We start from the raw sequence: 115,343 nt of genomic DNA on the forward strand, positions 1-115,343 counted from the left end.
GCTGAGAAGAACAATATAGATGATACCGAAACAACCGCAATGACAAACTTTGTCACAAGTGGTGCACTTACAACTAAAAGAGAAGGTAAAAACATTTCTGCGATACCAACGGATGCCGCTTTAGCAGCTAGTTCTGCTTCTGGTAATTGTAATAGCCATGTAAATGGATAGAAAATATAACTGATCCAATCAAATATTGGCGTGAATTTCGCTAAGACGATACCAATTAATCCTACTGACATAATGGATGGTAAAATTCCCATCGTCATAATAAATCCATCTTTTAAATTCACTGCGATATTTTTCATAATACTCGGTGCAGACTTTGATACTTCTAACGCATCTTCCCAAGCACGTTCTAGCATTTTCTCTTTATAAACAGGTTCTGGAAACCCTTCTTCCGTTACATATGTATCTGGTTTTCTACTAAGAGGCGGGATTCTTACGGTGATAGCAGTTACGATGAATGTTACAACGAGAGTAGTCCAAAAATAAACATTCCATAAATGCATAATGTCTAATGTTTTTGCGATGATGATCATAAATGTTGCGGATACTGTAGAAAAACCTGTAGCGATAATCGCTGCTTCTTTTGTCGTATACTTTCCTTCTTTATACACGCGGTTCGTGATAAGAAGTGCAAGCGAATAACTCCCCACAAATGAAGCGACCGCATCGATTGCTGATCGTCCTGGTGTTTTCCATAACGGTCTCATAATCGGACGGCAAAATGTACCGATAAATTCAAGTAATCCGTACCCGACTAATAACGCTAAAAAAGCCGAGCCAATTGGAACGAGTAAACTTACCGATATTACTAGTTTTTCATACAAAAACGGCCCTACATCTTGTGCAAAGAACCAAGCTGGTCCTACTTTCAAGCAATATAATACACCAAAGACAACACCAATTACTTTTAAAATAGAAAAACAAATGTCTACGATAGATGCATTCCATTTTTTCGTATAAAATGGATAAATCGCACCCATTATCATAACAAGTAGTGCGTAATAAGGTACGACGCTCGGAACAGAAGTCCTGATCCATGAAACGATATGATCAATCATAATGGACGAAGCACCGTTTATCGTAACTGGTACGAAAAACATAAACACCCCAACTAGACTAGCGAGTATAAACCGAAGAATAGTCCCCTTCTCACTCCCTGTCTTAATTACATTCCTTTTTAATTCAATTTCACTCAAAATTCGACACCTCCCACTATCTAAATATTCTGTATATTTTCGTTAGATTCCTTCTATTGATTTTGAATATTTAATTATAAAGACTCCAAGTATAACAATATAAAAACTCCTTGCTAAATTTATATAATAAGTATATAAATTCAACGAAGGAGTTATTTTATGTAACACAATTAAACATTATTAAAAAATATAGGTATTTATATTCATTTGTCATTTTCTGTAACCGTATAAAAATACTTGAGTAATAATAATCGAATACATGTCCCAAGGAACATTACAGAATAAATAATAGAAAAATAAACCATTACACTTCCGCCTATTAAAAAGGATATATAACTAAATTGCAACTTTGTAAAAGAAGCTATATATGTTATCAAGCATACAATAATAGTCGACCCAGTTGACGCCCCATACCCATCAACTTAAAAATATTAATTAACTTCAAGTGTAAAAAAACGGTATTTTTATCTGTTAGTTTGATGGACATGTGGCTGAACCCCATCGCTATCAAGCTAAGAAAAGCAAATACCCCAAAACGAAAAAATTGGCATCCTCAGGTGAAAATGTACATTTTTTATTTTGGGGGTACTTCAAAATGTTGGGTTGATGGGCATTTGATACTATTTTTTATTATGCATCTCTAAATTTTAGAGAATGTTTACTGCTGTAATTTTGCAGGTTGAAATAGCAAACCTAACGATTGTAGTTGGATTTATAGGTAAAGTACCTAGAACTATACCAAGACCTGTTTGTTCCACGTTAAAATCTACTGCAGTAGAACCAGTACTTGCTAAAAGATTCACTGTAGAACCAATAAGCGTATCTAGTAATTCCCTAATTGGTCGTTCGCGACAATCACATTCACATCCTAAGTCTACAGGTGGAAGTAATGTTATAGATGGCCCCGGCGGTAAAAAACCTACCCCTGTTACATCAGAAATATTGACTACAAAGGATGTGGAACCATCTGTAACTGTAACTAAAAAATCATTTACAGAAGTAATAGTAAATAAAAAGAAAAGTGGTGGAGCGTTTGGTGCATCTGCAATAGTGCCAAGAAGCACTGTTTCCCCAATAAGTTGTTGTAAAACATTCTGCATAGGTAAAACACAGCAATCACAAAGGCAACCTTCAGTTGCTCCTGTTGGACCTGTTGAACCTGTTACTCCTGTTGCTCCTGTTGCTCCTGTTGAACCTGTTACTCCTGTTGAACCTGTTACTCCTGTTGGACCTGTTGAACCTGTTACTCCTGTTGCTCCCGTTGGACCTGTTGAACCTGTTACTCCTGTTGCTCCCGTTGGACCTGTTGAACCTGTTACTCCTGTTGCTCCTGTAGGGCCTGTCCCTCCCGTTGGGCCTGTTGGTAGAGTAAATGGTGGAATTGGTGGAAGTGTAGGACCAATTAAATTTGAATTAAATGCATTAGCTTGAAGTATTTTGTTTTTATCAAACATGTAACTACCTCCTACAGATATACTTTATTATAGGAATATATACAATTAGCCTCCATAAAATTTATTTATCACTATATAATATGCTACATCTTTACTATTGTGTGTTTTGTGATGATCCAATGATAGTATTTGTGTATTAATAGTAAATTTGGTTCTGACGCAAAGAGTGCACCCATTCGAAAGAGGTATATAGAATTTTAATGAAGCCTGTTCTTGTGGGCATTTCACAACATGCCTATCAAATTAAGCGATTTTAATAGCCCTAAGTAGAAAAAATACGCTATTCTTTCTGTAGAATCATAGGAAAGGATGGCGTTTTTTATCTCCAAATACCTTACGGGATCTTGCAAAAGATGTTGGCTTTGTACAACGAACCAGTAAGTACCAAGCAAAAGATTTAGTAGCTTTATGTGTATGGTTGAGCCAAAATATAGCTATGACTTCTTTAACTCAGTTATCTAGCTGTTTAGAAGCATCAACAGAAGTACTCATCAGTCCTGAGGGACTGAATCAACGGTTTAATAAGGCGGCCGTCCAACTTTTACAACACCTACTAGCCGAACTACTAAGCAAAAAATTGGCCGCATCTATGCAGATTTCTTCTCCATACACTTCTGTTTTCAAGCGTATTCGTATTTTTGATTCAACTGCATTTCAACTTCCGGATATATTTTCATCGGTTTATCCAGGTGCAGGAGGATGCAGCCATACAGCTGGGATAAAAATTTAACTTGAGTATGATTTGTTAAGTGGACAATTTCTACATATTCATACAGGTCCAGGTAAACAACATGATCGCACTTACGGCTCTCTGTGTGCCCCAACTGTGACAGCGAATGATTTATGTATCCGAGATTTAGGTTATTTTCATTTAAAAGACCTTCAATATATACAAGATAAAGAGGCCTACTATATCTCTCGTATCAAGTCGAATACACGTATTTATCAAAAAAATCCTAACCCTGATTATTTTCAAGACGGAAGAATTAAGAAAGGTACAGAGTATATACAGATAGATATGGAGACGTTAATGAGCTCCCTTCAACCAGGACAAACATGTGAAATAGCTGATGCTTATGTAGGAATGACTGATAAAGTCCCAACTCGTGTGATTGTTCATCGACTAACAAAAGAACAACAAAGAAACGATTACAAGATCAAGTTGTAAGAGAAAAAAAGAAAGGAATGAAGTATTCTCCTCGTAGTAAACGACTCAGTGGTATCAATGTATATATGACCAACACCCCTACAGATATTGTCCCGATGGGACAGGTACATAATTGGTATTCTTTGCGTTGGCAAATCGAAATTTTATTTAAAACGTGGAAGTCATTCTTTCAAATCCATCATTGTAAAAAGATAAAACCAGAACGATTGGAGTGCTATTTATATGGTCAATTGATTGCCATTCTACTCTGTTCTTCTATCATGTTTCAAATGCGCCAATTGCTCCTCATGAAGAAAAAACGAGAGCTTAGTGAGTATAAAGCCATATATATGATTAAAGACTATTTTCTTCTATTCCAAACTATACAAAAAAACACCCAAGAGCTATCAAAGGTGTTACTTCGCCTGTTCAATCTCCTACAGCAAAACGGGCGAAAATCCCATAGGTATGAGAAGAAAACAGTTTTTGATATATTAGGTGTCGTTTATAATTGTACCATGTCTGATAACCAAGCAGCTTAATTCAAAAAAGGAAACCCGTTAGGGTTTATTTCGTATGCAAATCTTTAAAGCATCTACGTATAGACTTTCGAAAAAAAGAAACAATCTTGCTTATCATTGACGTAACACGGGCTTAGCTTGATAGCGATGTGGCTGAACCCCTAATACTTTACTTTAATAATGACTCTTTTCATGAAATAAAATCCAGTTATCAATCTAAAACGTTTTTTAGATTTAACAATAATAGGCGTACATTTTTACCTTTCAGATAGTCTCTTTTATTCTAATTTCTTCATTTCTTTCAGCCGTTCTATATCCTTTTCTAAAGCATTTTCTATTTTATACAGTTCATAGCTACCCTTTATCTCATTTATCACTGCAAATTCAATTTCATTCCGAACATAGCTTTTCATTTTTCCTTTTTTATAACCAATAACATTATCTAATATAGTTTCCCCACTATCTTTTTTATATAAATTATAGCTAACAGGTGGACGACCAATTACATACTTATTATCAGAAAATCCGACTATATCATCCCTTCCTAATCCTGTCGAAACACTCCAGACAAACATAATCTGAAATATAGAAAAAACAACAATACCAAATAAGAAAAAAAATAGGATCAATTTAAAAAATAACTTTAAAAGTATCCTGCCCAAAAACATTCCCTCCCATTTCATCTCGAGGTAGCAAGAACAAAACGCGAATTTTGTATGCTAAGGAACCGGATTTTTTAGATTGTTGAACTCAATCCCCCGTTAGTGCCATAAGAAAAAGAGTTACCGCAGTAACCCTATTGTTTATAATACACGTCACTAGGAAAAGCTACGGATGAATAAAGTCAATCTATTCAATTTCCCACAATCTTTTAATCTCCACCAATTCCTGTCCATTGAATTCCATTCCGTATATATCTGGTTTTGATGTCTGTAGTAAAAAATTCAAACCATACTTACTATCATAATACCCCAACATCAAAGTCATAACAGCTCCATGGGTTCCTAATACTACTTTCTGTCCTCGATAGGTGTTTAATAATTCTTTTAAGACTTTTATAGCACGCTTCTGACAGTCGTCATTAGACTCTCCTCCCGTTAAAGCAAAGTCGGGTTCTAAAAATGACTTTGTTATTAAAGGGAATAATTCTTTATCCGACATTCGTTCCTCTTCAGCAATAAAGATTCTCTCTTTTAAGTCTTCAAATACTAAAACTTCTTGTCCTATTTGCTTCGCTAACTGCTGAACAGTTAGAATTGAACGATTGTATGGACTTGAGATAACAACATCGATTCCCTCACCTTGTAATATATCTGTTATTCGTTGAACATCTAACTTTCCTTTTTCAGTTAATCCTCTTGTTTTTTCTTTTCCAGATTTCGGTGAATCCCCATGTCTCACCATATATATGAAAGTTTTCATAATTCCCTCCATTTTTCCAGGTTCCTTTACAATTCCTTTCTCATATTAGCATATATATCCAATTCAGTCCCCTTAAAAATAACAGAAAACTGTGAATTTGAAATAAAGTCACGATATTTGTAAGAAAGACGCGAAATTTTCACTATCCTCTGGTATAAAAAAGCATTATTCTTTCTAAACAAGCTAGATTAGAAAAGATGATGTTTTTTATGAATCTTTGGATTCAAAGTGAACTCCAATTATTTGCTGAAGAATTATATGAACATCTTACTCCTTAATTTCTGGAAAACCTCGCTAAAGAACTAGGGTTTGTACAACGGAATAGATAAAATTAATACACTCTTATCGGTTGGTTCTACTGCTAAAGATTTATTTGTCCCTCTATTCAACCTGTTAATCAAATAGTATAAATTTAAAACCACCTCTAGAGAAAATCAAGCACATACTAGCAAGCAAATTCTAGTAGGAATAACCCCAAAATAAATAGCATAAAGCTGCAAACATCTCCCTTTCTAAAAAACAGTGCATATTTACAGAAATGAACACTTTTATAATAAATAATTCTAAGTATCAATTAATAGAAAAGGCCTCTTTTGAATCCTACAAACAAAAGAGGCTTTTTCTATTAATCCCCATAATCATCCACAATCACTTGAATGACACGATACGATTCTTCTGCCACTATCTTATTACTTGCCTTATTCGCATCATATGTAATTAACGCTTTCCAAAGTGCCCATCCTCTTGCTCTATTCCACGTTTCTTCATCTATTTGTAATACTTCTTTAAATATTTTTCTACTACTTTTATCAAAAAACGTCCATGCCATCGCTGCATCACAAGCTGGATCTCCTACTCCTAAAATACCAAAATCAATTACGGCGCAAAGCTTTCCGTCCTTAACGAGTAAATTTCCTGGTGCAACATCCCCATGAACCCAAACTGGCTTGCGCTCCCACGTTGATTTAAGTGCTAAATCCCAAAGATGCTTTAATACTGTTTCATCAAAAACATCCTTATTATTTTCGATAGCACCTCTCGCCTCTTCGTCATATACAGATATAAGCCCACCTCGGTAAAAATTATGCGCTCCAGCGATCGGTCCGTTACTCGCATCAATGGATTGCAATTCTCCTAAAAATGATCCTAAGTCCGTTGCAAATTCATTTAAATCACGAACATTTTGTTTCGTAACGGTTTCTCCCTCTATCCATTTATTAACAGACCAAGGCCATGGATACGATTCAGATGGATTACCTTTCGCAACTGGTGTAGAAATCGGTAAAGAAAGCTCCTTACTTAATATAGGTAGCCACTTATTTTCTTTCTCTACTTGCGGTGCATACGCTGCATCACTTGGTAATCTGACACTCATCTCATCCCCTAGGTGAAACGTTCTATTATCATGCCCACTAAACTTTACAGGCTTCACGTCTAAATATGCCCATTCAGGAAACTGTTCCCCTATCAACCTTTTAACTAAATCAGTATGAATTTGATTCATTCACTACCCTCTTCTCTTTTGAAACTTACTATGTCCATCCTTACTACCGATATATTCAAAACCATTTTTCTTATAAAAGTCATTCAATGTACGGTTATGTCCAACACAATCTAACTTCAAATACTGTTTATCACTTTGCATATTCTCATCTATCCACTGTAAAATGTGTTCTCCTATTCCATTCCCCTTATACTCTCTTTTCACCGCAAATCTATGAATATATAACGAATTAGAAACTTCCTCTTTACCAAAGATATGTTCATCCCAATCATTTTGTTTAGGAGATACTGTAATCGTACCGACAATTTCCTCTTCTTTCATAACAACATACGTATACTTCTCTCTTATGCCTTCTAATATTTCAACTGTAGCTTCTCCTCCTAAAAGATACTGCCATTGATTCACTTCTTTATGTTGTAGCCACTGTGCTACTTCTTTTAATAGAGTGATGATACTATTGCTTTCCTCTTCAGTAGCAGTTCGAATTGTATATTCTTTAACTGTATTTCTCTCCATATTTCTGTTCTCCTTTCATATGCTTACTTCTCTCTTTATTAATTTTCGTTTTATACATTATATACCAAGATTAACCACTACACCTTCAAAGATATCTATTTTACAACTTGTATTCCATCAAAAAAACCGCCCACTACTAGTGAAACGGTTTTAATTCCTTAAACATTCACTTCGACTTCACAAAATAATATAAAAACCACACCGCATGATTTTGTTCATCGGCAGCTATTCTGCGCAACAACTCTTTCAGATGTGCATCCGATGTCTCATCTGAAATTTCCAAATAGAAATCAACTGTCTTCTGTTCATCTTCTATTGCGAATTCTAATCCTTGTAAGTACGTATTCGGACATTCTTCCGTAATTTGTGGTTTCGGCTGCTGGCCAGTTACATTTGTATAGATTTGTACAAACTGATGAAAATGCTTTATTTCATCGTTTCGAATTTCAAGAATTTGATTTCGTTCCGCCACATTTGGAGCCATCTTAGCTAATTTCGCATAGCAATTTATAGCACTAAACTCTCCATTAATCGCTTTCTCAATATCACGAATCAGCTTATCATTTTGCCTATACGAATCATAATAATTCGAATTATACATCGTATCCCCTCCATTATTTCGCATAACATTTTATGCAATTTGAAATAGCAGGAGCATGTATATAAAATGATACCGCATCTTCTATTCCCTATAAAATATAGAAAAACCTGTCCTACTTGATTTCCCTATAAGTTTATAAAAATCAAACAACGCTTCACTCCTAGTGAAACGTTGTTTGATTTTACGCATTTACTTCCGTTTTATGTTCCTTCACTACACTACGTTTGAAAGCAGTCGCTAAAATAATCATCATACTTACCACACCAATCCAAACGAGCACAGTAAGGGGTGTACTCCAGCTTAACCCTTTTCCAAAGAAGAATATTTCTCTAAGTCCTTCAATCATAAATCGCATTGGCAACCATGCGTACACCCAGTCTTGATAAAATGGTGACAACATTTCCGGTGCTAACGATAATAACGGTGCCCCAAAGAAAAGTAAGAGTGCGAATACACCAATTCCTTTTAACCCAACTATTGAAAGTACGGCCGATATCATTAAGAAGAAACTAAAGGACGTAATAGTTAAAAACAGTGCCGTATCAGTGAAATTAGAAATATTTAATCCTACCATTCCATCCGCAATCCATGTAAGGCCAAATCCAATTACAAGTGCCGCGACAGCTCCTGTTATTATTTGTTTTAGTTTTAATACGAAGTTTTCTTTTCTTGTACCTACTGGCATTTTACTTATCGCAATAAAGATAATTGCTGAGCTCGCTAAACTTGCAATCCATAACGGCTGGAATAAAGACATTGGCGAGTTACCGTTCGCACTATTTTTGCCGACTTCATTCACATTTGTCACTTTCTTTGCAATCGGTGTGACTACATTTGAAACTTGATCTGCTGTTAACGTAGTTCCTTTTGCTTTCAATCCTTCTAATAGTTGTGTACGAACAGTATTGTTCATATTATCAACTACCCCATTTAATATTTGCCCTGCCATAGTTGATGCCGCTGTATTCATTCCTTGGTTTATGAATATTTCTATCTCTGGCGAAGATGGCTGTGGTGTTCGTAATGATGCTTGTTTTGTGCTAAAGTCTTTCGGAATAACTAATGCTGCGTAATACTCTTGATTATTTAAGCCTTTTTGAACTGCTTCTTTATTTTTCACTTCTACCCACTTCACCGCAGGTTCTTCCTCTGATTTTGATGTCTTTTTCATATTATCAACAATCGTTTGCCCCATATTCATCTTCGATTGATTCGGAATTTCTACTCCTTGATCCTCATTTACAATTGCGATTGGCAAATTTTTCGGCTGAGGTTGAACGGTTGGAAATAACGTTAATGAAAAAATAAAAACTACAAGTAGTGCAATAACCGGTGATAATAATAAAAGTTTATTTTTAAACATTTTCTTTTCTCCTCCTATAATTTGATTTATAATAACCAACAACGTGTTGTTTATTTATATTTGAATTATATGTTCGAGTTGAACCTTATACAATAATCAAAAATCGTGAATGTGTCGGTTATAAGACACATCTTTGAAATGTGTTGGCTAAAAAGAAGGAGGGACATACTTTGCGTGATAGTAATTTAGATTTACGCGTTATTCGTACGAAAACTGCGATACGAAATGCATTGGTCGAATTAATTGAAGAAAAAGGTTTTGACGCCATTACAGTGAAAGATATTACAACGAAAGCAAACATGAATCGCGGTACTTTCTATGCGCATTATCAAGATAAATTTGATTTAATGACGAAATGCCAAGAAGAAATTATGTATGAGTTTTCTAGCATTGCCAAACAGAGATTACCTGAAGTTATTGCTGATCTTGGGTCAAATCCTTCCCCAACAATGCCGTTTATACTTATCACTTCTATTCTTGAATTTCTAAATGAAAATAGTGATTTTATGAAAGCTGTATTAAGTCCAAAAGGTGATTTATCTTTCCAAACAAAACTGAAAGACTTTATGTGGAAAACACTATTTGAAGATACAAATGGTGCTCTCATTAATAAGGAGAATTTACTTGTCCCAAGCCAATATTTAGCTTCTTATATGGCATCTGCTCATATAGGTGTCATTCAGCAATGGTTAAATACCGGGCAAAAAGAAACACCTGAGGAAATTGCTCGTATTTTATCAACAATCGCAGTTCATGGACCTTTTTATGCAGCTGGTTTAAAGAAATAAGTCAGCTATATAATAAAAGATCATCCACTATAATAGCGGATGATCTTTTGTTTCATTACAACACTTCAATATACCCTTCTGTTCCATGTACACGAATTCGTTGACCGTCTTTTATTAATTTCGTAGCATTCTCTACTCCAACGACTGCTGGTAATCCGTATTCACGTGCAATCACTGCCCCGTGCGTCATGAGCCCGCCAACTTCGGTAACTAATCCTTTTATAGACACAAATAACGGTGTCCAGCCCGGGTCAGTAAAAGCAGTAACTAATATATCTCCATCTTCTAAATTCGCATCTTCCATGTTTAAAATAACGCGAGCTCTTCCCTCTATAACTCCTGAAGAAACAGGCAAACCTACAATCGCGTCAGCTGGGAGGTTTTCTCGTTTATATTTACCTGTAATGATTTCTCCATCAGACGTCATCACACGCGGAGGCGTTAGTTTTTCATATAATTTGTAATCATTTTTTTGCTTATGAATAAGCTCATAATCTAGTTTATTCGTGCGAACGACTTCGTGAAGTTCTTCAAAAGTTAGATAATATATATCTTCTATTTCATTAATAACGTTATTTTGCACAAGTTGCTCCGCTTCTTTCAGTAATGCCTGCTTATATATAAAATAACGATTAATCATGCCGTATTTTGGATATTCACGATAACCGATACAATTACGGATGTTACGAATCATACGCTTTGTCTCTTCTACTTTTTGTTTTCCATCCGGCAAGTGCTGTAATCGATCTAATAACTCTTCTTCTTTTTCCAAAGCTTCCTGCAGTCCCTCTTCAAACTTCCGCTTACTCGCACCAACTTCAAAGTCTCTTATATTATTTAAAATTATTGGGATCATGGTTGTTGGCTTTTCACTCCAGCGCGTTTTCGTAATATCGATTTCTCCGCTACATCTCATTCCGTATTTATTTAGAAAAGTTAGAATGGCATCTCGAGCTTTTTCTCCGCCTTTAAATTGAACTAATTCATCTAAAAAGTTATCATTTTCTACATGTTGTAAATACGCAATAACTTCTGGATATGGCCGAATCACATCAGCAACATCGAGTAATGCTAGCCCCATTTCAGACGTAATATTATTTTGTACGGATTGAGAAAGTGTGTCTGCTGCATTCTTTTCGCCTAGCCATTGCTCCATTTTTTCATTGATCCATGTTGAAGCATCCATACCTGCCATAATGACAGCCATACTTTGTGGATGAAATAATATTTTCTTTAATTGCTGAATATCTTCCAAAATAAAATCAAGTACATCCACTCCTGATTTCGTTTGCATGTTTCGTTTTAACTCTTCGATTGATGCTTGATTCCTCTTTATTAAATCCGTAACGATTGCTGGATTGTTTTCGACTTGTGGTTGCGAACTTGCAGGTGGTCCACTTTTACCAACACTCTTTTCTTTTTCATCATCTCGTAACAATGTAATAAAATCATCTCGCTCGACTACAGTCGTTAATGCATCTTTAATAAGTGGTTCCGAATTCCCTATCATATTTAATAAAAGTTCTCTACTAGTAGGCGAAGCCAATCTTTGTGCAACATCTACAAACAACCTTCCTCCAGCTTGAAACCTCTGTCCAAAAGATGTTAACTGGAATAAAGACATTCCTAATGGCTTCAAAGGATCGGTCATCATTTGCTGGTGACCAACCGATACATACACATGATTTTCCCCATCATTTACTTCTGGTATTGGATATAAAGTCGTGATTGGGCGACTTTGGACAATATAAAATGTATCATCCACTAAACACCATTCAATATCTTGTGGACAACCAAAATAGGCTTCAATCTGTCTTCCGATCTGTGCTAGTTGTAAAATTTGTTGTTCAGACAATGTTTGAATTTTTTGCTGAGCCGGATCAATCTGTTTCGTCTCCGTTCCGCCCTCTTTTAAAGCATAAATAGCTAATTTTTTAGTCGCTATCATCTTTCCGGTAATTTCGCCTTCTTTTACTTTATAATTATCGGCAGAAACCAGTCCTGATACTAACGCCTCACCAAGTCCAAAACTGGCATCAATGGATAACACCTTTCGGTTAGAGGTAACCGGATCAGCCGTAAATAAAATACCCGAAGCCTTAGGGAAAACCATTTTTTGAACGACAACACATATAGAAACTTGATTATGTTCAAAACCATTTTGCATGCGGTACATAACTGCTCGCTCTGTAAATAAAGAAGCCCAGCACTTTCTTACATGCTGCAAAATCGCTTCTTCTCCGATAATATTTAAATACGTATCTTGTTGACCAGCAAACGAGGCATACGGTAAATCTTCAGCCGTAGCACTAGAACGCACCGCATACGCATGTTCATTTCCAAAACGTGAGAGATAATGAGCTACTGATTCCACTACATCAACTGGAATTTCCACTGCCATAATGCTTTCTCTAATTTCCTTACTGATTTCACCAATTTGAGCTCGCTCTTCACGTTTCAACTTTGTTAGCTGCTGCAACAAAGTTTGAAGCTCTTCATTTTGCTCGATGGCCTTTTCATATCCTACCGTTGTAACACAAAATCCTTCTGGCACTTGTATCCCTTGAATTTTGGATAACTCCCCTAAATTTAATCCTTTTCCACCAACGAGTGAAAGCTGCGCGTTTTTTATTTCCTGAAAATCGAGAACGAAAGAACTCATTTACCATCTCTCCTTACTATGCATGTGTTCTTGATTGTAGCAGTAGTAAATACGAATAAACAGTCTATTTCGAACTTGATTTACATGATATAATTAAGTTAGGAAGAGATTAATAAGAAGCCCCAGTTGAACAACAGCAACTGGGGCTTCTTATTTCCGCTCAATTTTAAATTATAATTTATTCACAACTAACTTCAATGTATTTCTGCTTTTTCCCCTTTATATATAGAAACGCCATTCATTATCACACACAATTCTTACCTCAACAAATGGTATCTAACCCGAAATATGCTTTATTTTATCCTCCTGTGAGCCTTTTCACAGGAGTTTTTATACATACATATATTATTTATAATGAATCAGTTCTCCTATTTTTCAAAAGCATGTTCGGTGTCATAATAATGCTTTTTAGAATTTATATATACCTACTAATTTTTCTGAAAAAGGATGATTGTATTGGAAATGAAAAAGCTTCAAGGAATTTATGATGATGTTATTAGTTTAGGAGAAAATTGTTATACTGCTATTCATCTAAAAAAATATAGGTTGCGGAAATATTCAGGTCCTCTAGATTGGTTTGTATCACCGAATCTTTCTTCTATCAACGAATTATTGAAAAATAATTTTATAGACTTTATGGAGTTAAAAAACATGCACGCAATGCCGGATCAAAATGTTGTGTTTAATGATGGCGTGATACAACCTGTTTTTTCTCATATTATAAAAGATACAAAATATAACGTGACATCTTATCATGATTTCCCTGTTATTCCAAATGAAGATTGGTTCATCACATACCATGATTTTAAACAAAAATTAGATCGAAGAATTGATAATCTTTACAAAAAAATGCATAATTCACAATCCATTTTATTTGTTAGATGGGGCGGAAACTTGACTGAAGCGCTAGAATTACAAACAGTTTTATCAAATATTGTTAAAAATAATTTTAAGATCCTTTTCCTCTATCCAACAGGACTTGAAAATGAAATAAACGAATTAGAATGGGGGCTTGATCATGTTTTTCCCATTCAAGTTTCAAGTAATTATCTAAATAAAAGAACTTGGTATATCCTCTTAAAAGATATACACCTAAACTCAAAATAATAAGTAGCTAATAATATAGCTTAAATAATGAACAGTGGGGCTATCGCTTTTCACACGCTTAAGGAAAAAATTTATTTCGGTACATTCATTAAAAATAAGATTATTAACCTTTCTCTAAGAACATACAAATGCATAACATTCCATATTTCCCCACCAGAACGATTGGTAGATGAACGAATCGTTCTAGGCATAAGCTTAAAGATGAGCCTGTTACCTAAAAACATACTTTAATCAATCTCAATTATATCACCAAACTTTAATATCCTTTGATTACGAAAAGCATCGGTACAAGTAATCGACTCATTTAATGGATTTATATCAACTACAGTTATGTAATTTTTATATAAGTAGCCACCACTATACTATGTATTGTAAAACCTCCTCCTCACCTAAATACAAAATTAACAGCTTATTTTCAATCATTTCTTTTGCATCTTGCGTTAAGATTGGACGCGGGACTTTCATTTGCTCATGTATCATTTCTTTAATACAGGCGAACTGCTCTGGCATACTAGCAACGATAAAAAAGTAGGCATGCTAAATAAGCCTATTAAGTTTGTTTAAAAAATCGCTTTACTGCATTTATACAACGATATTATACAAAAGTTATGGCACCCTTCTGAATTACCATTAATTAGGGATAATATATGTTATTATATATTTGTAATTAATGAAATAATAAGAAAGAAGGGGTTGTTGTGGAAACAAAGATTATAGAAACAAAAAAGAAAATTGATTCAAAATCTCTTTTGGCTTTAGGATTATTAATTATTTCAGGAATTGTATATCAATGTATTGCACTTATAGTAGGTAATATACCTGAATTATTAGAAATGATTCTTGAAGCTTCATGGAATCTTGTATTATGTGGAATTATAGGATACTATTTTTTAGGAAAAATATCTTTAGAGCAATTCAAACATTTTAAATTTAAAACATTACTCTGGGGTGTACCTTTAACAATCATAGTGGGCATGGGTTCAGGCACACTATATAGCTATATTTTTGAACCTCCAACTACAAATTCTGTTGCTCAAGTAATAAGCGTTTCGATGATTTTGACCCGTGTACCATTCATGTTAATGGGTGAAGAATTGCTATGTACTAACATAATCATCGCATTACAGAAATTAGGATTAAAATTTGGTACAGCATCAATAATATGTAGCGTTCTGTTTGCCTTGTGGCATATTCCTGCTTATGGTTTCGTGCCAATGCAATTATTGATAACTATAGTCCCTGTTAGGTTATTACTGAATTATATATGGAAAAATTCAAAGAGTGTTTGGGTAAGTTGGATTTGCCACCTTGCTTTCGACATTATTGGATTTTTACCAATGCTTTTTAAATAAAAAATTACATTGTACTTATAAGTAACAAACAATAACATAAAAACAAAAAGAACCTTAGGGTTCTTTTTTACTTAACAGAAAATATTACTTAGAATATAGATAAAATACCCATTCATTTCAGGGACAGGTACATGAGAAATATATATATTTTTACACCTATAAAAGGACTCTTCAATGTTTGACACAAACTATATTGACTTCGAAAATTTTCAAATAGGCATTCAAAATATGAATTCGTATTTTGAATGCCTATTTAGTAGTGATCATTCTTATTTTTTAGGTTCTTTAAGTTTTAATATATTAGTCGGAAGTACGTGTTTTATAACTTGAAAACCCATGGTACTTACACTTTATATTATGAACTTCTTTTGTAACTTTGGGTTTTGCATAAAAATAGAAATAACACTTGAAGTAAATGAGCATTTCTTTGTAAATAGTACAAAAATACATCAGCTAAAAAGTTCTAATCAATTTCAATTACATCACCAAACTTAAAAATCTTCTTATTACAAAAAGCATCCGTGCAAGTAATCAACCCATTCAAGGGATTTATATCAACTACAGTTATGTAATTTTTATATAAGTATCCACCTCTATAATATGTAAGTAAAATCTCTTCCTCACCTAAATATGAGATTAACAGCTTGTTTTCAATCATTTCTTTTGCATCTTGCGTTAAGATGGGACGCGTGACTTTTGTTTGCCCCTGTATCATTTCTTTAATACAGGCGAACTGCTCTGGCATACTAGCAAACGGTTGCCACTTTACCATTCCTCTTCCTTTTGGCATATTAGCATTCTTCACGATTTGTGCCCTCCTAATAATGTGTTTCTATATCTTGCTGTTGCGACGCTTGTGTAGGAAATTCCACGTAAAATACTGTTCTTACCAAATCGTGTTCGAATTTCGTCCATAACCTTCGTTAATCTCATTTCTTTTTCTCTTTGTATAATGTTATCGAAAAGCGAAATTTGCTCTTCTCCTTCATGTATTAAATTTGTTAAGGAAAGACTTATCGAGCGAATCGGCTCTCCTGTATGCCGTTCGTATAAAAAATATGTACAAACGTTGTAAATGTCCATCGTTAAATTTGTTGCTCTGTTTAACGTATGTGCTTTTTTTATTCCTCCTCCGTATTCCCTACTATACCCAACTGAAAAATGAATCGTTTGCGCGTATTTCTTTTCTCGTCTCAATCTGTAACAAACTTCTTCTACATGCTCTAATAAAATAACGATGAACTCTTCTATTGAATAATCACGAAATAATATTTGGCTTTTCGCTATAGATGTTGTCGCTGGAACATATTTCTCTGCTATTCTGCTCAAATCAATCCCGTTACTATGCAAGTGTAATTCTTCTCCTATTACACCAAATGATTGTTTTAAATACTTCAATGGGTACTGCGCTAAATCCCCAATCATATGTATACCTTTTTGATTTAATTTCATTTCCGTTTTATACGATATACCCCAAAATTTACTGAGCGGTCTAATACTCCATAACTTCTCGGGTATATCGTCATACGTCCACTGCGCTATTCCATCTTTATTCTTTTTTGCTTCCACATCCATCGCTACTTTACTCAATAATAAATTTGGCCCAATACCAATCGTACTTTCGATCCGTGTACGTTCATATATTTCTCGCTTGAACTTTAATGCAAACTCACACGGATTACTCGCAAACAAATGAATACTTGCGGTCATGTCCATAAAAAACTCATCGATACTATATTGATGAAAATCTTCCGGTGCAACATACTGTAAAGCTAAACCTGTTATATAAGTTGAACACTTCATATACGTATGCATAATTGGATTCACAATAATAATATCTGGTCGCTTCGGTATTTCATACAATCTTGCCATCTTCTTTATTCCTAACGCTTTTAATGGTGGTGTTGCTGCCAATACGATCGATCCACTCCGGTGTACGTCTCCTACAACAGCCAATTTTGTATATCGTGGATCCAGTCCTTTTTTAATACATGATACGCTTGCATAAAAGCTACGAAGATCTACACAAAGAATAATACGATTCGGTAAAAGAGAATAATCATACAAGGTTATCACTCCTAACAAAAGAACATTTGTTCTTATTATATACGAACTAACGTTCTTTTTAAAGGTATTTTCATGAAAATTTTGGTTAAAATAACCGTCATATCTATGCGCTATCAATTAAGGCAAGAAAAACTATGTATACAAAACCGCTATAATTTCCAATTAACTCATAAGTATAAAACTACTAAAACAAACCAATTAAACCTTTATTCTCAAAACATACTTTATATAAATTCCTTTGTTTCTTATATGTGTGAAGATGATAAAATAAAAAGCAAAGATTTTTATTTTACTTCAGCTTTCTTGCCTCTCATGCATATATTCTTCTAATTTTAATTTTTTCTTGTATATTTTTTCAGCAAAATCTCCTATATAGCGCATGTACCAAGATTCATCCGCATAGCTAGTTACATCCTCCTTTTTTCTATTGTTAATAGCTTCACAATAAAAACTGTTAAACGGAAAAAGTGCGAAGTCTTAAATTAGACTTCGCACCTTATATAAATTTACAATTAGTTACAATACCTATACAAATACAATAGTATATAAAATAATCACTCATTATATGTGTTGCTCTTTTAATCGACCAATGTATAAACCAATCCTTTTACTTAGCCATCTCTTATAGTTGGTTTGATTGTTTCTATATACTTAATTCCCTCTATACTCATTTCAAGCGGTAATCCATTCCGATTGGAATTATAAATGACAAAATTTATCCGTTTTTCCTTTTTGCCTACTTGCTAAATTCAGCAAGTAAAATATCTTTAAAAAATTCCGGATTATGAATGTTTAAACTGTTCGCATTGATAGCAAATGTATGTTTCCCTCCAAGTGTTCCACCAACAAAAGTGGAAAACCCTGGAACAGCACCCCTGTGTCCCCATACCGAAACACCGTTCGGAAGCTTAATTTCAAGGATTCCAAGGCCATATCTAGTTCCCTCTCTTTCTGTAGGAACTGTAGTAAGCATTTGTTTTAGTTGCTGTTCCTTCAGTAGTTTGCCACTGAGTAAATAAGAGAAGAATTTGTTTAAGTCGTCAGCATTAGAAATCATATCTCCATCCGAGCTACCTGGGTTAATATAAGTAACGTCTTTTAGCTCACTTGCTCCGTCTAGTTGCAAATAGCCACGTGCATGCTTGGTGCCTGGAATCACGTTTGAATTGCCAGGTAGGAATGTATTTGACAAATCAAGCGGTTCAATAATCCGATTTTCAACCTCTTCCGCATAGCTGTTTCCTGTTACTTTTTCAATAAGGATCCCCAGTATTACGTATCCTGTGTTTGAATAAGACCACCCCTTCCCTGGAGCAAAGTTTGGAGGAAGGGAAATCCCCATCTTTACAAATTCTTCAGCCGTATACGATTTTTTTATATCCGTAATATCAAAGTCTTTTGAATTTATATAGTCAGCAATACCACTTGTATGATTCAATAGTTGCCGGATCGTAATCTGGTTACCATCATATCCGTTTCCTTGAATGACACCAGGCAACCATTTTTCAATAGAGTCGTCTAGATTCAAACGGTTCTCTCCAGATAATTGAAGTAGAACTGTTGCAATGAACGTTTTCGTCACACTGCCAATGCGAAAGCGAAAATCTTCTTTCATTGGTTTCTTAGTTCTCAGATCCGCTACCCCAGCAGTATAACTCCAAGTTTTCCCCCCCTTAGAAATTTGAGCGAGTATTCCCGGGTATCCAAGTTGCAGTGTATCCCGCATTGCTTTCTTAACGGAAGTACGATCGCTTTGAGTATTTGTATGTAACGAACTAGATACATTTTGCACGGGTTCTGCTTTTACAATTGAGGCTGGTGGTATGTATAACAGGGAACTTCCAGCTATTAAAAGTGCTAGACTTGCACATGTAATTTTACTGCGTGTTTTCATAAAGTATTCCTCTCTTCTATTAAAATTGTATAGATAGTTGATAGCAGTGTCATATACGAACCACACAGCTATCCATTCTCCCAATGATAAAAAGCAACAATACATTTGCAATCATTGTACTCATTATTTTCACAAAACACTCTTGTTACTAATTATTTTATATGTAGGCCGTACTTATCCCCCCTTCACGCCTCCTTATATTTTTATCCTACACAATGAAAATCTCTTTTTCCTTACCTATCCCTTACGAATTCCTTACATTCGAAATCGTTTCTATAATGATAGGATTGAAGTAGTATCTGTGCCCGAAAGCGCAAAAAAATAGATTACCTGCACACGAAAAATTATAGCGTACAGGTAATCTATTTGTTTTTGAGATTAATAAAAAACTAATTTATCTTTTGAATTCTTCCATCAATAATAGACTGAATTGGTTCTTTTGATTTCTTTATATAATCTACTAATGCTTCAAAATCAGTCGGTCCTGTTTCAGCATCTTTACCGTTTTTAAAGGATACAAATCCATCTCCACCTGAAGCTAAAAATGCGTTAGCAACGACGCTGTAAGTTTTAGAAGGAATGATTTCTTCTCCATTTGTTAAGCGAATACTTGTTACTTTTTCTCCATTAGGCTTGTTCGCATCCCAAGTGTATTGGATCCCTGAAATTTGAAGCATTCTTGTTATGTCTTTTTGCCATTGTTGATTTAAAATATCACGAATGTCTTGGCCTGTTAAATTTACTTTTATTAATTGATTTCCGAATGGTTGAATACCATATATCTCTCCCCATGTAATATCACCAGCATCTAAGTCATTACGAATACCACCAGGATTCATAAGTGCAATTTGAGATTGCATTGTTGTACGCTGGGCATCAGCAACTAAATTTCCGAGAGTAGATTCACCAGCCGTATTGAGTTTGCGATCTAGTGGAGCAATAGACTTACCTACAACTTCATTGACAAGAGGTGCGATTTTCGCTTGATATTTCTCCATCTTCTTCTTTATTTTTTTATCAGGCTCCATGCCTTCATGGTAAGTTGTAACAATTTCTGCTTTTTTCTCAACAATATCTTGTGTTTTACGATCAATCTTTACATCAACATCAGCAAAAGCCATACCATAAGAATTTGCTTGTACGACAAGTTTATTATTAACAGTTCCATTTACATAAGTGTGGCTATGCCCACCAAAAATAACATCCACTTCTGGATCAGTCTCATTTGCTAATCGGACGATATCACCATTTGTTACGCCGTTCCCATCTGTTGTACCTCCGTTATGCGCAAGAACAACGATAGATTTAACGCCTAGTTTTTTTAATTGCTTTACGGATTTGTTAATAGCTTCAACTTCATCTGTAATTTCTACATTCTTTAGCATAGTAGGCATAACAAGGTTAGGAACATCCGTTGTTACGACTCCTATAAATCCAACAGGAACTCCTTGTACCTTTTTTATAGTGAATGGTGGTAAAAATAAGCGACCGGTGGATTTATTATAGAAATTTGCAGCAACATATGGGAATTTTGCTCCTTTAAAATTCCCTGTTTTCTCATGGTACCCACCATAAATAAGGCGGTTCATTTCTGCAACACCTTCATCAAATTCATGATTTCCTATAGTTCCAACATCGAATTTCAAATCATTTAGAAATTCAATCGTAGGTTCGTCTTGTAATAATGCTGAAACAGGAGTACTTGCTCCAACAACATCGCCAGCATGTACCTTTAATGTATTCGGATTTTGTTTTTCACGATCACGTAAATAAGCTCCTAAGTACTCAATTCCCCCTGCATCTTTATTGTTAATTTTTTTTACAGTGTCTAGTTGCCCATGAAAATCGTTAATACCGAGCATTTGCACATCTATGTAGCGGTTTGGTCCTGTACTTGCTTGGGCTGAAGGCGCAGCAAATACACTAGTAAAAGTAACTGTACTTAGTGCTAAAGCAACTGGAATAATTTTTTTCAACATAAAATTTCTCTCCCCTAATTAAAATCTGACATAATACAATGTTATTTTAATATATTAAGAGGATTATTTCTATAAAAATTCTACCAATTATAAAAATTAATAAGATTTTATTGTTTTCCGACAAAGTACTTCTTCCTCAAAACGTGAAGGTGTAAAACGACAATTTTAAATGGAACTTTGTTAACGTACCGAAAAAACAGTTTTTAACTTAGTAATTCTTTAGCGTACGAAATTCGCGTTATGTTGGCGAGACCCCATGCCCATCAAGCTAAGGTTGGGTTTTCTATGAACTTCCGTTCTTGTCGCCTACATGCTTGATATTTTGTTTATTTGTTTTTAAAATACGCATACCAAATAAACCTTGATTAGATAATAGCCCACTCCAATTTATGTATCACCTGTTGCAAATTATATGCAGTTTGTTAGGAGAAGAATGTTTAATTTTAGTTCCATCTATCCTGGGGATATACTTTTTGAAAAAACAAGGGGTATGCGAAAAATGGTCGATGATTCTTATAACACTTGTTGGTGTATTTTTGTTTGGTATGGCGCATTACTCTACCTATGAGGGGAATTTAATTCAAATTCTTTTTGTAACTTGGTCTAGGAAGATTGCCCTTCAACTGGATTGCATTTAAAGCCAATTCTATATGGGCAAGCGTAATTGCTCATGTTTTTTATGATCTACCACTGCTCCTGGTTGCATTGTTAGTTGTCCCTGCATAACGTTAATAAAGCTGTTTATTAACTAGATATATTTAAATGTAGACAAAGTATACGGATTGATGCGATTAAAACGCATTTAGATGCTTTAATGAAAGTTAAAGGAGGTATCTACTCACCTAAAATTGCAGACTACGCCACCTATATCCGAGATCAAAAAATGGCACAAAATTTTGCATGGCTCACCGAAATGCAGTATAAAAACAAAAAAATTATTGTGTGAGGGCATAATTATCATATTCGAAAACAAAATTCAAAAATGATATTAGACTTTACGAAGGTGCAGCAATACAATTATGTTGGCCCAAATATGATGGATTATCTTCCGCAACGCATCAAAGACCAAATGTACACGATTGGTGTATTTGCGTATAGTGGAAGCAGTTGGGATGATGGTAATGAAGATATTATTCCTGTACATAATGAACATGAAGAACAAAGCGTTGAAAAAATTATCAGCACGGTGGGAAGTCCCCATGTTTTTATTAACCTAAAGGGAGAAAGTAACCTACCAGAAACTTCATGGATGTTTACTCCTACTGCAGCAAGTTATTGGGGAATAAAAGATAAAGAAGAAATCATGATTCCCACAGAAAAATATGATGGCATTCTTTGGTTAGAAAAGACGACGCCTTCTGTACTGAAGTAAATACAAAAGCATCCTTACAATATAAGGATGCTTTTACTTATATTTTTATACACTCTTTTTCTATGAATACATTTTTGTATATATGCGTTTTAAATAGTGATTTCTAATAATAAGGAAGTAAATAATTTGAATACAAATAAAGCTTATTAATACAACAATTGAACTTTGAATAACGGACATTTCTTTACTTACTGTTTGTCCTAATTGATGAAACGTTAGAAATGCAAAACTACTATGAACCATAGCCACTATAATCGGTAAGAAAAATAGTAGCATCATTTGTCTTGTCACGATTTGCTTTAACTCACTTTGGCTTAATCCTAATTTTGAAATCATTTGATATTGCTCTTGATCACGTTCTAAATCAGTAAATAGACGGAAATATAAAAAGCTTAGCGTAAATACGAAAAATACAATCCCCACCATTATACTTGAGATAGAAAGTAATCCGTTTTGTTGTTTCAATTCAAGCCATCTTAAATATAAAGATGAAAACATATAATAATCCTCTTGATTCTTACCAATAATCTTCATAAGTTTAGTAGAAACTTCATTCGTTTCAGACCAATTTTTAACGATAAAACCGTATATGGTGTAATCTCGGAGTACGTTTTCTTGTTGAGCATTTTTGACCTTATTATAAACATCATCAGAGACAATAATAGGCTTTTCGATTAACGATAATTCTGGGATATAAATTGTTTTTTGCACAGAGAGTGGGACCTCTATTTCACCATGTATTATTTCAAAAGTTTTTATATCCTCCGCGCTTTTCTCGTTCTTATTTTGTCGTATAGCAATACTATCATTTTCATTTGTTAATTTCTCTATTTCATACCCTAATTGTTTTGCATATTCATTATACGTAGATACATTAATTAACGCCAATCCGTTTAGTGTCCTTTTAAATTCTGTTGCAACAAGTTTATAAGAAAATCCATATTCTTTTAATTGCTTCTTTATCTCTTCAATATGGGCTTTTTCTTGTATATTCCCCTTATCCGATCGATACGTAAATGCATATGGGGTCTCATGTTTTGCTAGTTCTGGATTTCCAATAGCTGTACAAACTCCAATTGCTGTAAAAGAAACAGCAGATATAATTGTAACGATAAAGAATGTTCTCGCATTATCTTTCATTCGATACATCAATTCTGAAATAACAAGAAGATTGGTTCTTTTAAAGAATGTAGTTTCTCTATTTTTTAAAGTATATAACACATATACACACAATTGATTAAAGAAAAAATAGGTTCCAAAAACAATTAATAAGACACCTACCCCTACAAGTAGTAATAATTGATCTAAATCCATGTAATTCACTGCAACGATACTGTGGTGAACACAGGAGTAACCTGCCCCAAATAAAATTAGGACCAACATGGATATCCAGACGGAAACTTTCGGCTCAGCTTTTGGTTTTTCCTCTGATTTTATGAGTTCTACAAGCTCATTTATTTTCATCATTTTCGATGTAAATAATGAAATAAGTAGAAATAGAACAAAAAAGGAGATAGCTGTTATTCCCATAGCCTTTAATGGAAAGTAAAATGCTAACCTATGCCCTACTCCCAATAAGGACCCAGTAACTAGTAAGAACAATTTAGAAAAAACTACCCCAAGCCCAATTCCTACTAGTATAGAAGGAATTCCAATCAACATATTTTCGAAAAAAATTAATTGATGAAGCTGCCGATGAGACATTCCATGTAACATTAATAATCCAAACTCTTTTTTTCTATTTTTTAAAAAGGCACTAACTGAATAGAAAATAAATAAGAATGAAAAGACAAAGATTAAGTAATACGATAGTTGAAATCCTATCTTCCCAAACGTACTCAATATGGTGCTTACATGAGTCAGCTCGCCTTGTAGGTTTGGATGAAAGACAAGTAAGCCATAAGTGAAGAAAATCATTACCGCAAATGTGCTACTAAAAAAATGCCCAAGATATATTCGTTTATTCCGTATAACATTATTAAATGCGAGCTGTCGAAATGTCATTTTTATTACCTCCTAACCTAGAAAGACTGTCCACAATATTTTTATAAAATAGTGGGCGATCACCGTTGCAGCAAACTTCATTGTATAACTGTCCATCTTTAATAAATATAATGCGCTCACAGTAACTAGCAGCAACTGGATCGTGCGTTACTAACATCATTGTTGCCTTTTCTTCTTTATTTAATAGTGTTAATATCTCCATTACATCTTGAGAGGATTTAGAGTCTAAGTTCCCTGTCGGTTCATCGGCAAGAACTAATTTAGGAGAGTGAATGAGTGCACGGGCTATCGCTGTTCGCTGCGCTTGTCCTCCTGATATTTCATATGTTCGTTTATTTAAAATTTCGTTAATACCTAATTTTTCCGAAATAGATTCTACTCGTTTATTTATTCTTTTCACATTCATGCCATCTAATACAAGCGGAAGAACCATATTCTCTTTTACTGTTAATGTATGCAGCAGGTTAAAGGATTGAAAGACGAACCCTAATTCCTGTCTGCGAAATAAGGCCAAATCATTGACCGAAAGCTGATATGGATTTTTACTATTAATAAATACATTACCTGATGTTGGCGAGTCAATAGTAGATATCATATTCAATAACGTTGTTTTTCCACTACCCGAAGGACCCATGACCCCAACAAATTCTCCCTCTGTTATTGTTAAATTAATATTTGAAAGTGCCGTGTGTGAAACATTTCCTGTGTATTCTTTACTAAGTTCTTTTACTTCTACTATTTTCATATGAGAAATTCCCTCCATTTTTATTTACTAAGAATGAGATTTGATAACTATTGCCTTCCTACATTTTGATTTATTTAAAATACGATTAATGTACTACTCATTAATAATTTGTTTCAGCTTTTATTATTTAAGGCTGTCATACTTGGTCGAATGTATTAAGCGCTAAAATAACTTGCTATCGTACTTCAGGATTTTTAAACATGTTTCTGTTTTTCATTGTAGTAGTATGGTTGGTTTTCTCATATTGAATTATCTTTCATTTTTCTTACACACTTGAAATGTTTCTGAAAATACAGTCTATTAGGCCGAGAAACATAATTTTTTTGAGAGATAGCATTGAGGAATTTTTCATATGCACTGGACTATTTGCTACTAGATTTCCGTATAGATTTCATTTGCAATTCATCGTATTTTCTTTACCATTCAACAAGTTCTTCCTATTCTTAAAATGGAACAAATTTATTATTTAGAGTGTCTATTACGTGTATTCCTAAAAATATGAAAGGACATATTATTACCAAAAGTAAAGTGATGTAAAAAAGTGTATATTGAAATACTGTATTTAAATGTTACGAGTTTAATACTTTCACAGGTGAACGATTACAAGTGTAATTAAAAAAAGAAACAATCCAAACAACGTCTGTTCATTCGTCTGAATATTTGAATTCTTCTTAACCTATTAAAATTCAACTTCAAAAGTATTGTTATCCTATACACACTTTAAATAACATCGGTATTTAAAATACCAAAACAAAAACCATATATTCTTGAAAGAGGTTGAAAATTTATGTTCGTTTTAAACAAGTTCTTTACCATTTCACATTACAAAAAGATTGCACCTGTGGTATTACTTTCATGCGTTACATTAATAGGCTGTTCTAATAGTAATACTCCATCTGAATCACCTAAACAAACAAATCAAATTAAACAAGAAAATACTGGTAATGATTCTTTTACTAAACTTGAAAAAGAATATAACGCTAAGCTTGGTATTTATGCACTGGACACAGGTACGAATCAAACCGTTGCTTACCATGCAAATGATCGCTTTGCATTTGCCTCTACATCTAAATCATTAGCAGCGGGAGCTCTTTTACGTCAGAACTCAATAGAAGCTCTTGATGAAAGGATTACGTATAAGCGAGAAGACCTTTCTAATTATAATCCAATTACTGAAAAGCATTTGGATACAGGAATGACGTTAAAAGAACTTGCAGATGCTTCTGTTCGATATAGTGATAGTACGGCACATAATTTAATTCTTAAAAAGTTAGGTGGTCCATCCGCATTTGAAAAAATATTGAGGGAAATTGGTGATACTGTTACTAATTCCGAGAGATTTGAACCTGAATTAAATGAAGTAAATCCAGGAGAAACACATGATACGAGTACACCAGAAGCAATCGCTAAGACGCTTCAATCTTTTACATTAGGAACTGTACTACCATCTGAGAAACGTGAACTATTAGTAGATTGGATGAAGAGAAACACAACTGGGGATAAATTAATTCGTGCAGGCGTACCAAAAGGATGGGATGTAGCTGATAAAACTGGTGCAGGGTCTTATGGGACAAGGAATGATATTGCAATTATTTGGCCACCAAATAAAAAGCCAATTGTTCTTGCCATCCTTTCTAATCATGATAAAGAAGATGCAGAATACGATGATAAACTTATTGCAGACACAACCAAAGTCGTGTTAGATACTTTAAAAGCTACGAATAAATAATCATCGATTATTGGAGAGTGTAATATAAACCGTGTAAATAACCTACTATCCTAGATAGAGGGGCGCTTCACGGTTTTTCTTTTTCTAAAATTTCTATGAGGAAATGGTTACACTTATTGTTAGATAGAAAAGAGATCCAAAATCCGTAAATTTAGCTCAATCAATTTTTAAAGCTTACCAATCGGAAACTGTTGAAGATATGTAAGAGGCTTTGAAAGACGTTGTTGGACCTATGTTTGAGGCAATGGTTCAAGGCGAAATGAATCACCTTCTTGGTTTAGATTTAAACTCAAAAAGTGAAAAGAACAGGAAAATCGTCGTAATGGATATCCACACTTTGGATACCTAAAGTACCACAAACCTTGCGGTTATTTAGTAGCACTCCGTATCCAACCTCACTTTCATCCCATGCCTAAAGGCGATGGGCTTTTTCGTTGGAGAAGGACTGTAAAAGAACCCCAAAACAAATGGAATGGCAGTCATATTCCCCAATTGGCCAATGGTATTGAATCAACTTATGGTTAACATTAAAATTGCCAAACTTATTAAAAAATACAGTATTTATCTACCGTGATTTAAATCCGTCCTTTGTTCGATAAGAAACTTTGATATATCTGTGTTGGTGCCATTCCGCAAGAGGAATTCCACTAAATCTTGTTTTTGAAGAACAGGATTAATAACTGCTACATCTAACTGACTCAGAATCTGAACGATGCCATGATGTGAAACACTCTTGATTGTTTTAAAAAGTTCTGCATCACGTTTCTTTCGTTCGGCGGATTCTTGAGGATACCCAGTATTGAACGGTTCTTCAAAAAGTTTCTCAAGCGTGAAGCGAAGATTTAGTTCGCCCGCCCAACCGAAATTCAATCCAAGTGGCAGTGATGCACAGTTTCCGTTATTTATCCTACCAAACAGAAACGCATCTGTTGGAGTTGGCAGATAACCACTAATGACATTCGGAAGTATATTACAGGCAATCGACATACCAACACCGCTACTACATCCAGTGACGACAAAATCAACTGCACCTGAGTTTAAAAGTAGACCAACAGCTAAGGACACTTGGATATAGCTTAACTCCGATTCCTCAATAGTAACGCCGAAATTCAACACTTCATATCCATGCTTCGCCACAGCCCTTTTTGTTTCTTCAAATATCAGTTCATTTTTGCTAGTTTGGGTACTTGCTTGTATCACAGCTATCTTCATTCTTTCACGACCTTTCGATTTAATTATTACACAAGCCGAAAGTCAAAAGTCAAAAGAAGATAAATAAGATAAAACTAATCTTAATATTTGCTATTCTATTTGTTCATTTCAAAAACTTACACATATTTTTTGACAATTCCGGTTATTATTTTCTATTTTTCCATCACAGTATTGTGATGCTTTTTATGTATTTTGAGAAGTATTGGCCATTTGATGTTACAGAAACTGTTATTCTTCCATTTCTATAGAAAAAGTTGGGGATTCCCCCAACTTTTTTATACATCTATTTTCTTATTAATCCTGTGGATGTGACCTGATATGTTCTTTTCTTACCTATATATTCCTGTTTTCCATTCTCAAGGTTAGTTAAAGTCGCTCGCGTTTTTTCCTTTGCTGCTTCCCCTTCTATATGAGTAAATTCTATATAATCTCCCACTTTTATAGGTACTGTTTGGGTTTCAGCATTTTGTTGTCTATTTCCCATGATTTCCTTATTGTACATAACGCTACCGGATGAGCCTTGGACTTTAATACTTGCATATGTACTATTAAAGTAAGAATGCGGTACGCCAGCTTCTAATTTGATTTTCAGCTCTTCTGCTGTTTTATTATAATCTACTTTTGCAATTTCTCGATCACTATATCCTTTTAATGACCATGCAAATTGTTTTCCATCTAGAATTGTTGTCTCTGGCATTTTTTCAACTTTCTTTAATCCCTCTTTAGTAACCAGATACCTTGCTGTCTTTCCAATAGTCTCATTTTTGTTATTTTCAAGATTCGTTAATGTTGCGCGTGTCTTTTCCTTTACTGCGTCTCCTTCTAGATGAGTTAATTCAATGTAATCCCCCACTTTTACAGACACAGTTTGGCTTTCGGTATTTTGTTGTCTATTCCCCACGATTTCCTTATTGTATAATACGCTACCAGATGAGTTTTGGACCTTAATACTTGCATATGTGCTATTGAAGTAAGAATGCGGTACACCAGCTTCTAATTTAATTTTCAACTCTTCTGCCGCCTTATTATAATCTACTTTTGCAATTTCTCGATCACTATATCCTTTTAGGGACCATGCAAATTGGTTCCCTACTAAAATATCAGAATTTCCATTTGTAATTCCTACTTTTTTCTCTACAGTTCGATCAAATATGTCTGTTAATGTAATTTTGGCAAAAGCCGTTTGAGGTAATTGCATAGTTTGACTTATCTCAGTTTCGTAGGACTTAATATTATCAATTACTTTCAAAGGTTGTCCCATTAACTTTTCATTGTCATAGATTTCAATTTTCCCTTTAAATTGTGGAGTACTTTGTTCTTTCAATTTCCAAGAAACATTTAATTTCTCATCTTCAAAGCGAATATTTTGAATATCAAAATCTAAAATTCCCATTTCTGGTTGACTAGGCTGATTTAGATTGAAACTTTTTCCAGTACCAATAGTTGATTGAGTATTTCCTCCTGCCTTAACCCAGAGATATTCTGAAGTTGCACCTCCATCGTATTGATAGGACGTATCATGTTGCCCAGAGATACGCTGATTATTCCAAGAATTCCATTGTTGATCTGAAACTTTTCTGCTGTATCCATTTTTAAGGCGTGCTTCTCTTACATCTTGTCCATTACCAGCCCAGTCCTCTTGAAACATCGATAGACCATAGTTAAATGCAACATTTGCAACTGGATGATCCATAATAGCAACTAACTTCCATTGATTTAATTTATTATCTTTTATCCATTGGCCAAACTTTGTATGGCCATCTTCTTGCCAAGAACGTAGAGTCATTCGATACCATTCACTATCTTTCCAATTATAAGTTGTTTGTACCTTCAGACCTGTTCCTTCTCCACCAAATCTACCGGCTTCTGAAGTCGGCGATAAATATTCAGCTTTTATTGCTTGGTTTGATGCTATTGGATCCCAAAGCGCAAAATGAAGAGTACGTTTACCGGTTTGATCAAAGCCACTTTGTTGTTGGAAGCCAGCATAACCACCACCCTCTCCCCCCTGATTCCAGTTATGCACAGCCCAATACGTATAAGGTGCTGTTTGGACTGGTGACCAGTCTATGCTAATGATATCTGAAGCAGCAGTATTTTGTGGTGTTACATAAACCGATGGAGCATGAGATCGGATTGCTGCCTCTGTACTAGAAATTGGTGCTCCATACATTGACATCATGGTGCAAGCCGCAGTAATTATAACAATCTTTTTTAGTCTTCTATTTGTTTGTTCTTTAAACATAACTTCCTATCTCCTTTTAAATTATTTTAGTTACATTGAATAATAACGATGTACATACTATTAAACAAATTATGTAAAAAAATAACATTAGCTATACTACCTAGTTATGTTTAATGTTTTTTTCACTACTATTACTAATTAAATTATAGTATTTAGTAAGAAAATCGTATGATTTGTGACTAAATGTTGGCTAAAAATATTATAAAAATTCATAAATATATAGTTTTAGATTTTTATGCTGAAAGACTCCTTTGATATTTCATGATTTTTCAATAGATTTATTTCCTTAATTACTCGCGCTATTAACTATAAATTTGTTTACGGAAATAACATTATGTAAACATACATCGTGATAATTAGATAAAATAGCTTATCAATTTGCACGTGTCTTTTCAATAGATTAAAAGAGCCCACAAAAAACGTAGACTCCTTTAATTACCTAAACATTAAATATTGCAACCGACCAAAAATTAACATTAAATTCTTCTGTTAGCTTATTTAATATTTAATGAAGTAGATAATGTATTCCAAGGTGTATTTGTAGATGTGTTTTGATATTTGAATTGTCCATTTTGTTGTCCCGAAGCATCCCATTTATATTCCCATCCATCAACTGTTCTATCACCATTAATATCAATCATCTTAGAATCTACTTTTTTTAGTTTTTGACCACTCATTTGAGCAATCGGATTTCTACCATATCCCATTTCATTTGTATAAATGTATAAATAGCTTCCTCCATGATCTTTAACTGTACTAAAATTGTTTGGACCGATAAATTCAACTCCGCCTAATTGAGATTCAACTTTTACTACATTTAATGATGTTAATGGTGGTGCAGGTGCCGCAGATACATCTGTCGCTATGCCAACTGTTGCCCCCACTACTAATGACGAAACCCCTAGGATCATCCTTTTTAGCATACAATCATCCCCTTTATATTTAATACAAATTGATTCTATCATACTAATTTCATATACTTTCTTCCCTGTGAAAGAGTTAACAAAAAGTACCTATTTATATATGAAATTGTGCATATTCATTGCATTTTTACTATTTGCACTTATCATTAATCCTACTACAGCATAATTGGTTCTCTACCTTTATGGACTTTCAACACTTGGACTCGTTTCAAGGTGGCTTTTGTAAGAGCTAATAAATGGTGCGTAGTTCGGTTATTTAGCAAATAAAAAATAAAGTTGCAAATCCAACTCTATTTAAGCCGGCTTTTCTTCTAGCATTATAAGCAAGATCCACCACTTGCATCGATTAACTCACCAGTTATCCAACGGCTGTCTGATGAAGAAAGAAAACCTACAATATCAGCTATATCATTAGGTTCTCCCCACCTATTAAAAGTCGATAAACCTACAGCATATTTTTGGCCATCTTTATTCCTCAATGTCTCAGCGTTCATTTCTGTATTAATTATACCCGGGAGAATTGCATTTACTGTAATACCACGAGCACCAAGTTGTTGTGCTAAAGTATGAGTGAGTGTATTAATTGCCCCCTTAGATATACTGTAGGCAAAAACACTTGGGGTGGCTACTCGTGTAACAAATGATGAAATATTGATAATCCTTCCTCCATCTTTTAAACGTGGCAAAGCCTTTTGAATAATGAAAAATGGAGCCTTCACATTAATATTCATAACCTCATCAAAAGACTCCTCTGTAGATTCCTCTAACGTTAAAATCTGCCCAATTCCAGCATTGTTTACAAGAATATCAAATGTAGTATTACCTATATGTTTTTGAAGAGATTGATCCATCATTAAATACAAGTTATTAATGCCGTTAAAAGTACTTAAATCTGCACTGATTGCAAATGCGGCACCGCCATCTTGTTTAATTTTATCCACTATACTTTCTGCTTCTTCTTTTCTTTTACTATAGTGAACTACAACTAACGCACCAGCCTGTGCCAAATGTAAGGCAATACTTCGTCCTATTCCCCTACTAGCCCCTGTTACTAATGCAACTTTCCCCTTCAATTTATTCATCTCATCATCCCCTTGTTTAAAATTCTACTTAGTTATATCACAGGATACTCTTTGAAATGTTGCTCTCTAATTTGGTTTCCTTAAAGGACCAAGATTGTATTGATACTAATTTTATTTAATACTAAACAGCTAATTTTCTTTTTATGCTATAGTGCACCCATATCCGTTAAGCTAGGAAAAGTGAATACCACCAACAAAGAAAAGTATTATTTTTAGATTGTAGTACCTGAAAAATATCTAGTTTCTAAACCTTTGTTAAGTAGCCTCGATGAGCAATTATACAAAACCAATAATGAAAAAAGGATCTGATATGAATATCAAATCCTTTTTTACTATGTATAATTATTTCACCGCTTCTCTTAATTTTTTTCAGCTTTAAATGCCGGTACTTTAGAATCAACAATTCACATTTCTGCAACATTATTATATAGGGTTTTAACGAATTATATGTTAGACTTATTATATTCCAAGAAGTCCTTTACTTTTAGAATCGACAATTCTTGAATACCCTTAGACTTGCCCTACGTCCTCTGTAGGGCTTTTTCGATTAACAAACGTATTTACTTCTTGTACGCTCCCTGAATTTTATCTCCACTATTATGTATCCACTCAATCTAAAATTTTTTTAAAAATAAAAGTTTAAAAAAAGAGTATGAAATAATATATATTAAATCAAACGGATAATATGCTATATTTGCAAAAAGCTGATACATAATTTCTTTAGATTTGAAAAAACAAATCCCTATCTGCCCATTTTTGGATCGTCTTATAATGTCTTTTTTTCAAAAGAACGTACACAATTCATACATAAAAAACAAAAAGTATATGGGCTCTATTTTCAAATCCATTATACTTATTCCTTTCTTAATTAACCCTTTTTAGTGTTAATTTCGGATCTTGCTTTTGAGTTCTAAACCCTAATGCAATAGCAGCTCCAATACAGCTAGAAAAACAACCAACAAACAAATACGGGGATGGATCTGACTCACCGATTAAAACGGAAGCTATTCCTCCAATTACAGGGAATAGCGCCACCATATACCCACTTCGAGCTCCTCCGATTTTTTCTACAAGCTTCAAATAGAATAACCATGCTACAAAAGAAGCAAACAGAGTTAAATATAGCAACATACATACATATGAAAACGATGTGGGAAACGTAAATTTTTCCCCTTGAAATAATACAATTCCCCCCATCAATATACTACCTACTGTAAATCCAATTGTATTTGCATAGATAGGATTCACCTTGTGTTTTGCATTTCGTGCCGAGCTCGCATCACCTATTGCTGTAAGAAGCGTACCTAAGATTGCGACCATAATTCCTTTTATATCATTAAAACCTTGAAAATTATTTAAATTCGGATAGATGAGAATGCATACTCCTAATACACCTAAAATTCCTCCAACCAAAACGCGTGAATGTAACTTTTCTTTTAAAAAAATTCGAAGAGCGATTGGGGTCAAAATCACCTTTAATGAAAAAATTAACGTTACAATTGCCGCAGAACTTAAAATTGTAGCGTAATAAAGGCATAAATAGCTTAATGCAAAGTTACATACACCAAAAATCATTATAAATGGAATATCTTTTTTTGTTGGCATCCCTCTTGGGCGAAGGAACCAAATAAGAATCAAAAATAAAAAAGCTGTCATAACCAAACGATAAGTTAAGGATAGTTCTAAGCTGACAGGAGTTCCTTGAATTTTTACCGCAATAAAGTTGATTCCCCATACAATCAAACAAAATATGTACATAAATATTGTCATAAACTTTCTCCTAGATTAAATTTTGTATGAATTCATTATTTATTTATACTGTCATTTCTAAAAGGGACAGTTTACAATAAATACAAATGACAGATGAGGTGTTCCAATAATGAAGGAACTAATATTTAATATAAATCGAAAAAGTGAAAATCCTATGTATCAACAAGTTTATCAATATATACGAACTCAGATTTTATCTGGAAAATTAGAAAAAGGTAAAAAGTTGCCATCAATTAGACAACTTGCTATCCAATTAGAGGTCAGCAGAAACACAACTCAGGTTGCCTATGAACAATTACAATCAGAAGGATATATTCGAAGTGAGAACAAAAAAGGATTTTTTGTAGAGGCTATTATATCGGATGAAACACTAAATTTTCAACCTATCAGAGAACCGCATCATGAAACAAAGCATACTGCCATGAAAACTATTGATTTTAAGATTGGGACAGTGGATCAAGAAAACTTCCCTTTGAAAAAATGGAGAATGATTACTAACAAAATTATTAAAGACTCTAGCATGTTTTCATACGGAGAAAAGCAAGGCGACATTAAATTAAGGAAAGCACTAGCAGATTACTTATTTCAATCAAGAGGAGTTAATACTTCTACAGAACAAATTATTATTGGTAGTAGCACACAACATTTGTTATTACTTTTGTCACTGATGTTAAAGCAAGACTATAATTATCTGGCCGTAGAAGACCCTGGATATAACATGGCAAGGGAACTTTTTTTTCTTCAATCATTTATTATTGATCCAATTCCTGTAAAAGAACGAGGTATCCAAGTCGATCTACTTTTAAAATCGCCTTCTAGACTTTTATATGTGACTCCTACTCATCACTTTCCGTATGGGGTGACTATCCCTGTCAATGAAAGACTAAAGTTAATTGAATGGGCCAAAAAGATGGAAGGCTATATTATCGAGGATGATTATGATAGTGAATTTCGATATATCCATCAACCTATACCGTCTCTTCAAAGTTTGGATTCTAATGATAGGGTGGTTTATTTAGGAACTTTTTCAAAGGCACTCCTCCCCTCTGTCCGTGTCAGTTATATGGTTTTGCCTAAGCGGCTAATTAATGAATATAAAAAGATACTCCCTTTACTTGAACAAACATCCTCATCTATTCATCAGCAAACATTGGCAACTTTTATGGATGAAGGATATTGGTACTCGCACTTAAGAAAGATGAAAGCTTTGTATAAACGTAAAATGAATCTATTAAATAAGGAATTATCAAAGCACTTTAAGGAATATGTCAAGATTAAAGGTGGTAGCTCCGGTATTTTCGTTATTATTGAAGTGAAAACAAAAATGAGTGAAAAAATGCTAATTGAAAGAGCACATAATCACGGCATTATAGTATATCCTTGTTCAAAATATTTCTCAGAATATTCACCAGAATATCCGCATATTCAACTTGGATTTGGTAATTTATCTGAGGAAGAGATAATAAAAGGAGTATCTCAATTAGCAAAAATTTGGTTCTAATAGGAAAAGAGATAGAACAATTAATGAATGATTTTATTTAATTACGAATAGAAATCCCTCTAGTATTTTGAAATTTTTACACAAAGTGATATTTTACTTTTATATATATAAAAAAGACACCTTTAAGGTGTCTTCCTCCAAATTAATAACCGAATGTTATATCATAAACTTTCTCAATTATTATGAATTTAAACATTACTTTTAAATATATCCTTTTAACATATTTTTTGAGAAACGATTAGGATATAGAGCAATAAGCATTTCATATGGACTTCCTTTCCAATAGCGTTTTAACGGTGTCCATAATTTTTGTTTTATTAGCCATTTTTGATTAAATACTTTTAATAGCTGTTTTTCATCCAATTTTTCTTTTTCTTCAATAGTCCACCTTAACGCCTCTAATGCTTTACGTTTAGACCAATATCCAACAGGAGTAACTTTAAATTCCCATTCTTTAAAACGGTCTCTATACAAATCATTAATCATTCTGAACGGACTATTCCCCCAAAACATTTGACATACTGATGCTAATCCATGGGTTTTTAACCACTTTATATTGTATATATCAAGCAATTGTTTAGGAGTTAATCTCTCTTTTTCTTCAATGGTCCATTTCAATGCTTCTAATGCTTTTTCTTTAGTCCAGAAGTTATTAGGAGTCATACCAAATTCCCATTCTTTAAAACGCCTTGGATAAAGATCATTAATCATTGCATACGGGCTACTATTCCAATACATAGCCAGAGGTGCACTAAGCTTATTTTGTTTCAACCATTTTTTCCCGTATACTCCTAAAATCTTTTCTTGTGAAAGGCCCTCTTTTTCCTCAATAATCCATTTCAAAATTGTTAATGCTTTTTCTTTAGTCCAAAAATTTAAAGGAGTCATACCAAATTCCCATTCTTTGAACTGATTTGGATACAAATCATTAATTGCTTTAAACGGGCTATTTTCATACCTATGTTTGAGTAATCCTCGTAGCCTATACTTTACAAGTAATTTAGTGTTCCATTTTATTCTTATGTCTTCCTTATTCCATTTTAAAATACTGTAAAGCAAATATGTTATTACCCTCCGCGCCATTTTATTATCTTTATCTTCTTTCCATGTATTTGGAGGGAATTTATTTCTTTTTCCATCTAATATTTCCTGATAAATATCTTCTATAGCAACTTCTTTCATTAACAATATATAAATCCTCCTACATTTTGTATTAATATTTATACACTATCATCATTTTCAATCAATATATCTATATTAAATAATATAATTAAAACCCAAATTAAAATCAACACAAAATTTGTTTTTTGTAAAAATTCTAATAATTAAATAAGTAAATTTTTATTTTAATTTTCTAATTATTAGTTTATACTAATTTAGTATTGTTATATTTAAATATAAGGAGTGCATTCGTATGGAGAAGCTTAGTAAAAGTGATATTATTCGTACTGTTCCGCAAAGCGGTTTTTTCGGACACCCTAAGGGGCTGTTTACCCTATTCTTTACAGAGTTTTGGGAGCGATTCTCTTACTATGGGATGAGAGCAATATTACTTTACTATATGTATTATTCAATCTCACAAGGTGGTTTAGGGATGGATCATGCGACCGCAGCGTCAATTATGGCCATCTATGGATCTCTCGTTTACATGTCTGGCATTATTGGTGGCTGGATTGCAGATCGTCTATTAGGTTCAAGTAGAACGATTTTTTGGGGTGGAGTTTTAATTATGATAGGTCACCTGATTTTAGCACTACCAGGGACTATAAGTACTTTATTCATATCTATGGTGTTTTTAGTACTTGGTACAGGTTTATTAAAACCTAATGTATCTAGCATTGTTGGTGATTTATATAGTGAAACAGATACTCGACGTGACTCAGGTTTCAGTATTTTCTATATGGGTATTAATTTAGGAGCTCTTTTATCTCCTTTTATTATAGGGACACTTGGTCAAAAGTATAACTTCCACCTAGGTTTTGGTGTTGCTGCAATTGGTATGCTATTAGGCTTAATTATTTTCGTTCTTACAAAAAAGAAAAATCTTGGTTTAGCAGGAACACAAGTACCAAATCCTTTAACAGACATCGAAAGAAAAAAAGTTATTATACAGTTTAGTATTGGTACAATAGCTATAGTACTATTTTGTATTTTAACGATACCAACAGGTATTTTAACTATTAATAGATTCACTTTATTAGTAAGTATCTTAGGTATTCTCATTCCAACTGGTTACTTTATTTTTATGTATCGTAGCCCGAAAACTACAAAAATTGAAAAGTCTCGTTTAATTGCTTACATACCATTATTTATAGCTGCTACAATGTTTTGGGCCATTCAAGAACAAGGAGCTATCATTTTAGCTTCTTATGCTGATCAGCGTACTCAATTAAAATTGGCCGGGATTGAACTTCAATCTTCATGGTTTCAATCATTAAACCCAATTTATATTGTTTTGTTAGCACCAGTATTTGCTTGGTTATGGATAAAGCTTAATTCACGTCAACCAAGTACGGCTAATAAATTTGCTATTGGTTTACTATTTGCTGGTTTATCCTTCTTAGTTATGATTATCCCTGCATATATCCATGGTACAGAATCCCTTGTAAGCCCTATGTGGTTAGCGATTAGCTTCCTATTAGTAGTAATCGGGGAACTTTGTTTATCACCTGTAGGTCTATCAATTACAACCAAATTAGCACCAGCTGCCTTCTCTGCTCAAACAATGAGTCTGTGGTTCTTAACTAGTGCAGCTGCACAAGCTATAAATGCTCAAATAGTTCGATTATATAATCCTGAAACAGAAATTATTTATTTCGGTGCAATTGGTGGCCTTTCAATCATTTTAAGTGTAATTTTATATTTTATGGCCCCAAAGATTCAAGTTTTAATGAAAGGCATAAAATAAAAAAAACTGTGCTAAAAACTTGTTATAATGCGGGTTTTTATGCACAGTTTTTTTGAATGACTATTTAGATTTTTCTATATGTAACATTCCAAAATATTTATCGTTTAAATTAACCCCCGCATAATGTAAAATTAATTCCACTTTTCAGTGCTCCGTCCTATCGAAATGTGTGCTTTTCATGCTTTATATTCTACTAGCAATGTATTTTTGTATTTAATCGTCGATTATAGTTTGTAAAATGCGGACATTTTTTACTGAGCCGATTTTTACGCCTTCCTTGTAAATAGTGTTGAATATATAAATGCTTACTTCTTTTGGTGTTTTGATTTTTCTTCAACAGGAATCTGCATATTCATAATTATCTGTCCTTCTGAATAAAACAGATTCAATTCATGTAAATCTGATTCAATTACATTACATGATCTAAACTGTAAACCATTTCTCTCTATATAGTCTGTAATATTTGTATATATTTGATGTCGTACTTCATCGATATGCTCTTCTGTACATACGTAATCAACACAAAGATAATTACCTGCAGGTATACTAAGAATATCAACATGCTCTATCTCTGTATCATTCAAAACAGGATAATAAACTGATAGTCCCAGATCATCATTGAATAAATTCTTAATAGGACACATTGTTATAAATTGTTCTTGAAAAAATTCACCTTGCTTAAAAATAGAACGGAATTTATCAAAAAAGGATTTTACACTATTAAAATTTTCTCCTTTGATGTGATAATATTTTCTTTCCTCAAAATAGACACTCTGAATTTCATTGAAGTTTTTACTTCTATTTTGTAGGAGATCGAGGATCCTAGTAATTTTCTTTTGCATTTCCATATATCGATAAATTTCAGTTTCAATTTCATCTTTTTTGTTCTGTAAGATATTTATATTGTTTATTATTTCTCTCTTATTTATTACTAAATCAATTTCTTCAATTGAAAAACCTATATCTTTACAAAAGAAGATTTGGCTAATTCTCTGTAGTTCTTCATTTCCATAAAGCCTATACTTATTTTTACCTACCTTTGGCTGAACTAATCCTTTTTCTTCATAGAATCGAAGTGTTTCTTTCGTTGTATTAAAAATCTTAATTACATCACTTTTAGTTAACTTATAGCTATCCATCTAATTATATTGCCTCCTATTAAGGAATAATATTTATACTATAAACTATGTGGTTACTTCATAGTCAATAAATAAAAAGAAATTCTTTTCACACCAAAAATGGTCGTTTAAGGAACCCTCCTAACTCGCGGTAAACTTAAGTTTTTCAACTTAGAAAATCCTTAGCGTACGAAATTCGCGTTATGTTGGTGGGACCCTATGCCCATCAACATAAGGTTATATACGTTTAATTTCAGGTGAGATTGTTTCTATTTTTAAATTTATAGTAAGAATTTTCAAATAATTAATATTAAATTTTTAGAAAACAGAAAAAAGGTCTAGTTTAATTGATTTTTATTTAATCTTAGCTTGATAGTGATGGGGTCCTGCCACATCGCTATCAAGCTAGTGAAAAAAACACCTCAAAAACAGTAAAATTGATATTTCTGGGTAAAAATGTACAAAAATCTTATTTGGGGTCGTAAAAAACTTTTTAAGTTGATGGATGTGGGGTTCTACATTTTATGCCGCACTAAAACGATCTTCAATAATCAAAATTAGGTTACACAGTTTTTTCTTTTATCATCTCAACAAATCTCTGTAAAGCAGCAGAAAAAAATACATCTTTTCTCATAATATAATAAGTTGGTACTTTAGAATATTTCTCAGGTAAATCAGTCATGGTTAAAGATTGCTCATGGTCTTTCAAAATTGATTTGACCATGACAGCAATGCCCATTCTAGCCTTCACACAACCATTAATCGCTTCAATTGTACCGAATTCTATCACTCGCTTTGGATAAATGCCTGCTTCTTTTAACCACTTATCTACTCTATTTCGAAAGAAACAGCCTCTACTATAATTAACATTGAATGAGCTTAGCTTAATAGTGATGTGGCGGTACCCCTGGTACTATCCTAATACGTTAAAACTTTTTTATAAAAGGTTTTAACGTCCTACGTTTTTGACCATTCTGTACAACGATAACTTTGGTTTATTAATTTCACTTGTAATCTGGTAGCCTAACCTCTGATACAATTTAATAGCAAGTTGGTTCTCTTTCTTTACCGTCAGAGAGCATTTGGAAAAGCCTTGCAGGGAAGCCTGTTCCTCGGCAAACTCAAGTAGTCTGGTACCTATCCCCAGTCCACGACTTTCGGGCAATAAAGCGATTGTTCCGATGTGAAACTCGTCATCTTCTCCCTCCTTCAAGGTAATCATGGAATAAAGCATTTTGATATTCCGAATGTTATAAACAACAAAATCCAACTTTCGGAATGAAAGCAGCTGTTTAAAAGTGGGCCAGGCAAGACGATTTAAAACGGGTACGGGATAGCAAGTAATCATCCCTAAAGTTTTCCCGTCCATTTGAGCTTCATAAGCGTATTGATGACTAAAACGGTTGTTCCCCTGCCACCATAGCTTACAAAAAGTCCCTTCGACTGTGTTCTTCTCCTCAGATCCTGCAAGTGCAAATGCCATGTATTCCAATGCCATTACATTTAGCTGGGCACCGACCATAGATTGATGAACAGCCTTTACAATAGATATTTTATTCATTTCCCAGTACTCCTTTTCGCTTTCTATATTATTGATGTTAATTATCATGGATTTGTATCATTTCACTTCCCTCTCGACTCATCCTTAGCTTTGAAACCATAATAAAATGTATTTAAAACAAGCTCTGCAGCAGATTTTTTAGCCACATTTCCTTCATGTACCTGTTCCCAAGTATGGAAAAGCAGAGCATAAAGCGTATTCAAAATCCATTCGCTGCTAACTGTTTGCTGAAAGTAACCTTTTTGTTGTAACAGCTCAATAACGCGTCGTAAGGGTTCCCTCAGCTTCTCTTCGGCTTCACCTAATTCTTTATTGTTAAATACAGATGCATCATGACCTAGAAAATAGATTTTGTCACCTAAAGGGATTAACGATTCAATGAGTTCTGGAATATAGTTCTCGCTTCTATCCTCATCCAGTGGAATCTGGTTTACGGTATCACTTACCAATTGTATAGCTCGATGGCCCAAGAATAGCATCAATCTCTCTCTGCTTTCGACGTAGCGATGGAGTGTAGCAATGCCAATTCCCGCATATTCCGCAATTTCATTCATCGAAGCAGTAGGATTTTCAACAAGCAATATAGTAGCCGAATCAAGAATTGCGTTAAATCTCGCTTCCTTTAACGTTGATAAGTCTTTCTTCATCGTCAATCTCTCCCTTTTTATATATAAAGTCGTCATTTTTTGATAGATAAATATATCATTTGATATTATGATAAACAATCTCAAACAAAGTGTCCAGCTGCTGAATGTAGCTTTCCAAAAGAATTATATTACTGAAACTGATAGTACTTTGAATGTTTCATTTTTAGCATTTCATTATTTAGATGCCGATGAAGAAATTAATTTTTTGATGTAATAAATACAAAAGCCAAAGGAAATGGTACGAGTCGCTTTCTTAGTAGAGAAAATGATCACATTAGCTGGGTTTCTTAAGCTATTTATCACGATGTTCCCTTGTGATATTTTATTTTTTCACTAATACAGTTATCCTTCTCGCTAATTTTTCCAGCATTTTTTCATGAAGAATTAATAATTACATTAATTTTTCTACTTATATTAAATCTATTTGCACTTCATTTAATTACTGAATATTTTATAATGAAGGTACTTTCTGCATAAAGTTATCGGTTTACTTTAAAATTCACTTCCGGGTATTTGGTCATCAGCCTTTTAAGGGTTGAGCCATCATCCTTCTGTTTGACATACTGGTCAAAAAATGCCAGGCTGAATTCGTTGATAATACGATGAACTTCCTTTGGATTTTCACCTGGGCTCTGCAACAGTGGGGAGAACAAATGTAAATCAGTGAAGCTTGTATGATCTGTATGAGGAATGACCATTGACATACCACCGCCAGCTAACCCACGCCCATATCGCTCCGTCACTTTATCGGGATCTGCCTCATCAGGCTCTACGGCACTCATGAGCAGAAATGGTTTTCCAATCCCACTTTCAGGTAAAATTTCGCCATACAAAGCGCCATCCATATTGATAGCTGCTTTGACACGAGAATCTTTTGCAAGTATTTGTGCTGCGGTAGCTCCACCGTAAGAGTGCCCAAACATTCCAATTCGCGAGGTATCAAGCCTTCCTGTAAAGAAGCCGGTCTCATCGTTTTGGTTAAGTTTCTCTATCTGATTAAGCACAAAGGTGACATCTTCCTCCCATAATTTTATGTGGCTATCCCCTGCGTCATCAGTTAAATTGAAGGGCTGTACGTAAGCAACTCGACCATCTGGAAAGACGGTAGCTGCAGTATCAAAGGTATGATCGATACTTAGAACAATATAGCCTTGACTAGCCAACTCCTCAACTTCAAACGTGTTTTGATTACGAAAACCATTAAAACCATGAGAGAAAAGTAATATAGGATATTGATTCTCTGAGTCTGAGAGTTGTAAATCCATAAACGAATGAGATTTTACCAATTCTAAGTGGCTGAATGCAAATGCAGGAATGGACAATGTTTTTTCCAATCCCTTAGAGAGTTCATTTATGTTACGAATATAAGGTTCTTGATCCCCCTTGCTTTTTTCAGCTGCAGGATACCAAATTTGCACCATCAATTCGCGTCGATCTGTTGGATTTTTCGAATATGGTTCATGTCTTTGATGATCAACCCAATGATATAGCTTCGTACCGACCCTATGTGGGCCAGTAGGTTCTTGAAATGAAAATACTGGCATAAGTAAAGGTAGTGCAACTGCTACAGACAAATAGATGCACAACAACAAAGTTTTAACTATGAATATACCCCGGCTTCTAAAGCCCTTTTTCCGCCCAGCTAATAAATAGCATAAAATCAAGATAACTGGGGATGCATATGCCGGAATCATCTGCCATCTAAAACCTTCTACCAATAGCTGAACTGTAACCATTACAACAGCAAGCAAAGTAGCTAATTTAGACCACTTTTTCGTTTCTCTACCTACTAACAGTATCCAACTTAAAAGACTAAAATTCACAACTATCAAAACGATTTCCCAGAAATTCATTGGCCTATCTCCTTTGAATGCATTTTACATCTAATTAAAGAGGTAATTTTCAATCTGAGCAAAAACAGATGAAACGCCTATATAGTTGCACCAATTATCCTTAATAATTGTTTCATATACTCCTTTCTTCAAATTAAAAACTTAAAATGCCCAGCTACCTTTACGGAAAATTGGCTCTACAGTTCCATCTGGTAAAATACCATCGATGTCCATCTCACTGCTGCCAATCATAAAGTCCTCATGTGTTACTGAAATATTTGCACCTAACGTTTCGAGTTGATCGTTTTCTAAATCCCTTCCATCCTCTAAGCAAGTTGGATAAGCTTTACCAATCGCTAAATGGTTCGATGCATTTTCATCAAACAATGTATTAAAATATAAAATCCCCGATGCTGAAATTGGCGATTCATGTGGTACAAGTGCTATCTCACCTAAATAGCAAGAGCCTTCATCCACATTAATAAGCTCCTGTAATAAATCATGTCCTATCTGTGCTTCAGCTTTAATAATTTTTCCTTCTTCAAATGTCAGTTTAAAGCCGTCGATAATATTCCCTTGATAAACTAATGGTTTTGTATTGCTTACATAGCCATTTACACCTTGTTTCATCGGTAACGTATAAACCTCTTCCGTCGGCATATTAGCTATAAAGATAGTATCATCTGGCGTTTTACCACCTCCAGTAATCCATTTATGCTGTGGTGCTAATGCAATTGTTAAATCAGTACCTGACGCTGTATAGTGAAGCATCGCATATTTTTTATTGTTTAATATGACCGCACGAGACTCTAAATTTGTTACATGTTCACGCCATTTTTCAACCGCATTTCCTTCACCGATACGAACAGCTTTAAAAATAGCATCCCATAATGCTGGTACTTGATCCTCAGCTGCTAAATTTGGGAACACCTTCGATGCCCACTTTGATGAAGGAACTGCTACCATCGACCAAGCTATTAAATCCTTCATTACGGCGTTGCGATTGTTTCCTAGAGCAGCTCCTGATACCTTTTGATAGGTAGCTAGACGACCAGCTGAAATACCTGTAAATTTATCAGGGTCTGTAGCATCTATTATTAATAGTGCGCCTTTACGTTCAATCAGCTCATCATTCATTTTGACTATCCATTCTGGGAAACGATTAAATTCCTCATCTGAGGCATAATCAAAGTAAGCACGATCCATTTCCTCATCAGAAAAATTAACATGAACACGCCCTGCCCCAGCCTTATAGGCCTCTTTCACAACTAAACGAACGAAATCCAATGCATCCACTGATGTATTGACTAATAAGTATTGTCCTGGTTGAATATTGACACCAATTTTCACCGTAAGTTCTGCATATGCTTGTAATTTTTCTTCAAAAGTCATATTATTTACCTCGCTTTTATCCAATAATTTTTGAATTCCCCTTACTAGCTTGCCTTCATACCATACTTTGTGAATAGGTTTTTCAGGATTTTCTCTTGTCTATTTTTACGTTTTTCATCAAGACTCGATAACAACTAATGGATTTTTTCAATTCATTAGTTATCTCTTAAAATTAATTTAGTTACTAGACGAGAAAATATTTCAATGAGTTTCGATGTTTTTACCAAATAATCCAATTCAAGGGTATCAAGCACTACTTAAATTTATAGCGTTCTTTATTGTATAAGCTCACTCATTTCTTCCCAATCTTTTCAATGCTGCTGCACCTAAAGGCTTTCCACCAATGAGGCGTTTAACAATTTCAATCACACCTTTCTCTGTATAAAGTCATTTTTTGATAGATAATACTATCATTCAATACAAATATAAATCATTTAACTTTAATTATCAAGCCGTTAAACTTTTTTTAAAAATTATTGGTAGAAAACTAAGTGAAACTGAATTCTATCTAAGTGGGCGATAACGGAAAGATCTTTATGCACACAGTACGAAATTACTGCTAAATATTCACGAGCCGATGTACTCTTAACTGAGTAAAAATCGGCTTTTTTGTTTCAAAATTTGCTTAGCATATATTTTGGTTAAAATGTGAGCGGTACCCCATGCCCATCAAGCTAAAATTTTCTTTCTCTACAGTTAGTTACTTTATGTAAGAAGTCAGCTGTTTTTTCATTTATTATATAAAGGTATTTTTGAATCATAAGAATAATCAGATGTTTATTTATCAAATTCTGAATATGTAATGATTTAACATAATATATTAATGTTTAAACGTATGTAAAATACCAATATTAGGAGGATTTGTAATGTTCAAAAAAATAATTTTATCTAGTACTATTCTTTTGGGAACTTTAGGTATAACAACTTTGTCTTTTCCAGAATTAAGTTTAACAAAAGCAGAAGCTGCAATTAATGATGCGAAGATTCAAAAGGTTACGGTTGCGTATAACGATTCTTTCTAACATAAAAATACATCACTATTTAATAGTGATGTATTTTTATGTTAGATATTAGAATAGGAATACGGGCGAATTAATAAGGAAAAGGTTACTGCATAATATTTCTATAATAGGGTATCAATTAAAGATGCATGCTTTATTCCATAATAGAGCATTTAAATCCTAACTTCTCAATTTTATCTACACTTTCTTATCTGCCAACGAAACATTAGATACAATTATCAATCCATTTCCCTTTTAGGCTCTACCAACATGATGTGGGATTCCTTTTCAGTGAAAGGTTTATGCTCAACGCCTCTCGGGACAATAAACATCTCGCCCTTAGAAATTTTCACCTGTCCATCACGAAAATCGATGAACATCTCCCCTTCAAGCACGATAAATAGCTTATCCGTATTAGGATGCTCATGCCATATAAAATCTCCATTGGCCTTAAAAAGCTGAATTTGATCATCATTCATTTCACCAATCACTCGTGGATACCAATAATCGTTAATTTTAGATAACTCGTCATTTAGTTTAATAGGTTGGTAATGGATAATAATCCCTCCTCACTTTTAACTTCCACTATATTACAGTAATCTAAGTGAAAAAGTCGTCATTACGCTTAAAAAGAAAATGCTCAGGCCAGAACTTTTCATTCAGATAGTTCAAAAGAGTGATTTCAATGAAAGTTCTTTCAATCCAATGTTTCCTTTAACTCTCCATAAGTATAGAACAGTGATTTTCAAATAAGAATGGACCCCTGTTGACATTAGTATGGATTATTGATGAACTTCTCGCGATATTTAGTAGGCGAAATGCCAACTCGCTTCTTGAAAACTCTACTAAAATAAAAAGGGTCTGCGATTCCAACAGCCTGCGCAATTTGTTGTACAGGCACACCACTTGTACATAACATTTTTTGAGCCATCTTTATACGATAGTTCAATAAATATTCTGCTGGCCCCATACCTGCATGCTTTCTAAACACGTAAGAAAGACGATTTCGATTAATATTATTTTGTTCTGTAAGCTCGAGTATTGTAATATCTTTATAATATCATTTATGAACGTAACTAGATATTCGTTCGAATAAAGTATGCGACTCATGGTTGTTTTCTCTATTGACAACACTTAATAAAGCTTCATTCAACGCTTCGCGAAACAGCATTTCTGTCTGAAACATCGAAATGCCTCCACGCTGATTAGACACATCCCAAAGACGCATAAGTAATTCGACAAGACGAGGAGATTGTCCTGTTAATAATTCAAAATGCTGATGAGTAAAGCCAGAGTCTTCTCGTTCTGAATTGCTTATCCGATATAAAACAAGAATATATTCCCAGTTTATTTCACCAAGCATTTTATGGGCTAATGTCATTTTTGCACCCCCATGTATAACTTTTCCTGGGGAAAGGGTATACGGCGTACCATTAAATTGAAATTGCGTCTTCCCTTTAAGCGGAAATACAAATCCGGGGAAATAATCTGTAGACTCAGCATAAGGCACACCTGGATTTTTAGCATAACGATATACTCCTTCTACTCGGAAAGGAGTATTGGCAAGATACTCTGCTAACTCATTCACGTCCAACTTCACAATGCACGCCTCATTTCAATAATAGTTTTCTTGTAATTCGCGAGATTAATTGGTGTACATTCTGGGCAACGCTAAACTAAAAATAGGACATACGACTTAACAAGATCTGGTTACTAACCTATAAATATATTGTTTTTCATTTATTTAGTCTACAGTTAAGCAGCTTTATTGAAAGTTAGAAATTCAACCTTCTTCTCCTAATTATACCATTCGTAAGAATAATTTGTTATGATCTGTGAGTGTATATTCTATTCATATCGAGTCGACATAATGTCCTATTATCAGTAGTAAGGACAAGGAGGAATCTTCCCCTTACAAGGGAACCTCCTTTCTTTTTCTATCGATCTATGCATTTTTTATACATTCCTATCCTGGCACGGTTTTATGGTTCTTTTTTGTTGTTGGATCAATAAAAAAACTGTATTAAATCTTGTATACTCCTAGAGGTCACTATATATGAACGCTACGTATTTGACTTTCTCAATGACCAACATTACTTAACGTGGTAAAATAGTATTCGGATGGGAATCCAATGTTATTAAAATTAAAGTGGTTATCAAGTCGGAGGAAGGCATCTTAGGGTGTCTTTTCTTTTTAAAATATATAAGCGTACCATCCCTTTCCTAATAGAGGCCTCCCCTCATGCCTCCTTACAGGGAGAATGATAAGGCTTTTTTTATTTACCCAATTACCGAGCTCTCAAATATTTTAAATAGTTACAATACATGTATTGTTTCAATAACATATGATTATTCTTAAGAATGTCATTGAAATGTACCAATAGATGTTAGTACAGCAAAATAAATTGTGTTATGATGTGAGCAAATATAAAGCTATCTAACGGAGGGATTTACATGCCGCATGTTGTGTTTCGTGGAATTACTACTGAACAATTAAAACGCATAAGCAAGCCATTAGTAGAAGAGCTCGCAGAGATCTGTGAGTGTGGTACGGATAATTTTACGTTGGAACTACCAAGTTCTACGTTTGTATTCAATGGAGAAGAAATAGAAGCGTTTCCTCTTATTGAAGTGAAATGGTTCGAGCGTGGACAGGAAATTCGTGATCGATTTGCCAAGGCCATTACTACATATGTAATGGATTTTGGACTTCCAGAAGTAGAGGTTGTATTTACGGTTTTCACAGAATCAGCGTATTATATTAACGGGAAGCATTGTGCAAGTTAGAGCTATTTGAAGGATTTTTGTAACATTTATAAGAGGTAGAACCACATTGCCATCAAGCTAAGAAAAGCAAATATCCAAAAACAAAATAATGACCTCAATTCTCATAGACAACTATCTGTGAAGAGATAAAATTTTTGTTTTGGTGGACATCAAAATATTAGCTTGGTGGATATATGGCACTACCCCAATTAATAAATATTACTAACCATATATCTAGGTTAATATCTATCATATTTTTTAAAAACAGGACTAATTAGATTTAAAAAAAGATTTCTTTTTCTTTACTCGTAATAAATCACCTGTCCATCCTTTGACTTTCATATATAAATACATACCCCCTGTTGTGAAAATAATAAATAAGAGAGCGATTAAATAGCTATATTTCCATTCTAGTTCAGGCATGTATTTAAAATTCATACCCCACAATGCTCCTAAGGCTGTCAAAGGCGTACTCACAGCAGTTAATACAGTAAGAGCTTTCATAATTTCATTCCCACGATGAGAAGAAACCACTTCTTGTAAATGAATCATCGTGTCTAATTCTTCTTGATACTCTTTAACAAGTTGTAATCCACGCTCTAATTTCAAGTGTGTTTGTTTATAACAAAGAGTTTTTGTTATATTTTCTAACCAAGCTTCCTCCAAGCCTTGTAATACCTCTTGTATTAAACGAAACACATGTGTGTTCATAAATAATTCATGACGAATATGATAAATTTTTTCTAAAACTGCTATGTTATTATGATGATAAAAATCCCATAATACATTTCTAAAATGGTTTTCAAAATAGTCAACCTCTCGCAAATAGTGAGATATAAACATTGATAAGATGGCACATAATCCTTCAGCGGAACTATTACAATTTTTTGTACCCATAGGGAAATTATGTATTAACTTTTGGAAATCCTCTTCCTCTTTTTCCTGGACTGTTATCAATATTCCATGAGCTACGAAATAATGAAGAAATTTTTGAATTTTGGCGTCCTTTTTATCTTGATCATATAAAAACGAACCATATACACAAGTTTGACTTGGTGATAACGTATAAACATATAATCCATTTTCACAAGGAGAACTTATTTTCTTTACAAATTGAGAGAAATAAGATGTTACATCACGAGGGATTATAGAAGAAAGTTTTTCAAGCTCACTAGTTTTCACATGATACCAATTCCATTTCGGCATTTTTATGCATTCCATATTATTCTTCCTTTCTGAATAGTTTTATGTTTGATCGAATAATATCCGTAATATGAAATTTGTATGTAGGTATTCATGTCTTCGAGGAAAATTTTTTAGATCATCTAAATTACAAACTAATATATAGGAGGTCTTATTCTGTTACAAGGAAGACCCCCTATATATTAGTTATTTGTATTCTAAATTTTAAACATTTCCTCTATACAAGCACTTTTTATCTTTTCTTATTTATATGTGGAAAAGAAGCCACATAATTTGGCACGTCTATTCAACGAACTCCATTTTGGTCGTTATTACAATTTGGATTCATATGCAGATTGATTGGTGATGTCGTCAAATACTTGACTTCCAATCATATAGTATCCATGAAGTGCAGCCTCTTTCGAAGCGTCTACCATACGGAAAGAAGAAATTTCACCTTGCATTTTTTCAATTCGTTTTTTGTGGATATCTACTATTCCTCCTGTCCAAATAATAGTTTCATACTGGTCTAACTTAAATTGTTCTTGTAATACACGCATAACGTCTTGGAAGTGTGTATCCAACTCTTTTTGAATCAAAGTATCAACCTGACTTGTCTGAGGATTTTCTTCTCGACCTCCATATCCTTTTTCTAATATTTTTGGCATGTCGTTAATATGCAAGTGATTAATTTCCCCCGCATGATTCTGCAGGATATTCTTAATATTTTTCAAAGGCTTGCTACATCCTAGTTCCGTCTCATAATGATTTAAAATGACATTCTGTTTCATATCTGTCATTTCTAATGTACGAAATCCACCATCAATAATTAAGATACGATCTTGTTCCTGAATGATTCCCTCTTTTAAGAAATAGGCATGTAAAGCGACCGGTTGCTGAAGAATCAAAGCATTTTCCACCGTAATATTAATAAATTTCCCATCAATTTGCACGGAAGTTTCTTTTTTTAATACATTTTGTAATTGCTCATGCTGACTACCAAAACAAGTAACGGGAAGCCCGGTAACAACTAAAGGTAACACGACATTTTCTTTATAATCCTTTGCAATGCAACCAAATATTTGTTGTTTAAACTGTTCGCTTTCATAATAATTTTCTATTTCTTCGTCAAATGGAGGAAGAAATGAAGCGTCAGATTGATGTGCTTCATTTCCCATGTAGTATGCAAAGTCTAAGTCTATAAAACTTACCTTTGTTAAATCTTCACTTTCAGCATGATTAGGTACACGGGCTAGTGTGGAAGCTTCACTCTTAATCGTCACCTCAGAATCTACATCCTTTCGATATGCCCGTTTGGTAAAGCCAATTCCTACATCAATTGCATACAGAGATTTCATACTTTTTTCCTCACTTTCTCTTTTTAGAATTAAATCTAAGCACTCTCTTCTTTCCCTTCTTTCATATATTTCTTTTCATTTTTCTTTTTTTCACCGTCTATGTCCTTACTATTTTGATTGATTTCGTAATTCTTTTCATCTTTTTTCTTTTTGTCATTTTCGTTTTCTGTTAAATCTTTAATAGTAGAAATGACAACTGGTGTGGCTGTAAGCAGTTGTGGTAATGTTTGTTTTGCAACATTAGCTGCAGTTACAGAGAATTGTTTACTTGTCTCAGTTACCTTCCCCAATGTTTCCTTTATGCTTCCTTCTTGTAGTTTGTCTTTTACGCTTTTTCCTTTTGTTTGTATAGCTTTCCGATTTTCTTTTTTTAATAGAGAGACCATAACTCCGGTCGTAATCCCAATCACAGCATATTTAAATATTGTATGTTTCATTTTTCTCACCCTTCTCTACTTTTATTTTCTTCCATGCTACACCCTAAAATAATTAACTTATCTATTTATCAGATGTTGCAATCTATTAGAGAGAATGATAATTTTGTGGCTGCCTATCACTCGCCGTTGGTGTTTCAGCTGTTACTAGGAGTAAAATTCTCCCTTGATCTAATTTTTCTTCATATAAGTTAGCTTCCTCCTTCGACAACCCCATTTCCTCCATTTGATTTCGAAGTTCGTCCCCTTTTTTGGAGAAAAAGTTGATAATACTTGTGCCCATTCCTTGTTCTTTTACTCCAATCGTATTTATGTTTGTATCATCTGCAATCTTTTTTGTTAGATGTTTTTCATGTGCCAAGACATAAATGTCATCTTGGCGAATCCCTTGCAATTCTAGCTCTTTTACTTTCATAACTACTTCCTGTTCATTTTGATATTCATGAACCACCGGTTTTCTTTCATTCTTATGCATTGTATTTTTCCTCCTTTAGATTTTTTATTTAGTTGTTATGTAATATGTAATACACCTATTTTAAAGATGTTAAACCTAAATTTTCAAAAAACTTCATGCAATAGGTTATTAATATTTTTGAATATCAAAGAGATGTCATAAGAACTTTGCTTTGATAACAGTGTTACAAATAACAATTTGTTTGGAAGGCAAGCCTCTTTTTTATCATTGGGTTTTCCAATGACATAGAAGCACAGCGCTGCATTACATGTAACTGCCCCATTGGATTCTCTATTCCAAAAGAAAAAGCACCCCACTAGATGCTTTCTTTAATTGTTCTCACTATAATTTATTTAGATAATTCTCTTATTACTGTAAGATACATTTATTCTAGTTCCTAAATCTCACTTATTTCTCAATTCACTCATACCAATATAAAACCAAATAACCTACCATCAAAAAATAAAGAAAACAGGTTATTTGGCTATTCATTCCGTAAGCTTAATACTCAAGTTAATCTTTTTTCACACGGTTAAACTTTATTAAGAAAACCTTAAGAAATTCCCCTCTATATTTATAAGAATTTTTTTCTATACTCAAAAATGTAAATACAATAAGAGGAGAAACAATCATGAAGAAATTTGTACTTTGCATAATAGGATTAGGCCTACCGATATATTTATTACCTTTCATATTACGCGGGGATTTGGATAGATTTAATCCGATTGCTGAAGAAAAAAATGTATATGCCATTGCGAAAGGATATGGTGTTCCAGATTATCATCATAAAGGACGAGCTATGTACGCCCTAAAAGGTGTAGATGAAGCAAGGAATGAGAAAGAATATACAGTAGGCACTAGCACCCCTAATGATTTTATAAAAAAAACTTACTTAAAAATTCATGTAAAAGGAAAGTATGTGTATTCTTACGACGTTATTTCAGAAAAAGATATACCAGGGAAAGTAAAGGGACAATTGGAGATAGCAGATAAATAAAAAGAGCCTACTCGTATGAGCTGGCTCTTGATCACCTCTCCCACCTACCATTGGGCTATCTTAAGGAAGAAGAATTCTTTCAGTAAATTTATTAAATTCCTTATCATTGTTTCACTAACCATTGTTCAATTACTTTCACTGTTTCATCTCGTTGTGCTTTTGATGTAATTAAGCTCGCATTATCACCTTTTTGCTCACCATACATGCCAAAATGAGCATGGTTTCCCCCTTTTATCATGTGCATAGTTGTATTCTTTGACATTAACTTTTTATTGTTCTCTATTTTTTCTACTGTTGCTAAAGCATCTACTTCTCCATAAATTGATAACATCGGAATCGATTTCGTAGAGAAGTCATCTGCAGGATACGAACCTAAGAAAATGATCCCGTCTACCTTGTCTTCATTGTGAAAGGCATATTTAGAAATCATAGCTCCCCCCATTGAATGTCCAGCAACGTACCATTTTTGAACTTCCGGATACTGTTCAATTACAATGTCTACCTCATTGATTCCGAGTATCGCTAAGTTTAGTGGTAACTTAGGCATTACTACAAAATGACCATCTTTTGCAAGAGCTTCCCCTAAGTAACTATAAGCCTCTACTTCTACTTTAGCTCCTTGATAAAAAATAATCCCTACCTTAGCATCCTTCTGTCCAAATACTATATTATCTTCATCTTTTTTATCATCTACTAACGACAAAGCCTCTTTCGTTGGTTTGTAAGTAAATTGGGACCAAGTAAAAAAAGTAATGCTCCCCATAAGTAAAATACCTAATAAAGAGTACAAAATAATTTTCATCCATTTCTTCATATGTATGACCTCCCTGAGATGTGTATATTCTATATTTTAGATTATCATTAATCAACATAAAAACTCGAGCATTTTTATTATGCTCAAGTTTTCATTTACGTCTTTAATTTATACTATATTTTCTAGGATAAGTACGTAGCAAATACAGCCCATATAATTCTGATTGTCATACTAGAAGGTTTCCAAGACCGTTTTTCTAACGCATCATACTAAATACGATCAATAGTGATTAAATTACTCCAAACATAAAACATACTATGAAACTGGATTTTTCATAAACACTCCCTTTTTTCAATAGAAAGTCTTAGAAATTCTATATGGTTCGCATGTTCTTTCAATGCATAAATAACGAAATAGCCTACGCTTGTGAGCAGACTATTTCTCCTTTTATTTTAGTCAAAAAACGAAGCATATCTTCATTCGAACATATTACCGATTGGATTTATGCATATTTCCTTCGAATTTTGCCAACCACCAATAACAGTAAGGGAATTCCTAGTTCATAGATAGGAAATGCAATAGGAATTACGAAAAATATGTAGTAATAATGAGTAAATGTCTGGATATTTTTAACCGACACAGCTATGATGAACGAAATAGGAGCAAGAACCAAAGCTACTTTTCGCCAATCCTTCAAATGAAACATTTGTGCTGTTCCATAACAAGCGAGAAACATGTATAACGCCAGTTTAACAAAAATACTAAAAAACCAAATAATAACAATCAGAATATCTACATTTTGAATGAATTCCATGACGGATATGTACCGACTCAAATCGTAAACCGGATACAAAAAACTTGAAGGCAAATTCGGACCGAATGTTAAAATGACCGCTAATGTTCCAATCGTTACCATAAAAACAGCCAGTCCTACTCCCCACATCGCCCGTGATGGCGCTTGTTCGGGTTTGTCCATAAAGAAAACAAACATTGTCATCATGACAGCCTCTCCAAAAAACGCGGCTACAGGAGTATAGGAACCTTTAAGGATGGGAAACCATCCAGAATCATGATAAATAGGAAGCATATAATCCAAATTCATATTGCCAACATTCAAAATGATTACAAACGTTATCATTAAAAGTACCATTGGCCCAATGATTTCACTTAAGCGCCCAATACCTTCCACCCCACCTTGATAAATGATAAAAATGAGCAATAACATAGCAGTAAAGACAATAATCCACAAAGGTGTATTATGAAACAAAGCGATACTAATGAACTCACCAAATTCACGGACCGTTATCCAAATTATCATGTACCATCCAAAGAAGTAAGGAATCATCAGTAGTTTTCCTAGCCATTTGCCAAGAATGGTTTGACTAAATTCAATTAGGGTTTGCTTCGGATAAAGCGAGCCAAGTGTAGTTGCCAAAAAAGTAAGAGCAATCCCTACACACCCTGCAATAAAGAGCGAGATCCAAGCATCTTGTTTGGCAGTGCGAATCGTCGCTGGAATAACTAGAAGGAGTGATTGGCCCACTTCAAATGTGAACATCATCCAAAAGATTTGTCTGCCAGAGATTTTCATCGAATTTCTCACACGCTATATTCCTCCTTATTTTTTTATTTCATTTTTCTTTAACTGCAACGGCTGTCCAGTCAGTCCTACTCGCCGAATAGTAAGCTTTGCATGAACAGAAACCTGCACTTTTCGAAACTGCTTACTCCAATTCTTTTTTAGCTCTTTCCATTCGGATGGATATTTTTGATGAATAGCTTCTCCAAATCCAAAGATATCGGTTCCGTATTGTTTTTGAACCTTTTTAATAGTTTGGAGAGCTTGTTTTTCAGATTGTTTTTCCATTACACGTTCTAAAAAAGTAAGATTTTTTGGCTGCGAAAGATCTAAATTCGTATTGTTCTCCTGAATCGTTCCTTCACCTAAAAAAACAACGTCACACTTAATTGTGGCCCCTTTTATAGTCGGTATAATTTTTCTTTTGATTTTTGTCATATATAAACTCGTACTACCATTCCCTTTAGAGGCAGTTGCTGTAATCGTCTGTTTACTTAAACGATTCACTATCCAAAGAGTAGCTAACCATTCCTGCATATTTAAGTATCCTACCAACTTAAGATCGTTGTTAAATATAGCACCTCCTACAATTTGAAACCCTTTGACCTCGTTTTCACCTTTTTTATGAGACATATTTAGTTTAATAACTGGCAAGATTGGGGTGATTCCATCACTCGTACCAGCAATAAGAAAATTTAATAACGATGTATCTCCCAATGCCTCTATTTGCATATGCTCTTTAAGTGCCCCAAGTGCCGGGATAGCCTCTAAAGGGATAGATGCTTTCAGGAACTCTTTTGCAGTATTTCCCTTTACTACTAACGCATCTGCTCGTAACCGAATATCAGGATCGCGACTATATGCATCCAAAACTGGAGCGAGACCATTTTTAGCTAATTTTTCTCCAATTAATATTACACGCTGATGCCCTCGAAAGATTTCCCTCGACATTTTTGTTTGCATCATTTGTACAGCTTCATGTGTATCCTTTCCAGTTCCTGATTCAAGAAAAACTGATTTTCCTGCATTACTTCTTCCGCTCTGTCCCATTCCCATTTTTGAAGGGATAATAAACTGGGCGCTAATTTCAACCTTATTATTCTTCGCTTGATCAAGTCCCCATCCTAATTCTATTGCCAGATCATTTAACTCTGTACGATCCCAGCATCCCGTCAAGAAACATAAAGAAACTACTAGTATCATACAAAGTGCCTTGTGTAGGCTCATTCTGTTTCCCCTCCCCCTTTTGCACCTGGTTGTTGTCCATCTGGAAAACGGACTTTCTCCTTACCAGATACCATTATAGGACGATGTGTCATGTTCCAACGAGGTGTTCGAAGCAAAACATCCTTTAAATCACGCGGAGTCTGAGGCGCAACCGGACTTAAATACGGAACGCCGAATGAACGTATGTTTGTTAAATGAATTAAAATCGCAAGGGTACTTATAGCAATACCATACAGCCCAAGCATCCCTGCCAATAGTAGCATCGGAAAGCGCAGCATCCGGTAAGCTGTTCCTAAGTTATAGCGCGGGAACGCAAACGAAGCAATTCCGGTTGTCGCCACAACAATAACCAATGGTGCTGAAATAATACCTGCTTGCACCGCAGCTTGTCCGATAACAAGTGCCCCTACAATGCTAACTGCTGATCCAACGGGTTTTGGTAACCGAACGCCCGCTTCCCTCAAACCTTCAAATAAAAATTCCATCATCAGCGCTTCTATAACAGCTGGGAAAGGAATACCTTCTCTTGCAGCTGCAATACTAATAAGCAAATTTGTTGGGATTAGTTTCGGATGAAAGGTTGTAATAGCGACATAGAGAGAAGGGAGAAATAATGAAATATTGATTAATATTAAACGTATCCATCTAACAAAAGTTGTGTAGATGGATCGTTCATAATAATCCTCTGCTGCCTGGAGACCAGTCCAAAATGTCATAGGAACGATTAAAACGAAAGGTGTGTTATCCACTAAAATTGCCACTTTCCCTTCTAATAAACTTGCACACACCGCATCTGGTCGCTCAGTATTTTGAATTTGTGGAAAAGGAGAAAAAGGTTGGTCCTCAATAAACTCTTCAATAAAAGCTGACTCTAACACCCCATCAATTTGAATTCGCTGTACCCTTTGGCGAACTTCATCTAAAACCGAATCGGGAGCAATTCCTTCAATATAGGTAATCACCACATCTGTCTGTGACAATTCCCCAATCGAATAAGGTTCCATTTTTAGTTTTTGGCTCCGAATTCTTCGGCGAATAAGGCTCGTATTGACCCTTAAAGTTTCCGTAAACCCGTCCCGAGGGCCACGAACAGAAATCTCGGCAGCTGGCTCTTCAATACTCCGTTTTTCAAACCCTTTTAAGTCAGCGACCAGAGCTTGACTCTCTCCTTCTGTCAAAATGACGATATTCGCTTTCAATACTGCTTCTATAACCTCACGAACTTTAGAAATCGTCTTTACTTGAGAAACTGCAATAAGCTGATTTTGTATAATTTCTCCTACTGAATCCATAACCTTTAGTCCACTAGGCATCCCCTCGAACATCATTGGTTTCAAAACAACTTGTTCCACAATACCGGTGTTTACCAATCCATCTATATAAATAAAAAGAATTTTAATTTGGCTATTTATAAATATTGGACGAAAAACAATATCGGAACAATTCTCAAAAACTTGTTTCAAAACTTCTTCATTCGCAGATACACTCTGATCAAGCTCACGATCTTGATTAGAGTGTATCTGCATACTTGCATTCTCAAGTTCCTGAATATCTTTTCTCAAATGTTTTCTACTAAGTTTTTTCATCACACTACCCCATTTATCGAATGGTTTATGTTTTATACTTGGAGCTAAGTGTTAGTGATTTCTTGACAGAAAATCTTTACAAACCGTTCCACTAAGTAGTTTCTGGCTAAGTAATCATTTATCTAAAAAACAACAGGAAAATATACCCTCGACATCCTTCTTAAAATCTCCCTCCACATGAAAATTATTCAATTTTTTCTATAAGTTATTTATTCTAAAATGAGATTAGGACAAATAATAAGAGCTCTACATGCATAATCAATCTTTTAATTGTTGTAGGTGTAATTTTTCATTTCTCCTTTGATATCTCTACAAGATAAAGTTAAATTCCTAAACAAATAAAAAGAAAAAGCAAATGACCTCCATATTAGATCACTTGCTTTTTCTCTCATCATATACTTTCTAAACAACTCTATAAACTATTCTAATTATGTGCTTCACTTTCAAATTTTTGAGTTGCCACTTTTTTAGGCATAAAACATGCAAAGATTAATGCTACGAAAGATAAGAATAACATAAATAGATACGCATCACTTGAGCCGAAAATAGAAGATAACTTCGCTAGTTGAATAGCTGTAATGTTTCCTTTTTCCAAAGATAACTCTGCAGCATGTGAAGTTGCTTGAGTCGTATATATAGTAATAACAACTGCTGTTCCAATAGCACCGGCTAATTGACGAATCGTATTATTTACCGCTGAACCATGTGAACCTAATTCTCTAGGTAAAGCATTTAGTCCTGCTGTATTTAATGGCATCGAAATAAAGCTTAACCCAATTCGTAAAATAATAGTGCGCACCATTACATACATATACGTTGTGGATTCAGCTAAATCAATTACACCCCACATCGAAATAATATATTAACCCTGTAATAAAGAGTGGTTTTGCTCCGTATTTATCATACATTTTACCTGTAATAGGTGATAAGAATGCATTAATAACAGCTCCAGATAATAGAAGTAAACCTGATTCAAATGCGGTAAAGCCTCTTCCGTTTTGTAAGTATATCGGTAAAAGAATTAAATCAGCATACATAATCATCGTGATGAGTACGTTTATCATTGATGTAAGAGTAAAAATTTTATACTTAAATACGGATAAATTTAATAGTGGATCGTTACACTTTATTTGGCGTAAGCAAAATAAAGTGTAACAAGTACCCCGGTAATAATTGTTGTAATAACAATCGGATGATCCCATCCCTTACTTCCTGCACTACTAAATTCAAATAAAATACAACCAAAATCAATCGTTGATAAAATGACACTTACAAATATCCAATCTTGCTTTTGTCGTATCTGCAACGTTCATTAAATATTTCAGTGCAAGAATAATGACGATTAATACAAATGGAGCTAAATAAATAACTATCTAGCATTTAAGTCCTATTTCGCTACGTATATTGGGATAGTACCAGATGACTATCAACTTAAGAACGGAAGCTTATGTTTGAACATAATATCAAATTTAGATGAGCAAGACTATTTCAAGTGAATAGAATGTACTCTTTCAGAATACATAAAATATATATAGACAGGCTTAGCCTGATTACTTCATCATTAGTGAAAGTAGGATTATATAAATTTTGGAGGAAAAGTTATGCAAAAAAAGGTTCTCCTGTTTACAGATTTGGGGATTGACGATGCGTTTGCTATACTGTACACCTTTTTTCGTAAAGATATTCAACTTGTAGGAATTGTAGCCGATTATGGAAATGTATCAAGAGAAAATGTAATAAGAAATATTAACTATTTGAAATACATTGCGGGAAGAGAAGAGATACCTGTATTCCTTGGTGCTTCTGTACCATTGACAGGTATCTTGATTCAGTATTTCCCTGAGGTACATGGAAAAGTTGGATTAGGGCCTATTATTCCACCTGAAATTTCATATCCAGTTTATCCTTTAAATGATATCTATCAAGTTATAGAATCAAATTTGGAAGATCTTACAATTATCAATTTAGGAAGACTTTCTTCGCTAGCTACGACTTTTGTATTGAATTTAGAAATAATGCGAAACGTAAGAGAATGCATTTGCATGGGGGGAGCTTTTTTCTATCCAGGTAACGTAACTGCTGTAGCTGAAGCTAACTTTTACGCCGACCCTTATGCAGCAAACTTAATTCTGCAGCATGCACAGAATTTGACAATTATCCCTTTAAATGTGACTCAACATGCGATTGTTACACCCGAAATGGTCCAACAAATCGATGCATTTCATCGAAATACACAGGATCTTGCAGGGCTCATCCTCAAACCTATGTTAGACTATTATTATAATTTCTATTCCAAGTCTAATCCTGGTATAAGTGGAAGCCCTATGCATGATTTTGTAACAGTGTGGTATTTGCTGAATCAAGAGGCTGTTGGTCTTTCAAGAGTACCCATTAAAGTAATTCCTGATCAAGGAGAAGGATTTGGTCAAAGTATTGCAGACTTTCGTTTTGTTACTAATCCAGGCTATAAAACGCATAATGTAGCTTTTCAGTTTGATTATGAAAGATTCAAGAAGGATATTATGGAAACGTTCTTAAAGAAGAGAGTGTAATAGACTTTATTAACTTCAGATAATACGGATTATGTGAATGAAATGCCACTTCACTTAACGTACAGGAAATCTACTTTTTATATTTCTCATTCAATTAAAGTAACTATATCTAAAAAAATCATAAAGTATCCTATAGCACTGATTTATAATTTTAACCCTCTTTTTCATCACCTTTGCCATTTACTGAGAATCAGGATTTTTTTCGCTTGCAATTTATCAACGATATTAGAATAATCTTTCTCCTTACGATTCTGGCTTAAATTATATGCAGCTTGAACTTCTTGCACTTTAATTTTAAATCCAACAATTCCTTTTACTTCTCGTTCTAATAACTAAGGAGAAAGTTCATCCCATAAAACTATATTTTCACGATTTTCTTCATACTTTTTTAGCATCATTGCTAGTTCTTCTATTAATTCATCTATCTCTAAAATGCTTGCTGTACCCTATACATGAATGGCCTGATAATTCCATGTTGGAACTTCTTCCTTTCTATACCGAAAAGAGGAAATATAAGCGTGTGGTCCTTGAAACACACCAAGCACATCTCCATGATCCCCGAATATTTCCAACCGATTATTTCCATAGGCCATATGCCCAATAATATAGTAATCATCACCTTTTTTATTTAACCCCAAAGGCAAATGAATGGCAATTGGTTTCCCTTGTTCTGTTATGACAATCGTACCAAAAGAGTTTTTTAAAAAAATCTCATCAAAATCTCTGATCTTAAATTTTTTTGGAATATACCCCCTTTTAACAAAGTTATTTAAGTGTTTTAGTCATTATAAAGTCTATTTGTTCTTCATCACCCATATAAAAAGAGTGGGCTCCAACTTGGACAAACCCCATTTTCTTATAAAAAGCAATAGCATTTTCATTCTTTTCCCAAACGCCTAGCCAGATTTTCTTTTTATTATGTTCAATTGCAATTTCAATCGCTCTATTTAATAGATGTTTACCAAGCCCATGTTTTTGAAACGTGCTTTTTATATAGATCCTCTCGATTTCAAGTGATTCATCACCCATTTCTTCAGACTGAGCGTCATTCGTATTTACCTTTACATATCCAGCGACTTCATTATTAAAATACATAAAATAGAATTGCGAAGAAAGATTGGCTAATTCTTTTTCTAATTGTTTTAAGTTTAATGCCTTTTCTAAATAGGCATTCATATTTTCGGGTGAATTTTGATGCTTAAATGTCTCATCGAATGTTTCATAACTAATTTCTTGAAGCTTATGTAAATCTTCAAGAGTACACTTTTTTATAGTCATCTACATATGTCACTCCTTTATATAATCAATAAATTCTCTTGTTCCCCTTTTTTACAAAATCCCAGTCTTTTTCTACATTTCCTCTTACTCTTTGAAGAAACTTGAAAATAGTTTCTACTTCTTTTTCGGAAAATCCCTCCAATGCAACGGCATTGGAATAATCATTTTCTCTTTTTATAAAGGGATACACATTTTCCCCTTTCTCAGTTGGAAAGAGTTTTTTTATTTTTTTGTTATGTTCATCTTCTTTCTTTTCAATAAAACCATTCATTTCAAGTTTTTTTATAGCACGAGATGCTGTTGTTCGATCCACTTTTATCATCTCAGATAGCTTTTCTTGAATGACACCTGGGTTTTCACATATTCGTACAAGGTACAAATACTGCCCTTTTGTCAGCTCATATTCTTTAAATTCTATATTACTTATAGAATTTAAAGCCCTTGCTATCATTCCAATTTCGCGAAGAATTCCCTTCATAAGTAGCTCCTTATTACGTATTTTTGTTGCAAATGCAATATTTAACGTTACATTTAATATAAATCGTTTTTATTGCAAATACAATAAAAACGATAAAAAACCCATCCATTTTGAAAAAAGATTAAACAAAATGGATGGGTTTCTTTTATGGAAGAATTCATTGTTTCCTAAAAAACATATTAATGAATATTTTAAACTATCCGGATTAAAATAACACCCGTGATCATAACAGTTAAACCAAATATTTGTAATTGTTTTGTTCAAAATACCTTCTTCGTTTTTGTATACTCATTGTATTTTATACAGAAATTTAATTACTTTTCAATTCCCGATTGAATTAACTTTTTATTCAATACATCTATAAAAATTATGATGGCTTTATACCTTTAATATACCTTTGTATTATCATCTACATTCTCAATCCTAATAAATTCAAACTCAGCTTCATATCCCTCTCCTTGTGGACTGCAAGTATAAATACCAACTTTCATATAATCTTTTTCCTCAAAAAGGTGAGTCATTCTTATTTGTTTCCATGAAACGCCGTCTATTGAATAATCAACATAGTAATTATTACCCTTTCTTGTTATTCGATAGTAAAGGGAATTCAAATCTTCCAAAAATTCCTGACTAGACCAATCAGAGTATCCATTTTTTGTTACAACAACACCTAATTTACTATTGTCATCCGGTATATACTCAACAGATGTCTTCAACCACGTATCTTTTGAAAATCGAACCATTATACCTGCTTGATCATATCTGTTTGCTGGTTTAGAGTTTACTTTCGTGATCAATCTAAAATCTCTATTTAGTTCATAGTATAAAAAATGACCATTATCAAATTGAAATTCATAGTGTGTTTTTTGCCAGAAATCTGTCTCTTTATCAGGTTTGATTATTAACTTCGATTTATTCCTATTAATCTCCCAATCTTTAGGTGGAGAAAACCATTTTAAACTTTTATCAAATTCTACATTATTAAATTCCTCTATTAATCTATATCGATTGCACATTAACAATATCTCCTTAACCTTTTATATTTATTATGAAAAAGTATTTACACAGTAAAATTATTTAATCTTGATATGTGACCTTCTAAAAAAATCTCTTCCCGGCTTCATCATCTTAAATAATTCTTTATTCCCCAAAACTTTTATAAGCTATTAAACTTCATCTCAAATCAATGTCTTTCTCATTTAATAATTTCTATTCCTCTCATGTATGGACGCAATACTTCTGGAACTATAACAGAGCCATCTTCTTGTTGGTAGTTTTCTAAAATAGCTGCTACTGTACGTCCAATAGCCAATCCAGAGCCATTTAGTGTGTGCACCAATTCTGGTTTAGCTCCATTTGTACGACGCGCTTGGAAATCTTCACAATTTGAGCAAGAAGAAATTTCACGATATACGCCATAGCTTGGTAACCAAACTTCAATGTCATAAGTTTTTGCAGCTGGAAATGCCATATCAGCAGTACATAATACGATTACACGATAAGGTAACTGTAACAATTGCAGAACCTTTTCGGCATTTGTTGTTAATTTTTCTAACTCATCGTATGAATCTTCAGGTTTTGTATATTTAACCATTTCAACTTTACTAAATTGGTGCTGACGAATTAACCCTCTCGTATCGCGTCCTGCACTACCGGCTTCAGAACGGAAACATGGAGTATTCGCCGTAAAATTAATAGGTAACTCTTCACCTTTTAAAATTTCATCACGATAATAGTTTGCTAATGGTACTTCCGCCGTTGGAATTAAAGAATAATTTGTGTCTTTTAAGGTGAATACATCTTCTTTAAATTTTGGGAACTGTCCTGTTCCTAATAAACTATCGCTATTTACGATAAATGGCGGAATCACTTCTGTATATCCGTGTTCTTCAACATGTAAATCTAACATAAAGTTGGCTACCGCTCGCTCTAAACGTGCTCCCAATCCATTGTAATAGACGAAGCGGCTTCCCGTTACTTTTGCTGCACGCTCAAAATCTAGTAATCCTAATTTTTCAGCAACTTCCCAATGTGGTTTTGCTTCAAATGAAAATTCACTTATTTCTCCCCACTTACGTATTTCAACATTATCATCTTCTGATTCCCCAACAGGCACTGTTTCATGAGGTAGATTTGGTAATGCTAACAATATTGTATTTACCTCTTCTTCTACATAACGCAATTCATCATCTAACGATTTAATATTGTCTCCCACTTCACGCATTTCACTAATAAGTTCATCGGCATCTTGTTTTTCACGCTTTAAATTCGCAATACGTTCAGATATTTCATTACGTTTACTTTTTAACTCTTCTGCTCCTATTAACAATTCACGACGCTTTAGATCTAATTCTTCAAATTTATTTAATTCAAGAAACTCTCCACCACGAGTAATTAATTTTTTCTTTACCCCTTCTACATTTGTACGTAATACTTTTACATCTAACATGGCTTATCTCTCCTCTAATTAAGTAACTAATCTTTTTAAAATTAGGTTGTGTACTACAAAAACACAAAAAACTCCCGTCCCTATAAAAGGGACGAGAGTTAACCCGCGTTGCCACCCTAGTTGAAAGCACAAAAATATATGCTCTCCACTTAAATTATTAACGGCTTTTATCCGGAAACGATTATTAACTTCACATTGAAGTGTTCCACATTTCGCTCAAGGACGGATTCACAAGTTCCTTCTATCGGTTTACACCACCCACCGACTCTCTAAAAGAAAAAATACTTGTTACTATTTCCTTTCATCGCTTTCAAACAATATACATTTTAATTATCACTACTTTACAATAATTCTGTTTATTTATCAAGGGATTATTTTCAGTGAATAAAATATATTCATAATTAATTTACACACTTATATTTCCCAATATTCTTACGATATTATTTCTGAAGGGGATATTCCGGAAGAAATAATAGGACAATTGAAGATAGTAAATTAAAAATAAGTTGATTCAATCAGCTTATTTTTTTCATTCCTTTATCTTCTCCAGTCCAAAGGGTGGTCTTTGTTTCAGCATCAGCGATAAGATATTTTATCTCTAAAATCTTTTTCCGTTTTTGTCCATGATGCTATTAAGTAAATTTATCCATTAAACATCTGGGCATACATAAAAAATAATAGCAACTACTAAAAATAGAGCCGATTTCTTTATCTTATAGGAAATCGGCTCTATTTTTAGTTATTGATTTAGTAATAGAAAACACCTTTTAAGATAACTATGTTTATACTATAGACGTTGATCTTTCTGGAAGTTTAAACGAAAATGATCTTCATCATTATATACCCCAAATTCATACCCTTGCTCTTTATAAAATTTAATAATTTCAGGAAGAGCTTGTAATGTTTGCGCCTTTTCATGCATTAAAACAACTTCTACTTCTTCTGTTGTTTGTTTCTTTACATTTTCGATAATCTGAGTTGGATTATCTTTTAATTTCCAATCATTTGAGTCTATTGTCCAATCCCAAACTTTTATTGCTGCTTCTACAATTTGATTACGAATTTCCTCACCCTTTAATCCTGGTGCAGATCCATATGGCGGACGAACTAGTTTAGGAGTTGTACCCGTAATATTATGGATAAGAGCTAACGTTTCTTTCATCTCCGGTACAAATTGTCCTTTTTTGTATAGCTTATCACTGTTATGTGTCATACTATGAGCACCAATATAATGTCCTTCTTTTACCGCTCTTTTTACATTTTCCTGAAAACCTGTATTTTGTAAATTGCTACCTTGCATAAAAAATGTAGAGGCAACATTTTGTTCTTTTAGTACATCTAAAAATTTCCCAGTTAATTCGCTAGGACCATCATCAAATGTTAAATAAACAACTTTTCCTACCGGTTTTCCATCAGGTCTTTTTTGTTTTGTCGGTGGTGTTTCCTTTTTCTTTTCTTGTTGTTGCGTATTAACTTGTTTCATATTTTCCTTAGCTACTCCCTTCGCTGAGATAGAGTTCCATTCCCCTATTAAAAAGAATGTGAAAAAGGTCGTTGCTAAAACAACTCCTAGAGATATTATTACCTTAGTTAATCGACTTGTTTTTTTCTTACTTTGTGATTCTTTCATTATTTTTCGATCCTTTCCCTATTAATTTTCATATTCATTATTTAAAAGGTTGAGCCTTTACTCGACTGAATCATTCGTTTCAACCGGTATTTACAATAAATAGATTAATAGAGACGGATAAAGATAAAATGCAGATAATGTCGAAATCAGTTAAAGAATAGCGTATTGCATTCACTCTTTAGAAAAATATTTGTTTCTAATTTGAAAAATGGATATACACCCAAAATAAAAAATACTACTCTTCCTAATTAAGATTTAGAAAGAATAGTAATTTTCTATTTGCCTATTTTATTACATAATAAAATAATTAATAATGCCGTCCACAATACCTTTTTGCGATTGCGCTTGGAATTCTTCTGAATTCATTCTTTTTTCATCACTCGCATTAGATGTAAATCCTAATTCAATTAAGATAGATGGAGAAGGATTTTCTCGTAAGACAAGAAAATCACTGCCATGAACGCCTCTATCTCGGCTGTCTATATTTTGATCAAAAATGGCTTCTTGTACGATCTTAGCTAATTTTTTATCTTTCCTTTTATTAGATCCATAATGAGTTGTTATTCCTTTTACATTTGTATCCTCAAAAGCATCATGATGAATGCTAATATAAAGATCCGCCGCATATTCTTTCGCTACTTTGACACGAGCTTGCAATTCTTCCCTTTGTTTTGTTTCTGGAAGTAAACTCGTATCTTTTTCACGTGTTAATATAACTTTTGCATCCGTTCTTTCTTCTAATTCTTTCTTTATATTTTGTGCTACTTTTAAATTAAGTTCTTTTTCAATCGTTCCAAATTTCTTTCCTTTCGTCCCTCTATCTCCTCCACCGTGTCCCGGATCAATTACAATTGTTTTTCCTTTTAATCGTAGATTCTCTTTTGATATATTTTTGTACCCTTTAGCATGTATGAAACTAACGCCTGTACCCATTATTATTATAATAAGCAAAAGCAATATCACTCTTTTTTTCATTTTAATAATCTCCTTATCAGCTTTTCATTCCGTTTCTAATGAAAATAGTAATGAATGCTAATAAAGATAAAATGCAGATAATGTCGATTTTGTTTAAAAATGATAAAAACGTGTAGAACGGAAATTCTACACGTTTTTATTCAAATAGAAGAAAAATAATACGCCATCTTCTGTATTCAAAACACCATATCCCGCACCATGTAGCTCTAAAATATTCTTTGAAATAGCAAGGCCTAATCCTGTTCCACCTTTTGAACGTTGACGTGACGTATCTCCTCGATAAAAACGATCCCATATTTTTTCTAAATGTTCTAGTTCAATATGTGCTCCTTTATTTTCTACACATACTTTTACACGTTCATTCTCTTCTATTGTAGAAATAATGATAGTCTCCTGTTCTGGTGTGTAACGAATTGCATTCGTAATAAAGTTAGTTATAACTTGTTCTATGCGATGTTGGTTTGCAACAACTTCAATTTTAGAAAGTTCTTTATAAACATGTAATTGCTTAGCTGTTATATCCGGGCTTAATTGTTCACATATATAATCAATCATCTCATCAATATAGAAAACATCCATTTCCATTTTATACGTACCAGATTCGAATTTTGCTAACTCCAGCATATCAATGATGAGCATATCCATTTTATCTACTTCTTTTGACATTGCTTTAAAGTAATACTCCTTTTTATTACTAGCAACACCATCCTCCAAAATTGAAATACAGCTCTTCATAATACTTAAAGGTGTTTTTAACTCATGTGAAACACCCGCGATAAATTCTTTACGTGTATTTTCTAATTGCTTTTCTTTCTCTATATCTTGCTGTAATTGATGAATATACGAATGCAAAGCTTTAGAAAGTGTGTTAATATTTTGTGATAAATCACCTATCTCATCCCTTGTAGTAATAGATATCGTCTCTGAGAAATCTAAACCCGCAATTTTTTTTGTAGTATCATTTATTTGTAATAATGGCTTGGCGATTTTTTTTGAGTAATAGAACGATATTAAAACAATTAAAATCAGTACAAAGATAATTAAATATACGTAATAATCCTTTATCATTTGCACTGCTTCATCAACTGGTTGCAATGATGTCATAGCAAATATATAGTTTATCTTACCCTCTGCGTCTTTTGTCGGCTTGATTAATAGTTTATATTTAATATCATTTTCTTCGTAATCCATTATTTCTATAGAAGTAACATCATTAAATTTTTGATCCAATAATAAATCAACCTGAAATTGTTTTATTCTATCTATAAGCACACGATTTCCATATATAAAATTCGTTCCTACAGTCCCCTCCGGTAATTGCACGTTTTGAATGATTCCTGCTAAATATAATTGTGAACTTTCTTTTGAAGATACAGCTTTTGGCCCATACAATCTTTCTGACAGTTGCTTGTTCTCTAGCCCGACATTCTTCTCTTTTATTGTTAACATCGCAGGGACTACTATATCCCCCTTCTGTACTCCATCGATAATAATATGACTCCCTTGTTCTAAACTATATTTCATCCTTTGTATATCTTCTAAATTGATAAAACTATACAACGGTATGTGAATGGAACGTTCAGAAAATCTCTTATTTTCGTTAGGGTCTAATTGAATTTCTATAGAAAAATCATTTGCATATTTTATATTACCTACACGATCTAACGTTGTAATCCATGTCGCATTCTCTTGATAGAAATTTTGTTCCAATTCTTGAATTGCTTTCGCATCATCTCCAGCTTTTACATATGCTTTTTCAAAGGATTGAATATTTGTTTTAATATCATTAACTTTTCGATTTGCGTAGTATTGCTTAAAAAATATAGTTTGTCCAATAAAAATAGTTACTAAAATAAGTGTGCATAATGCTGTTGTTAAAATAAATAACTTTAATACAATTCCTTTTTTCATACTTGTCCCTCAAATTTATTACCAGCACGCACAACAGTTACAATACAAGCTGCTTTTTGTCCTAATTTATGACAAAAATTACGAATATGACTATTAATAGTGCGATCATCTGCTCCTAGTTCAAATCCGAGTTGAGTATCATCCTCATCTATCCGAGCCTTTAACATAATAATAGGTACATTAGATTTCTTCCGAATTCGCCGACAGACCGCCCAACCATCTAATTCTGGTAACATAATGTCTAGAATAATTAAATGTACCTCATGCTCTTCAAATATAGATAATGCTTCTTTCCCATCAATCGCCTCTAAGACGTTATACCCTTCGTTTAATAAGTAATCCTTCATAATCTCACGTAAAATATCTTCATCTTCTACAATTAATATTGTTTTTTGCATCCTTTATCTTCTCCACGATTCATTTTATGGTTAGGAAGAAATAGTTCATTTTATATGTTAACCAATTAGAAATCTTTCACTATTTCCGTCACTACTACATACAACATAGTTATATCTAGATAATAGCATGACGGTATAAAGATAAAATGCAGAGATAGCCTTACTATTGAAATTCCATTATAATTTTGTAATTGGAATAAATTTGAATCACATAAAGAGCCAGAAAAAATAATATGATTTGGAGGTATCACGATGAGCCTTTTAATTAGAAAGTTAGAAACAAATGATTTAGACAATCACCCAGAGATTGATGACAGTTTTATAGTGAATGCTCGGTTAATTCTTTCTCTTTCAAAAGTAAGTAGACGCATAGAATATACAGTAGAAGACGTTCCGAGTTATGAAAAAAGTTATTTACAAAATGATAATGAAGAACTGGCGTACAATGAATATATAAATAAGCCCAATCAAGTAATTTACATAGCACTGTTACATAACCAAATCATCGGATTAATAGTATTGAAAAAGAATTGGAATCACTATGCTTACATAGAAGATATAACGGTGGATAAAAAACATCGTACACTCGGGGTTGGTAAAAGATTAGTTGATCAAGCAAAGCAATGGGCAAAAGAAGGCAACATGCCCGGTATCATGCTTGAAACGCAAAATAATAATGTCGCAGCATGTAAGTTCTATGAAAAATGTGGATTTGTAATAGGCGGATTTGATTTTCTTGTTTATAAAGGTTTGGATATGACAAGTGATGAAATTGCAATTTATTGGTATATGCATTTCAAATGAGAATAGTTTATAACGTTAAAAAACTCAAAATAAAACCCCAATCTCTCCATATTAAAATTGAGAAATTGGGGTTAAGTTATTTAACAATAGTTTTCATTTAAAACAAGTAGCTAATTAATAATCCTGCTGATAATAAGAAGCCGAAAATCGTATTTGTCATCGCTGTTGATTTCATTGCGATGCGCATATACCCGGGATCTTTTGCTCCTTTTTGGAAGCTTTGAATAGCAGAGATTGGCTTTCTCAAACCTAGGAACATAACTAATGCCCAAGGGCTTATATAACCCATCAATACAATCACCGCGATCCATAAATAAGCAATGAAAAAGGCTACAGCTAGTGTTACTATTGCTTTTTCTCTCCCGAGGAGGATTACTAATGTCTTTCTTCCACCTTTAATATCTTCTTCGATATCTCGGATGTTATTAGACATGTTAATTGCACCGACTAAAATTCCAATTGGAATGGAAATCAATACACTTTCAATCGTTATCGTATTCGTTTGAATAAAGAAAGCAATGAGTACAAAACATGTCCCCATTAACAATCCAGAAACTAATTCTCCAAACGGAGTGTACGCAATTGGTAATGGACCACCTGTATATAAGTAGCCAACCGCCATCCCAATTAAACCAATAACGACTAACCACCAGCTGCTATTCATACAAATATAAACTCCAATAAGTGCTGCTACTACATACAATAAAAGCGCAACTGTTAACACATTTTTTGGTTTCAATCCATGACGGACAATTCCACCACCGATGCCAACAGAATCAGCGGTATCTAATCCACGTTTGAAATCATAGTACTCATTAAATAAGTTCGTTGCTATTTGCAATGCTAAACATGCAACCATCATCGCAATAAATAAAAGCCAATGAATGTCTGTAACATACAGTGATGCTACTGTTCCTAAAATTACAGGAGAAAACGTCGCCGTTAATGTATGCGGGCGCGTCATCTTCCATATTAATTTAGCGGAACTAATTTCTTTTTCATTCCCCATAACGCTGTTCAATCTCCCTACCTTTTAAGTATAAATGACTAGCAGTATCTTTCTATCTATTTTCTGCTTCACATCTATTATATCAAAAAAAGAATTGGCGATAGAACTTTAATGCTCTTGCCTGCACCATAACTTTGCATCAAAATATCATTTTTTCTAATATGGGGTGGTACCCCTAATACCCCAGAAGAAAAAGAAGAGTTTGAACCCTTTAACGTACAGGGCGTTCCATATATCATTGTAAAAGATCATGAAAATAACATTCAAAAATTTATTCTTGGATTCAGCACTCAATCATTAGAAGAGGCTAGTTTATAATAATCATCCCAAAAAAAGAAACGAACAAAAATGTTCGTTTCTTTTTTATGGTGTTTAATGCTCAAGAAAACTTATAACCGCATAAGTATATAGAACGACTAGAGCAAAGGCACATATTCCCATAATTATAATCGCTAGTGCGCTTTTCTCTTGTCTAAACCCTATAATGCCAAGAATAAATGCACTCAACATTGTTACCTTAAGCATTGTAGAAAGGTTGGGAATTGAATATCCACTCAACCAGGTAGAGAAACTTACAATTACAGAAAAAGAGAACAAAGTTAGAACAATAGATAATATATTAATGTGCTTCCCATACTTCAGTTGCATTTCGCTAGCCTCTTTTCATTAGTGAATAATAGGTAGGTGATTATATTTTTTTATTTTATTCTAAATTTTCTTGAAAATCTACAACAAAAAGAAGAGGTTGTCCCAAAAGTCGCTGAGTAGTTACTTTTAGGCAACCTCTTTTCTTTATTTTTTACTTTCCTCTAGTTTAGAGATACTTGTTTCTTTTTCAGGTAACGTATCAAGAAAATCCTTTTGAGATTTTAATAGGTCAGATTGTTGTATCCAAGCCATAAGATCATCTAAAGATTTACGGGCTTCTTTTACATCGCCAGTAATATCATTCATGTTCAACTTATTAAATGTAGCTAAAAATTCTTGTTGAATCTCACCTTGCAATGCATTGGCTTGCTTTGTTAATTCTTTATTTTCATCACTTTTTTCCTTTTGAACTTATAACTAGTTTTTATTATGTCTATTCACAAGGAACTGATTATGACAACTACATTAAATTTTTCAAAAGAAAATCCGTTGCTCAAATTCGAACAACGGACCTCCTTTATATGAACCAATGTAAAACATCCTCGGCAATCTCTTCCGGTCTATCCCAATGCATTAGGTGCCCTGTATCTGTATAAAGCTTAGTCGTAATATCAATATGCTTCCTAAATTCCGCAATCTGCAATTCTCTTATTTCTAAATAATTATGTGGAAGATCACAATACAATAGTAAAATATCGCTTTTAATTTTATGAGATTTCAATGTCTTATACACTGTATATTGAAACTTAATTACACTTCTAGCGGTATCGCCAGTAGCATGCCATTTCACTTTATTATCTTCTTCTCTCATTAAATCATAAACCGCACGCTCTATTAATGGCGACCATCTAGTGTAAACCATTTTTTCTGATTGGATGAACGCTTCTTTACTGTCAAAAATATATTCATCAAAATCTTTCTCATAATGGGTGATTTCTTCTTCTAATGACCGAGGTGGGCACTCTCCTTCTTTCGCACCTTTATATAGCTCCGCAAAATAATTTGCATTCATTTTACCATGATGATAACCACCATCTAACAAAACCATTTTATTCACTTTGTCTGTACATTCTGTTGCATAGTGAAGCGCAACGCTTGCTCCCCATGAATGCGCTACTATATGAAATGTTTCTTTTCCTATTTGCTCAAGTAATGCTACTACCCAATTTGTTAAATGAGATGCACCGTAATCTTCATCCTTCCCAAAACTTCGTGTTTTCCCATGTCCAGGTAGATCAAACGATACAATATGATATTTATCCTGTAAAAGTTCCGCTATTTCTATAAAACTTAATTTTGTACTTCCTAAACCATGAAAACAAATGATTTGAGGATTACTTTTATCTCCCCATTCACAAACACTTGCTTCATACTCACCAAATTCTACAAAAAAGTGATTCATTTTAATCTCCTCTAATTATCAGATGTAAATTAGTTTGATTGCAAAATTGTTTTTTCTAAATGAATAAATTCAGCAAAATTATCCAAATCCCTTTTTCGTAAATGATTTTATAGAATCCGAGAGTTAACTCTCGTTGAAAGCACGAAACGCTTATCATTTCAGTTAATGGTTAAACTACATCTTCACGCCTATGAAATTAATATAGTTTAATAGTTGTAATATGCGTTTATCATATGTGTGATTTTTTAAAGTTCTATCCAGTCCATTTTTTGCAATTTGTTTTCTTTCTTGTACATGTTCCAAATAATACTCTGCTTTTTGTATAAAATCTGGTGCACTGTAAAAGGTTTCTATTTCAACACCTGGTATGTAATGCTTTGCTACATCTGGGCGTATATCAGTTAATTGAAAAGAACCTACAGCATTAATTTCAAACGTCCTATTGTTTACTGAATATGCTTGGATGTTTGCAGCATTACAATTCAATTCCTGATCATTTGGTGAACGGTGTAAATTTATATTGATTTTAGTTGATACGTAAAATTGTAATGCATCTTCATACTTTGCAAGTGGCAAGATTTGTATTTTATTCTTTAACCTTTCATAATTCTTTAACTTCTCCCAACCAAATCCCACAATTTTTATGTTTTTTTCTACTAAATACTCTGAAATAGAATCAACAAAGTTAATTCTATTTTCAAATGCTGTACCTATAAAACTAAGATCATACTTATATGTATCTTCTTTCTGAGAAGGCTTAAACACATCTTGATTTGCTGCTAACGGGAGATGAAACACATTATTACATCCTAACCCCCTATAAAACTTGATACAATTTAAATCTTGCGTAAATATGTAATCATAATACGGAACAAGATTTTGTGTTACATCCGTATAATACGGATCATCTGTCAACCAAAGTCCAGTAGTAAAACCTGCACTCTTTAGGACTGGCATGACACTAATACATCCCTCGTTTAAACCACTAAGTACCAAAATAAAATCCGGTTTCATTTTTAATGCAGTTTCTACCGCTCGTTCTGGGTTCACCATAATTGTATTACTGTTTACCTTTTGTAAACTATTCAAAATTGCTTCTTCGATCATTGGGTAATAAAAAGGAATTCCTGATTGGATAAATAAAATTTTTTTAGGCGTATTATCTTTCATGTCATCCCCCCTATTTCTACATAATCAAAGTGCGCAAAAATTAGCAGTCTTTATTCATTTTATGACATCTTACTTTACATGTATAAGCAACGTTTATGTCCATTATGTTGAACTCCTCTCATTTTGGAAGCTGGCACGAAGGGAATAAAACTAGGTCATATTCAGTCCAATTATTAATAAAACATGGTACATAAAAAAAGAGCCAATTCACATGAGTTGGCTCTTTCTTATCGTATAAAACTTCAATAGTTACACTAGCTAAGTTTTACTTTTGTAACCCTTTAATAATGGTATCTGTATTCCATTTCATCATTTTCAAGTAAGTATCTCCATCCTCACCTGATTTACCTAGTGAATCTGTAAAAATTGTACCTGCAATTGGTACGTTTGTTTCTTTTGAAACAGTTTCCATGCTACGTCGATCTACACTTGTTTCAACAAATAAAGCTGGCACTTTGTTTGTTTGAATTACACTTACAACATCTCTAATTTGATCTGGTGTACCTTGATTTTCTGAGTTGATTTCCCAAATGTATCCCGTCTTAATGCCATATGCTTTTCCAAAATATTTAAATGCACCTTCACTAGAAATTAAGAAACGTTTTTCTTCAGGGATTTGATGAATTCTGTTGACTGTCTCATCATGTAATTTTTGAAGTTCCGCTACATACTTGTCGGCATTTTTAGTATAGAACTCTTTATTTTTAGGATCTTCTTTAATTAATGCCTTCTTCACATTTTCAGCGTATACAATACCATTTTTAATATTCATCCAAGCATGTGGATCTGGTTCTTTTTCTAATCCTTTTGTTTCTAAATAAATAGCTTCTACACCTTCACTTACTTTATAAACAGGTGCATCTTTCTCTGATTTATTTGCCGTTTTTAATAGTTTTTTAAACCATGCTCCGCCCTCTTCTAGGTTTAACCCATTGTAAAACACCATATCTGCATCTGTCATTTTCATAACATCTTTTGGTAGTGGATCATATTCATGTGGGTTAGCTCCAATTGGAACAAGACTATGAATCTCAACTTTATCTCCACCAATTTGCTTCACCATATCATATATAATGGAGTATGTAGTTACAACTTTTAATTTCCCACTTTTCTCTTCTTTCCCATTTGTGTTACTAGAACACGCTGTTAATGCAAATACGAAAATACAAAGTATTGATAATAAAACATTTTTGAATTTCATCTTTATCCTCCAATCAATTATGACAACTCTGCTCTATTTTTTCTAATTTTGATAACTCTCCAAAACAAACCTTGTGACGGTGAGAAAAAGAATGCCAATGCGAATAAGAATGTTGCAACAAGAACAATCGTTGCACCTGAAGCAAGATTATAAGAGAAACTAAAATATAGCCCTACTACAGATGAAAGTGCACCAATACCTGCCGCTAAATAAATCATGACCCATAAACGGTTTGTTAATAAATACGCTGTAGCCGCCGGTGTAATAAGCATAGCGACAACTAGAATAATTCCTACAGTTTGAAGTGAAGCAACTGTAACCATTGTAAGAAGAATCATTAAGCCGTAATGAATCCACTTATTTGGCAACCCATAACTTTGCGCCATCGTTGGATCAAAAGTAGATACGAGTAGTTCTTTATAAAACAAAATCACAAGACCAATAATGACAACTCCAATAATAAGTGTCATCCACATATCAGAAGAACGAACTGATAGAACATTCCCAAATAAAATATGATACAAATCCGAACTACTCTTCATAAAGGTAATTAAAATAATCCCTACAGCGAAAACAGATGTAAACATAATCCCTATCGCCATATCATGTTTAATTCGACTATTTTGACTTACAAACCCAATTCCGACTGCAGTAATAACTCCTGTTAAAACGGCTCCTATAAAATAGTTCATACCGATCATATAAGAAAGTGCTACCCCTGGAAGAACAGCATGTGAAATGGCATCCCCCATTAAAGCCATACCTCGTAAAATAATAAAACAGCCAATTACGCCGCAAATCACTCCTACCATCACGGAAGTTAATAACGCCTTCTGCAGAAAACCGTACTGCATTAATGCATCTATAAATTCTATAATCTTCATGATGAATGTACCTCCGCTGCATTATTAAACAATATGCCGTGATTTACATACGCTTTTGACATAACAGTTGGTTCTAGTACTTGCCTTACTTCTCCGTAATGAATTAAGCTCTTATTCAATAATAGCAATTTATCAAAATACGATTCTGCTTTACTTAAATCGTGATGTACTACGACAATTGTTTTCCCTTCTTTGCGTAATTCTCTAAGGATTTTAATAATTGTCTCTTCACTTGTTACATCAATTCCTACAAATGGTTCATCTAGGAAAAATATTTCTGCCTTTTGTGCTAATGCTCTCGCTAAAAAGACCCGTTGTTGTTGTCCACCTGAAAGCTCACCAATTTGACGATTTTTAAATTCCTCCATACCGACTTTTTTTAGACATTCAAAAGCCCAATCTCGATGCTCTTGCTTCGGTCTTTTCATCATCCCTAAAGATGGATACGTTCCGATTAGTACCACATCTAAAACTGTAATCGGGAAATCCCAATCTATATCACTTCTTTGTGGTACATAAGCAACATGCTTTCTAGCACTTCGAATATCCTCTCCAAGGACTTGAACATATCCCTTATCACTTGGAATTAGATCTAAAACAGCTTTCATTAAAGTAGATTTCCCCGCACCGTTTGGACCAATAATTCCAACGAGCTTCCCTTTTTCAATATCGAAGGAAACATTTTGAACTACTTGATTCCCTTGATAAGATACAAACAAATCTTTGACAATTATAGCCTCATCCATTTTTTGTGCATTCCCCTTTCTTTTTTTCATCTATATAATTATTTTGCACTAAGGAAACTTTCAAACAAAAAAATATAATGCGAATGTAAATTCACACCAAAGTTTCCTTAAGGAAACTTTTTTATATGAGTCAAATTATATAATCTAGATGCAAATTTGTAAACTTCTTTTTATTACTTTATGAATATATTGTGAAAACTTGCCTCTAAAAAACAAAAATATCAAACTTTTCTCAATTCATTTTGACACACATATTAGTCAATGCTAATATGAATAAAGAATAACATATTAGTAATTACTAATACGAATGGAGAGGATACAATTGTGCAACACAAATGATTCAGATGTAAAAGCCAAGTTCATCCGTGGCTTTGCTGATAAAACAAGATTACAAATTCTTCAATGTATGATGGATGGTGAAAAAACAGTATCTGAAATTGTGGAAATCACGCAAGGAAATCAGTCAAATATATCTCAGCACTTAAACTGTTTAAAAGGATGCGGAATCATCCTAGGTAGACAGGAAGGAAAATACGTCCACTATTCCTTACGCAATAAGCAAATTGAACAGTTACTCACTATGTTTGATGTCGTTTTTCATGAAGTACAAAATGAAGTAGCATCATGTGATAAAAACGATGCTTGTTTATCTCAAAAAGGAGAAAACTGTCATGACAAATAAGAACGAGAAGGAAAAACAAACTTCGTCATGTTGTTCTTCAAAAAAAGAGATTCCAGTTGTTTCTATTGCTAAGAAAACTTCTTGTTGTAGTACTGAAAACAAAACTATAAAAGAAGAGATTCCAAAAGAACCTTCATCATGTTGCTCCTCTAATAAAGAGATTCCAGTTGTTCCTATCACGAAGGAAACCTCTTGTTGCAGTAGTAACAATGATTCTATAAAAACAGAAAATAGTTCTTCCTGCTGTTCATCTGAATTAGCTCTAGAAAAAGAACAAACGACATCAAAGTCTTCTTGCTGTAGTGACAACTCATGCGAAGATGCATCTCCTCCTCGTGCTACTCAGAAAATAGTAGGAGACAGTGTACAAACATACGTAGTGGACGGAATGGATTGCGGGGCATGTGCCTTAACAATCGAAAAACATCTACAAAATGTTTCAGGCGTAGAAGAAGTTCGAGTAAACTTTGCTACTGGAAAAATGCATATTCGTCATGACCGCGATGTGGATGACATTATAAAAGAAGTGTCTAATGCAGGGTTTGGGGCTTCCTTAGCAGGAGCCCGCAGAGGGTCCGCTCCTGTTCAAAAAGCTAAAAATACAACTTTAATTCTTTCAGGATTATTTTTAGCTTTAGGGTTTGGAGGAAGTTTTACAAACATATCACCTCTTCTTATTACACTTCTCTATGCGGCGAGTATCGGTATCGGTGGTTATAAACCTGCTAAAAGCGCCTTTTATGCAATTAGAAGTAAATCACTTGATATGAATGTTCTTATGATATCAGCTGCAATTGGTGCTGCATTAATTGGTCAATGGCTAGAAGGTGCAACCGTTGTTTGGCTATTTGCATTAGGTGCAACTTTGCAAAATAAATCAATTGAACGTACACGAGAATCTATTCGCGGATTAATTGATTTAGCACCGTCAGAAGCTTGGATAAAAGTTGGAACTGAACTTATAAAAAAATCTGTAGATGATATTGCAGTGCATACAACAATTGTTGTAAAACCTGGTGAAAAGATCCCATTAGACGGCACAGTTACAGGCGGCACTTCTACTGTAAACCAAGCTCCGATAACTGGTGAATCTATCCCAATTGATAAACAAATTGGTGATTCCGTATATGCGGGGACGATTAATGAGGAAGGTTCACTTGAGATTACAGTAACTAAACTCGTTGAGGATACTACGTTATCTCGAATTATCCACCTTGTAGAGGAAGCCCAGGAAAAGAAAGCACCGACAGAAGCATTTGTGGAGCGTTTCGCAAAAATCTATACACCTATCGTTTTTGTATTAGCAATCGGTGTCATGATCATCCCTCCCCTTCTTGGTATGGGTGAATGGATGGAATGGATTTATAAAGGGTTAGAACTTCTTGTTGTTGCGTGTCCTTGTGCTTTAGTTATCTCAACTCCTGTTGCAATCGTATCTGCAATAGGAAATGCCGCAAGAAACGGTGTACTCATTAAAGGTGGTACTGCACTAGAAATTGCAGGTGCATTAAATGCTATTGCATTTGATAAAACAGGTACATTGACTGAAGGAAAACCAAAAGTAATGCATGTGCGAAGCTTAGATTGTACGGAAGATGAATTACTATCCATTGCCGCAACAATTGAAGAATATTCTAATCATCCCATTGCAAAAGCCATTACAACATATGTGAAAGAACATCAAACTTCTCTTCAAAGCGGAACAGATTTCCGCGCCATTGTAGGAAAAGGTGCACAGGTCACGATAGATGGCAAGACCTATTACGCTGGAAATAAAGTATTATATGAAGATTTTGGTGTTTCACTTCAAATGTGGAACGAACCAATCGAAGAAATGCAAAGAATTGGTCAAACCGTAATACTTGTTGGAACGAACAAAGTGATTTTAGGAATGATTTCAGTAGCAGATTCCATTCGCTCTACGACTTATGAAACGATTCAAGAATTAAAACAAGCAGGTATTCAGGAAACTGTTATGTTAACAGGAGACAATGAAGGAACAGCTGAACATATTGCACAGAAAGCAAAAGTAGATCGTTATTTTGCTAACTTACTTCCAGAAGATAAAGTGCATGCTGTAAAACAACTTCAATCTGAAGGAAAAACAGTAGCTATGATTGGAGATGGTATTAATGATGCCCCCGCCCTCGCTACTGCAAATCTAGGAATTGCTATGGGCGGTGCTGGAACTGATACAGCAATGGAAACCGCAGATATTGTATTAATGGCAGATAATCTTGAAAAACTTCCGTTTACGATGAAACTTAGCCGGAAAGCATTGTACATTATTAAACAAAATATATGGTTCTCATTGATTATTAAATTTATTGCCCTTGCCTTTATCTTCCCAGGCTGGCTTACTCTTTGGATGGCTGTACTAAGTGATACAGGCGCTGCGCTTATTGTAATCCTAAACAGTATGCGTTTATTACGAAACAAATAATAAGATGCGGGGCTACCTAGTAGCTCCGTACCTTAAATAAATTTTGAAAGGATGTACATATGAAAAAAATGCGTGTCATTACATTACTCATACTTATTTCTATCATTACGATTTTAGGAGCATGTAGTGATAGTAAATTAAGAGATTCACTCAATTGGGATGTAGAAAAGTTTACTTTTACAGATCAAAATGGAAAAAAGTTTGGTTCATCTGAATTGAAGGATAAAGTTTGGGTAGCCGATTTTATTTTTACAAGTTGTGAAACCGTTTGCCCTCCTATGACAGCTAATATGGAAAAACTTCAAAACATGTTGCAAAAAGAAGGTATTAAAGATGTAGAGTTTGTATCGTTTAGTGTAGATCCTGAAGTGGACACACCTGAAAAAATAACAGAGTTTATGAAAGTATATGAAATGGATGCGAAGCGAACTCATTTTTTAACAGGGTATACACGACCAGAAATTGAAAAGTTTGCAAAAAATAACTTCCAAACACTTGTAACGAAACCAGAAAACAATACACAAGTTATACATGGTACAAGCTTTTATCTTGTAGATAAAGACGGGAAAGTTGTGAAGAAGTATTCAGGTATTCAAAACACGCCATATGAAGATATGATCCGTGATATTAAAAAAATACGTTAACTAAAAACTACTTATTATGTTTCTATTAACTAAAAAATCCGAGGTGTTTATATGAAAAAAAAGCAAAACTCTCACATCAAATTATTATTCATTGCCACATTAATCATTTTCGTTGCTGTTACAGCTTTCGTCGTTTTAAATAAAGAAGATAAAGTTGCGACAAATAAAGTAATAAAAGATTTACCCCCTATCGGCAAACAACCTACTTTAGGAAAAGAAGATGCACCAGTCTCTATTATTGAGTTTGGCGACTTTAAGTGTCCTGCTTGTAAAGCATGGGGTGAGCGTATCTTCCCTCAGCTTCAAAAAGACTATATCGATACAGGAAAAGTTAAATTTTCATATGTAAATGTTTTATTCCACGGAACAGAATCTAAATTGTCTGCTTTAGCTGCTGAATCTGTTTATAAACAAGACCCACAAGCATATTGGAGCTTCCATAAAGAATTATTTAACGCACAGCCAGCAAATCACGATGATCCATGGATTACTCCTGAAAAACTATTAGAAATTGCGAAAACATATACACCAAGTATTAATACTGTTCAACTTGAAGAAGATTTGAAAAAACAAACAGCGCAAGAAGAAGTAAATAAAGATGAAAAACTAACGCAAGATTACGGTGTAGAACAAACACCGAGCATTGTCATAAATGGAACGATGTTGTCTGACCCTTATGATTATGAACAAATCAAAAATTTAATTGAAAAAGCATTAAAGGACAAGAAATGATGAGTACAACAAATACGCATTTTGAATGGCGTAATTACACTTTATATTTTGCATGGATTGTATCAATGATAGCGACACTAGGTAGTCTATTTTTCAGTGAGATTCTTGGGTTCATACCGTGTGAATTGTGTTGGTACCAACGAATTATGATGTATCCGCTCTGTATTATTTTAGGCATTGCAACGTTCTGTAATGAAAAAAACATAAAAAAATATGTATTAACAATTTCTATTATCGGCGGGAGTATTTCACTTTATCACTATGCAATACAAAAAATCCCTGGCGTTTCAGAGATTAACCCGTGCGTGCAAGGTGTCCCTTGTAATGTCGATTATATTAATTGGTTAGGTTTTATAACGATCCCCTTCTTAGCGTTAATTGCTTTTTCTTTCATTACTTTGTTTATGTTGTTAACGAGATCGAATTAATATGGTAATGGTAGAAAAAGAAATCGAGCTTTTAAATCGCATTCCTTGTTACTGTGAGTATAATGAAAACCCCGACTGTAAGAACAATAGTTTTATAGACGAAAAAAGCAGGAAATCACTCGTGATCTCCTGCTTTTTTTATATTTTAGGTCCTTGATAAGTGAATCCACATATGGCTACCATTTACTCATACACGATAACTGGATTAGGACTTGCCATTTCCATAAATATTTTAGATTTACATGACGTATTATTTTTATTATGACTCCCTACTAACAACCCCTCGCCTCTCGTATTCCATTCTATATTCAACAGCAGCCGCAATTTTAGGACTTGCAAATCTCTCCGTGATCCAAAGTCCTAAATCAAGCCCTGAAGTAACTCCTCTTGCGGTAATACTATCGCCTTGATCCACAATTCTGTAAGGAAGAAATTCTGCCCCATATGTAGGAATTTCACTCTGCGCCAAATGATGCATTGTTGCCTTTTTATCATTCAATATACCGGATGCAGCTAGTAACATACCTCCAGTACAAACTCCAGCAACAATCGTTCCTTCATTGTGCATCTCTCTAATTATTTTAGTCAAAGTACCAAGCTCAGCTTGCTTTCGCGCCCCGTGTTTAGCTTTATGATTCCAGCCACCACCAGGTACAATTAACAAATCTGGACGATTATCCATTCGTAAAAAATCATGTAGTTTAATCGTAACTCCAAACGAAGTAGTAATTTCTTGTTTTCGTTCACTTGATACGAGTTCAACCGTAAATGGAGCCCCTTCTTCTATCGCTCTTTTCAGTACTTCAAAAGGTGCAAAGGAGACAAGTTCTCCGAAACCGTCAAACAATACAATTTGTATTTTCATTTTTCGAACACCTCATCGTTAAAAATCACTTTATCGGTTATTTACGAGCTATAGGCAGAAAATATAACTTTATATAATATTTTAGATAAGAAGTTTTAAATTCCTATAACAAATAAGTAAAATGCATCAAATATAAAAGTAGACATACAAAAACGCTATTCTACAGAAAGAATAGCGTTTTTTTTTAGATTTGTTAGCCTATCTTTATTTATAACTCAACCAAGCATCTCCCCAGTCCGCATGATCATTTCCATTACCGTTACCTGCATCGTCAACTACTAGTTTTAATTCTTTCTTACCTGTAAGATCAACATCAACAAATTTGGCCGGGGTATTATAATACATTGTGCCGCTATTAAATACTTCCACTCCATCAAGTAGTACTTTAAATACGACCGAACCGCCTTTACCGCCAGGTTCTTGATCAATTCCTACATAGGAATTAAATTGTTTGTACGTTGCATTTGATATATCATAGGTAACTTCTGATTTTGCATGCGTTCCGATCCATTTTTTATACATAACCGGGCCTGTCGTTCCGAGTAATGAAATTGGGTTTCCGTCAGTACTTTTATCTTTTTGAACTGTTGCCCATCCAGCAGTTGCTTTTACCCATGGAATATCACTAAGATAAATACCACCAGAAGCAACTTGCACTTTCGTTGAAGTCACGACCGAATTCCCCAATTTTACGGAGACACCAATTTCTTTTATTCCTTTAAACTGAGTTGGTGGAGTGATAACAAACGAATATGTTTCCTCTCCTCCTGCCGGTAATTGAAAGTCCGTTGTTGATGGCTGTGAATTCCAGCCGTCTGGTAATTGCAACTCAATTTTGCCAGGCGTCACTTTTTCCTTTATTTCATTTTGAACCTTTACTTTTAATGTAGTAGAACCACCTTCAGCGCTAATTGGATTTTGTTCTACTTTTGCCGAAATGAGCTTTACTGCTGGAGTTACTTCTATTTGATTCGATTTACTAACCGTCCCACTATCTGTGTTTACTTCCGCTTCAATGGCGTAATTGTTAGCGGCTATATCGATAGGAACAGGTAAATCCGCCTCAATTGTTTTAGATCCTCCTGGTTCAATACCTTCAAAAGCTACTTGAATCGGTTTCACATTCCAGCTCTCAGGAGCCTTTACAACCACTTCTCCAGAAGAAGATTTCAATGTACCAAAGTTTGATAAATGAGCTTTTACCTTCACTGTATTTCCTGCAGTTACACTGTTCGTAGATTCTAAATCGAAACTAAGCATAGACTCAATTTTATAAGATTTACCTTGTTCCGTTTTAAAGAAAATCGTATCGCCATCCTTCGTAAATGGCACTGATGTATTCGTGCCAACTCTTGTTAAAGTAAATGGTGTATTGAACATTGGACTTTTTAAATTTACATCGTTTCCATGATCAGAAGTCACCTGAATAACTGTAGGAACACCATTTTTCCAGTCCGCATTAATTGTAAATGCACCGCGTGCTCTTAGTCCTTTATAAGAACCGTCCTTCCAAGCTTTCGGAAGTGCAGGCAATAGTTGAATGGAGTCGGTATGGCTTTGAATTAACATTTCAGCAATTCCCGATGTCGCACCAAAGTTTCCATCAATTTGAAACGGTGGATGCGTATCAAATAAGTTGCTGAGCGTACTTCCTGTAAGCTGCCCTTGCAAAATTTTATAAGCATGGTCACCATCTAACAAACGTGCCCATAAGTTAATTTTATTCGCTTTACTCCAGCCTGTTCCCTCATCACCACGATGGTTTAGAGTAACTATTTTCGGTATTCCTTTTAGCATTTCTATCCCCCTTCCGATTTTTATCTGAACGAAAATCATTATTTCTAATCGTTTTAAATACTTACACTTTGTGCATCTATTAGTAATTTCGGTGTAAATATTTCATTAAAAGGACCTTCTTCATTGTTTAAACGCTTTAGTAAAATATCACCTACTCTTTCTCCCATTTCATATGGTTTGTGAGCTACTGATATAATCCCAGGTGCTCGTAATAATTGTGCTGCTTCCACATCACCAAATGAAGCGATCACTATGTCCTCTGGTACTGAGTATCCTCTCCTCGTTAATTCAAGAAGAACACCGAATGCCATTTCATTGTTCAAGGTTAGAATAGCTGACGGTTTCTCAGTAAAATTAAGAAAATAATCAACTGCTTTCATTCCACCCTCTCTAGTGAAAGTGCTATTAAACGTATAGTTTTCATCTTCCTGAATACCAAACTCCTCCAAAGCTTTTTGAAATCCTTCATAACGCTCTTTACCTGTACTTACGTTCAACAATCCATTCACAAGACCAATTGATTTATGCCCCTGTTTTAAAAGATAGCTCGTTAATGTATAAGCACTTTCAAAATTACTTTCTATAACCGAATCTAATTTTGAATCTCCAATCTCAACAGTCCGATCAACTAAAACAATTGGTACACCGGCTTGATGAATACTTCTTACTCTTTCTTCACAACCTCCAGCAGTCGCCAACACAATCGCATCTACCTGTTGCTCCACTAGTAGTTGCAACAATTTATCCTCTTTTTTAGGATTTTCATGACTACTACAAAAAATAAGGTTATACCCCTTTTGCTGTACAATATCTTCAATCGCCTTTGAAATCGTCATGTAATATTGGTTTGTGATATCAGGAATCACAACACCAATCGTGTATGTTTTATCTTGCTTTAAACTTCTAGCAATCGCATTCGGTTGATAATTAAGTTTTTTCACAGCTAAATAAACACGATTTTTAATGTCGTCACTTACAAATCCACTTGCATTTAACACCCGAGATACTGTAGCTGTAGACACATTCGCTTCCATTGCAACATCTTTAATTGTAGACTTAGCCATTTCATCACTCTTTCTAAGTTTTCAAGAAATCGTTTACTTCAGTTTCGTTTAAAGCTTTATTCCATCCATGTAAACGATTACTTAGTAGTTTACATGGATGGAATGATTTAATTTTCAAAATATTTCAACGCTTTTTAAAAAAATACAACTATACATCAGATAACCCGTAAAGTGTGAATGGGGTCATTTTTTTATGATTACATGGGCGTTTTTTAGGCTTATATTTTATGGGAGGAATGCCGCAGCATCGTACTATTACGAAGATTCGTAGTACATAAAAAGAAAGAGCCTACTCGTGTGAGTTGGCTCTTTCTCTACTTACTAATACAGATAGATTTTCTCCTCTTATCACCTAATTGACAATAACATCACAATTTTTTAGAATTATGCATGTTTGTATTTGAAATCATTCGAAATACTTTTACATAGAAAACCGCACTAACAAGGGCACAAAGTAATATAATGCCAAACACAACAATTGGAGATAACCATGTAGAAAATACAATCATAATGGGTGCAATAAAGCGCCCAATGGTAAATTGTAAATTGGATGCTGCCATATATTGTCCTCTAGCATTTTCAGGTGCATATTTACTGACAAAACTATGTACAACTGGTGAACGGATCAATTCACCAATTGTTAATATTGCCATAAACCCGAACAATAGCCATATATTCGTTGTGAGTCCTATTAAAAACATACCCGTTCCAAATAAAACATTAGAGATAATTAAAACGTTTCGGTCGCTCCAACTCTCAAAGTATTTTGCAACAGGTAGAGAACATAAAACAAATAGAATCCCATTCAACCCCATCATCCATCCGAAAATTTCAGTATTACTTAGAGAGAATGAACCAGTACTCCATGAGAAAAGAGATTGTGTTGGTACAAATTCTTTTACATATAACGCAAGGTAAAGATCGAGTTGCATGAAAGCTATCATAATGAATATTCCAGCAACTATATAAAGAGCGAAAATTTTATCACTAAAGATTTTCGTATAATTATTCCATTGTTCTTTAAAGATTTTTGATATTGGATTGTTGTCCCCATCATTTTTAGAAGCTTCTGGAAACGTTTCTCTAATTATGAAATAGATTGCTATAAAATAAATAAATATAACAATTGTACAAGTCCATAACAATTCACTTCGATAATGAAAGAAGAAAAATGAACCTAACACCGGTCCAAATACAGCACCGATATTATTGGCTGTAACAAAAGTGGCAAAGACGACCCTTCTATCCTTTTCTGGTACTATATCAGCTATCATTGCAGAACTTGCTGGACTGTAGATTGCCCCGCTAATCCCAATACCAATATAGGCTAAATAATTAATCCAATGTGAATGAGATAAAGCAAAAACTCCAAACATTGCTACCTGTATGATTGTGCCTAATAGCATGACAGGGCGGCGTCCTAAGCGATCCGCTAAATATCCACCTAATAAATTACCTATTATGCCCACAAGAGGTATAATTGCCATTAAAATTCCGCCAATTGTTTTACCAAAAGCATCACTATAATATATGGCCATAAAAGGAAAATACATCCAAAATAATGTATTGAAAAGAGTCTCGCCAATTAACCTAGTTTTTAAATTTCTATCCCATGATAACCATTTCAACGTAATACATCCCCTATTTTAACTTGTAAAATATTTACTATACATTTTATAAACTTTTAATCCAAGGAAAATATAATAACATAAAGGGAATTTATTTTACAAATTAATATAGGAATCTAAACTTTGCGCGCGAGAAAACCTGTTTCATGTCCCGCTATATTGTGCTGCAGTTGGAAACTAGCACTCCTACCAATAAACTCAACGTTCTTAATGCGTAAAACTCTTGGTTATCAAACCCGGATAGATAAAAACAGGCATATGATAATGGGCCAATGAAGTCTTTTAAGGAACTATTAAGTGCGAGAAATATTACTTACATAAATACGATACGTTTGAGGAACTAAATCAAGCAATAGACGAGTACATTCAGTTTTATAATTACGACATTCCAAAAACAACTAAACGGCCTCATCCCCATGGAATATAGAACTAAAGCCGCTTAGGGGGTTTTATTAGTTCCCTTGTCTACTTGACAGGGGGCTGTTCAGAATTGACTCTTCCTCTACTTACTAATACAGATAGATTTTCTCCCCTTATTTTATAAACTCTCAAATGTTCTACTAATTCACTCTCGTCATCTACTAGACTCATCTTCTTTTTAACAAAGTTCCAATTTAAACTGCCGGATAACCATAGCAATGAAGAAAGTCTTTTATAATCATTTGAAGTTAAAATGTTATTAGCTCCATACCCTTCTAAAAATGCTCTAGCAACTTCCGAACATACTTTATGCGACTGTATTCCTTCTATCCGGGAATACCATTTTATTAAAAAGGCTAATCCTTCAACGCGATCTACATATCCAATCGATTCAAAATCTATAATTCCTTTTACACATTGATTTGTATCCCATAGGACATTTAAAGGATTTAAATCTGTTTGTACTATAAACTCCAAATCACTCGTATGTGCGCATTCTATATGATACTTAGCTAAATCCATATACCTCTGCAATTCCTTGCATGTACCACCTTTATTTTCTAACAACTTTATAAACTCACCATATCCATCTAAATGAGATTTCTTTTGAAAAGTCGAGCTTTGAAACGTACTAGAAATATCATGTATCTTTCTTGCTTCCTTTCCAAAAACCTCTGCCATCGTTTCTGTACAATAAGTAACATGCTCCCCTTCACTCCAAGTAGACAATACAAACCGGTACTGTTCGTCATTCCAAGTGAGTAATGTAAAGCAATCCCCCGCCATATTCTCCTTAATCTGCATAAACGGAATTCCATGCTCTCGTAAATAATACGTAAACCGTACTTGCTCTTTCAATTCTTCATTTGATAACGTCCCAAAAGCTGGATTGATTGTTCGGTCGCTATTTATAAACCGTGCGGAATACCGATTCCCATTCACCATGATTTTATAGTGTAGATCTGTATGCCAACTATTCTTATGTAATTCTTCTTCAACTAGTAGTGAATGAATTTCTTTAAAATAATTTATTAATATGTCTTTTATTATTTGTTTCATCCTTTTTTCCTTTCATATGAAAAAATTATTATTACATACTATTTTTTATGATTACTATCTCGATTACTCTAAAAACCAAAATTCTATTCATCATTAATTATCAATAGTATTATATATGTAAATTTAATAGAGTCGGACTACTATTCTAACTATATCATTCTTACATAACATTCTACATTCGTTGAGATAGTTGTTGTAAACCAATGCAGTAGTGACCATGTATAGAAAAAGAACCAATCCCCTATACGATAGAAGATTGGCTCTTTCCTTTATTTACTCCCCTGTTTCAGAAAATCTCTTTATACGTTTTCCAATTTCATCGCGAACACGTTGAAATTCAGACCACTCTTTTCCTGCCGGGTCATCAAATCCCCAGTGAACACGATTTACGTGCGGAGGTGTCGAAGGACAAACCGAATCCGCATGACTACAAAGGGTAACAACTAAATCCGCACTATTTAAAATGTTTGTATCAATTATATCCGATGTTTGATTCGTTATGTCGATATTTACTTCTTTCATCGCTTTAATAGCATTTGGATTTACTCCGTGTGCTTCGATTCCTGCAGAATATACATTCCACTTATCTCCTACATATTGTTTGCCCCATGCTTCTGCTATTTGGCTTCGGCATGAATTTCCTGTGCATAAAAAATAAATTGTCTTTTTGTTTTCCATGTTGTTTTCCGCCTTTGTTTTTAAATTATACTGGTTGATCATTAAAATATTTACGCTTAAACCCAAAAGCGACATTTACAAGTGCAATCATTACAGGTACTTCCACTAATGGTCCGATAACAGCTGCAAATGCTGCGCCTGAATGAATACCAAACACACCCACTGCTACAGCAATCGCTAACTCAAAGTTATTACTACCTGCTGTAAATGCTAACGTTGTAGTCACCGGATAGTTTGCACCAATTTTTCTTCCCATAAAGAAAGAAACAAAAAACATCACAATAAAATAGATTAATAACGGAATCGCTATTCTTACTACATCTAATGGTACGCTAACAATCATTTCCCCTTTTAAAGAGAACATAACAATGATTGTAAATAGTAATGCAAGTAATGTAAGTGGACCAATCTTCGGTATAAACACCTTTTCATACCACTGTCTTCCTTTTAACTTAACGAGTACAAAACGTGTCAACATACCTGCTATAAAAGGAATTCCTAAATAGATAAATACTGATTTCGCTACTTCTACCATTGTAATATCGACAATAGCCCCTTCAATCCCTAACCATTCTGGAATGACTGTTACAAACACGTATGCATAAACGGAGAAAAATAACATTTGGAATACGGAGTTAAAAGCCACTAAACCTGCCGCATACTCTTTATCCCCATCTGCAAGGTCGTTCCAAACAATCACCATTGCAATGCAGCGTGCTAAACCAATCATAATGAGTCCGACCATGTATTCTGGCTTATCAGGAAGAAAAATAATTGCTAAAACAAACATAAGTACAGGCCCAATAATCCAGTTTTGTACTAAAGATAAAACCAATACTTTTACGTCTTTAAATACTCGGCCCATTTCCTCGTAACGAACTTTCGCTAATGGTGGATACATCATGACAATTAAACCGACAGCGAGCGGGATAGACGTTGTTCCAACTTGTAATGTATTTAGTCCGTCTACCACACTAGGAAACACAAACCCTAAACCAATCCCTACAGCCATAGCTAGAAAAATCCATAGTGTTAAATATCGATCTAGAAAAGATAACCGTTTCATTTTATTTTCCATCTCCTATTAACAACAAGAATTTTTTTCTACTACGTTAGAAGTCGTGCAAAAAGATGAATCTTCAATTTTATGAACATCACTATGTGCTTTTGTATAAAAGAATTCCCACTCGTTCCCATCAGGATCTGTTACCCAAAACTTATCTTGAACTGCATAGCAACAAGTCGTATCCATCTCATCACGCGCAAAGAAACCTTCTTTTTCTAATCTTTCTTTATGTAATGTAATTTCTTCAGCAGTATCCACTTGGAAACCGAAATGATTTACCTGATTTCCCTTAACTTCATCTCTTACGTTCAGCGTGAAGTTAAGTCCTGGCGTCTCTAATAAAAATTTTGCATAATCTACTTTCACCTTAACTGGTGACACACCAAATACCTTTTCGTAAAATTCGATAGACTTCTCTAAATTCGTAACATTTATACCAACGTGAACATATCTCATAGCTTATTCCTCCTCTTTATATGTTATTAATCAATTTTTTTTGATTAATAACATATAATTTTAACAACAGCTACCTTTGCCTGTTTTTCTAAATATACAGCACAATTCTTCTGATAATAAATTATTTACTTCCGCATCATTTAAATCATAATAACTCCACGTACCTTTTGTTTCTTTTACAATTAAACCTGCATCTAATAAAATCTTTAAATGATATGACAACTTAGATTGCGTCATTTCAAAAATCTCTGTTAGATCACACACACAAGTCTGGCCTCGCTGACAAAGTTCATACATAATCTCTAACCGCTTCTGATCAGCCAACGCTTTAAATTTTTTCTCATAGAGCTGAAAATCTTGTGCCACTGTAGTTCACTTCCCTTCATCAACTTTTTTTGATATTTATAGTATATACGCTGATTAATTTATTATGCAACTAATTCATCAAGTTTTTTTGATTTATAAAAAAACTTCCTCGCATCATATCTTTGTTACAATTAAAAAAGACCATAGTCTTTTCAAAAATGAAAAACTATGGTTCTTTTTACAACTTAATAGTTACAATATTTCGGAGGAATGGAGTCTCTATAACTGTTTTAAATTTTAATTTGACCATTATAGAGTAGTGCCCCATCAACATCAAGCTAAGAAAAACAAATACCCCCAAATGAAAAAATCGATATAACTCTTCGGCAAATAAAGATAACTCTTGTTTTTCGTGCATATTCATAAAAAGCACGTCACCCTTTCTCATTAACATAAGAGAATAATAATGTGCTTTTAATTTCAAAAATAGTCTAAATCCTTAAGTTGATGGTTGTGGGACGGGACCCCAATAAGAACGGTATCTAAGTGTTAGTTCCATTCCAAAGGCCTCAGCGGACGATTAACTCAAGTACCGATTTCGGATGACCCCCATGTGATGAAGTTCGTGTCCTGCGATGCCGTACGCGAGGGCGCGCGCCGTAATGCTTAGGTTGTTGGCTGTGCCCTTGCGGGTCCACGCCTCAGCCGGTAGCCCGCGTAGCAATGTGATCGTTGATTGCCGTACGGCCCGGTAGTCTTCGGCCAATTGCGCGGTTGTCCAGCTTCCAAAAGGAGGCATGAACAATTCCTGATCGAAACCAGTCAGAGGCGTCTGATCCCCTCTTGCGAACCGGAGCAGACGGTAGGTCATGACGCGTTCCGAGTCTGCAATGTGGCCCACGACTTCTTTCAGCGTCCATTTTCCCTCAGCATACCGATACGCGTACTGGCTTTCGGTCAACGATGCCAGGAGCTCGGTCATTTGCTTTTCCTGGGCGAGCAGAATATCGATGATGTTACCGTCCGGTACCAAACGGATATATTCGCCGGAGTTCCCGGCGTATTCTTCTTCTGACGGTCTTTGATTCATGCGTAGTCACCTCTTATATGTAGATATAGAAAATTATAGCACTCGTCTATGTCTAATAAATTCTCGAAATGATAGAGCTTTCCTTCTAATAATTGAGGATAAGCAACTATTTACTTGATTAGCTTGATGGGTATGAAGTAGTGCCCCTATAAACAAAATCCTCCAGAAACATCTAAAATTTGCCCTGTTACCCAGCGGCTATCAGAAGAAGCAAGGAATGCTACTACATCTGCAATATCTTCAACTTGCCCTATTCGTCCGAACACAGATGAATTCGTAGCAAAATTTCGTATTTCCGGATTATCTAGCAATTTCGCATTTATATCTGTCTTCGTATATCCAGGCATAATTGTATTCACTGTTATACCTCTTTCTCCAAGATGTTTAGCTAGAGGAAGTGTCATCGTATTTAGTGCACCTTTACTTAAACCGTATGCAATGGACCCTGCAAAACCAAGTCTTACTTCAGCTGATGAAATGTTAATAACTCGCCCCTCCGCTCGTAATAACGGTAATGTTTGCTGAATTAAGAAGAACGGTGCTTTAATATTTACAGACATAATTTCATCAAAAACTTCTTCTGTCGTATTTTCAATTGTTCCTTGTGTACCTATCCCTGCATTGTTTACTAAAATATCAATCTCTGATGTACCAACTCTTATTTGTAATTCATTCTTCAATTGTTCTACTATCTTTTTGACACCATCAATTGAATTGAAATCTGCTTCAATTAAGAATGCCTTTCCTCCATTAGATTCAATCTCACTAATTGTTTCATCTGCAGCTGTTTTATTTCGGCCGTAGTGAACTGCAACTAATGCACCGTCGTTTGCCAATCTCATCGCAATCGCACGACCAATACCGCGACTCGCCCCTGTTACTAACGCTACTTTCCCATCAAGATTCTTCATTTTTTCCACCCTTCCTACATTTTCGTTTACTAAATCCTATACTTATATTTTTAAGCAAATACTAATAATTTTAAATATAGATTTATAGGTAATTTAGTTCCTTCACTTATGATATTATAGTTATAATTTACGATTTACTTTAGAAAATAAAAAAGGGGGCTATTCAATGAAAAACGAAGTAAAACTAGATGAAATTGACCATAAAATTATGAACTTGTTGCATGAAAATGCGAGAATTTCTGTTTCAGAAATAGGACGTATTATATCCATGACGCAGCCCGCTGTAAAAGAACGCATTAACAAACTTGAAGATCAAGGCATTATAGCTGCATACCGAACAAAATTTGAGCCTTCTAAAATTAATAAGAACATTCAAGCATTCATCATGTTTAAAACGAGTCAATGCTCTGATTTCATCCAATTTTGTAATGCCGCTCCCGAAGTAACTGATTTATATCGAATTAGCGGGGAGTTTAATTATATGATGAAGGTCATGAGCGATTCGATGGATTCCCTCGCTGCATTTTTAGACTCTTTAATGCAATTTGGATTATCGTCTCCTTTAATTGTTTTAAAGAGTGAGTTTGAGGAGAAATTGTCTTTCTGATAAGAGGATACTAAGATAAAGATACCGAGTTTATGTGAAAAAATTCTTATATAATAAAACCAGCCATAGGCTGGTTCTTTTCCATTCAATTTCCTACTGAGATACTTCTCCTTCTCACCTATCCCTGATTCCTCTGCGCCTCTCTAAACTCTTCCTTCACCTTCTCTAACAGCCCTTCTTCCGTAATTAATCGATATGCTGTATTTGCTAGTGCTTTTGCCGATGTAACTAGCGCTTTATCTCCAAGTTCTGAACGGGCTGCTTCTCTAAATTCATTCGTATGTGCAATTAAGTCATCTGGGCCGATTTTAATGTACGGGTGAATGGTCGGTACGACTTGGCTTACGTTTCCTGCGTCTGTTGAGCCGATGCCAAATCTTTCTTTCCGATTTACGTCTTCACCTTGTAATTCTAGTTCTTCGGCTACGACGTCATTAAATGTTTTTGTTACGAGTAGTTCATCGATTTCATTTTGGAATTGATGAATTTTCACTTTTGTGCCTGTTGCTAATGCTGCTCCCTCTGCGATATTTCTTACTTTCTCTGTTACTTCCGCACATCTTTTTCGCGTTGCTGCGCGGATGAAGAACCTTGCTGCGGCGTAGTCAGGAATAATGTTAGGTGCTTTTCCGCCTTCAGTAATAACACCATGAATTTTCACATCTGACGGAAGTTGTTGGCGAAGTGCGTTGATGCTGTTATACAGCTGAATAATTGCATCTAATGCGTTAATACCTTCTTCCGGTGAAGCTGCGGCATGCGCTGTTTTTCCGTAAAAATGAAAATCAAGTGGATCGACTGCTAGTGAAGGGCTCGTTGGCGCTGTCTTTCCGCTCGGATGAATCATAAGTGCCGCATCAATATCTTTAAATAACCCCGCTTTTACATAACTCGCTTTCGCACTACCGTTTGGCCCTCCTTCTTCAGCCGGAGTACCAAACACGACAACTTCTCCGCCGATTTCCTCAAGCGTTTCTGATAACGCGATCGCTGCTGCAACGCTAATTGTGCCAATTAAATTGTGACCACATGCATGACCGAGTCCTGGTAAAGCGTCATACTCAGCTAAAAATGCGATGACTGGTCCTTGTTTCCCTGAACTTTTTCGCGCGATAAATCCTGTTTCATGCCCAGCTATATTGTGCTGCAACTGAAATCCTGCGCTTCCTAACAACAAACTTAACGTTCTTGATGCGTAAAATTCTTGGTTACCAATCTCCGGATTCGCATGAATATTATGACTTGTTTCTATGTACTTTTCCTTATTTCTTTCTATACTCTCTTCAATTGTTTTTCTTTGTGACGTTACTCCTGTCGCTCCCATTTTTCTTCCTCCTTTTATTTTCACGTAAAAAAGCCTCTTTCTAAAAGATAGAAAGAGGCTTCTGTATATACAGTCAAAATGAGCTTCTTTCTTATCTTTCAAGTTACCTTGCTGGAATTGGCACAGTATTCATAAAGAATCCGCTGCCGAGGTGTCATAGGGCCAGTCCCTCAACCTCTCGTGATAAGAATTTTCATAAAATTGTATTAAATTATTTTCATTCTAAGTTCATTCCAGGCAAAAGTCAAGGAATTCCTATCCGAATTTACCGAATATCTAAAAACCCTTTTAACACACCAATTGTTTCTGGTGCTTGCAGTCTTGCACATACGTACGGAAATTCCGTACTACCTTCAAACATCATTTGAGATGTGAGCGGTGCCCCTGCCCAAAAGATTTCATCATCGATTACGATAAACGGGAATGCTTTGTTTTGCCTTTGTAACTTTACATTTTTCAATGGAACTGGTCCATCACTATACACCGTTATTTGCGCATTTGTACGCATTAACGCTTGCCATACTCGCTTATCCACTTGTTTTGTGCTTGGAAGTGAAATAATAATTTTTCGTTTTGCAGCTAAAATATCTTTCAATAGCCCTTTTGGTTCTTCAAGATTCATTTCCATAAACCAGCGTAAACGTTTCGAAATTTTTCGTTCCCACAATTGTCTTGATGTCGTACGATCATACACATCTCCGTGACGTTCTATATGAGCCGTTAATTGTGATAACGCTTGTTTTCTCGAAAGGTTTTTACGCATATAATGGCAATCTGATAATTGAATGAACTTCCCTCTCGCTCTCGTTACGGCTACATTGACGAGGCGATGGTTTTTATGGTCAAAGAATAACACACCAGGTCGTTCTTGCGGATAACTATCCACCGTATCAAATATCATCATATCTCTTTCAGAACCTTGAAACTTATGAACCGTTGCTGCTAAAACTGGTATGTTTTGATATTTCGTTCTCTGCAACATTTCTCTAATACACGTTGATAAAAAGCGGGATTGTGCCCTGTAAGGTGTAACAACACCGATCGATTGAACACCATCTAACAGTCCAATTAACATCATTTGCATCGCTACTAAACCAGACATAATGTTAAAACGAGAACCTGAAGCAGCGTCTTTTAACGAAAAGGCTCCCATTAAGCTCGTATCAAATAAAACACTTGCCTCATTTGCGAACGGTTGTAGCTGTGCAAGTTCTTTACGCTCTGAAACAGACGGATGATCATATACTCTATTTTTATAAATAAATGAATTTGTAAACTTCGATATATCCGCATGCATACGTCTTTGTTCCTGCAGCATAAAGAGGTTCGGATGTGCTTCTGATTTATTGACAGACTCAACAATCCCGGCATGGTAAAACATATCTTCCCCGAGCCATTTTCGAACGAGTTCATGGTTCGCCATCGCGATTGGAGGTAACTGTAAAAAGTCACCACAAACGACAATACGTTTTCCAAGTGAAGCAGCTAATGCAATTTGCGGAACATATGCCATACTCACTTCATCTACGACAACTAAATCAAATGTACGCTCATAAATAAGTGAATCAATGGCACATTTCGATAAAGTTGCGCCGATTACTTTCGCGTTTTCAATGTATTCTTTTTCTACTTCTTTAATTTTCGCTTTTTGCTTTCGAAGATCATTTTCAATCTCTTGTATACGCTTCTTATCAGCAGAAGTCGCTTTATATGATAAAATCTTTTCACGAAGATCTTGTCGTGTCTCTTCTAAATAGAGTCTTTCTTCTCCCCAAGATCCGTTCGTCGTTTCAACTAGCTTCGACGTAAGTAATGTTTCATGATTTCGTATATGTTCATGTTGACTATAACCGTAACGAACAATTTCGCCAGGTGTCCATTTCTTTTTCTTCTCAATTTGCTTCGTTACTTCGCTCATTAATACGTCTACTGCCGCATTACTATGAGCTAATACAAGTACCGATTTTCCTTTTTGATAATGAGCCGAAATAATACGTGATAAATTGTAAGACTTCCCTGTTCCAGGCGGTCCCCACACGTACGTTGTCGGATTGTAAAACGAACGATACGCCAATTCATTTTTCGGATTTTTCATCTTCTCAATATGTTTCGGACTGCTCGTCCCATCAACAAGACGCTTTATACGATTACGTTTTAACTTATCTTTATGTGCCTCTTTCAATCGCTCTTGTAGTTGCTCTAACAATTGCCACGGTTCACTGTATAAAACAGCTTCTCGTATTTCACCTTGTATATAATCATTTAATTTCAGTTCTATTTCTAATCCATGTACAGATAATACTTCTCCTGTCGCTTCCTCACCATCAAACTCAATTCGAATTGGTGAACCTTCAGGTAAGCTTACTTCCGAAATAAGCTGAAATACGTATACTGTACTTTCATAATCTGTATATAAAAAACGACCGTTCATAATAGAAATTTTACTACCACCTATCGTTTTCCAATGTTTAATTTCATACGCTAATGCATAATGCCACTCTTTCATCGTTGCCGATAATGAAGGAGTTTGAGTAGGTGTATTCATCGTATAATCTCCTTCCTTCTCCCCAAACATACTTTCTCACTATACCATATAACAAGCTAAAATTTGTAAGGTTTTTATCTTGCTTATTTTCTTAATTTTCAATAACATATTGTATATAATTTTCAGAAAGAAGGGATCTACATGCCAGTTAGAAGAATCGAACACGTCGGTCTTATGGTCGCAAACTTAGAAACATCTATTTCATTTTATGAAGAAGTAGTTGGCTTACAACTCATTAAACGTATGGGTCACCCGAATCCAGACTTAAAACTCGCTTTTTTAGGTGTGGAAGAATCGAAGGAAACGATACTCGAACTTATTGAAGGTTATAACTCTTCTCTTCCGGCAGAAGGAAAAGTACATCATATTTGTTTTAAAGTAGATTCATTAGAAGATGAAATTGAAAGAATACAGAAACACGGCGTAACCTTTCTATTAGGAGAAGAAATTGAAACATTACCAGATGGAACACGTTACATATTCTTCGCTGGTCCTGATGGAGAATGGATTGAGTTTTTTGAAACGGAGAGATAAAGTGAGACTTTAGTCAGCCTACAATTAGCGGGATAATAAATTTATTATCAACATAAGGAGTAGAAACTGATGAATACAGTTTTTATTATCGTTTTTTGGATACTTATGCTCTTTCCAATCCTTTACGTAATCAAGATAAAGCATTGGAATTTAAAAGTAGCTGCCTTATTTGTTGGAAGAATTCTATTAAGTATTATCTTTTTCATAAATGGAATTGTGTTAGGACTGCAACGAAATTGGGCAGAGCCTCCCTATGGAACAGAATGGGATGTCTTTATAAATTCTTTATTACACGGTAAAACTGATGCACTTATACACTTATTACTTCTAATTATTATTGTCACATTCGACTTAATAATCTTATTTTATTATAGAAATAAAAAAATTAGGGTGTTTCCCTATTTCTTTCATCTTGGCTCATATTAATGCGTGGGAAACAACATAATTGATTATATGCCAAAACAAAGACAAAAACGGACCTGTTATCAGGTCTTTTCTTGCTTTTTCTGTTACACTCCTTTAAAAACAACATAAGTCAAACAAAATTCGCTATACATGTTACAAAATTATATTTTCTTTCATATTTTGCAACATGTATAGACAGATATAATAGAACTTTATCAATTTTATTGGATAAACATGGGCAGATAAATAAGCCACACTATTAAATTCGAATACGAATAATTATATTAAGTTTCAAAAAAGGAGATGAATTATTTTGAGGTCATATTTCCCAAAATCATTTTCAACCTCAAAGCAGAAAAGAGACTGCCGTAGAATTTTCCCTGCTTTTCCAGCTTAATTCCCTCCTGTTCTCCATATAATATATCTACCTTGATTCAATTTATGTTTTAAATTGTTATTTTTCATATAATCTTTCTCCACCTCGATCAAGCTAACAAAAGTACATTTCATCTTACTTTCTCATTATATAGACTATACCAATTTCTCTTCTCACTTAATGGTTTCGTTTATGTTAAAAAAATAGAGCCTCAGGGACGAAATCCTGAGACTCTATTTTTATTTTAAAAAGGACAGCATGATTTTCTCTGTTTCTTCTTTACTTAAATCACCTGCAAGAATTAAGACTTGATAAGCGCTATTCTTTCCTTTTGCAGGAACAATCATTTGCATTACTTTATAGGTTTCCTCTGTATCAAGACTTTCAACTAAGGTTATTTTTGTACCTTCTAATTCATAATTTGTTACCTTTTCATTATACTCCGCTCTTTTATTCGAGAATTCTTTTCCCTCATCAGTAACTGCAGATTGGTGCACAATATATACATTATCTTTACTTTGATTTTGATATTCATAAATAAAATCGGGATTCATTTTTCCAGTAGTCTTCGGTGTTGTAACACCTTCTCCAGTTAATTTAAACCCTTTTACCACATAACTTGGGGCATTAATTGGAAAATCAACATATTTCTGTGCTTCCTTTTTAGTTAATCTAAATTCCGAAGTAATTTTCTGTCTAAATGGTCCAATTTCTTCACTGTTTTTCTGATATTTTTTTTGTTCTTCTGAATCTAACTTTTCAGGACTTCCTACTAACTTTACTTTTTTACCCAAAGTATATGCTTCTGTTTCTAAATCAATAAATCGTTCAAATTCTTCTTTTGTAAACAGATTTCGTGCCAAACCAACTTCTTTAAGTAAAGTATTATACTCTCCCTCTGAAACAAAAAATTCTGCATCTGCCCGTTCTTTTGTACCAATCATTTTTTCTACAATTTTCTGTATAGGAATATCGGTTTGTGTTTTTAATTCTTTCATATTATTTTTCACTTCTATTTGTTGTTTCTCAGGGTTAGTCGGCTTATCAGCACGGGCGTTTAATAAGGATACAGATGAAACTGCAATAACTGCCACAGCCCCTATCGCAGACCAACGATATGATTTTTTTTGGAATTTTTTAATCATTAGAATTCTCCTTTTTAACGCTCTCTTGTTTTTACTAAAATTTGCTATACTTGGTACTTGATAATAACTTGAGTAGTGTTCCAATAGACTAATAATAGTATGTCCATACGCAATTCGCTCCTCTGCATCTATACATGTAAGAGCTAATGCATCGCATGCTAGTTCTTGATCTTCCCGCATACATGAGTAGGCATACCATAGAATGGGATTAAACCAATTTAAAATTAGTAAGCCATGCATAAGCCAGTTCACACCAACATCTCTTCGCTTGATGTGAGCTAATTCATGATGAAAAATATATCGTAACTGTTGCTCATCTAATATTTTCATATGTACAGTTGACAATAGCAACTTGGGACGAATAAATCCAAACACTGTTGGACTGGAAACCTTTCCAGATACAAATAGAGGGATATTCCGTTGAATAGACATAGATTGCTTACACTTTTCAAAAAGCTGGACAATCTTCTCGTCTGTAATAACAGGTTGTTTTTTTATGTAAAGTAATAAACGCCTGTTCATTATAAAAGTAGCAACACTTAAAAGGATAACACCAGTAAGCCAAATGTATATACAAATTGTATAGAACGGAATTGGCTCACCATCCTGCTTTTCATTCATGCCTGTTTGTGTCTTATTTGTCTGAACAGTTTTTGTTGAACTTGAGGTATAAGTATCTTCTTTTGTGAGAACCTTTGTATCGTCTATACCTTTTAATTCTTGCGTACTCTCTTTTGTAAGAAACTTAGCTACAGGATTTCCCCTAGAAATGAATGCATCATCATTCTTATAAGTAAGAACAGAATAGATACTATAGGAACTATCTGGCGACCAAGGTAATACAAGTCTTATAATTAATATGATCCATAGCATATATTGCCAACGTGGCGTTAACTTATTTCTAAACAAGACCTTGATACACAAGATTAGGCCCACTAATATACTAGCCATAATGGAAGTCTCAATCATCCAATCAAAAAAAGCAGGTAGATAGATATTTACAAATTTTTCTATCACTATAATCTATCCTTCCTCTGATTTTCCTCAGTTTTCTCATCCAGAATACGTTTAAGTTCGTTAATATCTTCTGAAGACAGCTTTTCTTCTTTTAAGAAATTTACAAGTAAAGGTTTAAATGCTGCACCATAGAAACGTTTAAGCAAAGATTTTGTTTCTACTTGTAAATAACTATCTTGCGATACCAAAGGATAATAAGCGTACATACGCCCTTTATCTTGATGGTAAGCAACTGCTTCTTTGTGAACTAATCGATTAATTAGTGTTCGAATCGTTTTGGGTTTCCAATCCATTTTCTTCTCTAACTCTTCAATCACTTCATTTGCGGTTTGTGGAGATTTTGACCACAGTACTTTCATTACTTCTAACTCAGCTTCTGAAATTTTAGGTAATTCTTTCATTAGTTTAAATTACACCTCCATTGGATTACATTTGTAATCCGTACCTGAATATTACACTTGTAATCTTGTATTGTCAATCTTATTTTATATTTTGAAATCCTTTCCTATGCCCATCAACATAAGGACGAAAAAAATTAAAATAAGTATAGAACTTCATGTCCTCCTAATGAGACAAAAAAGTAGATGCTTCATAAATATTTTTTGTTACTAATATAAAATTGAATTTTAATTTCACACTTAATTAGTATATTCCGTTTTTAAAAAAGCACCCATTTTCTTGTCCATATATCGAGACAAGAAAATGGGTACTAAATGCAATGTATCTGTAGATAATTCAGCATTTTACACTATAAAATAAGTTCCTACTTTCATGTCTTTTTACTCCCCTTTTTTGTTGTACAAGGACATGAAACTCCAAACTATTTAGACTAGAAATTCTAAAATAAAATCAGCGTTTTTAAATATAAAAGACCCAAAACAATAACAATTAGTTTTAGGTCTTTTTAAGTATTTCTGATCCAATTCTTAAATTATTAAGTCGAAAATATTGAACGATCTATAGTTAAAAATTATATACTTATTACTTCTCTTTCGGAAGTACAATTCTTTTATATAATTGAACTGTAATCAAGTAGTAAATCGAGTAAATCACTACAAAAATAACAAGTGGTAACCAAATGCGAGAGTACGGATCGATTAAAAGAGGGCTAAACATGTTCATACCAACTAATATATGAGTAATCCCCACAATTGCTGGGAATAAGAATATGAAGAATAACTCTTTATAAATTGATTTTGTTAATAATTCTCGGCGGACACCAATTTTATGAAGCATTTGATAACGTGTTACATCTTTTGATGCTCCCGACAGAACTTTAAACATTAAACAACTTGCCATCATTGCTAAGAATGCAATTCCAACGAAGAAACCCATAAACATTATTCCGCTGGCAAAACCATGACTCATATTATATGTTTGATACTTACTATGCAATTCTTCTGCGTTCACATTTTTATATTTCGCTATCTGTAATTCATCAAGTTTTTTCCATTCTTTTATGTATGCTCCAAAATCATCTGTTTTCCCAATGAACACAGTACTTTCTTTACCCTTCATACCATCGTATATTTTTTGGTCTACAATTTTTATTTCATAATCAGGATTCACATATTCTGGCTGAATCGTTCTGAAAGCCTGGATCCATTGTTTTGTGTCCGTCTCTCCTTTAACCGATTTTATTGAAAAGGCACCAATTGGTAATCCCTCTGAAACTTTCTCTTTTTTCAAACCTTGTATAAAAGGGCGATTTTTCTCTAAATCTTCTTTTAGATAATAAACATACTTATCATCCACTTTGTAATGATATTCAAGTTTTTCTTGAAATAAGATACCACCCAAAATTGTCTTTTCTTCCGCTGTTGGATTATGAATGACTGAATCGTAAATTCTTATTTGATCTGTCATTTTTAGGATGTTGTTTTTAAATGCCATACCACAAGCAATTCCACCAGCACCAAGAGCCACTAAGATTGCTACTGTTGCAAGCACATTTGTTAGACCATTAATGCGGAAATTTAATTGTGCAAAAGTAAAAGCATTGAGGCCTTTTTCACTACGTTTTTTATTACTCTTTAGCTTGTTAATCATAACTGGGAGAAGTGATCCAAATATTAGGTAAGTACCAACGGTTGCTGAGATTAATCCAACGGCCATTAATCCCAAAACAATTAGCGAATTTGCATATGACATATAAATCAGTGATGCATAACCAATACCTAATAAAAGAATACCAAGGAATGCAATTACAACGGTCATTTTTCCTTTTATGGCAACACGTTCTGTTTGTTCATCTGCATGTACAAGTTGCAGTACAGAAATACGAGATAATTTAATACTATTCATAATTGCCGATAATACAAATAGTGCAAAGAAGAAGACGCAAGTAATAGCTATAGATGGCAGATAAAGTGCTTTATAACCTTCGCCAGCAAACTCGAGTTGTTTCATTAATAGCTGACCGATACCTTCTGCAAGTCCAACACCAATTGTAATTCCAATCAAAAGAGATGTGGCACCTAATATAATTGTTTCGATAAACATAAGTAAGGTAACTTTATGCTTTTTTGCTCCTAACATCATATACATACCAAATTCTTTTTGACGAAGAGCTGATAAGAAAGAGTTTGCATATAAAATATAGAAAAATGTGATAACCGCTAACAAAAAGGAACCAATTTTAAATACAGACACAATATCCCTAATAGAAGAGTTAGATTCAAGGAACGTTTTATTGGATGCTAGCGTTTGAAACATATAAAAAGTTGAAATAGAGACAATAAGACCAACAAGTAAAACAATGTAATCTTGCAACTTACTTTTTAGGCCTGACATAGAAAGCTTAAATAACATGATTGAACTTCCTTCCTTACGCTTTTTGTGTGCCCAAGTTTGCAAGCACGTCTAAAATTTCTTTATAGAATTCTTCACGGGTACCACCGCGATGAAGTTCTTTATATAACTCACCATCTTGAATGAATAAAATACGCTGGCAGTAACTTGCGCTGTAAGGATCATGCGTAACCATCATTATGGATACACCTTGCTCTTTATTTAGGCTTGTCATGGCATCAAGTAAACTCGTTGCATTTTTGGAATCTAGAGCTCCAGTTGGCTCGTCCCCTAAAATAATAGCAGGTTCATGCACTAACGCACGTGCTGCTGCAGAACGCTGCTTTTGTCCACCAGATACTTCAGAAGGATACTTTTGAAGTATTGCTGTAATGCCTAACATATCAGCTACTTTTTCTACTTTCTTTCCAATATTACGAGAAGAAACACCTTGAAGGGAAAGTGGTAGTGCGATATTTTCATATATAGATAAATTCTCTAATAAGTTAAAGTCCTGGAAAATGAATCCTAATTTTTGCGAACGGAAATCAGAAAGCTCACCTTGCTTCATTTTCGTAATATCCGTACCTGCAATTTCAACAATACCGCCCGTTGCTGTATCTAACGTTGAAATTACATTTAATAATGTTGTTTTACCAGAACCAGAAGGCCCCATAATACCAACAAACTCTCCCTCTTGAATCGAGAATGATACACCTTTTAACGCGTGTGATTGATTCTCACCTTTTACCGTACAATTTTTGAATGTTTTTTACATCTACAACTGGTTTTATCATATATATCCTCCTACGTTTGTTTTTTCTATTTCATTACAATAAGCTACTATTTTTATTTGCTACTAACAAAATAGTTATGTTGCATCCACCCTTATGCTACTATGAAAACTTTCGTCTTATCTTCTTCACTCACCCCATCACCTTGAATACACCCATGATAAACTATGAAAATTAGGAAACACCCCATAAAATCCTTAAGATTTCTTAAGTTTTTATAAAAAAAGCTTATGGAATCTATAATTCCATAAGCCATTCTATTTTATTGGATGTTCAACAATAAAGGACATCCAGCCGTCTTTAAATTCTGCATGTATATTACCATGATGAAGTTCAACAATTCTTTTGAGATAGCAAGCCCCAGACCATTTCCCTGGTCATCTTTTCTTGCCTTGTCCCCCTGAAAAACCTTTCAAACAATTTATTTGGATCACTAACTGGCGGTTTCTCGACTTTATTTGACACTTTCAAAATTGCTTTGTTATCCATTAATTCAAGACATACGGATAATTCGGATGGTTTCATGCTGTACTTTATCGCATTCATAAACAGATTTTCATATACACGTACCATTTTTTCTACATCTATGAAGATAGGTATTGTTTCTTGTGTAATTGATTTTTGAACGATTAAGCTTTCCTTTTCAAATATAGGAATGTATTCTCCAACTATTTGCTCCAACAAACCTGATAAATCAACTTCATTAAGATTTAACTTAGCATCTACGCCTGATAAACGAGTATATTCAAACAGCTCATCAATTAAATATTTCAGTCTCTGTGACTTTGAATAAGTGGTTTCAAGGTATTCCTGTAATTGTGTTTTACTGTTGTATTGCCCTCTTTTAATAAATCTATATAGCCAATAATAGATGTTAACGGTGTGCGTAAGTCATGAGATACATTGGTGATAAGTTCATTTTTTGTACGTTCCAATCGTCTTTCTTGTTCAAATGTATTTTCCAATTCCTTGGACATAAAGTTGATATTTTGAGCAAGTTGGGTCAATTCGTCCTTCCCCTTAATCCCAATTGTCAAACCCAGTTTTCCATTTGCAATATCATTTACATTATCCGAAATGAGCTTCAAATATGCTATTTTCTTTCGAACCAATATCAAAAAAATTATTATAAAGTTAAAGATTGCGAACGCGAATAAGAACAACAATACCAAATTGAATTCAAACATACCAAATTCTTCGTGTTTTATAAATAATGGATCTATAACGTATGCCAAAATGAGGATTGTTAAACCAAATGAAATAAAAAAACTAACTGCAACAGCACCAAGAAGTTTTATAATGATCTTATTTCTAAAACTAACATTCTTCATATTTTATATCCAATTCCCCAAACAGTTTTAATATAAATAGGATGTTTAGAGTCCTCTTCAATTTTGTCTCTTATTTTTGTAATATGCACCATGACGGTATTATCTGATTTATAAAAAACCTCTTTCCAAACTGCTTCATATATTTTTGCAACACTCAGGACAATCCCTTTGTTGCGGGCAAGTAATTCGAGAATAGCAAACTCTTTTGGAGTTAACCTTGTTTCTTTTCCTCTTACCCATACTTGACATGTATCTGTATTTACGGTTAAGTCACCAATTTCTAGAATGCTTTTATTATGCTCTATTGGCGTATTGTATTTTTTAAATCTTCTTAATTGGGATTTCACTCTAGCGATTAATTCTAATGGGTTAAACGGCTTTGATAAATAATCGTCTGCGCCAGAGGCTAGACCTTGAATTTTGTCTATATCCTCAGATTTTGCAGATAGCATAATGATAGGCATATTACGATCTTCCCTAATTTTCATACATGCTTCAATGCCATCCATATTCGGCATCATAATATCTAAAATAATCAAATCAAATTCCTTTTCTTCTAACAGTTGTAAAGCTTGTATAGCATCTTCTGCCTTTTGAGTTTTTAGGCCTTCATTTTCCAGGTATACAGAGATAAGATTTCTAATTTCTTTATCATCATCAACAATAAGAATTTTTGACTCCATTTTATTCCTCCACATTAAATGCAATAAGTATCCAATAAAGCATATATTTGTTGTTAATTAATTAATAAACTTAATAGAGATTGTTTCTATCTTTTTTCTTTACTTAAGACGATTCTTTGTAAAATACACAAAAAGACCGTCACAGTATTGTGACGGAAAAACAGGAAAATTTCAATAACTAATTACTATTATTATTTATTTTTAGCTTTTAAGGCATCTAACGCTATTTTGGTTGCTTCTGCAATAAGCTTATCATCGTATTTAGCATCCTCTTTATCATGATTAGAAAGTATCGCAAGAACAATTGGCTTTTTATTTGGTGGCCAAATAATTGCGATATCATTTCTGGTTCCATAAGATCCCGAGCCAGTCTTATCAGCTACTTCCCATCCTCCTGGAACTCCAGCACGAATTAAGTTGTCTCCCGTAGTATTCCTTTTCATCCAATCTATTAATAAATCCCGTTTCTCAGTTGAAAGTACATCTCCTAGCGTAAAAGCCTGAAGACTAGTAGCTAATGCCTTTGGGGTACTAGTATCATGGGCGTCTCCTGGATACACTTCGTTTAACTCTGGTTCAAAACGTTCAGGATTTGTAACGGTATCCCCTATTTCTCTCAGTGATTTTTTGAATTCACTAGGTCCACCTAATTGTTTAAGAATAAGATTTTGTGCAGTATTATCACTATATCGAAGGGAAGCATCTGCAAGCTCTTTCAGAGTCATACCTGTATCAACATACTTTTCTGTAATTGGATTGTAATTAACAAGATCTTCACGAGTATACAAAACTCTTTGATTTAGATCTTCTATTGATTTCTTTTGTAAAAGTACTCCCACAGCTAAAGCTTTGTGGGTAGATGCGTATGCAAACCGTTCATCTGATTGATAAGTAACGGTTTGATTCGTATCAGTGTCCAATGCATAAATACCGAGTTTAGCATCAAATTCTTTTTCAAGTTTAGCAAAAGAATCATTACCAGTAGTTTCTTGTTTGATTTGATTTGTTTGTTTCGTTTGTTTAGGTGATTCAGATGGAGTATTACTATCAGAACAGCCTATAAGCGTTGCACATGAAAGAAATACTACAGGTACTATCTTTTTGTAATGTAACATGTTAAAAAACTTGTTTAAGACTATCATACATTTTCAACCTCTTTCAAGAATATATGGTTTTTCTAGGTGTTTACATACCGATACAATTAAAGCGTGTATCGGATATCACTCTTCTTGCGTCTCACTTTTCATAAAATGAGCGAACTATCATGAACACCTGTTTTATACGTATACTTAATAGACAACCTAAGTAACAATTTTGTTCCATAAATAAGAATCTTGAAAAAGAACTGATAGAATCCTCTATTACGATTCCCTTATACTATGATACACGTCAAATTCCTTTTTCATCAGATTTAACGAATATTAAGATGAAATATTTTGGGTATGTGGATTTTTCTCAACTTTGGATAAGACCTTTAATTTAAAATTCACAAGAAACCTAATCCACTTGTAATAATTATCACCCTATTTAATTTCATAGAAGGTATACCTAATTTGATACATTCCTCCAGCGATTTGACACTATGCTAAAAACTGTTCAGCCAGTGTGCAAAAGTTTATTTTAAATTTCAAATTTCGTCAAGAAATTGGTTAACACCTTGCCCATCAAGCTAAGATTATATAGCTTTGATTTCATATGAGATTTTTTCTTTCTCTACGGTATCAGTCCCGCTTATTAAAAATAAGAAAATCCCGTATTCAATAAAAATACGGGATTTTTTTATTTTTAATTAACACTTATTCGAAAGAAGTTCATTCGTTACATATTACTTATCTAATTAAGAAAAATTCATATACCAGCCCAAACATCTTTTCCATATCGCCCTTCTTCTTGCACACGATCCAACCAATTCCTTGCTTCTTGTTCACTGACTTCATGAATTTCTTGATATGCTTGACAAAGGGTGTCTTCTACGTCAGGAGCCATTTTACTTCCATCACCACATATATAAAGATGAGCCCCATTATCTAATAACGAAATTAAATTGATTCTATCTTGTTTTATTAAATGCTGTACATATGTTTTAGGATATCCTTCTAAGCGAGAAAAAGCTGTGTGTAAAGAGATTAATCCATCTCTTTCATCATTTTCTAGTTCTGTACGATAGAGATAATCCTTTTCAGGATGACGACAACCAAAATATAGATGTGCTTGTCCTAAGTTAATACCTTTTTGCTTTTGAACACGACGCGCTTGCAAGAATCCACGGAATGGTGCAATTCCAGTACCTGGTCCAACCATGATAATTGGTGTTTCTGGATTTTCAGGTAATTGAAAGTTTGATTGTGGCGTTCGAATGAAACAGATAATCTCGTCTTTATTATGACGCTGAGCTAAATAATTAGAAGCGACTCCTTCATATGTCCCTACCCCACTCCATGCAGGTGCATTAACAACACCAACCGTAATGCTCAGACGATCCTGTGCAACGAGTGGAGAGCTTGAAATAGAATAGTAACGCGGTTTGAGCGCAGGAAGAAGTTCTAAAAAGCGTTCAAATCGGATTTCACAAGCCTCATACTTTTCAAGAAGATCCAACATTGACATACGTTTCTTTAATATTTGTTCATGATAAACTCCCTCTTCCAATAATGATTCCAATTCCTTTTTATGAGGAGGGCATGCTGTAAATGTCACCATTTCTCGTATTTGTGCTCGAGTAGCTGCTTCTTGAATTTCTACACTATAACTAAGAAGGTCAAATAAACTAACAGGACTGTCTAAAGGTATGTGATTTACACTTCGTCCACTTGCACTCAATATGACTTGATCCTTCCCATTTAATCCAAAGCGTTTTAAAATTCGGTTGACATTTTTCTCACTATTAATTGGCAGCACCCCAAGGTGGTCACCTTCTTGATACGTAGCACCTACTGGCAAGGATATCTCAATATGTCGCGTGCTTCTTTCACTGCTAGATGATTGAAGTTCACGATTTTCTAGTATAGATGCATAAACTGCTTCATATGTTCGTGCAAGAGGAGATCCTCCAAGACGACTAACAAATTGTAAACTTAATGTACTACGTTCTTTCTCAATGTTTTTGTTAAGTTCCAATCCAAATGCCTTCATCGCATCAGACCACATACTTTGTTTCCATTGCTCAAGTTGTTCCTCGAAATCACCACTTGCATCCGCTTCTCCACGTGTAGAAAATCTTGTTGCTCCTTTTTGAGCCATTTGCTCATCAATGTATCTTGGAATCCGCTGATAAGTACTAGCCCAATTATGATCTCCACAACCAAAAACTGCGTATTGAACACCTTTTAGCTCATCCGGTTTTAATTCCTCCAACCATTGCACAAACTGCCCTGCATTACTTGGTGGTTTTCCATTATAAGAAGAAGTTACAATAAGAATCGCCCCTTCTTTTGGCAGACTTCCAATTCGATCGTTAAGAGCTACCACTTCCGTTTGAACACCTTCTAAACTAGCTGTATCTGCTAGTTCTCTTGCAATACCTTCCGCTACCCCTGTATCCGATCCATACAGAACAAGAAGCGAAAGATTATCGGCTCCAATAATAGAAGGAGTTTTCTGAACTTGCTGTTCGATTTCATGGTTTTTCAGTTTCTCCTCGATAGGCGCAAGAACAGTAGTATGGCTAATAGTTTGTTTTCGTGGTAGAATCCTAATTTTAAAATCACCAGGCTTTAGCGTTAATGTTTGTTTTACGTCCAGCTGATAGTCTTGATAATCGATGAATTCAAAATGTTGAAGAAGCATTCCCATTACGAGTGTGGCTTCATGAAGTGCAAACTGCATACCGATACATGCTCGTTGACCATTTCCAAATGGCTTATAAGCATGATGGGGAATCTTATCCAGCTCTTCAAATCGTTCAGGTTGGAATTCTTCCACATTGTCTCCCCACGCGTCTTTATCCCTATGTAGCTGTGGAATAAGAACAGAAATACGATCTTCTCCTTTCTTAATAGGATATTTCCCACCAATCACTGTATCCTCTTTTGCATAGAGACTGAATGCTGGAGCAGTAGGCCATAGACGTAGCGATTCATTTAAAATCATCCGGATATACTTTAATTTCATAACTTGTTGGTATGTTGGAGTGGGATCTGTTAAAACCCGATCTACTTCTTCATAAGCTTTTTTCAATTTATCTGGATTCTTTAATAAAAAATAGATTGCAAAAGATAATAATCCACTTGTTGTTTCATGCCCAGCTATTAAAAAAGTGATAATTTGGAAACGAATATTTTCATCATCTAATTTTTCACCAGTTTCCGGATCCTGCACATTTAACATACGGGAAAGTAAATCATTTTCTTCCTGATTTCCATTACTTTTACGTTCAGCAATAATATTATCTACTAAAGAAAACATAGATTGAATATCATGCTGAAATTGACGTTTCGTTCTCCACATGAGTTTATCTTCTATATCCAGCCGCTGTAATTGGTGCATTGCCTCATCTAGAGCACGGCTCATGCTAGTAATAAAAGGATGAGGGGTCTCACGATAATAGCTATTAAATCGATAATTAAAACCACATAGACCAATTGTATCCAATGTAAGGCGAGTCATATCCTCCGGAACATCTACGTTTTCATTCGGATTAAGCCGTGCCCATTTTTGAACGAGTTGTACGGCAATATCGACCATCATAGCATGATAATCTTTCATTGCTCGTTGGCTGAATGTAGGCATCAAAATATTATGAGCTTTTTTCCAGTTAGGCTCTTGAGTCTCGCTTGTAAATAATCCATCTCCAGCAAAGGCACGAACTTTTGCTAAAGCACCCTCTATACTTTTATCGAACCGTGTTTCGTCACAGACTTCTGCTACCAGTTCATGTCCAGAAACGACAATGATGGTATCACTTAAAGTTTGAATTTGAAAAATGGGACCATACTCTTCCGCTATCTTGATAAAGGATAGGGTCGGTTTATCTTTATCGATTAGTGGGAGATTCCCCAGCAATCCATATGTTTTCGGTTGAGGAATGGCAGATACTTTTTTTTCCATTAAAAACACCCTTTCAAAAAAACATGAAATAAAATATCCCATTCAATAAAAAGAAGATAGCAATGAATCGCCTGGGATAAAGATATGTAATTGATTACCTTATTTTATCTTTTCCCTAACTATTCACGATTATGATATTGCTTATAAAGTTGGTAATCTAAATTGTTTGTTGCTATTACATTTATAACTTGCAGAGAAAATACTAAATTAAAATGAAGCGTATTATTATAATGTTTATCAGAAATTGAGAGCTAAAGATTGTAGTATTGGGAAAACCAGTAGTTTCTAATGTCAATTCAAACAAATACGATAAGTAAGTATACTGTGTTGCTAATGAAAAAGGATCTGATATGAATATCAGATCCCTTTTACTATATATAATTATTTCACTGATTCTTTTCCAGATTTAAATACCAGCGCCTTAGCGGCAGAAATTTGCATTTCTTCATAGTCTAACTAAACAGTAAAAACTTAGAGGAATCATGATCTAAAGTTTTATTTTACTCTACCGATTTAACCTCTCGACAGCTTCCGCGCTTGTATCTACACGTTTAACGAAAAAAACTAATAGTAGTGCAACAATATTCATGCCAAGCGCTACATAAAATGAATATTGAATTCCAGATAATAAAGCCTTCTGAGTTAACATTGCCTTCGTAGCTTCTGTGAAGGTTGTTGGATCTACATCAGCCATTAGACTTTCAGCTTTTGTTTTTGTTACCGAATTCATAATCGTAACAAGGATAGCAGTACCAATCGAACCGGACACTTGTTGAGCTGTATTATTAACAGCTGTACCGTGCGGATTTAAGCGAGTTGGCAATTGATTAAGGCCGTTTGTCATAAGTGGCATCATCACCATCGCCATCCCAAACATCCGCAGTGTGTAAATAAGAATAATATGTGTGTGACTAGAGTCGAGTTGCAGGTTTGCTAGCATATAAGTTGAAACAGCTGTAATGGAAAGTCCTACTATACCAAGAATCCGAGGGCCGTATTTATCAAATAGTTTACCTGTAATTGGTGACATAACCCCCATTATTACCGCACCTGGAAGCATCATCAGCCCAGAGCTCAGCGGCGAAATACCGCGGACGTTTTGTACATAAGCTGGTGTTAAAATCATACCCGAAAACATGGCCACTGCGTTAACAATCGCAATTACAGACGCAAGTGCAAACATTGGGTACTTGTAAACACGTAAATCCAATAACGGTTCATTCATTTTTAATTGACGGATAATGAAAGCGATTAGGGAAATAGCGCCTATGATTAAGGTTGTTAAAACAACTTTATTCGTCCAACCATCGGAACTTGCAGAACTGAATCCATATAACAAACCGCCAAAACCGATAGAAGATAATAGTAATGAGAGATAATCAAGTTTTGCATTTTTGTTTTGTCTCATGACATTCTCTGATTTCCAAATCCCTAACAGTAAGCTAATGATTGCTAACGGTAAAATCATTTCAAAAAGCAAACGCCAGTCATAATACTCTACAATATAACCCGATAGTGTCGGTCCAATTGCTGGTGCCGTAATCATAACTAATCCAAAAATCCCCATCGCTGTTCCCCTTTTTTCTCTTGGAAAGCTTACTAGCATAATATTCATTAACAAAGGCCCCATGACTGAAGAACCTGCTGCTTGAACCATCCGACCAGTAAGTAATAAACTAAAGTTCGGCGCTAAAGCCGCTAAGGCCGTACCAAGAATAAAAATTAACATAGATGTAATAAATAAGCTCCTATTGGAGAAGCGGGTTATTAAAAATGCTGAGGCCGGAATTAATATACCACTTACAAGCATATACCCTGTAGAAAGCCACTGGATCGTCGAATAATCTTTAATGTCTAAATCCTTCATTATTGATGGCAAAGCAACATTTAAAAGCGAGTTATTTAGAAATGAAACAAATGCTCCAATAAAAAGGATTACAAGCATTAAATATGGTGGCTTTCTTTTATGTAATGTTTCACT

The 115,343-nt window shown here is 34.2% G+C and carries 93 protein-coding genes, 11 pseudogenes, 1 riboswitch and 1 other annotated feature (2 of these 106 running past the window's edge); of the genes and pseudogenes, 24 read left to right on the plus strand and 80 right to left on the minus strand.

Going from position 1 to position 115,343, the window contains the following annotated elements:
• Both MKX31_RS13235 and MKX31_RS13240 read right to left on the minus strand, forming a co-directional pair.
• A protein-coding gene (locus MKX31_RS13235; protein WP_340980962.1) for a YjiH family protein crosses the window boundary here: on the minus strand, window positions 1-1,205 show its 5' portion. The gene continues 124 nt to the left of window position 1, outside the view; only the first 1,205 of its 1,329 coding nucleotides appear in the window; the start codon lies at window positions 1,203-1,205; the stop codon falls past the left edge of the window.
• Window positions 1,206-1,852: 647 nt separating this feature from the next.
• Window positions 1,853-2,659 carry an exosporium leader peptide-containing protein gene (locus tag MKX31_RS13240; protein ID WP_340980963.1) on the minus strand — a complete coding sequence of 269 codons (807 nt, stop codon included), beginning with the start codon at window positions 2,657-2,659 and terminating at the stop codon, window positions 1,853-1,855.
• Window positions 2,660-2,975: 316 nt separating this feature from the next.
• Here MKX31_RS13240 and MKX31_RS13245 point away from each other — a divergent pair.
• Window positions 2,976-4,348: pseudogene (locus MKX31_RS13245) on the plus strand (IS4 family transposase); the annotation flags it as partial.
• 257 nt (window positions 4,349-4,605) lie between these two features.
• Here the strand turns inward: MKX31_RS13245 and MKX31_RS13250 are convergent.
• From MKX31_RS13250 to MKX31_RS13275, 6 genes are all read right to left on the minus strand, one after another.
• Window positions 4,606-4,989 (minus strand): hypothetical protein, encoded by a 384-nt coding sequence (locus MKX31_RS13250; protein WP_064475712.1) that lies wholly within the window; start codon window positions 4,987-4,989, stop codon window positions 4,606-4,608.
• A gap of 187 nt (window positions 4,990-5,176) precedes the next feature.
• Window positions 5,177-5,749, minus strand: coding sequence for a histidine phosphatase family protein (locus MKX31_RS13255; RefSeq protein ID WP_340980964.1), 573 nt, complete (start codon window positions 5,747-5,749; stop codon window positions 5,177-5,179).
• 625 nt (window positions 5,750-6,374) lie between these two features.
• Entirely contained in the window at window positions 6,375-7,253 is an 879-nt protein-coding gene (locus MKX31_RS13260) for an aminoglycoside phosphotransferase family protein (protein WP_064475714.1), read from the minus strand.
• Window positions 7,254-7,256: 3 nt separating this feature from the next.
• A complete protein-coding gene (locus tag MKX31_RS13265) occupies window positions 7,257-7,769 on the minus strand; it encodes a GNAT family N-acetyltransferase (protein WP_064475715.1) in 513 nt (170 codons plus the stop codon).
• 166 nt (window positions 7,770-7,935) lie between these two features.
• Entirely contained in the window at window positions 7,936-8,370 is a 435-nt protein-coding gene (locus MKX31_RS13270; RefSeq protein WP_098102041.1) for a ferritin-like domain-containing protein, read from the minus strand.
• A 181-nt stretch (window positions 8,371-8,551) separates the two neighbouring features.
• Window positions 8,552-9,733 (minus strand): YhgE/Pip domain-containing protein, encoded by a 1,182-nt coding sequence (locus MKX31_RS13275; RefSeq protein ID WP_098102039.1) that lies wholly within the window; start codon window positions 9,731-9,733, stop codon window positions 8,552-8,554.
• Window positions 9,734-9,903: 170 nt separating this feature from the next.
• On the opposite strand from MKX31_RS13275, the gene MKX31_RS13280 reads away from it, so the two are divergent.
• The gene (locus MKX31_RS13280; RefSeq protein WP_098102038.1) at window positions 9,904-10,521 is read left to right on the plus strand and encodes a TetR/AcrR family transcriptional regulator; all 618 of its coding nucleotides are present in this window, start codon (window positions 9,904-9,906) and stop codon (window positions 10,519-10,521) included.
• A 55-nt stretch (window positions 10,522-10,576) separates the two neighbouring features.
• Here MKX31_RS13280 and ppsA read toward each other — a convergent pair whose 3' ends face one another.
• Window positions 10,577-13,183 (minus strand): phosphoenolpyruvate synthase, encoded by a 2,607-nt coding sequence (gene ppsA, locus MKX31_RS13285; RefSeq protein ID WP_098102036.1) that lies wholly within the window; start codon window positions 13,181-13,183, stop codon window positions 10,577-10,579.
• A 447-nt stretch (window positions 13,184-13,630) separates the two neighbouring features.
• Here ppsA and MKX31_RS13290 point away from each other — a divergent pair, with 447 nt between their 5' ends.
• The gene (locus MKX31_RS13290; protein ID WP_064475720.1) at window positions 13,631-14,290 is read left to right on the plus strand and encodes a DUF1796 family putative cysteine peptidase; all 660 of its coding nucleotides are present in this window, start codon (window positions 13,631-13,633) and stop codon (window positions 14,288-14,290) included.
• A gap of 227 nt (window positions 14,291-14,517) precedes the next feature.
• Here the strand turns inward: MKX31_RS13290 and MKX31_RS13295 are convergent.
• Window positions 14,518-14,800 (minus strand): annotated as a pseudogene (locus MKX31_RS13295) (YolD-like family protein).
• Between the two features lie 188 nt (window positions 14,801-14,988).
• Here MKX31_RS13295 and MKX31_RS13300 point away from each other — a divergent pair.
• Entirely contained in the window at window positions 14,989-15,642 is a 654-nt protein-coding gene (locus MKX31_RS13300) for a CPBP family intramembrane glutamic endopeptidase (RefSeq protein WP_000448285.1), read from the plus strand.
• 463 nt (window positions 15,643-16,105) lie between these two features.
• On the opposite strand, the gene MKX31_RS13305 is transcribed toward MKX31_RS13300, so the two are convergent.
• The 4 genes from MKX31_RS13305 to MKX31_RS13320 all read right to left on the minus strand — a co-directional run bounded on the left by MKX31_RS13305 (window position 16,106) and on the right by MKX31_RS13320 (window position 21,582).
• Window positions 16,106-16,447, minus strand: coding sequence for a YolD-like family protein (locus MKX31_RS13305; RefSeq protein ID WP_064469872.1), 342 nt, complete (start codon window positions 16,445-16,447; stop codon window positions 16,106-16,108).
• The gene (locus MKX31_RS13310) at window positions 16,444-17,709 is read right to left on the minus strand and encodes a Y-family DNA polymerase (RefSeq protein ID WP_098102034.1); all 1,266 of its coding nucleotides are present in this window, start codon (window positions 17,707-17,709) and stop codon (window positions 16,444-16,446) included. Before MKX31_RS13310 ends, MKX31_RS13305 begins: the two co-directional genes overlap by 4 nt.
• A 736-nt stretch (window positions 17,710-18,445) precedes the next feature.
• Window positions 18,446-19,603, minus strand: a complete 1,158-nt coding sequence (locus tag MKX31_RS13315) for a serine hydrolase domain-containing protein (protein WP_064475722.1) — start codon at window positions 19,601-19,603, stop codon at window positions 18,446-18,448.
• Between the two features lie 389 nt (window positions 19,604-19,992).
• A complete protein-coding gene (locus MKX31_RS13320; RefSeq protein ID WP_064475723.1) occupies window positions 19,993-21,582 on the minus strand; it encodes a bifunctional metallophosphatase/5'-nucleotidase in 1,590 nt (529 codons plus the stop codon).
• A gap of 772 nt (window positions 21,583-22,354) precedes the next feature.
• Here MKX31_RS13320 and MKX31_RS13325 point away from each other — a divergent pair.
• A pseudogene (locus MKX31_RS13325) lies at window positions 22,355-22,954 on the plus strand (erythromycin esterase family protein); the annotation flags it as partial.
• Window positions 22,955-23,014: 60 nt separating this feature from the next.
• Here MKX31_RS13325 and MKX31_RS13330 read toward each other — a convergent pair.
• Together MKX31_RS13330 and MKX31_RS13335 are read right to left on the minus strand one after the other, a co-directional pair.
• Window positions 23,015-24,958 carry an ABC transporter permease gene (locus MKX31_RS13330; protein WP_149174179.1) on the minus strand — a complete coding sequence of 648 codons (1,944 nt, stop codon included), beginning with the start codon at window positions 24,956-24,958 and terminating at the stop codon, window positions 23,015-23,017.
• Window positions 24,933-25,703, minus strand: coding sequence for an ABC transporter ATP-binding protein (locus tag MKX31_RS13335; protein WP_064475725.1), 771 nt, complete (start codon window positions 25,701-25,703; stop codon window positions 24,933-24,935). The genes MKX31_RS13330 and MKX31_RS13335 overlap by 26 nt, the downstream gene beginning before the upstream one ends.
• A gap of 787 nt (window positions 25,704-26,490) precedes the next feature.
• On the opposite strand from MKX31_RS13335, the gene blaIII reads away from it, so the two are divergent.
• Entirely contained in the window at window positions 26,491-27,432 is a 942-nt protein-coding gene (blaIII, locus tag MKX31_RS13340) for a class A beta-lactamase BlaIII (RefSeq protein ID WP_064475726.1), read from the plus strand.
• Window positions 27,433-27,595: 163 nt separating this feature from the next.
• Window positions 27,596-27,762 (plus strand): annotated as a pseudogene (locus MKX31_RS29290) (IS256 family transposase); the annotation flags it as partial.
• A 231-nt stretch (window positions 27,763-27,993) separates the two neighbouring features.
• Here the strand turns inward: MKX31_RS29290 and MKX31_RS13345 are convergent.
• From MKX31_RS13345 to MKX31_RS13365, 5 genes are all read right to left on the minus strand, one after another.
• On the minus strand, window positions 27,994-28,644 hold the full coding sequence (locus MKX31_RS13345; RefSeq protein WP_064475727.1) for an RpiB/LacA/LacB family sugar-phosphate isomerase: 651 nt from the start codon (window positions 28,642-28,644) through the stop codon (window positions 27,994-27,996).
• A gap of 283 nt (window positions 28,645-28,927) precedes the next feature.
• On the minus strand, window positions 28,928-30,889 hold the full coding sequence (locus tag MKX31_RS13350) for a DUF3472 domain-containing protein (protein WP_064475728.1): 1,962 nt from the start codon (window positions 30,887-30,889) through the stop codon (window positions 28,928-28,930).
• Between the two features lie 494 nt (window positions 30,890-31,383).
• Window positions 31,384-31,812 (minus strand): DUF4879 domain-containing protein, encoded by a 429-nt coding sequence (locus MKX31_RS13355; protein ID WP_064475729.1) that lies wholly within the window; start codon window positions 31,810-31,812, stop codon window positions 31,384-31,386.
• Window positions 31,813-32,129: 317 nt separating this feature from the next.
• The gene (locus tag MKX31_RS13360; RefSeq protein WP_088048296.1) at window positions 32,130-32,894 is read right to left on the minus strand and encodes an SDR family oxidoreductase; all 765 of its coding nucleotides are present in this window, start codon (window positions 32,892-32,894) and stop codon (window positions 32,130-32,132) included.
• An 864-nt stretch (window positions 32,895-33,758) separates the two neighbouring features.
• Window positions 33,759-34,664 carry a DMT family transporter gene (locus MKX31_RS13365; protein WP_064475731.1) on the minus strand — a complete coding sequence of 302 codons (906 nt, stop codon included), beginning with the start codon at window positions 34,662-34,664 and terminating at the stop codon, window positions 33,759-33,761.
• 109 nt (window positions 34,665-34,773) lie between these two features.
• Between MKX31_RS13365 and pdxR the strand changes: the two genes are divergently transcribed.
• The gene (pdxR, locus tag MKX31_RS13370) at window positions 34,774-36,165 is read left to right on the plus strand and encodes a MocR-like pyridoxine biosynthesis transcription factor PdxR (RefSeq protein WP_088048295.1); all 1,392 of its coding nucleotides are present in this window, start codon (window positions 34,774-34,776) and stop codon (window positions 36,163-36,165) included.
• Between the two features lie 201 nt (window positions 36,166-36,366).
• Here pdxR and MKX31_RS13375 read toward each other — a convergent pair whose 3' ends face one another.
• On the minus strand, window positions 36,367-37,353 hold the full coding sequence (locus tag MKX31_RS13375) for a DUF4046 domain-containing protein (protein ID WP_088048294.1): 987 nt from the start codon (window positions 37,351-37,353) through the stop codon (window positions 36,367-36,369).
• 226 nt (window positions 37,354-37,579) lie between these two features.
• On the opposite strand from MKX31_RS13375, the gene MKX31_RS13380 reads away from it, so the two are divergent.
• A complete protein-coding gene (locus tag MKX31_RS13380; RefSeq protein WP_064475734.1) occupies window positions 37,580-39,073 on the plus strand; it encodes a peptide MFS transporter in 1,494 nt (497 codons plus the stop codon).
• Between the two features lie 305 nt (window positions 39,074-39,378).
• On the opposite strand, the gene MKX31_RS13385 is transcribed toward MKX31_RS13380, so the two are convergent.
• The 6 genes from MKX31_RS13385 to MKX31_RS13410 all read right to left on the minus strand — a co-directional run bounded on the left by MKX31_RS13385 (window position 39,379) and on the right by MKX31_RS13410 (window position 45,623).
• Window positions 39,379-40,212: a MerR family transcriptional regulator gene (locus MKX31_RS13385; protein ID WP_088046830.1), complete on the minus strand. Its 834-nt coding sequence runs from the start codon at window positions 40,210-40,212 to the stop codon at window positions 39,379-39,381.
• A gap of 541 nt (window positions 40,213-40,753) precedes the next feature.
• Window positions 40,754-41,086 carry a LysR substrate-binding domain-containing protein gene (locus tag MKX31_RS13390; RefSeq protein WP_081257282.1) on the minus strand — a complete coding sequence of 111 codons (333 nt, stop codon included), beginning with the start codon at window positions 41,084-41,086 and terminating at the stop codon, window positions 40,754-40,756.
• 54 nt (window positions 41,087-41,140) lie between these two features.
• Entirely contained in the window at window positions 41,141-41,752 is a 612-nt protein-coding gene (locus MKX31_RS13395) for a GNAT family N-acetyltransferase (RefSeq protein ID WP_088046831.1), read from the minus strand.
• 62 nt (window positions 41,753-41,814) lie between these two features.
• Window positions 41,815-42,399 carry a TetR/AcrR family transcriptional regulator gene (locus MKX31_RS13400; protein ID WP_064475737.1) on the minus strand — a complete coding sequence of 195 codons (585 nt, stop codon included), beginning with the start codon at window positions 42,397-42,399 and terminating at the stop codon, window positions 41,815-41,817.
• 479 nt (window positions 42,400-42,878) lie between these two features.
• Complete coding sequence (locus MKX31_RS13405; protein WP_064475738.1) at window positions 42,879-44,252, minus strand: alpha/beta hydrolase family protein; 1,374 nt, start codon at window positions 44,250-44,252, stop codon at window positions 42,879-42,881.
• Between the two features lie 141 nt (window positions 44,253-44,393).
• Window positions 44,394-45,623 carry an aminopeptidase gene (locus tag MKX31_RS13410; RefSeq protein ID WP_064475975.1) on the minus strand — a complete coding sequence of 410 codons (1,230 nt, stop codon included), beginning with the start codon at window positions 45,621-45,623 and terminating at the stop codon, window positions 44,394-44,396.
• 866 nt (window positions 45,624-46,489) lie between these two features.
• Here MKX31_RS13410 and MKX31_RS13415 point away from each other — a divergent pair.
• Window positions 46,490-46,645, plus strand: a complete 156-nt coding sequence (locus MKX31_RS13415; protein WP_154131981.1) for a hypothetical protein — start codon at window positions 46,490-46,492, stop codon at window positions 46,643-46,645.
• Between the two features lie 218 nt (window positions 46,646-46,863).
• On the opposite strand, the gene MKX31_RS13420 is transcribed toward MKX31_RS13415, so the two are convergent.
• Both MKX31_RS13420 and MKX31_RS13425 read right to left on the minus strand, forming a co-directional pair.
• The gene (locus MKX31_RS13420) at window positions 46,864-47,103 is read right to left on the minus strand and encodes a cupin domain-containing protein (protein ID WP_000997182.1); all 240 of its coding nucleotides are present in this window, start codon (window positions 47,101-47,103) and stop codon (window positions 46,864-46,866) included.
• A 293-nt stretch (window positions 47,104-47,396) separates the two neighbouring features.
• Window positions 47,397-48,224, minus strand: a pseudogene (locus tag MKX31_RS13425) (helix-turn-helix transcriptional regulator).
• Between the two features lie 854 nt (window positions 48,225-49,078).
• Here MKX31_RS13425 and MKX31_RS13430 point away from each other — a divergent pair.
• A complete protein-coding gene (locus MKX31_RS13430) occupies window positions 49,079-49,411 on the plus strand; it encodes a DUF1904 family protein (RefSeq protein WP_001120967.1) in 333 nt (110 codons plus the stop codon).
• Between the two features lie 249 nt (window positions 49,412-49,660).
• Here MKX31_RS13430 and MKX31_RS13435 read toward each other — a convergent pair whose 3' ends face one another.
• The 4 genes from MKX31_RS13435 to MKX31_RS13450 all read right to left on the minus strand — a co-directional run bounded on the left by MKX31_RS13435 (window position 49,661) and on the right by MKX31_RS13450 (window position 52,839).
• The gene (locus tag MKX31_RS13435; RefSeq protein ID WP_340980965.1) at window positions 49,661-50,611 is read right to left on the minus strand and encodes a magnesium transporter CorA family protein; all 951 of its coding nucleotides are present in this window, start codon (window positions 50,609-50,611) and stop codon (window positions 49,661-49,663) included.
• Between the two features lie 293 nt (window positions 50,612-50,904).
• A complete protein-coding gene (locus MKX31_RS13440; RefSeq protein ID WP_340980966.1) occupies window positions 50,905-51,930 on the minus strand; it encodes a ParM/StbA family protein in 1,026 nt (341 codons plus the stop codon).
• A gap of 35 nt (window positions 51,931-51,965) precedes the next feature.
• Window positions 51,966-52,367, minus strand: a complete 402-nt coding sequence (locus MKX31_RS13445; protein ID WP_000683229.1) for a hypothetical protein — start codon at window positions 52,365-52,367, stop codon at window positions 51,966-51,968.
• A gap of 85 nt (window positions 52,368-52,452) precedes the next feature.
• Window positions 52,453-52,839: a general stress protein gene (locus tag MKX31_RS13450; protein ID WP_000549435.1), complete on the minus strand. Its 387-nt coding sequence runs from the start codon at window positions 52,837-52,839 to the stop codon at window positions 52,453-52,455.
• Between the two features lie 111 nt (window positions 52,840-52,950).
• Here MKX31_RS13450 and MKX31_RS13455 point away from each other — a divergent pair.
• A pseudogene (locus tag MKX31_RS13455) lies at window positions 52,951-53,055 on the plus strand (acyl dehydratase); the annotation flags it as partial.
• Window positions 53,056-53,449: 394 nt separating this feature from the next.
• A complete protein-coding gene (locus MKX31_RS13460; protein ID WP_000714941.1) occupies window positions 53,450-53,815 on the plus strand; it encodes a YxeA family protein in 366 nt (121 codons plus the stop codon).
• A 103-nt stretch (window positions 53,816-53,918) separates the two neighbouring features.
• Here MKX31_RS13460 and MKX31_RS13465 read toward each other — a convergent pair whose 3' ends face one another.
• From MKX31_RS13465 to MKX31_RS13485, 5 genes and pseudogenes are all read right to left on the minus strand, one after another.
• Complete coding sequence (locus tag MKX31_RS13465) at window positions 53,919-54,629, minus strand: alpha/beta hydrolase (RefSeq protein WP_064475743.1); 711 nt, start codon at window positions 54,627-54,629, stop codon at window positions 53,919-53,921.
• 442 nt (window positions 54,630-55,071) lie between these two features.
• Window positions 55,072-56,160, minus strand: a complete 1,089-nt coding sequence (locus tag MKX31_RS13470) for a GerAB/ArcD/ProY family transporter (protein WP_064475976.1) — start codon at window positions 56,158-56,160, stop codon at window positions 55,072-55,074.
• Between the two features lie 27 nt (window positions 56,161-56,187).
• A complete protein-coding gene (locus tag MKX31_RS13475) occupies window positions 56,188-57,375 on the minus strand; it encodes a Ger(x)C family spore germination protein (RefSeq protein ID WP_064475744.1) in 1,188 nt (395 codons plus the stop codon).
• Complete coding sequence (locus MKX31_RS13480) at window positions 57,372-58,964, minus strand: spore germination protein (protein WP_340980968.1); 1,593 nt, start codon at window positions 58,962-58,964, stop codon at window positions 57,372-57,374. Before MKX31_RS13480 ends, MKX31_RS13475 begins: the two co-directional genes overlap by 4 nt.
• Window positions 58,965-59,385: 421 nt before the next feature.
• Window positions 59,386-60,334: pseudogene (locus MKX31_RS13485) on the minus strand (MFS transporter); the annotation flags it as partial.
• Between the two features lie 228 nt (window positions 60,335-60,562).
• Between MKX31_RS13485 and MKX31_RS13490 the strand changes: the two are divergent.
• Window positions 60,563-61,513, plus strand: coding sequence for a nucleoside hydrolase (locus MKX31_RS13490; protein ID WP_064475746.1), 951 nt, complete (start codon window positions 60,563-60,565; stop codon window positions 61,511-61,513).
• 180 nt (window positions 61,514-61,693) lie between these two features.
• On the opposite strand, the pseudogene MKX31_RS13495 reads toward MKX31_RS13490, so the two are convergent.
• The 9 genes and pseudogenes from MKX31_RS13495 to MKX31_RS13535 form a co-directional block, all read right to left on the minus strand.
• Window positions 61,694-62,259 (minus strand): annotated as a pseudogene (locus MKX31_RS13495) (FMN-binding negative transcriptional regulator).
• A gap of 19 nt (window positions 62,260-62,278) precedes the next feature.
• Entirely contained in the window at window positions 62,279-62,791 is a 513-nt protein-coding gene (locus MKX31_RS13500) for a GNAT family N-acetyltransferase (protein WP_098102417.1), read from the minus strand.
• Window positions 62,792-62,816: 25 nt separating this feature from the next.
• Window positions 62,817-63,269 (minus strand): MarR family winged helix-turn-helix transcriptional regulator, encoded by a 453-nt coding sequence (locus MKX31_RS13505; protein ID WP_088046758.1) that lies wholly within the window; start codon window positions 63,267-63,269, stop codon window positions 62,817-62,819.
• Between the two features lie 386 nt (window positions 63,270-63,655).
• Window positions 63,656-64,285 (minus strand): DUF1349 domain-containing protein, encoded by a 630-nt coding sequence (locus MKX31_RS13510; protein ID WP_340980969.1) that lies wholly within the window; start codon window positions 64,283-64,285, stop codon window positions 63,656-63,658.
• 179 nt (window positions 64,286-64,464) lie between these two features.
• Window positions 64,465-65,718: a serine--tRNA ligase gene (gene serS, locus MKX31_RS13515; protein WP_340980971.1), complete on the minus strand. Its 1,254-nt coding sequence runs from the start codon at window positions 65,716-65,718 to the stop codon at window positions 64,465-64,467.
• An 84-nt stretch (window positions 65,719-65,802) separates the two neighbouring features.
• Window positions 65,803-66,032: a binding site (T-box leader), on the minus strand.
• A 473-nt stretch (window positions 66,033-66,505) separates the two neighbouring features.
• The gene (locus tag MKX31_RS13520) at window positions 66,506-67,348 is read right to left on the minus strand and encodes a polysaccharide deacetylase family protein (protein ID WP_064475750.1); all 843 of its coding nucleotides are present in this window, start codon (window positions 67,346-67,348) and stop codon (window positions 66,506-66,508) included.
• Window positions 67,349-67,639: 291 nt separating this feature from the next.
• Window positions 67,640-68,323 carry an N-acetylmuramoyl-L-alanine amidase family protein gene (locus MKX31_RS13525; protein WP_340980972.1) on the minus strand — a complete coding sequence of 228 codons (684 nt, stop codon included), beginning with the start codon at window positions 68,321-68,323 and terminating at the stop codon, window positions 67,640-67,642.
• 126 nt (window positions 68,324-68,449) lie between these two features.
• Window positions 68,450-70,234: a sensor histidine kinase gene (locus tag MKX31_RS13530; protein WP_088046756.1), complete on the minus strand. Its 1,785-nt coding sequence runs from the start codon at window positions 70,232-70,234 to the stop codon at window positions 68,450-68,452.
• Window positions 70,231-70,632, minus strand: coding sequence for a response regulator (locus MKX31_RS13535; RefSeq protein ID WP_064475752.1), 402 nt, complete (start codon window positions 70,630-70,632; stop codon window positions 70,231-70,233). The genes MKX31_RS13530 and MKX31_RS13535 overlap by 4 nt, the downstream gene beginning before the upstream one ends.
• 252 nt (window positions 70,633-70,884) lie before the next feature.
• On the opposite strand from MKX31_RS13535, the gene satA reads away from it, so the two are divergent.
• Entirely contained in the window at window positions 70,885-71,436 is a 552-nt protein-coding gene (gene satA / locus MKX31_RS13540; RefSeq protein ID WP_098102414.1) for a streptothricin N-acetyltransferase SatA, read from the plus strand.
• Between the two features lie 97 nt (window positions 71,437-71,533).
• Here the strand turns inward: satA and menA are convergent, their stop codons facing one another.
• From menA to MKX31_RS13580, 8 genes are all read right to left on the minus strand, one after another.
• Window positions 71,534-72,445 (minus strand): 1,4-dihydroxy-2-naphthoate polyprenyltransferase, encoded by a 912-nt coding sequence (menA, locus tag MKX31_RS13545; protein WP_064475753.1) that lies wholly within the window; start codon window positions 72,443-72,445, stop codon window positions 71,534-71,536.
• Window positions 72,446-72,817: 372 nt separating this feature from the next.
• Window positions 72,818-73,093 carry a hypothetical protein gene (locus MKX31_RS13550; protein WP_001176332.1) on the minus strand — a complete coding sequence of 92 codons (276 nt, stop codon included), beginning with the start codon at window positions 73,091-73,093 and terminating at the stop codon, window positions 72,818-72,820.
• A gap of 144 nt (window positions 73,094-73,237) precedes the next feature.
• Complete coding sequence (locus tag MKX31_RS13555; RefSeq protein ID WP_098112163.1) at window positions 73,238-73,450, minus strand: hypothetical protein; 213 nt, start codon at window positions 73,448-73,450, stop codon at window positions 73,238-73,240.
• Window positions 73,451-73,610: 160 nt separating this feature from the next.
• Entirely contained in the window at window positions 73,611-74,495 is an 885-nt protein-coding gene (locus tag MKX31_RS13560; RefSeq protein WP_098112164.1) for an alpha/beta hydrolase, read from the minus strand.
• 174 nt (window positions 74,496-74,669) lie between these two features.
• Window positions 74,670-75,665 (minus strand): CgeB family protein, encoded by a 996-nt coding sequence (locus MKX31_RS13565; RefSeq protein WP_064475756.1) that lies wholly within the window; start codon window positions 75,663-75,665, stop codon window positions 74,670-74,672.
• 265 nt (window positions 75,666-75,930) lie between these two features.
• Window positions 75,931-76,866: a manganese ABC transporter substrate-binding protein/adhesin MntA gene (mntA, locus tag MKX31_RS13570; protein ID WP_064475757.1), complete on the minus strand. Its 936-nt coding sequence runs from the start codon at window positions 76,864-76,866 to the stop codon at window positions 75,931-75,933.
• Between the two features lie 17 nt (window positions 76,867-76,883).
• Complete coding sequence (locus MKX31_RS13575) at window positions 76,884-77,750, minus strand: metal ABC transporter permease (protein ID WP_088046750.1); 867 nt, start codon at window positions 77,748-77,750, stop codon at window positions 76,884-76,886.
• Entirely contained in the window at window positions 77,747-78,496 is a 750-nt protein-coding gene (locus tag MKX31_RS13580) for a metal ABC transporter ATP-binding protein (RefSeq protein WP_064475759.1), read from the minus strand. Before MKX31_RS13580 ends, MKX31_RS13575 begins: the two co-directional genes overlap by 4 nt.
• 322 nt (window positions 78,497-78,818) lie before the next feature.
• Between MKX31_RS13580 and MKX31_RS13585 the strand changes: the two genes are divergently transcribed.
• From MKX31_RS13585 to MKX31_RS13605, 5 genes are read left to right on the plus strand one after another with little or no spacing between them, the layout of a single operon-like run.
• Entirely contained in the window at window positions 78,819-79,178 is a 360-nt protein-coding gene (locus MKX31_RS13585; RefSeq protein WP_098112166.1) for an ArsR/SmtB family transcription factor, read from the plus strand.
• Window positions 79,168-81,621: a heavy metal translocating P-type ATPase gene (locus tag MKX31_RS13590; RefSeq protein WP_340980974.1), complete on the plus strand. Its 2,454-nt coding sequence runs from the start codon at window positions 79,168-79,170 to the stop codon at window positions 81,619-81,621. The genes MKX31_RS13585 and MKX31_RS13590 overlap by 11 nt, the downstream gene beginning before the upstream one ends.
• A gap of 59 nt (window positions 81,622-81,680) precedes the next feature.
• Window positions 81,681-82,265 (plus strand): SCO family protein, encoded by a 585-nt coding sequence (locus MKX31_RS13595; protein ID WP_088046748.1) that lies wholly within the window; start codon window positions 81,681-81,683, stop codon window positions 82,263-82,265.
• Between the two features lie 51 nt (window positions 82,266-82,316).
• On the plus strand, window positions 82,317-82,997 hold the full coding sequence (locus tag MKX31_RS13600) for a DsbA family protein (RefSeq protein WP_098112168.1): 681 nt from the start codon (window positions 82,317-82,319) through the stop codon (window positions 82,995-82,997).
• Window positions 82,994-83,425: a disulfide oxidoreductase gene (locus MKX31_RS13605; protein WP_088046746.1), complete on the plus strand. Its 432-nt coding sequence runs from the start codon at window positions 82,994-82,996 to the stop codon at window positions 83,423-83,425. The genes MKX31_RS13600 and MKX31_RS13605 overlap by 4 nt, the downstream gene beginning before the upstream one ends.
• Before the next feature lie 259 nt (window positions 83,426-83,684).
• Here the strand turns inward: MKX31_RS13605 and MKX31_RS13610 are convergent, their stop codons facing one another.
• From MKX31_RS13610 to MKX31_RS29295, 5 genes and pseudogenes are all read right to left on the minus strand, one after another.
• Complete coding sequence (locus tag MKX31_RS13610) at window positions 83,685-84,290, minus strand: DJ-1/PfpI family protein (protein ID WP_088046745.1); 606 nt, start codon at window positions 84,288-84,290, stop codon at window positions 83,685-83,687.
• Between the two features lie 204 nt (window positions 84,291-84,494).
• Window positions 84,495-86,063 (minus strand): annotated as a pseudogene (locus MKX31_RS13615) (NPCBM/NEW2 domain-containing protein); the annotation flags it as partial.
• Window positions 86,064-86,140: 77 nt separating this feature from the next.
• On the minus strand, window positions 86,141-87,151 hold the full coding sequence (locus MKX31_RS13620) for a LacI family DNA-binding transcriptional regulator (RefSeq protein WP_340980976.1): 1,011 nt from the start codon (window positions 87,149-87,151) through the stop codon (window positions 86,141-86,143).
• Between the two features lie 368 nt (window positions 87,152-87,519).
• Window positions 87,520-88,779, minus strand: a complete 1,260-nt coding sequence (locus MKX31_RS13625) for an MDR family MFS transporter (RefSeq protein ID WP_222655276.1) — start codon at window positions 88,777-88,779, stop codon at window positions 87,520-87,522.
• Between the two features lie 122 nt (window positions 88,780-88,901).
• A pseudogene (locus MKX31_RS29295) lies at window positions 88,902-89,008 on the minus strand (amidohydrolase); the annotation flags it as partial.
• 63 nt (window positions 89,009-89,071) lie between these two features.
• Between MKX31_RS29295 and MKX31_RS13630 the strand changes: the two are divergent.
• A complete protein-coding gene (locus tag MKX31_RS13630; RefSeq protein ID WP_081257319.1) occupies window positions 89,072-89,206 on the plus strand; it encodes an IS3 family transposase in 135 nt (44 codons plus the stop codon).
• Between the two features lie 38 nt (window positions 89,207-89,244).
• Here the strand turns inward: MKX31_RS13630 and MKX31_RS13635 are convergent, their stop codons facing one another.
• From MKX31_RS13635 to MKX31_RS13665, 7 genes are all read right to left on the minus strand, one after another.
• Complete coding sequence (locus MKX31_RS13635; RefSeq protein WP_340980977.1) at window positions 89,245-90,258, minus strand: phosphotransferase enzyme family protein; 1,014 nt, start codon at window positions 90,256-90,258, stop codon at window positions 89,245-89,247.
• Between the two features lie 273 nt (window positions 90,259-90,531).
• Window positions 90,532-90,936 carry an arsenate reductase (thioredoxin) gene (gene arsC, locus MKX31_RS13640; protein ID WP_098111989.1) on the minus strand — a complete coding sequence of 135 codons (405 nt, stop codon included), beginning with the start codon at window positions 90,934-90,936 and terminating at the stop codon, window positions 90,532-90,534.
• Window positions 90,937-90,961: 25 nt separating this feature from the next.
• Complete coding sequence (arsB, locus tag MKX31_RS13645) at window positions 90,962-92,002, minus strand: ACR3 family arsenite efflux transporter (protein ID WP_340980978.1); 1,041 nt, start codon at window positions 92,000-92,002, stop codon at window positions 90,962-90,964.
• Window positions 92,003-92,020: 18 nt separating this feature from the next.
• Window positions 92,021-92,458 carry an ArsI/CadI family heavy metal resistance metalloenzyme gene (locus MKX31_RS13650; protein ID WP_340980979.1) on the minus strand — a complete coding sequence of 146 codons (438 nt, stop codon included), beginning with the start codon at window positions 92,456-92,458 and terminating at the stop codon, window positions 92,021-92,023.
• 60 nt (window positions 92,459-92,518) lie between these two features.
• Window positions 92,519-92,824 carry an arsenical resistance operon transcriptional regulator ArsR gene (arsR, locus tag MKX31_RS13655; RefSeq protein ID WP_000046014.1) on the minus strand — a complete coding sequence of 102 codons (306 nt, stop codon included), beginning with the start codon at window positions 92,822-92,824 and terminating at the stop codon, window positions 92,519-92,521.
• Between the two features lie 520 nt (window positions 92,825-93,344).
• Complete coding sequence (locus MKX31_RS13660; RefSeq protein WP_098273938.1) at window positions 93,345-93,854, minus strand: DinB family protein; 510 nt, start codon at window positions 93,852-93,854, stop codon at window positions 93,345-93,347.
• Between the two features lie 146 nt (window positions 93,855-94,000).
• On the minus strand, window positions 94,001-94,765 hold the full coding sequence (locus MKX31_RS13665; RefSeq protein WP_340980980.1) for an SDR family oxidoreductase: 765 nt from the start codon (window positions 94,763-94,765) through the stop codon (window positions 94,001-94,003).
• A gap of 166 nt (window positions 94,766-94,931) precedes the next feature.
• Here MKX31_RS13665 and MKX31_RS13670 point away from each other — a divergent pair, with 166 nt between their 5' ends.
• On the plus strand, window positions 94,932-95,372 hold the full coding sequence (locus MKX31_RS13670) for an Lrp/AsnC family transcriptional regulator (RefSeq protein WP_340980981.1): 441 nt from the start codon (window positions 94,932-94,934) through the stop codon (window positions 95,370-95,372).
• Window positions 95,373-95,490: 118 nt separating this feature from the next.
• On the opposite strand, the gene MKX31_RS13675 is transcribed toward MKX31_RS13670, so the two are convergent.
• Window positions 95,491-96,696 (minus strand): M20 family metallopeptidase, encoded by a 1,206-nt coding sequence (locus MKX31_RS13675; protein ID WP_149174076.1) that lies wholly within the window; start codon window positions 96,694-96,696, stop codon window positions 95,491-95,493.
• A gap of 88 nt (window positions 96,697-96,784) precedes the next feature.
• Window positions 96,785-96,886: riboswitch (SAM riboswitch) on the minus strand.
• 75 nt (window positions 96,887-96,961) lie between these two features.
• Window positions 96,962-99,271: an AAA domain-containing protein gene (locus MKX31_RS13680; RefSeq protein WP_142289279.1), complete on the minus strand. Its 2,310-nt coding sequence runs from the start codon at window positions 99,269-99,271 to the stop codon at window positions 96,962-96,964.
• Window positions 99,272-99,382: 111 nt separating this feature from the next.
• Here MKX31_RS13680 and MKX31_RS13685 point away from each other — a divergent pair, with 111 nt between their 5' ends.
• Window positions 99,383-99,775, plus strand: a complete 393-nt coding sequence (locus MKX31_RS13685) for a VOC family protein (RefSeq protein ID WP_001145279.1) — start codon at window positions 99,383-99,385, stop codon at window positions 99,773-99,775.
• Window positions 99,776-99,844: 69 nt separating this feature from the next.
• The gene (locus tag MKX31_RS13690) at window positions 99,845-100,201 is read left to right on the plus strand and encodes a hypothetical protein (protein WP_081257286.1); all 357 of its coding nucleotides are present in this window, start codon (window positions 99,845-99,847) and stop codon (window positions 100,199-100,201) included.
• A 594-nt stretch (window positions 100,202-100,795) separates the two neighbouring features.
• Here MKX31_RS13690 and MKX31_RS13695 read toward each other — a convergent pair.
• From MKX31_RS13695 to MKX31_RS13740, 10 genes and pseudogenes are all read right to left on the minus strand, one after another.
• A complete protein-coding gene (locus tag MKX31_RS13695; protein ID WP_064475778.1) occupies window positions 100,796-102,718 on the minus strand; it encodes a M56 family metallopeptidase in 1,923 nt (640 codons plus the stop codon).
• Complete coding sequence (locus tag MKX31_RS13700; RefSeq protein WP_000661426.1) at window positions 102,718-103,119, minus strand: BlaI/MecI/CopY family transcriptional regulator; 402 nt, start codon at window positions 103,117-103,119, stop codon at window positions 102,718-102,720. Before MKX31_RS13700 ends, MKX31_RS13695 begins: the two co-directional genes overlap by 1 nt.
• 580 nt (window positions 103,120-103,699) lie before the next feature.
• On the minus strand, window positions 103,700-105,529 hold the full coding sequence (locus tag MKX31_RS13705; RefSeq protein WP_340980983.1) for an ABC transporter permease: 1,830 nt from the start codon (window positions 105,527-105,529) through the stop codon (window positions 103,700-103,702).
• A 16-nt stretch (window positions 105,530-105,545) separates the two neighbouring features.
• Window positions 105,546-106,305 (minus strand): annotated as a pseudogene (locus MKX31_RS13710) (ABC transporter ATP-binding protein).
• A gap of 330 nt (window positions 106,306-106,635) precedes the next feature.
• Window positions 106,636-106,983 carry an ATP-binding protein gene (locus MKX31_RS13715; protein ID WP_340980985.1) on the minus strand — a complete coding sequence of 116 codons (348 nt, stop codon included), beginning with the start codon at window positions 106,981-106,983 and terminating at the stop codon, window positions 106,636-106,638.
• Between the two features lie 89 nt (window positions 106,984-107,072).
• A complete protein-coding gene (locus tag MKX31_RS13720) occupies window positions 107,073-107,633 on the minus strand; it encodes a histidine kinase dimerization/phospho-acceptor domain-containing protein (protein ID WP_340980986.1) in 561 nt (186 codons plus the stop codon).
• Window positions 107,630-108,316 carry a response regulator transcription factor gene (locus MKX31_RS13725; RefSeq protein ID WP_048559889.1) on the minus strand — a complete coding sequence of 229 codons (687 nt, stop codon included), beginning with the start codon at window positions 108,314-108,316 and terminating at the stop codon, window positions 107,630-107,632. The genes MKX31_RS13720 and MKX31_RS13725 overlap by 4 nt, the downstream gene beginning before the upstream one ends.
• Before the next feature lie 191 nt (window positions 108,317-108,507).
• Entirely contained in the window at window positions 108,508-109,458 is a 951-nt protein-coding gene (gene bla / locus MKX31_RS13730; RefSeq protein ID WP_064475781.1) for a class A beta-lactamase, read from the minus strand.
• A 706-nt stretch (window positions 109,459-110,164) separates the two neighbouring features.
• Window positions 110,165-113,362, minus strand: coding sequence for a bifunctional P-450/NADPH--P450 reductase (cypD, locus tag MKX31_RS13735; RefSeq protein ID WP_340980987.1), 3,198 nt, complete (start codon window positions 113,360-113,362; stop codon window positions 110,165-110,167).
• A gap of 505 nt (window positions 113,363-113,867) precedes the next feature.
• Window positions 113,868-115,343: the 3' portion of a DHA2 family efflux MFS transporter permease subunit gene (locus tag MKX31_RS13740; protein WP_064475783.1), read on the minus strand. The gene runs 3 nt beyond the window's last position; only the last 1,476 of its 1,479 coding nucleotides appear in the window; its start codon lies off the right edge, out of view; the stop codon is at window positions 113,868-113,870.

The sequence above is a fragment of the Bacillus sp. FSL M8-0063 genome (genome assembly GCF_038005545.1).
GTDB lineage: Bacteria > Bacillota > Bacilli > Bacillales > Bacillaceae_G > Bacillus_A > Bacillus_A wiedmannii.

Coding starts and splice junctions, on each gene's coding strand:
- MKX31_RS13240 (WP_340980963.1), bottom strand. CDS start 2,659: ATGTTTGATAAAAACAAAATACTTCAAGCTAATGCATTTAATTCAAAT.
- MKX31_RS13255 (WP_340980964.1), bottom strand. CDS start 5,749: ATGAAAACTTTCATATATATGGTGAGACATGGGGATTCACCGAAATCT.
- MKX31_RS13260 (WP_064475714.1), bottom strand. CDS start 7,253: ATGAATCAAATTCATACTGATTTAGTTAAAAGGTTGATAGGGGAACAG.
- MKX31_RS13265 (WP_064475715.1), bottom strand. CDS start 7,769: ATGGAGAGAAATACAGTTAAAGAATATACAATTCGAACTGCTACTGAA.
- MKX31_RS13270 (WP_098102041.1), bottom strand. CDS start 8,370: ATGTATAATTCGAATTATTATGATTCGTATAGGCAAAATGATAAGCTG.
- MKX31_RS13275 (WP_098102039.1), bottom strand. CDS start 9,733: ATGTTTAAAAATAAACTTTTATTATTATCACCGGTTATTGCACTACTT.
- ppsA (WP_098102036.1), bottom strand. CDS start 13,183: ATGAGTTCTTTCGTTCTCGATTTTCAGGAAATAAAAAACGCGCAGCTT.
- MKX31_RS13290 (WP_064475720.1), top strand. CDS start 13,631: ATGATTGTATTGGAAATGAAAAAGCTTCAAGGAATTTATGATGATGTT.
- MKX31_RS13315 (WP_064475722.1), bottom strand. CDS start 19,603: ATGAAAACACGCAGTAAAATTACATGTGCAAGTCTAGCACTTTTAATA.
- MKX31_RS13320 (WP_064475723.1), bottom strand. CDS start 21,582: ATGTTGAAAAAAATTATTCCAGTTGCTTTAGCACTAAGTACAGTTACT.
- MKX31_RS13330 (WP_149174179.1), bottom strand. CDS start 24,958: ATGACATTTCGACAGCTCGCATTTAATAATGTTATACGGAATAAACGA.
- MKX31_RS13335 (WP_064475725.1), bottom strand. CDS start 25,703: ATGAAAATAGTAGAAGTAAAAGAACTTAGTAAAGAATACACAGGAAAT.
- blaIII (WP_064475726.1), top strand. CDS start 26,491: ATGTTCGTTTTAAACAAGTTCTTTACCATTTCACATTACAAAAAGATT.
- MKX31_RS13345 (WP_064475727.1), bottom strand. CDS start 28,644: ATGAAGATAGCTGTGATACAAGCAAGTACCCAAACTAGCAAAAATGAA.
- MKX31_RS13350 (WP_064475728.1), bottom strand. CDS start 30,889: ATGTTTAAAGAACAAACAAATAGAAGACTAAAAAAGATTGTTATAATT.
- MKX31_RS13355 (WP_064475729.1), bottom strand. CDS start 31,812: ATGCTAAAAAGGATGATCCTAGGGGTTTCGTCATTAGTAGTGGGGGCA.
- MKX31_RS13360 (WP_088048296.1), bottom strand. CDS start 32,894: ATGAATAAATTGAAGGGGAAAGTTGCATTAGTAACAGGGGCTAGTAGG.
- MKX31_RS13365 (WP_064475731.1), bottom strand. CDS start 34,664: ATGACAATATTTATGTACATATTTTGTTTGATTGTATGGGGAATCAAC.
- pdxR (WP_088048295.1), top strand. CDS start 34,774: ATGAAGGAACTAATATTTAATATAAATCGAAAAAGTGAAAATCCTATG.
- MKX31_RS13380 (WP_064475734.1), top strand. CDS start 37,580: ATGGAGAAGCTTAGTAAAAGTGATATTATTCGTACTGTTCCGCAAAGC.
- MKX31_RS13385 (WP_088046830.1), bottom strand. CDS start 40,212: ATGGATAGCTATAAGTTAACTAAAAGTGATGTAATTAAGATTTTTAAT.
- MKX31_RS13395 (WP_088046831.1), bottom strand. CDS start 41,752: ATGAATAAAATATCTATTGTAAAGGCTGTTCATCAATCTATGGTCGGT.
- MKX31_RS13400 (WP_064475737.1), bottom strand. CDS start 42,399: ATGAAGAAAGACTTATCAACGTTAAAGGAAGCGAGATTTAACGCAATT.
- MKX31_RS13405 (WP_064475738.1), bottom strand. CDS start 44,252: ATGAATTTCTGGGAAATCGTTTTGATAGTTGTGAATTTTAGTCTTTTA.
- MKX31_RS13410 (WP_064475975.1), bottom strand. CDS start 45,623: ATGACTTTTGAAGAAAAATTACAAGCATATGCAGAACTTACGGTGAAA.
- MKX31_RS13415 (WP_154131981.1), top strand. CDS start 46,490: ATGTTCAAAAAAATAATTTTATCTAGTACTATTCTTTTGGGAACTTTA.
- MKX31_RS13420 (WP_000997182.1), bottom strand. CDS start 47,103: ATGAATGATGATCAAATTCAGCTTTTTAAGGCCAATGGAGATTTTATA.
- MKX31_RS13430 (WP_001120967.1), top strand. CDS start 49,079: ATGCCGCATGTTGTGTTTCGTGGAATTACTACTGAACAATTAAAACGC.
- MKX31_RS13435 (WP_340980965.1), bottom strand. CDS start 50,611: ATGGAATGCATAAAAATGCCGAAATGGAATTGGTATCATGTGAAAACT.
- MKX31_RS13440 (WP_340980966.1), bottom strand. CDS start 51,930: ATGAAATCTCTGTATGCAATTGATGTAGGAATTGGCTTTACCAAACGG.
- MKX31_RS13445 (WP_000683229.1), bottom strand. CDS start 52,367: ATGAAACATACAATATTTAAATATGCTGTGATTGGGATTACGACCGGA.
- MKX31_RS13450 (WP_000549435.1), bottom strand. CDS start 52,839: ATGCATAAGAATGAAAGAAAACCGGTGGTTCATGAATATCAAAATGAA.
- MKX31_RS13460 (WP_000714941.1), top strand. CDS start 53,450: ATGAAGAAATTTGTACTTTGCATAATAGGATTAGGCCTACCGATATAT.
- MKX31_RS13465 (WP_064475743.1), bottom strand. CDS start 54,629: ATGAAGAAATGGATGAAAATTATTTTGTACTCTTTATTAGGTATTTTA.
- MKX31_RS13470 (WP_064475976.1), bottom strand. CDS start 56,160: ATGAAAATCTCTGGCAGACAAATCTTTTGGATGATGTTCACATTTGAA.
- MKX31_RS13475 (WP_064475744.1), bottom strand. CDS start 57,375: ATGAGCCTACACAAGGCACTTTGTATGATACTAGTAGTTTCTTTATGT.
- MKX31_RS13490 (WP_064475746.1), top strand. CDS start 60,563: ATGCAAAAAAAGGTTCTCCTGTTTACAGATTTGGGGATTGACGATGCG.
- MKX31_RS13500 (WP_098102417.1), bottom strand. CDS start 62,791: ATGACTATAAAAAAGTGTACTCTTGAAGATTTACATAAGCTTCAAGAA.
- MKX31_RS13505 (WP_088046758.1), bottom strand. CDS start 63,269: ATGAAGGGAATTCTTCGCGAAATTGGAATGATAGCAAGGGCTTTAAAT.
- MKX31_RS13510 (WP_340980969.1), bottom strand. CDS start 64,285: ATGTGCAATCGATATAGATTAATAGAGGAATTTAATAATGTAGAATTT.
- serS (WP_340980971.1), bottom strand. CDS start 65,718: ATGTTAGATGTAAAAGTATTACGTACAAATGTAGAAGGGGTAAAGAAA.
- MKX31_RS13520 (WP_064475750.1), bottom strand. CDS start 67,348: ATGAAAGAATCACAAAGTAAGAAAAAAACAAGTCGATTAACTAAGGTA.
- MKX31_RS13525 (WP_340980972.1), bottom strand. CDS start 68,323: ATGAAAAAAAGAGTGATATTGCTTTTGCTTATTATAATAATAATGGGT.
- MKX31_RS13530 (WP_088046756.1), bottom strand. CDS start 70,234: ATGAAAAAAGGAATTGTATTAAAGTTATTTATTTTAACAACAGCATTA.
- MKX31_RS13535 (WP_064475752.1), bottom strand. CDS start 70,632: ATGCAAAAAACAATATTAATTGTAGAAGATGAAGATATTTTACGTGAG.
- satA (WP_098102414.1), top strand. CDS start 70,885: ATGAGCCTTTTAATTAGAAAGTTAGAAACAAATGATTTAGACAATCAC.
- menA (WP_064475753.1), bottom strand. CDS start 72,445: ATGGGGAATGAAAAAGAAATTAGTTCCGCTAAATTAATATGGAAGATG.
- MKX31_RS13550 (WP_001176332.1), bottom strand. CDS start 73,093: ATGCAACTGAAGTATGGGAAGCACATTAATATATTATCTATTGTTCTA.
- MKX31_RS13560 (WP_098112164.1), bottom strand. CDS start 74,495: ATGAATCACTTTTTTGTAGAATTTGGTGAGTATGAAGCAAGTGTTTGT.
- MKX31_RS13565 (WP_064475756.1), bottom strand. CDS start 75,665: ATGAAAGATAATACGCCTAAAAAAATTTTATTTATCCAATCAGGAATT.
- mntA (WP_064475757.1), bottom strand. CDS start 76,866: ATGAAATTCAAAAATGTTTTATTATCAATACTTTGTATTTTCGTATTT.
- MKX31_RS13575 (WP_088046750.1), bottom strand. CDS start 77,750: ATGAAGATTATAGAATTTATAGATGCATTAATGCAGTACGGTTTTCTG.
- MKX31_RS13580 (WP_064475759.1), bottom strand. CDS start 78,496: ATGGATGAGGCTATAATTGTCAAAGATTTGTTTGTATCTTATCAAGGG.
- MKX31_RS13590 (WP_340980974.1), top strand. CDS start 79,168: ATGACAAATAAGAACGAGAAGGAAAAACAAACTTCGTCATGTTGTTCT.
- MKX31_RS13595 (WP_088046748.1), top strand. CDS start 81,681: ATGAAAAAAATGCGTGTCATTACATTACTCATACTTATTTCTATCATT.
- MKX31_RS13600 (WP_098112168.1), top strand. CDS start 82,317: ATGAAAAAAAAGCAAAACTCTCACATCAAATTATTATTCATTGCCACA.
- MKX31_RS13605 (WP_088046746.1), top strand. CDS start 82,994: ATGATGAGTACAACAAATACGCATTTTGAATGGCGTAATTACACTTTA.
- MKX31_RS13610 (WP_088046745.1), bottom strand. CDS start 84,290: ATGAAAATACAAATTGTATTGTTTGACGGTTTCGGAGAACTTGTCTCC.
- MKX31_RS13620 (WP_340980976.1), bottom strand. CDS start 87,151: ATGGCTAAGTCTACAATTAAAGATGTTGCAATGGAAGCGAATGTGTCT.
- MKX31_RS13635 (WP_340980977.1), bottom strand. CDS start 90,258: ATGAAACAAATAATAAAAGACATATTAATAAATTATTTTAAAGAAATT.
- arsC (WP_098111989.1), bottom strand. CDS start 90,936: ATGGAAAACAAAAAGACAATTTATTTTTTATGCACAGGAAATTCATGC.
- arsB (WP_340980978.1), bottom strand. CDS start 92,002: ATGAAACGGTTATCTTTTCTAGATCGATATTTAACACTATGGATTTTT.
- MKX31_RS13650 (WP_340980979.1), bottom strand. CDS start 92,458: ATGAGATATGTTCACGTTGGTATAAATGTTACGAATTTAGAGAAGTCT.
- MKX31_RS13660 (WP_098273938.1), bottom strand. CDS start 93,854: ATGAATCAAAGACCGTCAGAAGAAGAATACGCCGGGAACTCCGGCGAA.
- MKX31_RS13665 (WP_340980980.1), bottom strand. CDS start 94,765: ATGAAGAATCTTGATGGGAAAGTAGCGTTAGTAACAGGGGCGAGTCGC.
- MKX31_RS13670 (WP_340980981.1), top strand. CDS start 94,932: ATGAAAAACGAAGTAAAACTAGATGAAATTGACCATAAAATTATGAAC.
- MKX31_RS13675 (WP_149174076.1), bottom strand. CDS start 96,696: ATGGGAGCGACAGGAGTAACGTCACAAAGAAAAACAATTGAAGAGAGT.
- MKX31_RS13680 (WP_142289279.1), bottom strand. CDS start 99,271: ATGTTTGGGGAGAAGGAAGGAGATTATACGATGAATACACCTACTCAA.
- MKX31_RS13685 (WP_001145279.1), top strand. CDS start 99,383: ATGCCAGTTAGAAGAATCGAACACGTCGGTCTTATGGTCGCAAACTTA.
- MKX31_RS13690 (WP_081257286.1), top strand. CDS start 99,845: ATGAATACAGTTTTTATTATCGTTTTTTGGATACTTATGCTCTTTCCA.
- MKX31_RS13700 (WP_000661426.1), bottom strand. CDS start 103,119: ATGAAAGAATTACCTAAAATTTCAGAAGCTGAGTTAGAAGTAATGAAA.
- MKX31_RS13705 (WP_340980983.1), bottom strand. CDS start 105,529: ATGTTATTTAAGCTTTCTATGTCAGGCCTAAAAAGTAAGTTGCAAGAT.
- MKX31_RS13720 (WP_340980986.1), bottom strand. CDS start 107,633: ATGAAGAATGTTAGTTTTAGAAATAAGATCATTATAAAACTTCTTGGT.
- MKX31_RS13725 (WP_048559889.1), bottom strand. CDS start 108,316: ATGGAGTCAAAAATTCTTATTGTTGATGATGATAAAGAAATTAGAAAT.
- bla (WP_064475781.1), bottom strand. CDS start 109,458: ATGATAGTCTTAAACAAGTTTTTTAACATGTTACATTACAAAAAGATA.
- cypD (WP_340980987.1), bottom strand. CDS start 113,362: ATGGAAAAAAAAGTATCTGCCATTCCTCAACCGAAAACATATGGATTG.